This is a genomic window from Undibacterium umbellatum, from assembly GCF_014284125.1.
GTDB classification, from domain to species: domain Bacteria; phylum Pseudomonadota; class Gammaproteobacteria; order Burkholderiales; family Burkholderiaceae_D; genus Undibacterium; species Undibacterium umbellatum.
On the sequence record NZ_JACOFX010000006.1, the window covers coordinates 113,774 to 229,116 of the forward strand.

General features: G+C 50.0%; 105 protein-coding genes and 1 riboswitch (2 of these 106 running past the window's edge). Of the genes, 55 read left to right on the forward strand and 50 right to left on the reverse strand.

From position 1 onward, the window contains the following. The 6 genes from hutI to H8L47_RS13775 all read left to right on the forward strand — a co-directional run. A protein-coding gene (gene hutI, locus H8L47_RS13750; RefSeq protein WP_186954175.1) for an imidazolonepropionase crosses the window boundary here: on the forward strand, positions 1 to 847 show its 3' portion. It extends 377 nt beyond the left edge of the window; the window shows 847 of its 1,224 coding nt (coding positions 378-1,224); its start codon lies beyond the left edge, outside the window; the stop codon is at positions 845 to 847. Between the two features lie 123 nt (positions 848 to 970). Continuing rightward, complete coding sequence (locus H8L47_RS13755; protein ID WP_186954176.1) at positions 971 to 4,741, forward strand: DUF748 domain-containing protein; 3,771 nt, start codon at positions 971 to 973, stop codon at positions 4,739 to 4,741. A gap of 195 nt (positions 4,742 to 4,936) precedes the next feature. Then, positions 4,937 to 5,329, forward strand: a complete 393-nt coding sequence (locus tag H8L47_RS13760; RefSeq protein ID WP_186954177.1) for a response regulator — start codon at positions 4,937 to 4,939, stop codon at positions 5,327 to 5,329. Then, on the forward strand, positions 5,330 to 6,973 hold the full coding sequence (locus H8L47_RS13765; protein ID WP_186954178.1) for a diguanylate cyclase: 1,644 nt from the start codon (positions 5,330 to 5,332) through the stop codon (positions 6,971 to 6,973). Positions 6,974 to 7,098: 125 nt separating this feature from the next. After that, positions 7,099 to 7,980, forward strand: coding sequence for a phosphatidate cytidylyltransferase (locus H8L47_RS13770; protein ID WP_186954179.1), 882 nt, complete (start codon positions 7,099 to 7,101; stop codon positions 7,978 to 7,980). 25 nt (positions 7,981 to 8,005) lie between these two features. Next, a complete protein-coding gene (locus tag H8L47_RS13775) occupies positions 8,006 to 9,808 on the forward strand; it encodes a bifunctional alpha/beta hydrolase/class I SAM-dependent methyltransferase (protein WP_186954180.1) in 1,803 nt (600 codons plus the stop codon). Here H8L47_RS13775 and H8L47_RS13780 read toward each other — a convergent pair. Further along, positions 9,756 to 10,376: a CDP-alcohol phosphatidyltransferase family protein gene (locus H8L47_RS13780; RefSeq protein ID WP_186954181.1), complete on the reverse strand. Its 621-nt coding sequence runs from the start codon at positions 10,374 to 10,376 to the stop codon at positions 9,756 to 9,758. The two genes, H8L47_RS13775 and H8L47_RS13780, sit on opposite strands and share 53 nt — an antisense overlap. After that, on the reverse strand, positions 10,373 to 11,566 hold the full coding sequence (locus H8L47_RS13785; protein ID WP_186954182.1) for a phosphatase PAP2 family protein: 1,194 nt from the start codon (positions 11,564 to 11,566) through the stop codon (positions 10,373 to 10,375). The genes H8L47_RS13780 and H8L47_RS13785 overlap by 4 nt, the downstream gene beginning before the upstream one ends. 41 nt (positions 11,567 to 11,607) lie before the next feature. Here H8L47_RS13785 and H8L47_RS13790 point away from each other — a divergent pair, with 41 nt between their 5' ends. Continuing rightward, the gene (locus H8L47_RS13790; RefSeq protein WP_230413732.1) at positions 11,608 to 12,705 is read left to right on the forward strand and encodes a patatin-like phospholipase family protein; all 1,098 of its coding nucleotides are present in this window, start codon (positions 11,608 to 11,610) and stop codon (positions 12,703 to 12,705) included. A gap of 2 nt (positions 12,706 to 12,707) precedes the next feature. Then, positions 12,708 to 13,439, forward strand: a complete 732-nt coding sequence (locus tag H8L47_RS13795; RefSeq protein WP_186954183.1) for an SDR family NAD(P)-dependent oxidoreductase — start codon at positions 12,708 to 12,710, stop codon at positions 13,437 to 13,439. A 196-nt stretch (positions 13,440 to 13,635) separates the two neighbouring features. Here H8L47_RS13795 and H8L47_RS13800 read toward each other — a convergent pair whose 3' ends face one another. The 3 genes from H8L47_RS13800 to H8L47_RS13810 form a co-directional block, all read right to left on the reverse strand. Next, positions 13,636 to 13,956 carry a hypothetical protein gene (locus H8L47_RS13800; RefSeq protein ID WP_186954184.1) on the reverse strand — a complete coding sequence of 107 codons (321 nt, stop codon included), beginning with the start codon at positions 13,954 to 13,956 and terminating at the stop codon, positions 13,636 to 13,638. A 62-nt stretch (positions 13,957 to 14,018) separates the two neighbouring features. After that, positions 14,019 to 16,346: a DNA topoisomerase IV subunit A gene (gene parC, locus H8L47_RS13805; protein ID WP_186954185.1), complete on the reverse strand. Its 2,328-nt coding sequence runs from the start codon at positions 16,344 to 16,346 to the stop codon at positions 14,019 to 14,021. A 48-nt stretch (positions 16,347 to 16,394) separates the two neighbouring features. Further along, complete coding sequence (locus tag H8L47_RS13810; protein ID WP_186954186.1) at positions 16,395 to 18,386, reverse strand: DNA topoisomerase IV subunit B; 1,992 nt, start codon at positions 18,384 to 18,386, stop codon at positions 16,395 to 16,397. 150 nt (positions 18,387 to 18,536) lie between these two features. Here H8L47_RS13810 and H8L47_RS13815 point away from each other — a divergent pair, with 150 nt between their 5' ends. Next, positions 18,537 to 19,364, forward strand: a complete 828-nt coding sequence (locus tag H8L47_RS13815; RefSeq protein ID WP_186954187.1) for a response regulator — start codon at positions 18,537 to 18,539, stop codon at positions 19,362 to 19,364. A gap of 70 nt (positions 19,365 to 19,434) precedes the next feature. On the opposite strand, the gene H8L47_RS13820 is transcribed toward H8L47_RS13815, so the two are convergent. Beyond that, the gene (locus H8L47_RS13820; protein ID WP_186954188.1) at positions 19,435 to 20,604 is read right to left on the reverse strand and encodes a vWA domain-containing protein; all 1,170 of its coding nucleotides are present in this window, start codon (positions 20,602 to 20,604) and stop codon (positions 19,435 to 19,437) included. Positions 20,605 to 20,623: 19 nt separating this feature from the next. Beyond that, positions 20,624 to 21,220: a GNAT family N-acetyltransferase gene (locus H8L47_RS13825; protein WP_186954189.1), complete on the reverse strand. Its 597-nt coding sequence runs from the start codon at positions 21,218 to 21,220 to the stop codon at positions 20,624 to 20,626. Between the two features lie 294 nt (positions 21,221 to 21,514). On the opposite strand from H8L47_RS13825, the gene rpsT reads away from it, so the two are divergent. Then, positions 21,515 to 21,778 (forward strand): 30S ribosomal protein S20, encoded by a 264-nt coding sequence (gene rpsT, locus H8L47_RS13830; RefSeq protein WP_162040741.1) that lies wholly within the window; start codon positions 21,515 to 21,517, stop codon positions 21,776 to 21,778. A 197-nt stretch (positions 21,779 to 21,975) separates the two neighbouring features. On the opposite strand, the gene H8L47_RS13835 is transcribed toward rpsT, so the two are convergent. Continuing rightward, a complete protein-coding gene (locus H8L47_RS13835) occupies positions 21,976 to 22,173 on the reverse strand; it encodes a hypothetical protein (protein WP_186954190.1) in 198 nt (65 codons plus the stop codon). 145 nt (positions 22,174 to 22,318) lie between these two features. Further along, complete coding sequence (locus H8L47_RS13840) at positions 22,319 to 22,864, reverse strand: pseudouridine synthase (protein WP_186954191.1); 546 nt, start codon at positions 22,862 to 22,864, stop codon at positions 22,319 to 22,321. A gap of 335 nt (positions 22,865 to 23,199) precedes the next feature. Here H8L47_RS13840 and icd point away from each other — a divergent pair, with 335 nt between their 5' ends. Beyond that, the gene (gene icd, locus H8L47_RS13845) at positions 23,200 to 24,453 is read left to right on the forward strand and encodes an NADP-dependent isocitrate dehydrogenase (protein WP_186954192.1); all 1,254 of its coding nucleotides are present in this window, start codon (positions 23,200 to 23,202) and stop codon (positions 24,451 to 24,453) included. Positions 24,454 to 24,539: 86 nt separating this feature from the next. On the opposite strand, the gene H8L47_RS13850 is transcribed toward icd, so the two are convergent. From H8L47_RS13850 to H8L47_RS13860, 3 genes are all read right to left on the reverse strand, one after another. Beyond that, the gene (locus H8L47_RS13850; protein ID WP_186954193.1) at positions 24,540 to 25,181 is read right to left on the reverse strand and encodes a response regulator transcription factor; all 642 of its coding nucleotides are present in this window, start codon (positions 25,179 to 25,181) and stop codon (positions 24,540 to 24,542) included. Beyond that, positions 25,178 to 26,545, reverse strand: coding sequence for a cache domain-containing protein (locus tag H8L47_RS13855; RefSeq protein WP_186954194.1), 1,368 nt, complete (start codon positions 26,543 to 26,545; stop codon positions 25,178 to 25,180). Before H8L47_RS13855 ends, H8L47_RS13850 begins: the two co-directional genes overlap by 4 nt. A gap of 158 nt (positions 26,546 to 26,703) precedes the next feature. After that, on the reverse strand, positions 26,704 to 26,907 hold the full coding sequence (locus H8L47_RS13860; RefSeq protein ID WP_162021162.1) for a cold-shock protein: 204 nt from the start codon (positions 26,905 to 26,907) through the stop codon (positions 26,704 to 26,706). Positions 26,908 to 27,304: 397 nt separating this feature from the next. Here H8L47_RS13860 and clpS point away from each other — a divergent pair, with 397 nt between their 5' ends. From clpS to H8L47_RS13875, 3 genes are all read left to right on the forward strand, one after another. Then, positions 27,305 to 27,613, forward strand: coding sequence for an ATP-dependent Clp protease adapter ClpS (gene clpS, locus H8L47_RS13865; RefSeq protein ID WP_110257372.1), 309 nt, complete (start codon positions 27,305 to 27,307; stop codon positions 27,611 to 27,613). Beyond that, on the forward strand, positions 27,610 to 29,910 hold the full coding sequence (gene clpA / locus H8L47_RS13870; protein ID WP_186954195.1) for an ATP-dependent Clp protease ATP-binding subunit ClpA: 2,301 nt from the start codon (positions 27,610 to 27,612) through the stop codon (positions 29,908 to 29,910). The genes clpS and clpA overlap by 4 nt, the downstream gene beginning before the upstream one ends. Positions 29,911 to 29,986: 76 nt before the next feature. Then, positions 29,987 to 30,265, forward strand: a complete 279-nt coding sequence (locus H8L47_RS13875; RefSeq protein ID WP_186954196.1) for a hypothetical protein — start codon at positions 29,987 to 29,989, stop codon at positions 30,263 to 30,265. Positions 30,266 to 30,299: 34 nt separating this feature from the next. On the opposite strand, the gene H8L47_RS13880 is transcribed toward H8L47_RS13875, so the two are convergent. Together H8L47_RS13880 and H8L47_RS13885 are read right to left on the reverse strand one after the other, a co-directional pair. Then, entirely contained in the window at positions 30,300 to 30,704 is a 405-nt protein-coding gene (locus tag H8L47_RS13880) for an OsmC family protein (RefSeq protein WP_186954197.1), read from the reverse strand. 9 nt (positions 30,705 to 30,713) lie between these two features. Continuing rightward, positions 30,714 to 31,580: a pirin family protein gene (locus H8L47_RS13885; protein ID WP_186954198.1), complete on the reverse strand. Its 867-nt coding sequence runs from the start codon at positions 31,578 to 31,580 to the stop codon at positions 30,714 to 30,716. 288 nt (positions 31,581 to 31,868) lie between these two features. On the opposite strand from H8L47_RS13885, the gene H8L47_RS13890 reads away from it, so the two are divergent. Then, entirely contained in the window at positions 31,869 to 32,393 is a 525-nt protein-coding gene (locus H8L47_RS13890; protein WP_186954199.1) for an NADPH-dependent FMN reductase, read from the forward strand. Between the two features lie 13 nt (positions 32,394 to 32,406). Beyond that, on the forward strand, positions 32,407 to 32,829 hold the full coding sequence (locus tag H8L47_RS13895; RefSeq protein ID WP_186954200.1) for a hypothetical protein: 423 nt from the start codon (positions 32,407 to 32,409) through the stop codon (positions 32,827 to 32,829). A gap of 2 nt (positions 32,830 to 32,831) precedes the next feature. Here the strand turns inward: H8L47_RS13895 and dut are convergent, their stop codons facing one another. The 7 genes from dut to H8L47_RS13925 all read right to left on the reverse strand — a co-directional run bounded on the left by dut (position 32,832) and on the right by H8L47_RS13925 (position 40,655). Further along, positions 32,832 to 33,281: a dUTP diphosphatase gene (dut, locus tag H8L47_RS13900; RefSeq protein WP_186954201.1), complete on the reverse strand. Its 450-nt coding sequence runs from the start codon at positions 33,279 to 33,281 to the stop codon at positions 32,832 to 32,834. Between the two features lie 71 nt (positions 33,282 to 33,352). Then, positions 33,353 to 34,558, reverse strand: a complete 1,206-nt coding sequence (gene coaBC, locus H8L47_RS13905) for a bifunctional phosphopantothenoylcysteine decarboxylase/phosphopantothenate--cysteine ligase CoaBC (RefSeq protein WP_186954294.1) — start codon at positions 34,556 to 34,558, stop codon at positions 33,353 to 33,355. Positions 34,559 to 34,576: 18 nt separating this feature from the next. Continuing rightward, positions 34,577 to 35,104, reverse strand: coding sequence for a signal peptidase II (gene lspA / locus H8L47_RS13910; protein ID WP_186954202.1), 528 nt, complete (start codon positions 35,102 to 35,104; stop codon positions 34,577 to 34,579). A 65-nt stretch (positions 35,105 to 35,169) separates the two neighbouring features. Continuing rightward, positions 35,170 to 38,034, reverse strand: coding sequence for an isoleucine--tRNA ligase (gene ileS, locus H8L47_RS13915; RefSeq protein ID WP_186954203.1), 2,865 nt, complete (start codon positions 38,032 to 38,034; stop codon positions 35,170 to 35,172). A gap of 66 nt (positions 38,035 to 38,100) precedes the next feature. Further along, positions 38,101 to 39,078: a bifunctional riboflavin kinase/FAD synthetase gene (locus tag H8L47_RS13920; protein ID WP_186954204.1), complete on the reverse strand. Its 978-nt coding sequence runs from the start codon at positions 39,076 to 39,078 to the stop codon at positions 38,101 to 38,103. A gap of 138 nt (positions 39,079 to 39,216) precedes the next feature. Next, on the reverse strand, positions 39,217 to 39,432 hold the full coding sequence (locus H8L47_RS29750; RefSeq protein WP_230413734.1) for a hypothetical protein: 216 nt from the start codon (positions 39,430 to 39,432) through the stop codon (positions 39,217 to 39,219). Positions 39,433 to 39,506: 74 nt separating this feature from the next. Continuing rightward, the gene (locus H8L47_RS13925; protein WP_186954205.1) at positions 39,507 to 40,655 is read right to left on the reverse strand and encodes a methyltransferase; all 1,149 of its coding nucleotides are present in this window, start codon (positions 40,653 to 40,655) and stop codon (positions 39,507 to 39,509) included. Between the two features lie 243 nt (positions 40,656 to 40,898). On the opposite strand from H8L47_RS13925, the gene H8L47_RS13930 reads away from it, so the two are divergent. From H8L47_RS13930 to H8L47_RS13970, 9 genes are all read left to right on the forward strand, one after another. After that, positions 40,899 to 42,686: a DUF885 domain-containing protein gene (locus H8L47_RS13930; protein ID WP_186954206.1), complete on the forward strand. Its 1,788-nt coding sequence runs from the start codon at positions 40,899 to 40,901 to the stop codon at positions 42,684 to 42,686. Positions 42,687 to 42,719: 33 nt separating this feature from the next. Next, entirely contained in the window at positions 42,720 to 43,217 is a 498-nt protein-coding gene (locus H8L47_RS13935) for a protein-tyrosine phosphatase family protein (RefSeq protein WP_186954207.1), read from the forward strand. A gap of 516 nt (positions 43,218 to 43,733) precedes the next feature. Next, positions 43,734 to 46,526 carry an Ig-like domain-containing protein gene (locus H8L47_RS13940; RefSeq protein ID WP_186954208.1) on the forward strand — a complete coding sequence of 931 codons (2,793 nt, stop codon included), beginning with the start codon at positions 43,734 to 43,736 and terminating at the stop codon, positions 46,524 to 46,526. A 128-nt stretch (positions 46,527 to 46,654) separates the two neighbouring features. Beyond that, on the forward strand, positions 46,655 to 47,263 hold the full coding sequence (locus tag H8L47_RS13945) for a glutathione S-transferase family protein (RefSeq protein WP_186954209.1): 609 nt from the start codon (positions 46,655 to 46,657) through the stop codon (positions 47,261 to 47,263). Positions 47,264 to 47,281: 18 nt separating this feature from the next. Then, positions 47,282 to 47,644, forward strand: coding sequence for a hypothetical protein (locus H8L47_RS13950; RefSeq protein WP_186954210.1), 363 nt, complete (start codon positions 47,282 to 47,284; stop codon positions 47,642 to 47,644). A gap of 74 nt (positions 47,645 to 47,718) precedes the next feature. Next, positions 47,719 to 48,099: a DUF6713 family protein gene (locus tag H8L47_RS13955; protein WP_186954211.1), complete on the forward strand. Its 381-nt coding sequence runs from the start codon at positions 47,719 to 47,721 to the stop codon at positions 48,097 to 48,099. Positions 48,100 to 48,235: 136 nt separating this feature from the next. Continuing rightward, a complete protein-coding gene (locus H8L47_RS13960) occupies positions 48,236 to 48,802 on the forward strand; it encodes a hypothetical protein (RefSeq protein WP_186954212.1) in 567 nt (188 codons plus the stop codon). Positions 48,803 to 48,840: 38 nt separating this feature from the next. After that, positions 48,841 to 49,746: an ADP-ribosylglycohydrolase family protein gene (locus H8L47_RS13965; RefSeq protein ID WP_222616527.1), complete on the forward strand. Its 906-nt coding sequence runs from the start codon at positions 48,841 to 48,843 to the stop codon at positions 49,744 to 49,746. Then, positions 49,743 to 50,384 (forward strand): alanyl-tRNA editing protein, encoded by a 642-nt coding sequence (locus H8L47_RS13970; protein ID WP_186954213.1) that lies wholly within the window; start codon positions 49,743 to 49,745, stop codon positions 50,382 to 50,384. The genes H8L47_RS13965 and H8L47_RS13970 overlap by 4 nt, the downstream gene beginning before the upstream one ends. A 58-nt stretch (positions 50,385 to 50,442) precedes the next feature. Here the strand turns inward: H8L47_RS13970 and H8L47_RS13975 are convergent, their stop codons facing one another. From H8L47_RS13975 to H8L47_RS14005, 7 genes are all read right to left on the reverse strand, one after another. Further along, a complete protein-coding gene (locus H8L47_RS13975; protein WP_186954214.1) occupies positions 50,443 to 50,868 on the reverse strand; it encodes a YidB family protein in 426 nt (141 codons plus the stop codon). Between the two features lie 132 nt (positions 50,869 to 51,000). Then, complete coding sequence (locus H8L47_RS13980) at positions 51,001 to 51,726, reverse strand: 16S rRNA (uracil(1498)-N(3))-methyltransferase (protein WP_186954215.1); 726 nt, start codon at positions 51,724 to 51,726, stop codon at positions 51,001 to 51,003. Between the two features lie 29 nt (positions 51,727 to 51,755). Beyond that, entirely contained in the window at positions 51,756 to 52,163 is a 408-nt protein-coding gene (locus H8L47_RS13985; protein ID WP_186954216.1) for a DUF350 domain-containing protein, read from the reverse strand. Between the two features lie 8 nt (positions 52,164 to 52,171). Continuing rightward, positions 52,172 to 53,305 carry a glutathionylspermidine synthase family protein gene (locus H8L47_RS13990; protein WP_186954217.1) on the reverse strand — a complete coding sequence of 378 codons (1,134 nt, stop codon included), beginning with the start codon at positions 53,303 to 53,305 and terminating at the stop codon, positions 52,172 to 52,174. Beyond that, a complete protein-coding gene (locus tag H8L47_RS13995) occupies positions 53,305 to 53,778 on the reverse strand; it encodes a hypothetical protein (RefSeq protein ID WP_186954218.1) in 474 nt (157 codons plus the stop codon). Before H8L47_RS13995 ends, H8L47_RS13990 begins: the two co-directional genes overlap by 1 nt. A 28-nt stretch (positions 53,779 to 53,806) precedes the next feature. Continuing rightward, complete coding sequence (speE, locus tag H8L47_RS14000; RefSeq protein WP_186954219.1) at positions 53,807 to 55,042, reverse strand: polyamine aminopropyltransferase; 1,236 nt, start codon at positions 55,040 to 55,042, stop codon at positions 53,807 to 53,809. Between the two features lie 10 nt (positions 55,043 to 55,052). Continuing rightward, entirely contained in the window at positions 55,053 to 58,406 is a 3,354-nt protein-coding gene (locus H8L47_RS14005; protein WP_186954220.1) for a DEAD/DEAH box helicase, read from the reverse strand. A gap of 194 nt (positions 58,407 to 58,600) precedes the next feature. On the opposite strand from H8L47_RS14005, the gene tkt reads away from it, so the two are divergent. The 6 genes from tkt (at position 58,601) to H8L47_RS30255 (ending at position 65,898) form a co-directional block, all read left to right on the forward strand. Further along, entirely contained in the window at positions 58,601 to 60,604 is a 2,004-nt protein-coding gene (tkt, locus tag H8L47_RS14010; RefSeq protein ID WP_186954221.1) for a transketolase, read from the forward strand. Between the two features lie 18 nt (positions 60,605 to 60,622). Continuing rightward, the gene (locus H8L47_RS14015; RefSeq protein ID WP_222616528.1) at positions 60,623 to 61,222 is read left to right on the forward strand and encodes a GNAT family N-acetyltransferase; all 600 of its coding nucleotides are present in this window, start codon (positions 60,623 to 60,625) and stop codon (positions 61,220 to 61,222) included. Positions 61,223 to 61,420: 198 nt separating this feature from the next. Further along, entirely contained in the window at positions 61,421 to 62,434 is a 1,014-nt protein-coding gene (gene gap, locus H8L47_RS14020; protein ID WP_186954222.1) for a type I glyceraldehyde-3-phosphate dehydrogenase, read from the forward strand. A gap of 126 nt (positions 62,435 to 62,560) precedes the next feature. Then, positions 62,561 to 63,241, forward strand: coding sequence for a signal peptidase I (lepB, locus tag H8L47_RS14025; RefSeq protein WP_329605451.1), 681 nt, complete (start codon positions 62,561 to 62,563; stop codon positions 63,239 to 63,241). 318 nt (positions 63,242 to 63,559) lie between these two features. Next, positions 63,560 to 64,021, forward strand: a complete 462-nt coding sequence (locus H8L47_RS14030; protein WP_230413735.1) for a cache domain-containing protein — start codon at positions 63,560 to 63,562, stop codon at positions 64,019 to 64,021. A 344-nt stretch (positions 64,022 to 64,365) separates the two neighbouring features. Further along, entirely contained in the window at positions 64,366 to 65,898 is a 1,533-nt protein-coding gene (locus H8L47_RS30255) for a DUF4214 domain-containing protein (RefSeq protein WP_186954223.1), read from the forward strand. Between the two features lie 71 nt (positions 65,899 to 65,969). Here H8L47_RS30255 and H8L47_RS14040 read toward each other — a convergent pair whose 3' ends face one another. Beyond that, positions 65,970 to 66,749 (reverse strand): IclR family transcriptional regulator, encoded by a 780-nt coding sequence (locus H8L47_RS14040; RefSeq protein ID WP_186954224.1) that lies wholly within the window; start codon positions 66,747 to 66,749, stop codon positions 65,970 to 65,972. A 230-nt stretch (positions 66,750 to 66,979) separates the two neighbouring features. Between H8L47_RS14040 and H8L47_RS14045 the strand changes: the two genes are divergently transcribed. From H8L47_RS14045 to H8L47_RS14125, 17 genes are all read left to right on the forward strand, one after another. Further along, positions 66,980 to 67,378 (forward strand): diacylglycerol kinase, encoded by a 399-nt coding sequence (locus H8L47_RS14045; RefSeq protein WP_186954225.1) that lies wholly within the window; start codon positions 66,980 to 66,982, stop codon positions 67,376 to 67,378. A gap of 17 nt (positions 67,379 to 67,395) precedes the next feature. Further along, positions 67,396 to 67,638, forward strand: a complete 243-nt coding sequence (locus H8L47_RS14050; protein WP_186954226.1) for a hypothetical protein — start codon at positions 67,396 to 67,398, stop codon at positions 67,636 to 67,638. Positions 67,639 to 67,694: 56 nt separating this feature from the next. Beyond that, on the forward strand, positions 67,695 to 68,729 hold the full coding sequence (gene cobT / locus H8L47_RS14055; RefSeq protein ID WP_186954227.1) for a nicotinate-nucleotide--dimethylbenzimidazole phosphoribosyltransferase: 1,035 nt from the start codon (positions 67,695 to 67,697) through the stop codon (positions 68,727 to 68,729). Between the two features lie 28 nt (positions 68,730 to 68,757). After that, positions 68,758 to 69,525 (forward strand): adenosylcobinamide-GDP ribazoletransferase, encoded by a 768-nt coding sequence (locus tag H8L47_RS14060; protein WP_186954228.1) that lies wholly within the window; start codon positions 68,758 to 68,760, stop codon positions 69,523 to 69,525. A 1-nt stretch (position 69,526) separates the two neighbouring features. Further along, the gene (locus H8L47_RS14065) at positions 69,527 to 70,075 is read left to right on the forward strand and encodes a histidine phosphatase family protein (RefSeq protein WP_186954229.1); all 549 of its coding nucleotides are present in this window, start codon (positions 69,527 to 69,529) and stop codon (positions 70,073 to 70,075) included. A gap of 56 nt (positions 70,076 to 70,131) precedes the next feature. Next, on the forward strand, positions 70,132 to 70,476 hold the full coding sequence (locus H8L47_RS14070; RefSeq protein WP_186954230.1) for a PilZ domain-containing protein: 345 nt from the start codon (positions 70,132 to 70,134) through the stop codon (positions 70,474 to 70,476). A 105-nt stretch (positions 70,477 to 70,581) separates the two neighbouring features. Further along, positions 70,582 to 70,819, forward strand: a riboswitch (cobalamin riboswitch). A gap of 183 nt (positions 70,820 to 71,002) precedes the next feature. Next, entirely contained in the window at positions 71,003 to 72,856 is a 1,854-nt protein-coding gene (locus H8L47_RS14075) for a TonB-dependent receptor plug domain-containing protein (protein ID WP_186954231.1), read from the forward strand. Positions 72,857 to 72,997: 141 nt separating this feature from the next. Then, positions 72,998 to 74,053 (forward strand): FecCD family ABC transporter permease, encoded by a 1,056-nt coding sequence (locus H8L47_RS14080; protein WP_186954299.1) that lies wholly within the window; start codon positions 72,998 to 73,000, stop codon positions 74,051 to 74,053. Beyond that, the gene (locus tag H8L47_RS14085; protein ID WP_186954232.1) at positions 74,053 to 74,826 is read left to right on the forward strand and encodes an ABC transporter ATP-binding protein; all 774 of its coding nucleotides are present in this window, start codon (positions 74,053 to 74,055) and stop codon (positions 74,824 to 74,826) included. The genes H8L47_RS14080 and H8L47_RS14085 overlap by 1 nt, the downstream gene beginning before the upstream one ends. A 34-nt stretch (positions 74,827 to 74,860) precedes the next feature. Then, on the forward strand, positions 74,861 to 75,499 hold the full coding sequence (gene cobO, locus H8L47_RS14090; protein WP_230413736.1) for a cob(I)yrinic acid a,c-diamide adenosyltransferase: 639 nt from the start codon (positions 74,861 to 74,863) through the stop codon (positions 75,497 to 75,499). Beyond that, on the forward strand, positions 75,493 to 76,806 hold the full coding sequence (locus H8L47_RS14095; protein WP_186954233.1) for a cobyrinate a,c-diamide synthase: 1,314 nt from the start codon (positions 75,493 to 75,495) through the stop codon (positions 76,804 to 76,806). The genes cobO and H8L47_RS14095 overlap by 7 nt, the downstream gene beginning before the upstream one ends. Then, the gene (gene cobU / locus H8L47_RS14100) at positions 76,803 to 77,381 is read left to right on the forward strand and encodes a bifunctional adenosylcobinamide kinase/adenosylcobinamide-phosphate guanylyltransferase (RefSeq protein WP_186954234.1); all 579 of its coding nucleotides are present in this window, start codon (positions 76,803 to 76,805) and stop codon (positions 77,379 to 77,381) included. Before H8L47_RS14095 ends, cobU begins: the two co-directional genes overlap by 4 nt. Further along, positions 77,375 to 78,328 carry an adenosylcobinamide-phosphate synthase CbiB gene (gene cbiB / locus H8L47_RS14105; protein WP_186954235.1) on the forward strand — a complete coding sequence of 318 codons (954 nt, stop codon included), beginning with the start codon at positions 77,375 to 77,377 and terminating at the stop codon, positions 78,326 to 78,328. Before cobU ends, cbiB begins: the two co-directional genes overlap by 7 nt. Continuing rightward, positions 78,321 to 79,379 (forward strand): threonine-phosphate decarboxylase CobD, encoded by a 1,059-nt coding sequence (gene cobD / locus H8L47_RS14110; RefSeq protein WP_186954236.1) that lies wholly within the window; start codon positions 78,321 to 78,323, stop codon positions 79,377 to 79,379. Before cbiB ends, cobD begins: the two co-directional genes overlap by 8 nt. 116 nt (positions 79,380 to 79,495) lie before the next feature. Then, positions 79,496 to 80,413 carry a cobalamin-binding protein gene (locus H8L47_RS14115; protein WP_186954237.1) on the forward strand — a complete coding sequence of 306 codons (918 nt, stop codon included), beginning with the start codon at positions 79,496 to 79,498 and terminating at the stop codon, positions 80,411 to 80,413. Next, positions 80,410 to 81,219, forward strand: a complete 810-nt coding sequence (locus H8L47_RS14120; protein ID WP_186954238.1) for a cobalamin-binding protein — start codon at positions 80,410 to 80,412, stop codon at positions 81,217 to 81,219. The genes H8L47_RS14115 and H8L47_RS14120 overlap by 4 nt, the downstream gene beginning before the upstream one ends. Before the next feature lie 34 nt (positions 81,220 to 81,253). Further along, a complete protein-coding gene (locus H8L47_RS14125; RefSeq protein WP_186954301.1) occupies positions 81,254 to 82,675 on the forward strand; it encodes a cobyric acid synthase in 1,422 nt (473 codons plus the stop codon). A 146-nt stretch (positions 82,676 to 82,821) separates the two neighbouring features. Here H8L47_RS14125 and H8L47_RS14130 read toward each other — a convergent pair whose 3' ends face one another. From H8L47_RS14130 to H8L47_RS14150, 5 genes are all read right to left on the reverse strand, one after another. Further along, complete coding sequence (locus H8L47_RS14130; protein WP_186954239.1) at positions 82,822 to 83,229, reverse strand: hypothetical protein; 408 nt, start codon at positions 83,227 to 83,229, stop codon at positions 82,822 to 82,824. 78 nt (positions 83,230 to 83,307) lie between these two features. Then, positions 83,308 to 84,909 (reverse strand): PepSY-associated TM helix domain-containing protein, encoded by a 1,602-nt coding sequence (locus tag H8L47_RS14135; protein ID WP_186954240.1) that lies wholly within the window; start codon positions 84,907 to 84,909, stop codon positions 83,308 to 83,310. Between the two features lie 11 nt (positions 84,910 to 84,920). Then, positions 84,921 to 85,217, reverse strand: coding sequence for a hypothetical protein (locus tag H8L47_RS14140; protein ID WP_186954241.1), 297 nt, complete (start codon positions 85,215 to 85,217; stop codon positions 84,921 to 84,923). Beyond that, positions 85,207 to 85,371, reverse strand: coding sequence for a hypothetical protein (locus tag H8L47_RS14145; RefSeq protein ID WP_186954242.1), 165 nt, complete (start codon positions 85,369 to 85,371; stop codon positions 85,207 to 85,209). Before H8L47_RS14145 ends, H8L47_RS14140 begins: the two co-directional genes overlap by 11 nt. A 185-nt stretch (positions 85,372 to 85,556) precedes the next feature. Then, positions 85,557 to 87,509, reverse strand: coding sequence for a TonB-dependent receptor domain-containing protein (locus tag H8L47_RS14150; protein ID WP_186954243.1), 1,953 nt, complete (start codon positions 87,507 to 87,509; stop codon positions 85,557 to 85,559). A 243-nt stretch (positions 87,510 to 87,752) separates the two neighbouring features. Between H8L47_RS14150 and H8L47_RS14155 the strand changes: the two genes are divergently transcribed. Both H8L47_RS14155 and H8L47_RS14160 read left to right on the forward strand, forming a co-directional pair. After that, a complete protein-coding gene (locus H8L47_RS14155) occupies positions 87,753 to 88,250 on the forward strand; it encodes a MarR family winged helix-turn-helix transcriptional regulator (protein WP_230413737.1) in 498 nt (165 codons plus the stop codon). 24 nt (positions 88,251 to 88,274) lie between these two features. Beyond that, positions 88,275 to 88,676: a DUF1398 family protein gene (locus H8L47_RS14160; RefSeq protein ID WP_186954244.1), complete on the forward strand. Its 402-nt coding sequence runs from the start codon at positions 88,275 to 88,277 to the stop codon at positions 88,674 to 88,676. A gap of 17 nt (positions 88,677 to 88,693) precedes the next feature. Here the strand turns inward: H8L47_RS14160 and H8L47_RS14165 are convergent, their stop codons facing one another. After that, positions 88,694 to 89,503, reverse strand: a complete 810-nt coding sequence (locus tag H8L47_RS14165; RefSeq protein ID WP_186954245.1) for a hypothetical protein — start codon at positions 89,501 to 89,503, stop codon at positions 88,694 to 88,696. A 250-nt stretch (positions 89,504 to 89,753) separates the two neighbouring features. On the opposite strand from H8L47_RS14165, the gene H8L47_RS14170 reads away from it, so the two are divergent. Then, a complete protein-coding gene (locus H8L47_RS14170; RefSeq protein ID WP_186954246.1) occupies positions 89,754 to 91,388 on the forward strand; it encodes a DUF342 domain-containing protein in 1,635 nt (544 codons plus the stop codon). Between the two features lie 13 nt (positions 91,389 to 91,401). Here the strand turns inward: H8L47_RS14170 and H8L47_RS14175 are convergent, their stop codons facing one another. The 15 genes from H8L47_RS14175 to H8L47_RS14245 form a co-directional block, all read right to left on the reverse strand. Next, the gene (locus H8L47_RS14175; RefSeq protein ID WP_186954247.1) at positions 91,402 to 92,094 is read right to left on the reverse strand and encodes a tetratricopeptide repeat protein; all 693 of its coding nucleotides are present in this window, start codon (positions 92,092 to 92,094) and stop codon (positions 91,402 to 91,404) included. 120 nt (positions 92,095 to 92,214) lie between these two features. Further along, positions 92,215 to 92,850, reverse strand: coding sequence for a chloramphenicol acetyltransferase (locus tag H8L47_RS14180; protein WP_186954248.1), 636 nt, complete (start codon positions 92,848 to 92,850; stop codon positions 92,215 to 92,217). 71 nt (positions 92,851 to 92,921) lie between these two features. After that, positions 92,922 to 93,857, reverse strand: coding sequence for a transaldolase (tal, locus tag H8L47_RS14185; protein ID WP_186954249.1), 936 nt, complete (start codon positions 93,855 to 93,857; stop codon positions 92,922 to 92,924). A 33-nt stretch (positions 93,858 to 93,890) separates the two neighbouring features. Then, on the reverse strand, positions 93,891 to 94,949 hold the full coding sequence (gene selD, locus H8L47_RS14190; protein ID WP_186954250.1) for a selenide, water dikinase SelD: 1,059 nt from the start codon (positions 94,947 to 94,949) through the stop codon (positions 93,891 to 93,893). Positions 94,950 to 95,106: 157 nt separating this feature from the next. After that, positions 95,107 to 96,570 (reverse strand): DEAD/DEAH box helicase, encoded by a 1,464-nt coding sequence (locus tag H8L47_RS14195; protein WP_186954251.1) that lies wholly within the window; start codon positions 96,568 to 96,570, stop codon positions 95,107 to 95,109. A gap of 419 nt (positions 96,571 to 96,989) precedes the next feature. Further along, a complete protein-coding gene (gene bcsZ, locus H8L47_RS14200) occupies positions 96,990 to 98,090 on the reverse strand; it encodes a cellulose synthase complex periplasmic endoglucanase BcsZ (RefSeq protein WP_186954252.1) in 1,101 nt (366 codons plus the stop codon). 158 nt (positions 98,091 to 98,248) lie between these two features. Beyond that, a complete protein-coding gene (fabI, locus tag H8L47_RS14205) occupies positions 98,249 to 99,043 on the reverse strand; it encodes an enoyl-ACP reductase FabI (protein WP_186954253.1) in 795 nt (264 codons plus the stop codon). 275 nt (positions 99,044 to 99,318) lie between these two features. Next, positions 99,319 to 100,989: a dienelactone hydrolase family protein gene (locus tag H8L47_RS14210; RefSeq protein WP_186954254.1), complete on the reverse strand. Its 1,671-nt coding sequence runs from the start codon at positions 100,987 to 100,989 to the stop codon at positions 99,319 to 99,321. A gap of 79 nt (positions 100,990 to 101,068) precedes the next feature. Then, on the reverse strand, positions 101,069 to 102,391 hold the full coding sequence (locus H8L47_RS14215; RefSeq protein WP_186954255.1) for a metallopeptidase TldD-related protein: 1,323 nt from the start codon (positions 102,389 to 102,391) through the stop codon (positions 101,069 to 101,071). Continuing rightward, positions 102,391 to 103,788, reverse strand: coding sequence for a TldD/PmbA family protein (locus H8L47_RS14220; RefSeq protein ID WP_186954303.1), 1,398 nt, complete (start codon positions 103,786 to 103,788; stop codon positions 102,391 to 102,393). Before H8L47_RS14220 ends, H8L47_RS14215 begins: the two co-directional genes overlap by 1 nt. Before the next feature lie 209 nt (positions 103,789 to 103,997). Then, positions 103,998 to 105,698, reverse strand: a complete 1,701-nt coding sequence (locus H8L47_RS14225) for an ABC transporter ATP-binding protein (protein WP_186954256.1) — start codon at positions 105,696 to 105,698, stop codon at positions 103,998 to 104,000. Between the two features lie 9 nt (positions 105,699 to 105,707). Continuing rightward, on the reverse strand, positions 105,708 to 106,823 hold the full coding sequence (locus H8L47_RS14230; protein ID WP_186954257.1) for an ABC transporter permease: 1,116 nt from the start codon (positions 106,821 to 106,823) through the stop codon (positions 105,708 to 105,710). Positions 106,824 to 106,832: 9 nt separating this feature from the next. Continuing rightward, positions 106,833 to 107,771 carry an ABC transporter permease gene (locus tag H8L47_RS14235; protein ID WP_186954258.1) on the reverse strand — a complete coding sequence of 313 codons (939 nt, stop codon included), beginning with the start codon at positions 107,769 to 107,771 and terminating at the stop codon, positions 106,833 to 106,835. 39 nt (positions 107,772 to 107,810) lie between these two features. After that, the gene (locus H8L47_RS14240) at positions 107,811 to 109,658 is read right to left on the reverse strand and encodes an ABC transporter substrate-binding protein (RefSeq protein WP_186954259.1); all 1,848 of its coding nucleotides are present in this window, start codon (positions 109,656 to 109,658) and stop codon (positions 107,811 to 107,813) included. Positions 109,659 to 109,732: 74 nt separating this feature from the next. Continuing rightward, positions 109,733 to 111,511, reverse strand: coding sequence for an ABC transporter substrate-binding protein (locus H8L47_RS14245; RefSeq protein WP_222616529.1), 1,779 nt, complete (start codon positions 111,509 to 111,511; stop codon positions 109,733 to 109,735). Between the two features lie 1,087 nt (positions 111,512 to 112,598). Here H8L47_RS14245 and H8L47_RS14250 point away from each other — a divergent pair. From H8L47_RS14250 to H8L47_RS14265, 4 genes are all read left to right on the forward strand, one after another. Next, entirely contained in the window at positions 112,599 to 113,270 is a 672-nt protein-coding gene (locus tag H8L47_RS14250) for an energy transducer TonB (RefSeq protein ID WP_186952314.1), read from the forward strand. A 164-nt stretch (positions 113,271 to 113,434) separates the two neighbouring features. Next, positions 113,435 to 114,316 carry a MotA/TolQ/ExbB proton channel family protein gene (locus H8L47_RS14255; protein ID WP_186954261.1) on the forward strand — a complete coding sequence of 294 codons (882 nt, stop codon included), beginning with the start codon at positions 113,435 to 113,437 and terminating at the stop codon, positions 114,314 to 114,316. A gap of 226 nt (positions 114,317 to 114,542) precedes the next feature. After that, a complete protein-coding gene (locus H8L47_RS14260; protein WP_186954262.1) occupies positions 114,543 to 114,977 on the forward strand; it encodes an ExbD/TolR family protein in 435 nt (144 codons plus the stop codon). A 14-nt stretch (positions 114,978 to 114,991) separates the two neighbouring features. Continuing rightward, a protein-coding gene (locus tag H8L47_RS14265; RefSeq protein WP_186954263.1) for an ExbD/TolR family protein crosses the window boundary here: on the forward strand, positions 114,992 to 115,343 show its 5' portion. The gene runs 77 nt beyond the window's last position; 352 of the gene's 429 nt are visible here — the first part of the coding sequence; its start codon is at positions 114,992 to 114,994; the stop codon falls past the right edge of the window.

Here is a 115,343-nt window from a genome sequence, read left to right on the forward strand (position 1 = left end):
TCGTCTGCATGCCTTGCTGGCCGAAGGCGTGACTACGCTGGAAATCAAGTCTGGCTATGGTCTGGACCTGGAAACCGAGGCACGCATACTGCGTGTGGCCAGGCGCATAGGACGTGAGTTTCCTGTGCGCGTCAAAACAACTTTTTTGGGCGCACATGCCTTGCCGCCAGAATACGCAGGACGGGCGGATGATTACATCAAACTGGTTTGTGAACAGATGCTGCCCGCTCTGGTGGCTGAAGATCTGGTCGATGCCGTCGATGTATTTTGCGAAAAAATAGGATTTACGCCAGCGCAGACTGAACTGGTGTTCCAGGCAGCACAAGCGCATGGCTTGCCAGTCAAACTGCATGCCGAGCAATTATCTGATCAGGGCGGAGCAGCATTGACGGCAAAATTTAAAGGCTTGTCTGCCGATCATCTCGAATATTTGTCGGATGATGGCATAGCCGCCATGGCAGAAAGCGGCACAGTCGCCGTGCTCTTGCCGGGGGCGTTTTACTTTTTGCGCGAAACCAAGTATCCGCCTTTGGCGGCACTGCGTGTGGCGGGCGTGCCGATTGCACTGGCAACTGATTGCAATCCCGGCACTTCACCCCTGACTTCGCTGTTGCTGACGATGAACATGGCTTGCACCTTGTTCCGCATGACGCCGCTGGAAGCACTCCAAGGCGTGACTTGTCATGCTGCCCAGGCATTGGGTTTGCATGCGGACACTGGCAGTCTCGGAATCGGCAAGGCGGCAGATTTTGCGCTTTGGGATATCGCCAGACCTGCAGACCTGGCTTATCACATTGCAGGTAATCCTTCTCAGGCGAAAGTGTTTGCGGGTCGGTTACTGGCCTGACGATGTACGAATTTCTTTCCTGATTGACATTCTTTAACCCCGCTTAGCCGGGGTTTTCTTTTGATCGCTGTCGTTGAAGACTATAATCTTATTCAGCCATACACAAATGCACCAGACTCTACTATGACGACAATAAAACAAAAAATCACCAATGCAAACCAACGCTGGCATCTGGGGCGATGGGCTGCAGGCCTGGTCGGTCTGGTATTTTTGCTGGCTGCGCTGAGCTGGGCTTTTCTGCCGGGAATAGTCAAACGTGTCGCCGCTGAGCAAGTGCAACAGCAGATAGGCCGCAAGCTGGATATGGCGGATATTCGCTTTTCACCTTTCAAGCTGGCACTGACAATTGAGGATTTGAATTTGTATGAGGCTGATCAGCGTACACCCGCAGTCAAGGTCAAGGAACTGGTGCTGAATCTGTCGCTGGCATCTCTGTTTCGTCAGGCGCTGATCGTCGATGAAGTCAGGCTCACTGAGCCCTACGTGCATATTATCCGTACTCCAGGTGAGGGCTATGGACGCTACAACTTCAGCGATATCCTGGAGAAAATTGCTGCCATGCCCAAGAGTGAATCAACGGCACGTTTTTCGTTGGCGAACTTGCAACTGGCAGGTGGCCGCATAGAAATAGATGACAGGGTCGTTGATGAGCAATTCAAGATAGAGGCACTGCAAATTGGCGTGCCCTTTGTATCCAACTTCCCTAATCAAATAGAGAGTTTTGTCGAACCCATGTTGTCGGCAAAGGTGAATGGTTCTAATTTTGTCCTCAGGGGCAGGGCGAAGCCATTTACCAATAGCCTGGATACGTCACTGGCGATAGACCTCGACAAACTGGACCTGACACACTATCTGCCCTATGTGCCTGCGGCTTTGCCAGTCCAGGTCAGGAACGCGAAATTGTCTACCAAACTGGATTTGATATTCAGCCGCAAGAGTACTCACCCAGAATTATTGCTGGCAGGGGATGTGCATCTGGATGAGCTGCATATCAACGACAAGTCAGATGCACCCTTGCTGAAGCTCGGCAGCTTGCATGCGCAGATCAAGCAAGTGAATGTCATGACGGCGGCAGCCAGCATCAGCAAACTGGAATTGTCGTCGCCAGAAATTTGGCTGGATGTCAATCAGCAGGGTCAATTGAACTGGGCCAGTTTGGCAATGCCCGCTAAAGCAGTCAAAGCAGATAGCAAAGCGAATAATAAGAGTGCTGTAGCACCAGTTGCAACAGTCGCAGCAAGTGCTGCATCTGCATCTGGATCTCCAGCTTCATCGGCAATAGCGACGACAACAAAACCGGCTCCAGCCTTGCAACAATTGGCAGAGCTACAAATATCAAAAGGAATTTTGCATTTCCGCGATGCCAAACATGCCAACCCAGCACAAACCGTTAACCTGAAAGATATTAGCCTGACTGCGCGCGGCTTGTCTTCGGCAGCAGATGCCAAAGCTGCCGCATTCAAGTTTGCACTCAGTGGTGAAAATAATGAAAGCCTGAAACTGGAAGGGGAAGTGCACCCGTTTAGTGGTACGGGAAAAGCGCAACTGGCACTGGGGTCCTGGGCATTGGCTACATACCAACCTTTGCTGAACAATTATTTACTCGCAAGTGTGACGGGTCAATTTGATGTGAATGCACAATTGCAAGTGCAAAAAGGCATGCTGCAAGTTGATGATCTGGGCATGAAGCTCAATCAATTCGTCATCAAACCCAAGTCAGCCGATGACGGCAGTTTCAACCTGAAAGCATTGACTATCGATAAACTGACCCTGAATATGGAAAGCAGGCAAGTCAATATAGGTAGTGTGCTCTTCGATGGCCTGGTGACAGATGTCCGTCGGGATGAGAAAGCGGTTCTGAACTTGCAGAAATGGCTTAAATCCAGCGCAAGTACCAGCCCGACTACACCTGCAGTAGTAGATAGTGTGGCTGCCAGTTCGACTTATGCTGCCGCGACGGCAACCTGGAAAATCAATCTTGCCAGCCTTGACTTCAAGGACAGTGCTGTCAGTTTCAATGATAAATCCATGTCGCCAGAAGTCAAGCTGAGGCTGGATGCGTTAAATCTACATGCAGAAAAACTCAGTAGCGACATGTCGCAGCCAGTCAAAATGACTTTGAAGACGAATATTGGGAAGAAGTCTAAGCTCAGTCTCGATGCGACCGCATCCGCACAGTTGAAAAATATCATGGTGAATCTGGATGGCCAGGGTTTGCCTGTGTCTGCCTTATTCCCTTACGTGTCTCCTTATGTGAATGCCGCGTTGACACGTGGCCGGGCTGACATCAAAGGCAAACTAAACCTGACCAATGCGCTGGACAATAACAGGCAGATCAATTACGAAGGCATGCTGGCACTGAACGATTTTCATCTGCTGGAAAATGGCGCGGAAGAAGATTTCCTGGAATGGAAAAACATTGCGATGGAAGGCCTCAGTGCCCAGATTGGTGGTGACAAGCAATTGATCACCTTGAAAAAATTGGCGCTGAATGATTTTTATGCACGCGCCATTTTGTCTGCCAAAGGCAAGCTGAATATACAAACCATCCTGAGCACCAAGAAAGCAGATGCGGAAGAAGTTGAAGTACCTGCTCCAGTGGCGCAAGTAGATGACGCAGCAGTAAAGGCTGTCACCAGCAAGACCGCCACGACGAATATTGTGACTGTGCCCTTGCCCGCAAAAGCGGAAAAACCCAATCCTGTAGTGATACGCGTCGCCCAGACTACCATGCGTGGCGGGAATATCAATTTCACGGATAATTTCGTTAAACCCAATTACACTGCCAATCTGACTGGTGTGGCTGGCACCATAGGTGCAATTGCTTCCGACAATCCGCAAGCGGCAACCATAGAATTAACCGGCAAGGTCGATGATGATGCTCCGCTGGTGGTATCCGGTACTTTGAACCCCTTGGCTAATCCCATGTTCATGGATGTCAAGGCCAGCGCAAACGGCTTGGAGCTGACCAGACTGACGCCTTATGCAGCCAAGTACGCCGGTTATGTTATAGAAAAAGGCAAGCTGTCCATGCAAGTGTCTTATCGCATAGAAAACCAGCAACTACAGGCTGAGAATGATGTTCGCCTTGATCAATTGACCTTTGGTGAAAGAGTCGATAGCCCAACTGCGACCAAATTGCCTGTGATGCTGGCGGTTGCCTTGCTGCGCGACAACCAGGGACGTATTTCCATCAATTTGCCCATTACCGGATCATTGTCTGATCCACAGTTTTCAGTTGGCGGGATCATTTTCAAGGTGTTCATGAATGTGATCACCAAGGCTGTGACCTCGCCATTTGCCTTGTTAGGGTCCATGTTTGGCGGTGGAGAAGAACTGGCTTACACCGAATTCTTGCCTGGCCAGACGGCCTTGACGCCAGCCACTACGGCCAAGCTGGATAATCTGGCCATGGCACTCAAGAACCGTACTGGCCTCAAGCTCGATATCATTGGCCGGGTAGAACCAGTCAGCGACGCTGATGGCATACGTCAATCATTGCTGATGCAAAAAATGCGTGAGTTGAAATGGAAAGAAGTGCATCAAAAAGACCGCACAATCAAAAGAGATGACATCAGCATCAGTGATACTGAGCGGGTAAAGTATGTCGAAGTTGTGTATCAGGCAGAAAAATTTGCCAAGCCCCGCAATGCCATAGGACTGGCGAAAACCTTGCCCGCTTCAGAAGCAGAAAAAATGATACTTGCCAATACACAAGTGACACCAGAAGCCTTGCGTGCCCTTGCACAAAAACGGGCCGATGCAGTACGTGATTATCTGGAAGATGTTGCTGGGATAGAAAGAGAAAGATTATTCCTGATCGCCCCAAGATTGAACGCAGAAGGTATCAAAGACAGAGCTAGCCCAAATCGTGTGGATTTCCTGCTCAAATAAATGAATCGCCTGTTTGCCGGATTATCATTGCTTTAGTGTTATTATTTCTTCACGCCTCTGCTTTGGGCAGAAAGGGCAATGAAAAACATACTTCTTCGCCAATATCAGACACAGTGCAGGATTTATTGTTGTTTTGTGAGTAATCTTGATTTATCCTGATTTTATCTGGTTTACCAATTGCAATAAGGAGTAGCAATGACTTCTGCAACGCTCGCCAGCATTTTGTATGTCGAAGATGATGCTGATATACAAACCGTGGCACAGATTGCTTTGGAAGTAGTGGGAGGGTTTAGTTTAAAGACCTGTAGTTCAGGTGCGCAGGCTATCGCTGAAGTAAGTGCTGGTTTTGTTCCGGATCTCTTACTTCTGGATGTCATGATGCCAAACATGGATGGCCCAACCACCCTGGCTGAATTACGCAAATTGTCTATCACAAAGACTACCCCTGTTATTTTCATGACTGCCAAGGTGCAGTCGTCAGAAATGGAATTTTATAAATCGCTGGGCGCCATAGGCGTGATTGCAAAACCGTTTGATCCTATGGAACTATCAATTCAGGTGCGGGGCTTATGGCAGGAGAAAGCCTAAATGTCTGACAAAAATGACAGCCTGCAAGAAAAATTGCGTGCTCTTGAGGCTATTTTTTTACAGAAACTGCCTTCGAAGTTTGACGAGATCACGCAAACCTTGCAAAAGGTTGTGGAATGCCCGGACGATAAAGAATCCATGGTCGTTCTGCACCGGCATCTGCATACTATGGCAGGTTCTGCCGGTACCTTTGGCTTTGCCGAGATAGGGGCGCAAGCGAGGGTCTTTGAATCCACGCTCAAGCCACATCTCGAGGGGAAGGCCTGGGATTCCGAGGAATTGAAATCCTATGCCGCAGAGGTTAATCGTTATTTTGAATATGCCTTGAAGCATGACAATGTGCCAGTCAACGGTGTTGCCGAAAGTGTGCAGGAAGAAGAGCGCGACAGCAGTGACCCACATCTGATTTATTTGGTAGACGAAGATGAAGCGCAAAACCAGGAAATTACCTTACAGCTTGAGCATTTTGGCTACGAAATAGTGCGCATCAACCACCTGGGCGCGTTGGCCAAGGCTGTCGCTACGCGCAGGCCTCATGTGATCGTCATTGAACTGAGTTTCCCCGAAGGCAAGGTTGCCGGGGCGGAAGAAATTGCCCGTATCAAGCAGATAGAGCGTTTTCGCATTCCTACCGTATTTGTCTCGCGTTCCAGCAGTTTTGATTCACGATTATTGGCTGTGCGTGCCAGTGGCGATGGTTATTTCACCAAGCCGGTTGATGTCGTTGCCCTGACTGAACGCATAGAGTCCCTGTTGCAACTTGATGAAAACAAGGGTTATCGCGTGCTCATCATTGACGATGATGCTGTCACATCCAAGTTTTACGGAGCGATTTTGCGCGATGCAGGCATGAATGTGTATCTGCTGAATGACCCAACACAAATACTGACCGTCATGACAGATTTCCGCCCCGAAATACTGCTCATGGATATCTATATGCCGGTTTGTAGTGGCCTGGAGTTGTCACGCCTGATCAGACAAGATAATTCTTATGTTGATGTACCTATCGTATTCTTGTCCAGCGAGGCCGATCTTAGCAAGCAGCTTGATGCTGTCAGGGCTGGAGCTGATGATTTCATTACCAAGCCAGTGGCACCGGAATATCTGAAATCATCCATCGTTTCCAGAGCGGAGCGTTATCGCTCCTTGCGCGCACTCATCATGCGTGATGGTTTGACAGGCTTGTTTAACCATACGGCCATCAAGGAACAATTAGCATCCGAGATTTCACAGGCAGGTCGTACCGGCTCACCGTTGTCCCTGGCGATGATAGATCTAGATAACTTTAAATATATCAACGATACATATGGGCATCCTGCTGGTGATCAGGTCTTGCGTACCTTGGCCAGGCTTCTGCGCCAGCGACTGCGCCGCAGCGATATCGTCGGTCGTTATGGGGGCGAAGAATTTGCCGTGATTTTTCCGGATACTACCGCGGCCACTGCCCGCCGTGTACTTGATCAGGTGAGGTTGGCATTTGCCAAAATACAGCAGCATTGTGAGGGGGGACACTTCTCGGTCAGTTTCTCAGGAGGCGTGGCTGATCTTGAATCCACTCTGGATGCGGATGAATTGTTTGATGTTGCCGATGCTGCAATGTATGTGTCAAAGCAGCAAGGCCGAAATCGTATTAGCCTGGCCTGATGTGTGAATATACAAAAATTGGTAAATTAACAATTCCCTGTTTCCAATGCTTACATATTCAAAAATCAAGGTCCGGCTGAGTTCGGTGTACACTGAAATATCTTCATTGTTGTTCAGGTCGATTAGTGTTACCAAAATTTCTTCTCGGCAATCCTACCTTGGGTGCCATGTTGATGCTCTACCTGCTTCTGGCTTTTGCAAGTGTTGGGGTAGGCAGGCATAGTTCGCCCGAGAGCCAGCTTCGCAAACAAGTCAACGCCTGGTGGTTCCTTTTTCCCGTCGTCAGCTTGAGTCTGTTTTTATATCCTGTTGGCCCGCTACTGATGGTCTTGTTGATTGTCGTGTTGGCGGTTCGTGAATTGTCCCTGCACTATAGTGGGCCACGCTGGCGCTTCTTCTTGCCTTGCCTGATTTTGCTGTTACTGCAAGCTTCTTTGCAGCATGCAGGCAACTTTGATTCCAGTCTGATCTTGCCAGCCTTATTGTTTCTGCAAGCCTTGCAGTTTTTCATCTGGCGACAGCGCAATCATTTACTTCTCATGCTGTTCTTGCTGCTTTGCTATGGTCTGGGCTTCATGCTGGAGTTATTGGCGCTGCCGTTTTCAAACGAAGTCAGGATGGCATGGTTTTTTTACCTGTGTGTCGTTACCGCATTGAACGATATCGCCCAGTTTGTCAGCGGGAAAATCTTTGGCAAGCAAACCATCGCACCAACCATTAGCCCAAATAAAACCGTGCAGGGTTTGATCGGGGGTGTGTTGATTTCCATGCTGGTATCAACCGTGCTGGGGATGTATTTAGATCTGGCCAGCCCAACTTACTTAATGATGATGGGCATCTTGCTTTCAATAGGTGGTTTTGTCGGTGATCTGATATTTTCGGCAGCCAAGCGTTATCTGAAGATCAAGGATTTTTCTGAGTTGATACCTGGGCATGGAGGCATACTAGACCGGGTCGATAGCTTGGTCCTTACCGCACCCTTACTGTATCTGGCATTACTATTTTGAAAAAAGAACTTATTAAGGATTATGCATGACAACAGAATTGCAAACAAAATGGATGTGCAGTGAATCTGGCTTTGATAGCCATGACAGTACCCGTTTGTTTTACCGCGTCTGGCAACCACTGGCGATTCCAGCAGACCAACCACAAAAAGCCCTGATATTTTTGCACCGTGGCCATGAGCACTCTGGTCGCATCGGCCCACTGGTAGAGCAATTTGGCTTTACTCAGGACTGGGCTTTTGCGTGGGATGCGCGTGGTCACGGCAATTCGCCGGGCGAACGTGGTGATGCACCGGATTTTCAGACCATGGTGCGCGATTTTGACAGCTTCATCAATCATATCCAGCATAGTTATGGCATCGCCAAAGAAAACATGCTCATCGTGGCAAACAGTGTTGGTGCAGTCATTGCTGCTACCTGGCTGCACGACTATGCACCGCGTGTGCGTGGTGTGATCATGGCGGCTGCGGCATTTGATATCAATCTGTATGTGCCACTGGCCAAACCGGCTTTGCGTTTCGCCACCTGCTTCAAGCCTGACTTGTTTGTCACTAGCTATATACGCTCGTCCATGCTCACGCATTCTGCCGAACAGGCCAAGGCGTATGATGCTGACCCGCTGATTACCAAGAATATCTCTGCCCGCGTTTTGCTGGACTTGGCCGATACTGCCAAACGGGTGGTGCAGGATGCCCAGGCGATTGATGCGCCCGTGCTGATGTTGGTCGCTGACAAGGATTATGTCGTCAAGCAGGCGCCGCAAAAGCAATTCTTTGAGACTATTTCTTCTACACTGAAGCGCTATGTACTGATAGAAAACTGTCATCACGCGATTTTTTATGAGAGTGAGAGTCAGGTACAACAAGCCATACAGGCAGCGAAGGACTTCATCGTTGAATGTTATGCCAAAGAGCTGTTACCTTTGCCACATTACTTTAAGGCGGATACCCTGAGCCAGAGTGCCCGTCAATACCAGGCACTGCAACAAGGTAAATTGGGTGGTGCTCTGGAAAATGCTTTTTACGACATGCAGAAATTCATGCTCGGCCATCTGGGCAGGCTAAGCCATGGTATGACGATAGGCCTGCAGCATGGCTTTGATTCTGGTGCTTCACTCGATTATGTTTATCGCAACCAGGCGGGTGGCCGTTTGTTCATTGGAGGCATGATAGACCGTGGATATCTGGATGCCATAGGTTGGCGCGGTATACGTCAACGCAAGGCGCAGATGCAGCAGACTTTGTCTGAACTGATACGGCAATATCCGACAGACCAGCCTGTGCGCATACTTGATATTGCTGCAGGTGGTGGCCGTTATGTACTGGAAACCATCAAGCGCTTTCAGAGCCGTGATATAGAAATCAGCCTGCGTGACTTTGACCAGGCTAATCTGGATCAGGCGAAGCAGTTGGCTGAACGCTTGCAGTTGAAAAACAAGATCAGCTATCAATGCCGCGATGCCTTTGCCGCAACCAGTTACCCGGCAGAAGAAGATGCCTATGACATCGTCATCGTCTCTGGCCTGTATGAGCTGTTCAGCGACAATGTGTTGGTATTGGCATCTCTGCGTGGTATCCAGCAGCAATTGAAAATTGGCGGTCATCTGGTGTACACCGGCCAGCCATGGCACCCGCAATTATTGATGATTGCGAAAACACTCAACAGCCATAGAGGCCAGTCATGGCAAATGCGCCCACGTCCACAGGCGGAAATGGATGCCCTGGTCGCCAGCATAGGTTGCAAAAAAATTGCCACCCAACTTGGCATAGCCGGGATATTTACGGTATCGGTGGCGCAGCGTGATGCGGCAATGCCCGTTTTATCCGATTGAGCAGAGTCCAGAATAAAAGCAGCAGGACGATGATCAATATAGCATTCAGCCACATAGCTGATAGCTGAAACGCTACCAGCAGGGCCAGCAAACCAAAGGCAAAAGCGCGGTCGCTTTTGCCCATGGGGCCATCGAAGCGGCGTTTGGAACCTGCCAGTAAGGCAGCAACACCTACAAATTCCGTCAGCAGCGCCAGCATGGCTACCGCAATCAACAATGGCAGTTGTATGCCTGCCACCAGGGCAAAAGGCAAGACCAGAGCAGCATCTGAAACCTGATCGCCAAGTTCATTGAGAATGGCACCAAAAGCTGTCTTTTGCTGGGTGAAGTTGGCCAGCATGCCGTCAATTGCATTCAGCGCCATGCGCACAAACATAAAGATTGGCAGGCCCAGCCACAGGCTTTTATTTTGCGGGTAACAAGCCAGTGCAATGCCATAGGCGATGGACAAGAACATCGCCAGCAAGGTCACTTGATTCGGCGTGATATGACGTTTCGCCAGGCCAGCCAGCAAAGGTTGCAGCAATTGCTGGAAGCGTGGCTTCAGTTGGTAGATAGAAAAGCTCATGACTTACTGTTCGTTCCTTGTGACATATACAGTTTGGCCAGCAATATACATCGGCTATAACCCATGGCGCAATGCAGGTAAACCGTTTTTCCGGAGTCTATTTCCTGGCGCATGTACAGCAAAATTTCATTACTAACCGGCTTGCCTGGTTTGGTCAGATCAAGCAAGGGGAAGTGTTTGTAGGCGTGTTTACGCAAGGTTGGTGTTTCACTGAGTTCATTCGCCAGGTCTATGATGCTGCAATCTTGAGGCAGTTGTTTTGCCTCTCTACTGCTGAGGCGACGACCCACCCAGAGTTGCTCCGTCAGCTTGATAATGACAGGTTTATGTCTCTCACGCCAGACAACGGCCAGCCAGGTAAGCTGATAACCGAGCAAGTAGGGCGCATACAAGAGCCAGATCCACCATGGATATTGTCCCTGGTTTTTGTGTAGAAAGTGAGCATCATTGCGATAATAAGCAAGGCTGACCAGCAACAGACTGCATGCTAAATACAGAGCCAGCCAGCTACGTGCAGCGATGACGCCAATGATGAAAAACATGCTGGCAAATATCAGGTAATAAAACGCCACATGCGGTTCTGTTCTTTTCGGAGTGATAAAGACGAGGCAAAACAGTCCCAGCAAGCCACCACCAAGCACGTCCAGCAAATGGTGCTGATAAGTAAACAAGGTGGAAACCGCCGTCAGCAGAAGCCATGCAGTCAGCGCGATGTGCAATGTAACTGAGCGCACATGCTGACGCAGAGCGCTCCAGAATAACAGGCAATACGCAACATGAAGTGAAGGTAATTGATTATATGGTTTATCCACTTGCGCCAGAAAATCATATAGATATGCGCACCATGCAGAAGAAATGGCAGGCCTGGGCCAACTGAATTGCAAAGGGTAGAGCACAAAGATGAAGGCTGCGATGATTGTTGCCAGTAACAGGCGCTGGCTGAGCAGGCGCAATTGATCCTGGCTGCTTACCAAAAAGAACGTCACGCAAAAAAATAGCCCTGAACTAAGGTAGGGTACGATCATCCATTGCAAAAACGGGACGCCAGCCTCAAATGCCAGAGCAGCGTGGCGTACTACACCTTGTTCCTGTGCCAGCATATTTGCAGTGAAATAACATAAGCCAAACGTCAAGGCATTCAGCAACCAGTGACGCAAGCGGTGTTGCACAGTTGCAGGAGAGTACGACATTTGGAGTATGTTTAGCCATAACAGTGTGATATTTTAGCAGTATGAATCAAGTTAAAAAATATAAACGCTGCATGGTGTTCGCTGGTGGTGGTTTTCGTTTTGGTATTTATCTGGGCATGTACGCGGCTGCCTGTAATGCTGGCCGCACGCCGGATATTCTGCTGGCCAGTTGTGGCGGTGCTATTGCGGCAAGTATTATTGCTGCGTTCCCAGACGATGCACAGCGCAAGGCATGGCTGAGTTCTGAGGAAATGTACCACTACTGGAGTGGCCTGAAGTCATCCCCCAGGGCTGGCATAGTCCGCGCTTTGGCCTTGGCTGCCAAGCGCGGTTTTGGCCGTGACTCTGCCAGCACCATTCCTGATCTGTTCAATGAATACCTGTTTGAAATCCCGGCCGAACTGCCCTTGCCGCGTTTAGCAGCAAGCGAGCAGTCCGTCGCGACTGCCATCATAGGCGGCAAATTGTTGTTTGATGAAAGTGAAGTTGGGCAAGCCCGTGGTCAGCGTAAATTATTTGCAGAAACCGTATTTTGCAACCCAAGAGCTGCAGCCCTGCTGGACGGCATGGCTTCGCCACTTGCTGACCCGCGCTGGGGAGAACATGCAATTTCAGAACAGCTATTGTGTGACGTGCAAACCCCCACTAGTCTTGCAGCACGAATTTCTATCACCGACATGTTTTATTTCCGTTGCCACACCCATACCGATGGCAATTATTTTGGTGGCGTGCTGGACTTGTTCCCCATAGAGATTGCAAAACGTCTGGCCGATGAAGTCATGATGGAATTCAAGCAAAGCTTTGACCAGGCTTTTTCCATCCCCGCCTGGCGCACAGTATTGGGGCTGGACGGCAACGCCCGCCTGCGCTATGCGAATGGCCAGGAAGTTGATGTGCGTATCGATACGTCGGATGTGGCGACAGTATTGGCCAAAGAATCAGTGCAAAAGAAACTGGACTGGCGCAAAAATCGCATACGCCTTAGCATGCCAGAAACCCATGCCACCTATGCAGCCTATATGGAGGCCCAATGGCAGTATGGTTATGCGCGCGGCATGGAAGCCTTCACCCGCCAGGCTGCCTATGACGAAGCAGCCATGATACGCAGCAGCGACAAATACAGCAGGGGCGTGGCCTAGGCATGAAGAGCATTATGGTCATAGGCGGTACCAGTGGCATCGGGCTGGCCCTGGCCCGTCACTATGTGCAGCGCGGTGACAGGATTGCCATTTGTGGACGTGACTTGCAGCGACTGCCTGCTGACGTTCATGACCTGGTTGGTGTAGCTAGTTATCAGCTCGATATTGCCGACCGTGCTGCACTGTCGCAAGCCATTGATGACTTTGCTGTGCAAGGCCTGGACATGCTCATCGTTACCGCCGGTATTTATTACAATACCCGCAGCCATTTGCTGGATGAGGCTGCCACCCTGCATATGCTGCGCACCAATGTCAGTGGCCTGAGCCATGCATTTGAACTGGCAACTGAAAAAATGCTGCTGCAAAAATCCGGGCAACTGGTTGCCATCTCATCGGTTGCGGGTTTGCTGCATGATTATCCCGGCGCCTCCGTCTATAGCGCGACCAAGCGCAATGTCTTGAGTTTGTGTGATACCTACCGCATTGCACTCAAGCCATTTGCTATTGCCGTAACTGCGATAGTGCCAGGCTATATTGATACCGAAAAACTGCGAGCCTTGAATGAGGGTAATGCCAGCCATAAGCTTTTTATCATGTCTGAGCAGAAGGCAGTGGCCTTGATTGTAGAGGCTATTGCCGCGCGACGCGACAGGCTGGTGTTTCCGTGGCAGATGAAGTGGCTGATTGCACTACTCAATCTTTTACCGAGGTGGGTGTTGAAGTTGAGGAAATAGTACGGTCTCTTGCGGAATTCCTTCACGTCAAAAATACAGTAACCGTAGTCACGTCATTCCTGCGTGTTTTTGGCAGGAATCTAGAGTCGTTCGTAGCATGTTGTGAAGTTCATTAATTATAGTTTCTTAGCCAATCTGGCTTCTTTAAAACTGGCAGATGTAATTTTACGATTGCTGGCCGGTGGTAGACCGGCGGCTACATCCCTTTTTGCTTCGCCAAAAAGGGATGCCAAAAAGGCGACCCAGGCGTCGTCGCCCCTGCGGGGTTCCCGTTTGTGCGGTACAAAAAATGGGAAGATCCGAAACTCGCTTCGCTCAGACAGCGGCTCTTCTTATTCCATTTTCTGTACCGCACAAACGGCGCCGACACATGGGAACTGCAAAAGTCAAAAACAACGTCAACATCAAAAACAACGTCAGTGCAGCCAATGCTGTTTGTTTTCAGAATGCCATCAATTAACGGATATTTCAATCGCAGCACTACTTGTTGGCAATCCCCTAATAAAAAATCGTCCATGACATCATAGTCATGGACGATTTTCAATTCAATAATTAGCGAATGCTAATTAAAAACAGCGTTTACTCTTTCGCCATTATCTTCTGCAAGCCACTAGCCTTGATCTTGGCTTCCAGTGCCTTGCCTTTGCGTGCCCGTTTTCCTATGTGAATTCCGAGGCCGGTTGCACTGAGATTGATTTCCTGAGGCTTGCCACCGCGCCCTATACCAAGCACGCGTACACCGCGTTGACTGATGGCCTGAGCTGACACGAGGCTTTCCTTGTCTTCCAACTCCATCAAGATTACACCACGGCCTCCGCTGGATAGTTGCTTGATTTCTGCCAGGCCAAAGACCAGCAGGCGGCCTTTTTCTGAGAGACAGGCAATCGCACTGGCGTCTTCAGCCACCACGGCAGGTGGCAAAGGCTGGTCAGCTTCTTCCAGTGTCATAAAGGCTTTACCGGCTTTCATGCGACCTACCATGTCGCCGACTTTTGCGGTAAAGCCATAGCCAGCTGTGGATGACAGCAGCAAACAGATGTCGGCGCTGCCAGCAAAGTAATGCAAAATCTTGCTGCCTGCTGCCAGGTCGATCAGGGTAGTGATAGGCACGCCATCACCACGGGCGCCGGGCAGGGCAGAGACTGCGACGGAATACACGCGGCCATTCGAGCCAAATACCAGCATCTGGTCGACCGTGCGGCATTCAAAGGTACCGTACAGACTGTCACCCGCCTTGAAGGTGAACTGGCCATTGTCATGACCATGACCAGTACGTGCACGTACCCAGCCTTTTTCTGAAATGACCACGGTGACTGGTTCATCGATGACTTTTTGTTCTATTGATGCTTTGGCCGCTTCTTCAATGACAGTACGACGGGCATCGCCAAATTGCTTCGCATCGGCCTCGATTTCCTTGATGAGCATGCGTTTCATCGAGGACGGGTTTTCCAGCAAGTCATGCAAGCCAGCTTTTTCTTTGCGCAATTCGTCAAGTTGCTGCTGGATCTTGATAGATTCCAGACGAGCCAACTGACGCAAGCGAATTTCCAGGATGTCTTCGGCCTGAATATCTGACAGCTTGAAAGCGGCGATCAACGCGGGTTTAGGATCATCAGATTCACGGATGATACGTATGACTTCATCGATGTTCAACAGTACCGCTTCACGGCCTTCCAGGATATGGATGCGGTCATCCACCTTCTTGAGGCGGAACTGAGTGCGGCGTGTGACCGTCGTAAAGCGGAAGGCGATCCATTCACTGAGAATGTCCAGCAAACCTTTCTGGCGTGGCCGGCCATCGCCACCTATCATCACCAGGTTGATGGATGCTGAAGTCTCCAAAGAAGTATGGGCGAGCAGCATTTGCATGAACTCGGTCTGGTCCTGATTCTTGGATTTTGGTTCCAGTACCAGACGCACAGGTGCATCTTTGCCGGATTCATCGCGCACCGTATCGAGTACGGACAATATGACCTGTTTCAATGCGACCTGCTCTGGTGACAGGGTCTTCTTGCCTAGCTTGATTTTAGGATTGGTCAGCTCATCGATTTCTTCCAGCACTTTTTGTGACGAGGTACCAGGAGGAAGTTCTGTAACGACGGCTTGCCACTGCCCTCGCGCCATTTCTTCAATTTTCCAGCGCGCACGCACCTTCATGCTGCCACGGCCAGTCGCATACATATCGGCGATGGTCGATGCTGGCGTAATGATTTGTCCGCCACCAGGGAAGTCCGGGCCGGGTATGTATTCCATCAGCTCGGCATGCTTCATCGCCGGGTTGCGTATCAGCGCGACTGCAGCCTTTGCAACTTCGGTCAGGTTATGTGAAGGGATTTCTGTTGCCAGACCAACTGCAATACCGGATGCGCCATTCAGCAAGACGAAGGGCAGACGACTCGGCAGCAGCTTGGGTTCTTCTGTTGTGCCATCATAATTGGGCTGAAAATCGACCGTGCCCTGGTCGATTTCGTCCATCAGCAATCTGGAGATCGGTGTCAGGCGTGCTTCGGTGTATCGCATGGCCGCTGCGCCGTCACCATCACGTGAACCGAAATTGCCCTGACCATCAATCAAGGGATAGCGCAAGGAGAAATCCTGTGCCATGCGCACTAAGGCATCATAAACGGACTGGTCGCCATGTGGATGCAGCTTACCCAATACATCACCAACTACAGCGGCAGATTTGCGTGGTTTTGCGGCAGAGTTCAGGCCCAGCTCATTCATCGCATAAAGGATGCGGCGCTGTACTGGTTTTTGACCATCACAAACATCGGGCAGGGCGCGGCCCTTGACGACCGAAATGGCATAGTCAAGATAGGCGCGTTCAGCAAAGATCGCCAGGGTCAGGGTTTCACCATCGCCAGGCGGAGGTGGGGTTTGATCAAATAAATTCGCTTGTTCACTCATGGTTATATTCGTATTTTTGTATTCTTTTGTGGTCTGAGGACAGATATTTTAAATATCTGCTTCAACGGCGTTACCATGTTCTTCTATCCAGGCACGGCGGGCGGCAGCTTCGCCTTTGCCCATCAACATATTGAAGCGGCCTTCAGAAAAAGCCTGATCAAACTCACCCAAAGAAACTGGTAGCAGGCGGCGCGTGTCCGGGTTCATGGTGGTTTCCCATAACTGGCTGGCATTCATTTCACCAAGACCCTTGAAGCGGGAAATTGCCCATGCGCCATCCTTGACACCATCCTTACGCAATTTGTCTTCAATGGCGATAAGCTCGCCTTGATCCAGGGCATAGATTTTTTGCGCCGGTTTCTTGCCACGTGCAGGTGCATCAACACGGAACAATGGCGGACGCGCTACACAGATATGACCACGCGCGATCAGTTGTGGGAAGTGGCGGAAGAACAGTGTCAATAGCAAAACCTGGATATGTGAACCATCAACGTCAGCATCAGAGAGTATGCAAATTTTTCCGTAGCGCAGATTGGTAAAATCAACGATCTCGTTCATGCCATGGGGGTCTACTCCGATTGCGACGGCGATATCATGAATCTCGTTATTGGCAAACAGGCGGTCGCGTTCGGCCTCCCATGAATTCAAGACCTTGCCGCGTAGGGGCAAGATTGCCTGAAATTCTTTGTCGCGACCCATCTTGGCGGAACCACCGGCAGAATCACCCTCGACCAGGAAGATTTCATTACGGGTAATGTCATTCGATTCGCAATCTGTCAGTTTCCCTGGCAAGACGGCTACGCCAGAAGATTTTTTCTTTTCGACTTTTTGGGCAGAACGCAAGCGCGATTGGGCTTGCTTGATGACCAGTTCAGCCAGCTTCTTGCCGTATTCAACGTGTGAGTTCAACCACAATTCCAGTGGCGGCTTGGTAAAGGATGATACCAGGCGCACGGCGTCGCGTGAATTCAGCCTCTCCTTGATCTGGCCTTGGAATTGCGGGTCCAATACCTTGGCTGACAAGACAAAGGATACGCGGGCGAAAACGTCTTCTGGCAGCAGCTTTACGCCTTTAGGTAGCAGGGAGTGCATTTCAGCAAAGCTCTTCACTGCGCCAAACAGGCCTTCGCGCAAGCCAGATTCATGCGTACCACCAGCCGGGGTAGGAATGAGGTTGACATAGGATTCGCGGACGACATTGCCTTCTTCTGTCCACGCAACCACCCAGGATGCACCTTCGCCTTCGGCAAAGCCGTCGCTGTCGGAATTGGCAAATTGCTCACCTTCAAACAGGGGTATTAAAGGTTCACCATGCGAAGACTGGGCTAAAGCTTCTGTCAGGTAACCGCGCAAGCCCTGATCATATTGCCAGGTCTGGCTTTCGCCGGTCTTGGCGTTGGTCAGCGTAACTTTGACGCCCGGCAGCAACACTGCCTTGGAGCGCAGCAGGCGCTGCAATTCGCTTTGCGGGATATTGGCGCTGTCAAAATACTTGGCATCTGGCCAGATCGTGACGCGCGTACCGCTCTTTTTATCGCCGCGTGCCAGTGGCTGGCTGCGTAGCGGTTCTATCACGTCGCCATTGGCAAAAGTCAGGTTGTGCAAACCTGCTTCTCGCCATACCGTGATTTCCAGGCGCTTGGACAGGGCGTTTGTGACAGATACACCGACACCATGCAAGCCGCCTGAGAATGCGTAGGCACCGCCTGAACCTTTATCAAATTTGCCACCCGCGTGCAAGCGGGTAAACACGATTTCTACAGTCGGTACACCTTCTTCAGGGTGCAGGCCAACTGGAATGCCACGGCCATCATCTTCTACACTGATACTGGTATCAGCATTGATGGTCACCAGAATGTTTTTGCAATGCCCTCCCAATGCCTCATCCGAGGCATTGTCAATGACCTCTTGTATGATATGCAGGGGGTTTTCGGTGCGGGTGTACATCCCCGGTCTTTGTTTGACCGGCTCCAGGCCCTTAAGTACTCGGATGGATGATTCGCTATAGTCTGACGGAGAAGTATTTTTTTTAGTGGCCATGCGAATGAAAATCTGTTGTTTTGGTTAATTTTTTGATGATGTTTTGCAATTTTTTTGCGAGGCTGGCAGAATTAAGCTGTATTCTTGCAGCGTTTTTGCAGCTATTGTAGCTGCAATGATCGAAGCTGCAATGTGTAAGATGGAAAAACGATGCCAACAAAAACTCCAACGATCGCGATCCGACTGCTTGGATTTTCTCCAAAAGAGGAAGAAACCTTTTCAACCGTTCTTGCCGTGCTCCGCGAGAAGGGGTATCGCTATCTGGTATTAAAAACTGGAAGTTTACAAGATCCTGACATCCATATTGTCAATGCAGAAGATTTAAAGGCTTTGGCCACGCTATCCGACCTCAATCTGGGCGGGGCGCAACCAGTATTGCTTATAGGGAAAACTGAAGTCAATTTGCACTATCAGTCCATGCCTAGGCCCATACGCTGGCGCAAACTGTTTGACGTTCTCGATGAGCTGATAGACCGTCGCCAGCTATTGCTGACTACCTTAAGCGCCTTTGGCGAAGTGGCCGTACCTGAGCGCCGCCGCCGTGAACGTATTGATCTTGACCTGACCGACCCCAGCGAATACCAAAAGATGCGCAGGCCCAGCGTACCCAAGGGTGGCATCATGATCGTCGACAAGGACATACGTTTTCGTGAATATGTCGCCATGATCATGGACAAATATGGCATCACCGTGACACTGGCAACAGATGAGCGCAGCGCCCTGATGCTGGACAAGAATAATCGTCATGCCATGACGATGATCAATAGTTCAACGCCAGATATTGACCCGTATCGCCTGTGTGCTGAATTAAAAAAGCAAAATACTGACCGGCGGACGACGGTGATTTTTTTGGTGGATAAAAGCTTTAATTATAAAGTTGCAAATGCGCAACAAGCAGGGTGCGAGGGCTTTTTAACCAAGCCTTTGTCGAGGAAGCAGGTTTTGTCGACGATACAGAAGTTTTTGCAGCTGCGATGAAGATGGTGCCGGCCCGATAAAAACAAACTTTGGCATTGCACCCTTGCAAAGTTTGTTTTCTGGTCTGCAGTTACTTACTCAACAACCTCATCCCACGCTCCAGCCCCTCTATCGTCACCGGAAACATCCGGTTACTCATAATCTGCCTGATCACCGATATAGATTGCCGGTATTGCCACAGTCCTTCAGGTTCTGGATTGAGCCAGATATATTTTGGGAAAGCCGAGGTGAACCGTTGCAACCAGGTCGCACCGGCTTCTTCGTTGTTGTATTCGACAGAGCCTCCAGCCTGAAGGATCTCATAAGGGCTCATCGTGGCGTCGCCGACGAAGATGACCTTGGTGTCGGGTGTATATTTGCGCAAGACATCCCAGGTAGGGAACTTTTCTGCATGGCGGCGGCGGTTGTTTTTCCATAGGTAGTCGTAGACGCAGTTGTGGAAGTAAAAGAATTCCATGTTCTTGAACTCAGTCTTGGCGGCGGAAAATAATTCTTCGGTCTGGGCGATGTGGTCGTCCATAGTGCCGCCTACGTCCAGTAGCATGAGTACTTTGATATTATTCTTGCGCTCTGGCTGCATCTTGATGTCGAGGTAACCGGCATTGTTTGCGGTGGCCTTGATGGTGGCGTCCAGCGCCAATTCTTCTTCGGCACCCTGGCGGGCGAATTTGCGCAAGCGACGCAGGGCGACCTTGATGTTACGGGTGCCGAGCTCGCGTTCGGCATCATAGTCGCGAAAGGCGCGCGCTTCCCACACCTTGACGGCGGTGCGGCTTCCTCCTTTACCGCCTATCCGTATGCCTTCCGGATTGGTGCCTCCATTACCAAATGGGGACGTGCCGCCGGTGCCTATCCATTTATTGCCGCCTTCGTGACGCTCTTTTTGTTCTTTGAGCAATTCCTGCAGCCTGTCCATCAGCTTGTCATAACCAAATTTCTCGATGGCGGCTTTTTGCTCGTCGCTCAATTCGCGCTCCATGCGTTTCATGAGCCAGTCCAGCGGAATGTCAGGGCGTTTTTCAAAAATCGTGTCTATGCCCTTGAAGTACAGACCAAAGGCTTTGTCGAATTTGTCGTAATGCGCTTCATCCTTGATCATGATGGTGCGCGACAGGAAATAAAAGTCGTCAAGCGACAAGCTGATGAGCCCTTTTTCCATGGCCTCCAGCAGCATTAGAAACTCCTTGATGGATACCGGGATCCTGGCGTCTTTCAGGGTAAAGAAAAAATCGATCAGCACTAGTCAGTCTCCCTACTATTTATTCATATTTGGATTGCATATATTGCAAATTCTTTTTCACACCCGCCCATTCAGAATTCAGAATGCTATATACAACCGTATCACGGATGCGGCCATCCGGCAAAATCATGTGATTGCGCAAGATTGCGTCGCGCTTTGCACCAAGTCGCTCTATTGCGGCCTGAGAACGGCGGTTGAACCAGTCAGTGCGGAACTCGACAGCTATACAGCCAAATTCTTCGAATGCATGGCCCAGTAACAGCAACTTGCATTCGGTATTCACCGGACTGCGTTGCACTCTTTGCGCATACCAGGTGTAGCCTATCTCCAAGCGTTTGTTATTGATATCCATATTACAGTATCTGGTGGCACCAACTATCTGGCCAGTTGCGTTTTCACGGACGATAAACGGCAGGGCTTTTTCTTGCTGTTGCATTTCCAGGGCAATATTGAGCCAGTTCTGGGTGTTGTCAGGGGAGGGGACGGAGGTAAAAAACAGTTTCCATAACTCGCCATCGGCTGCTGCGGCCTGGATATCAGCCAGATGATGCTGTTTCAGTGGTTCGAGGGTGACGTGTTTTCCCTTTATCGTAATTGGCTTGCAATGCATGTTCATCCTTTGGCAGTGGTCTCGGGCAGTGAAGTGGTTTTGATAGTAAAATCGTACCCGGATACTCAGTTTTGCACCCCTGATGTGATACGCATAGATACAGTCGTGCAAATTTTGGGCATGACAGTTGCGTAAATCTGACTGGAATATCAGAAATACTGCTGTCTGTTGCAAGAATCGACAGGAATGCTTGCTATCAAAAATAAATCCAGTTATACTGCAAAGCTGTATAGAATTTTGCGGCGTGGCATTTTATCAAATGTTTTGACCTCGTCGCTTTGACCACGTTTAGGAAATCTCATGGCAAATACCGCACAAGCACGCAAACGTGCTCGTCAAGCAGTTAAACTGAATGCACACAACTCCAGCCAGCGCTCCACGCTGCGCACAGCGATCAAAGCTGTTCGTAAAGCGATCGAAGCTGGTGATAAAGCTGCTGCAGCAACAATTTTCCAAAGCTCCGTATCGGTTATCGACCGTATCGCTGACAAGAAAATCATTCACAAAAACAAGGCAGCTCGCCATAAGAGCCGTCTGGCATCCGCTTTGAAAGCACTGGCTTAATTTTAAGCCTGCTTCTAAAGCCGGAAGGTTAGCCTTAAACTGCTAACTGCATGAAGTGAAAAAAAGCCGCAATATATTGCGGCTTTTTGTCGTTTGTGGTTTTGCTCCGAATTTTCGACTTCAGGCGGCGTATCTGATAATTCCAGGTATAAAAAAAGCAGGACTAGCCTGCCTTTTTTGTGCTGAAAACGACTGAATTACTTAGATGCAGCGGCGGATGCGGATGCTGCTTTCTTCTTGGATTTTTTGGCTTTCTTAGCTGGCTTGGCCGCATCTGTTGATGCAGCAGCTGCAGCTGCTGCTGGAGCGGACGCTTTAGCTGAAGGAGCGGGTGCTTGGGCGAAAGCAGCAGAAGCAAACAGACCTGCGACCAGAGCGGCGATCAATTTTTTCATTTTGGTGTCCTTCATAAAATATTGGTTGAAAATGATTCACTGGAATCAAGGCAAGCAACGCTACCGTTAAGTTGGGCGTTGACAAGAATTCTAATTAATTTGCAACGTTTGTGAATTTTTTTCTGAATTTCTGTGCAAACATTATTTAAATTTTAACTTCCTGCCATTCGCCGGGTAACATTGGGTGGGATTCGAGCGAAAAACCGCCTATGCTTATCCTCACCAGGCGCAAGGTTGGCAAGCCAACTGCCGCAGTCATGCGTCTGACCTGGCGATTTTTCCCTTCTGATAAAGTCATGCTTAGCCAACTGGTTGGTATGTTCGCTCTTTCGCGCACAGGCGGATTGCGTGGCCAGAGCCATTCAGGTGGATGGATGTGCTTGACGATGCAGGGCTGGGTGACAAAATCGCCCAGGTCCAAAGCTTGACGTAGTTTGTCCAGGGACTCGCGAGCGGGTGTCCCTTCGACTTGTACCAGGTATGTTTTGGGTTGTTTGTGATCGGGATGACTGATGCGATTCTGTAGTTGGCCGTCATCAGTCAGCAGGATCAGTCCCTCACTGTCTGCATCAAGCCGGCCAGCCGGATAGATGTGCGGGATATTGACATAGTCAGCCAGGGTAGGTCGGCTGGGATGCGCCGAAAACTGGCACATCACATTGAAAGGTTTGTTGAGTAAAATCAGTTTCATGGCAATATGGTAACCGTAAAATGCAGCTGAATAAACGGCAAAACAGACTGTGCACAGTGTCAATCTAAGATTGGTCTTGTATGGCGGTTTGCGCAAGTCTGGTTTCTTGAATGAATGACATGTAGTATTTTTAAATATTGCAGCAAGGGAAATTCATGGCACCAGTGACACCAGTAAAGCTGACAAACTGATGGCATACGGTAAAATAGTAGTGCATAATACGAAATGATGGTCTTGTGTCTTATAGAAGAGTGCTCACTCTATTAAATGTAAACACAAAAGACAAATGATGAGAAAAGCGCGACCCGCTTGATCGCCCAACCACGGAGAAAACGATGTATCAACATATTCAAGTACCTGCTGAAGGTAAACAAATTACCGTCAATGCTGATTTTTCATTGAATGTTCCTGACAATCCTATCATCCCTTTTATCGAAGGCGATGGTACTGGCGTTGATATCAGCCCGGTCATGATCAAGGTCGTCGACGCGGCCGTAGCAAAAGCCTATGGCGGCAAACGCAAAATCAGCTGGATGGAAATCTATGCTGGTGAAAAATCCACTAAAGTTTACGGCCCTGACGTCTGGTTGCCAGAAGAAACACTGAAAGTCTTGAAAGACTACGTTGTTTCCATCAAAGGCCCATTGACTACGCCAGTTGGCGGTGGCATCCGTTCTTTGAACGTGGCCCTGCGTCAAGAACTGGATCTGTATGTCTGCCTGCGCCCAGTGCGTTATTTCAAAGGCGTGCCATCTCCAGTGCGTGAGCCAGAAAAAACAGACATGGTCATCTTCCGTGAAAACTCTGAAGATATCTATGCTGGTATTGAATTCGCTGAAGGCTCTGACCAAGTTAAAAAACTGATCAAGTTCCTGACAGAAGAAATGGGCGTCAAGAAAATCCGTTTCCCTGAAACTTCTGGTATCGGCGTCAAGCCAGTATCTCGCGAAGGTACAGAGCGCCTGGTACGCAAAGCGATCCAGTACGCAATCGACAATGACAAGCCATCTGTGACTATCGTTCACAAAGGCAACATCATGAAGTACACCGAAGGTGGCTTCCGTGACTGGGCATATGCTTTGGCACAAAAAGAATTCGGTGCTGAACTGATCGACGGCGGCCCATGGTGCAAATTCAAGAATCCCAGGACAGGTAAAGAAATCACTGTCAAGGATTCCATCGCTGATGCATTCTTGCAGCAAATCCTGTTGCGTCCGGCAGAATACAGCGTTATCGCTACACTGAACCTGAACGGCGACTATATCTCTGACGCGCTGGCAGCTCAGGTTGGTGGTATCGGTATTGCTCCAGGTGCCAATCTGTCTGACTCTATCGCCATGTTTGAAGCAACCCACGGCACAGCACCTAAGTACGCTGGTAAAGATTATGTGAACCCAGGTTCTCTGATCTTGTCCGCAGAAATGATGTTGCGTCACATGGGCTGGCTGGAAGCCGCTGACCTGCTGATCAGCGCGACAGAAAAGGCCATCACAGCCAAGAAAGTGACTTATGACTTTGCACGCCTGATGGAAGGTGCGACACAAGTATCTTGCTCCGGTTTTGGCGATGTCATGATTGAAAATATGTAAAACTTATTCGGTAGCCAGTTTTGCCGATAATGACAAAGCCGACTTGCGTGTCGGCTTTGTCATTTCATGCTTTGCTGTCTGCTAAGTCAAACAATCACATTATTCAAAGCATAGCGTATCAAATCCGCCTGACCTTCAATATTCAGTTTGCGCTTGATATTGAGCCTGTGGGTTTCGACCGTCCTGACACTGAGGCCAAGATCTCTTGCAATATGCTTGTTGGATTTTCCTGTGGCGATGCAAGTCAGAATGGATTTTTCTCTTTGTGTCAGCGTCTGGCTGCTATCACTAATTGCTGATTGCTTCTTCAAGCCCGAGCTGAAATAGGTGCCGCCAGCCATGACAGTATCGATTGCTTCGATGATTTCTACCGCCGGTGCATCTTTGAGCACGTAAGCGCGTGCGCCTGCTTGCATGGATTGATTGACGTATTCTGTCTTCTCGTGCATAGACAGCATGATGACCGCAATATGCGGATATTCTGCCTTGAATCTCGCCGTCAGGCTGATGCCATTGCCTGTGCCAAGGTTGATATCCATCAGGATGAGGTTGACAGGCTTGCTGGCAGCGATCAGCAGGGCATCCTCTGCCGTACCTGCCTCGCCGGCGATGGTGATGCTGGCGATGGTTTCCAGCCTTGCCCTGAGCCCGTCCCTGACCAGGGGATGATCATCAACCAGCAATAGATGTACTTGTGCTGCTGGCCGGACCGGTATGTTCTCGGTCATTTTGTTTCTCCATTCGATAAGCTTGCGGTCACAGTTGTGCCATTGGTACTGGATTGTAATTCTAAACGGCCATTAATCGCAGCCAGACGTTCACGCATATTGCTCAAGCCTATACCTCTGTGCGGGTGGTTTGCTACCCCCTTGATATCAAAACCGCGCCCATCATCGGCGATGATCAGTTTGATTCCTTCTGCATCGCTGAGTAGTTGCAAATTAACATGTCTGACTTGCTCGGCGTGCTTGTGTATATTCGTCAAGGCTTCTTGCGCAACCCTGAACAGGACAGTATTACTGATTTCATCCAGTGACTGAAAGTCGCCGGCTGCATCAAAACTAACTGGCAAGCCGCTGGCATGTTCAAATTCATCGGCCAGATGTTCAAAAGCTGCCACCAGACCCAGGTCGTCCAGCAGGGCAGGGCGCAGATTGTGTGAGATGCGTCTGACTTCGCTGAGCGCTTCGTTGAGTTGGTCGGTGGCACGGGCGAATGACAGTTTTGCAGCCTCTGGGCCTGCTCCGGCCTGATGAAGTTTGACTTGTCCTGACTCTATCTGCAGCTTGACCGACACCAATAACTGGCTAAGGCCATCATGCAGGTCGCGCGACAGGCGCGCGCGCTCATCTTCCTGCGAGCTGACCACGCTCTGGGCCAATACTTTCAATTTGGCTTCAGCCAGCCTTGATTCACTGATATTCAGGGCCAGACCTGACAGGGCGATCAGCAGTGCACTGATAATCGCGATGCCTGCAATCCATGACATGGTGCTTTGTATGTTTTTTGCCACTTGTATATCAATTTTATTGAGGGCGTCATCAACGTCATCGAGATAAATGCCTGTACCCAGCATCCAGCCCCATTGTTCCAGTTTGACGACATAGCCAAGCTTGGGCATGACCTTGTGCATCGAGGGTTTTTCCCACATATAACGGATAGCACCACCGCCGGCCTTGGCTTTGTTGAGCAGATTTTGTATGGTCAGGCTGCCTTCGTGGTCAGTCATATTCCATAAATCTTTGCCGACCAGGTCGGGGCGGCGTGGATGCATGAGGTTCTTGCCCTCCATGTTGTAGATGTAAAAATAGCCATCGTCGCCGAAATCCAGGGCCGCCAATATTTTTTTTGCTTCTTCTTGCGTATTGGGGTTTTGTTGCTTGCTGTTGTAGAGATGGGCTATCGCTGCCGTGCCCAGCGTGACATAGTGCTTGAGTTCGGCTTCCTTACTGGACAGATAGGCTTGCTCTATGGTGCTTCTTTGTTGTTTTGCCAAAAACGTGGCTTGGTAAAATACTGCCATCGCAATACCGGAAAACGCCAACAGCAGTGGGGCAACTGCCAGGAAGATGATTTTTTGCCTGAGCTTCATTGAGAAAAAGTAAACCTGCGTTTTGACCAGGCATCTACTGTAGTCTTGATGGCGGTATAAGCGAAGTGTAAATTTGATGTGCAAGGATGAAAAGCACAAAAAAAACCCCGCAATTGCGGGGTTCTTTAAAAAACCAAAAATCAAAGAAGAATCAAAGATTAAGGGTTTTGAATGTTGGAAGCTTGCTTGCCTTTAGGGCCTTGCGTGACTTCGAACGTTACTTTTTGACCTTCTTTCAGGGTCTTGAAGCCGTTCATCTGGATTGCGGAAAAGTGGGCGAACAAATCCTCACCGCCGTCATCCGGAGTGATAAAGCCGAAACCTTTGGAATCATTGAACCACTTGACGGTACCTGTTGCCATAATGCATCTTTCAAATAGAAACTAATCACACGAGCCGTAAAAGCAAGAAACCTAGCACTATGCTACCTCCCCCTTGACCTGCTCACTTCATATTGACGATTTAATACTTTATTTGTCAATAAATATCATTCTTGGCGGAAAAAAAGCTAAAGTCAAGAAACTTCTGGTTACAAATGAAGTAGTTTTGCAGTACTGTTGTATTTTTACTTAATGACAAGAAAATACAGCGATATTTGATGTGAAGAAATAGTTTTGCTATTGAAACTTGATCTAAAGGAATTGATCACCATCTGCGAATAAAGCAGAAAGCGCGTAACATTGACCTGGGAGAGAATTAAGCCGTTTTTATTCGCTTATTATTTGTCTCTGAAATGAATCAACGTACTAGAATATACGTATGGGAAACAAGCAAGAAAACGGTACGATACTGGAACGTCAGGCGCAGAAGTTAAAACCGCCTTCCATGTATCAGGTAATTTTACTCAACGACGACTACACTCCTATGGAGTTTGTGGTGGCGATCGTTCAGGAATATTTTAATAAGGATCGTGAGACTGCAATGCAGATCATGCTCAAGGTGCACCGGGATGGCAAAGGGATATGTGGCGTCTATTCCAAGGATATTGCGCTGACCAAAGTGGAACTCGTTTTGACGCACGCTCGTAAGGCAGGACACCCCCTGCAATGTGTGATGGAGGAAGTATGATTGCGCAAGAACTGGAAGTTAGTCTGCATATGGCCTTTGTGGAGGCCAGGCAGGCTCGTTATGAATTCATCACGGTAGAGCACCTTTTGCTCGCCTTGCTGGATAACCCTTCTGCTGCGGAGGTCCTCAGGGCCTGCGCGGTCAATATTGAGGATTTGCGCAAAACCCTGGGTAATTTTATTACTGACAATACCCCCACCGTGCCTGGCACCAATGAGGTTGATACCCAGCCTACCCTTGGCTTCCAGCGGGTGATACAGCGCGCCATCATGCACGTTCAATCGGCATCGAATGGCAAAAAAGAAGTCACTGGCGCAAATGTGCTGGTCGCTATCTTCGGTGAAAAGGATTCGCATGCTGTGTATTATTTACATCAGCAGGGTGTAACACGCCTCGACGTGGTGAACTTCATTTCGCACGGTGTGCGTAAAGACAGCCACAACGAGCCGCAAAAATCACCTGAAGGCACGGAAGAAAATCAGGCAGAAGCACAAGCCAAGGAAAATCCGCTTGACCAGTTCACCCAAAATCTGAACAAGGCCGCTGCGGAAGGCAAGATAGATCCGCTGATCGGTCGCGACAATGAAGTTGAACGCGTGATTCAGATTCTGTGCCGTCGCCGCAAAAACAATCCCTTGCTGGTGGGTGAGGCTGGCGTTGGTAAAACAGCTATAGCTGAGGGACTGGCATGGCGTATCACACAAAGTGATGTCCCAGATATTTTGAATAATGCCGTGGTCTATTCTCTGGACATGGGTGCTTTGCTGGCAGGTACCAAATACCGTGGCGACTTTGAGTTGCGTCTCAAGGGGGTGCTCAAGCAGTTGAAAGACACACCTAACGGCATCTTGTTCATTGATGAAATTCATACCATCATCGGTGCTGGTTCAGCATCAGGTGGCACGCTGGATGCGTCCAATCTCTTGAAGCCAGCCTTGTCCAGTGGACAACTGAAGTGCATAGGTGCGACCACTTACACAGAATACCGTGGCGTCTTTGAAAAAGACCATGCACTGGCACGTCGCTTCCAGAAGATCGATGTCAACGAACCAACGGTTGAGCAAACTGTGCAAATTTTGCGCGGCTTGAAATCCAAGTTTGAAGAACATCACAACGTCAAGTATTCAGCATCTGCGCTGACGACAGCGGCAGAACTGTCTGCACGTTTCATCAATGACCGCCATTTGCCTGACAAGGCAATCGATGTGATTGACGAGGCGGGTGCTGCTCAGCGTATTTTGCCGAAGTCCAAGCAAAAGAAAACCATAGGCAAGGCTGATATCGAAGACATCATCTCGAAAATCGCCCGTATTCCGCCGCAGACTGTTAATCAGGATGACCGGAGCAAGCTGCAAACCATAGAGCGCGACTTGAAGAATGTGGTTTTTGGTCAGGAGCCTGCAATTGAAGCATTGGCATCATCTATCAAGATGGCCCGTGCTGGCCTAGGCAAGACTGACAAGCCTATCGGCTCCTTCCTGTTCTCTGGTCCTACTGGTGTTGGTAAAACCGAGGTCGCCAAGCAATTGGCCTTCACCCTGGGTATAGAGCTGATACGCTTCGACATGTCGGAATACATGGAGCGTCATGCTGTCAGCCGTCTGATCGGCGCGCCTCCTGGTTATGTCGGCTTTGATCAGGGTGGTTTGATGACTGAAGCCATCACCAAAAAACCGCATGCAGTGTTGTTGCTGGATGAGATAGAAAAAGCCCATCCTGATGTTTTTAACATCTTGTTGCAGGTGATGGATCATGGCACGTTAACAGATAACAACGGTCGCAAGGCAGATTTCCGCAATGTGATTATTATCATGACGACCAATGCGGGTGCTGAAAGTTTGCAAAAACGTTCTATCGGTTTCAACGACAGCAAAGAAGCTGGCGATGAAATGGCCGATATCAAACGGATGTTTACGCCTGAATTCCGTAACCGTCTGGATGCCATTATCAGCTTCCGCGCACTCGACGAAGAGATCATCTTGCGCGTGGTTGACAAGTTCCTCATGCAGCTTGAAGAGCAATTGCACGAGAAAAAAGTCGAAGCAACTTTCACTGATAATTTACGCAAGTTCCTTGGTAAAAAAGGATTTGATCCATTGATGGGCGCCCGTCCTATGGCGCGCTTGATACAGGATATGATACGTAAAGCCTTGGCGGATGAGCTCTTATTCGGTAAGCTGGTAACAGGCGGACGTGTCATCGTTGACCTTGATGATAAAGACCAGGTCAAACTGGAATTTTCTGAAGGCGATGCCAGCCCACCAGAGGCATCACAAGAGGTGGTCGAAGTAGATTAATCCACCCTTGTCTGCCCCGGCTCAGGCCGGGGTTTTTCGTTAATGGACGTATGTTTTTTGCGTGATGGAGACAAGTATGGCAGGCCTTACACTTCCCACATATGTACTTGAATATACAACCAAGACCATAGACGCAGTTCTGTCCCAGGCCGCCCTGGAAGGAAATGAAGTTGAGGTTGATGTCTACGAACGTAGCGATGTCAGCAAAAAGCATGTTGCCTCAGGCAAGCGTATGAAAGGGGATGGCGATATGTTTCGCGTCTCTGTGACTACGGGTGCCGGTTCGCATAGCGATGACTGGAGCTACACTATCTTGCGTGAATCAGCAGGACGCAGCCGCAAAATGAAGAAATAGCAAAAAGCCCGGATCCTGTCCGGGCTTTTGTCTGTTAGCCTGCGCTGGTTTCTATGATGGGCGAGCTGGTGATGGTTTTGTGCACCGGGCATTTTGCTGCGATGGCAATGAGTCTGGCTCGTTGCTCTTCAGTCAAGTCTGCTCCATGCAGGACAACTTGTTTCTTGAATATGTCTTGGGTGCCCTCTTTGTGATGCGTCAATTTGACTTCAACCTTGTCTAGCGGCCATTCATGCTGCTTGGCATACCAGCGCACTGTCATGGCTGTGCATTCCCCTAGTGCTGCTGTTAATAAATCAAAAGGGGCGGGGCCAAGATTGCCGCCACCGGCATCTATTGGCTCGTCACCTTTGATCGTATGGCCGGAGACATTGATGTCAACGGCATAAGTGTTTTCGCCAGTTTCGACGACATGAGCGGAGATGGTTTGATCTGACATTGTGTTTTCCTATTCGGGTAATGGAATGAATTCATCGTCGCCGTTGACCTTGGCAAAGCGTCCAGTCTTCCAGTCAACTTTTGCCTGCTCTATGCGGGCTTCTGAAGTGGATACAAAATTCCAAAAAATATAGCGTTGCTCTGGTAGGTTTGCACCGCCCAGCAACACCAGATGGGCGTCACTGGTTGCAGTAATCATTACATCAGCGCCCTCTGCAAAGACTGGCATGGTGCGTTCCTGCACAACTTCTTCGTCTACGCGTACTTCGCCTGAAATAAGGTATAAAGCGCGCTCTGCATATTCGGCAGGTACTTGCAATTGCGTACCGGCTGGCATTTTTGCCTCGACATAAAAAAGTGGGCTAAAGATTTTGACTGGCGCCGTATGTCCATAGGCCGTGCCTGCGATTAGCTTGAGTGCTACCTCGCCAATTTCAAATACGGGCAGGCTTTTTGCTGGGTGATGGTGAAATTCCGGCTCTACTTCTTCAAACTCTTTGGGCAGGGCTACCCAGCTTTGCAAACCATGCACAGTGCGAGTCTGGGAGCGTTGCGCATCGCTATTGCGCTCTGAATGAGTGATGCCACGACCCGCAGTCATCCAGTTGACATCACCCGCAAGTATTTCCTGTTCGGTGCCCAAGCTATCTCGATGGAGCATGCCACCTTCAAACAGATAGGTAACGGTAGCCAGGCCTATGTGCGGGTGTGGCCTGACATCCATGCCTTGTCCGGCTGTGAAATGCGCTGGTCCCATATGGTCCAGGAATATAAAGGGGCCGACCAGATGGCGTTTGGCAAACGGCAAAATTCGGCCTACGGTAAAACCGCCCAGATCCTTCATGCGGGAGGGTATGGTCAGGCTGATAAGGCTCATGATGGTCTTTCTATGAAGATTTTTGCAGAGTTTGCATGACTTCTGAAAGGGTTCAGAATGTCTCACATTTTTGCTTCTGCGTGATTGTTCGGCATCGCTATTTTGGTGATGCAGTCTGGTCAATATTTTAATCCAGATTAATGATTCAGGTTTTGCTCTGCCCATATGAGTCTTGTTGCCAGGAATGACAAGGATTTTGATTTACAATGCCGCCAAGAGATTGTTAGTACAAAATCTGAATCTGAATCTGAATCTGAATTTTTGAATTTTTGAATTAAGGACATTACGATGAAATTACTCGCTTTCGCTGCAAGTACCAGCAAAAAATCCATCAACAAGCAACTCGTGACTTATGCTGCGAGCCTGCTTACAGACGCTACTGTAGACGTGCTGGATTTGAATGATTATGAACTGCCATTGTTCAGTGTGGATAAAGAAGCCGAATTGGGAAAACCTGCGCTGGCTCAGGCTTTTCTGGACAAAATTGCGGCCAGCGATGCGATACTGATTTCCTTTGCTGAACACAATGGCTCCTACAGTGCTGCCTATAAAAACTTGTTTGACTGGTGCTCACGCGCCAATGCCAAGGTTTTCCAGGGAAAACCCATGGTCATGCTATCGACTTCTCCTGGTGCACGTGGTGGTGCCAGTGTGCTGGCCGCTGCTACGGGATCTGCGCCCTTCTTTGGCGGGGAAGTGAAGGCCAGTTTGTCAGTGCCGACCTTTTATGAAAATTTTGATGTGGAAAAGCAGGAATTGAAGAACGAGGAATTGAAAGCTAAATTGCTAGCAGCGTTGGCCAGCCTTGCCTGATTGATTCCTGTGCATGTTTGAGCAGGTTTACCGCCATACTAGGAAAATAATTGCCGCCATCTATGCAGTGATGGCGGCATTGCTAATATGGGCGGGCACGCTGCCGGACGGGTATATGATTCATGTGCGAAAAATCATTGAGGTGCAACCATATCCTGTCTGGCCAGTGCTGCTTGAATTACTAATCCTGGCTGTGCTCTATATGATGTTTGCATGGGCTCTAAGCTCGAATTTATGGGAGCGGGTCTGGAAATTGTTGGTTTGCCTGACAATAGACATCATCGTTAGCTTACTCATTGTCATAACGATGATGCATGCTCCGACATACCATGCATTTTTTCTGTTTTCCGTTTTCTTGCTGACACTATTCGTGTTGCTGGCACTGTTATTACTTAGCGTGCTGGGGTTGAATAATAAATTGGCCAGCAAGAGATAAATTTAATGTTTGCCTGTGCTCCCAAACCCACCTTCGCCACGCTCACTCTGTCCAAACTCGTCGACGATATTAAAGCCAACTTGCAGCACAGGCACGATGATTAGTTGTGCCAGTCTTTCCATGGGCTGGAGAGTGAATTCTGCCTGGCCGCGGTTCCAGGTTGATATCATCAGTTGGCCCTGGTAGTCAGAGTCAATCAGGCCAACCAGGTTACCGAGGACGATGCCGTTTTTATGGCCCATGCCACTACGTGGCAAGATCATGGCAGCATAGCCAGGGTCAGCGATGTGGATCGCCAGGCCGGTAGGGATCAGGACTGTCTGGCCGGGTTGCAGGGTAATGGAGGCGTCTATGCAGGCGCGCAGGTCGAGGCCAGCGCTGCCGGGCGTGCCATACGATGGCAGGAAGTCCTTCATACGGCTGTCGAGGATTTTTAGGTCTATGTTTTTCATCGTATTGTGCAAAAAAATGAACAAATAAATAATGCTCAAAGAGACCAGGCTCTTTGAGCTGAATGGAAGATTTACATCAGGCTGGTGCGCAGCGCGATTTCTGCCACCAGTTGCAGAGCCAGGGTTTGCTTGTCGGCGCGTGGCAGAATAGTGTGACCATGTACGTCAAACAGCACCAGCTCATTATCATCCTTGCCAAAGGTGTTATGACCGATATTGCCAACCAGCAACGGGACATTTTTCTTTTGGCGCTTGGCAGAACCATATTGCAAAAGATTTTCTGACTCGGCAGCAAAGCCTACGCAGTAAGGTGGATTCGGCATGGCTGTTACGGTCGCCAGAATGTCAGGGTTTTGTGCAAATTGCAATTGCGGCATATCATTGTCGCCGGTTTTCTTCAGCTTCTGTTCGCTTGCATTGGCGACGCGCCAGTCAGCGACGGCTGCCACGGCAACAAATACTTCCTGTTTTTGCTGTTTCAATTGCGCCATTACGGCATCATGCATTTGCTGGGCAGTCTGCACGTGGATACGACGTACGCCATAAGGTGCTTCGAGTGCGGTCGGACCAGACACCAGGGTGACAATGGCACCTGCTTCCCAGGCGGCCTGGGCAATTGCGTAGCCCATCTTGCCGGACGACAGATTGGTGATCCCGCGTACCGGGTCTATCGGTTCAAAGGTGGGGCCAGCGGTGATCAATACGTGCTTGCCTGCCAGTGTTTTTGCATGGAATGCTGCTATGATTTCTGCCAGCAATTGATCCGGTTCCAACATGCGGCCCAAGCCGGTTTCGCCACAAGCCTGGTCACCCGCAGCAGGCCCCATGAGTTGTATGCCGTCGGCCAGAATTTGTTGCACATTGCGCTGGGTGGCTGGGTTTTGCCACATTTCCACATTCATGGCTGGTGCTATCAGCAAAGGCAGGTTGGCAGGGCGGGCGATGCACAAAGTGGACAGCAAATCATTGCAGGCACCATGCGCCAGCTTGAAGATAAAGTCTGTGCTGCAGGGCGCAATCACGATGGCATCTGCATCCCGTGTCAGGTCTATGTGCGGCATATTATTATGTATGCGCGCATCCCATTGGTCGGTGTAGACAGTATTGCCAGACAGGGCCTGCATGGTTACAGGCGTAATAAAGTGGGTGGCAGATTCTGTCATCACCACCTGCACATTGGCACCAGCCTTGCCCAATGCCCGTGTCAGTTCTGCAATCTTGTAGCAGGCCACGCCACCGGTCAGGCCCAGAACGATCTTTTTACCAGCCAGTCGCAGACTCATGGTGCTGTTCCTTTATTTTTTGACTCGACGCAATTCATCCAGGATGAATAATGCCGCACCCAGACAAATGGCGCTGTCAGCGATGTTGAAGGCCGGGAAGTGATAAATTTCCTTGTAATGAAAATCAAGAAAATCGATGACATGACCATACATCACCCGGTCGATAACATTGCCGAGAGCACCGCCCATGATCAGAGACAAGGCAGTACAAAACAGCTTTTGACCTGCGTGGCGTACTAACAGATAAGTGATATAAGCCGCTGCAATCAGACCGATGGCTGTGAAGAAATATCGCTGCCAACCTGATTCTGCTGCCAGGAAACTGAAAGCAGCACCCTTGTTGTACACCAGGGTCAGGTTGAAAAAAGAAGTGATACTAAGCGTTTCGGCATAGGAAAAAGCCTTGCTGACGGTAATTTTGCTCACCTGGTCCAGCAAAATAACGATGGCGGCAAAGCCCAGCCAAAGTACCAGAGCTGAGCTGGAAGCAGAAGAACCAGAAGAGCTGCCAGAGGCATTGCTACGTTTTTTGGTTGCCATGGATGGTGAAGTGTTATTGAGATGCAATGAGTGAGGCTCAGGGTAGAGCCTCACCAGATTTAAAATCAGGCAAAGCGGCGTGCTTCGCCAGCACCGAACAGATTGCTGACACAACGGCCACACAGTCCAGGGTGCTCTGGATTGCTACCTACATCCGCACGATAATGCCAGCAACGCTCGCATTTTTCATATTTGGATGGAGTAACGACCACGGTTTCTTCCGCTTCACTATTTACCTGTTCCACACCTGCTGCTGAGGTGATCAGGGTGAATTTCAAGTCCTCGGCAAAGCTGTTCAGGACATCAAATTTGCTGCCGCTGGCCTTGATCGTCACTTCTGCCTGCAAGGATGAACCTATGCCACCGGCAACGCGTACTTCTTCGAGTTGCTTGGTAACATCTGTACGCACTGCACGCAGCGCTGCGTACTTGGCCAGCAAGGCTTCTGCATCAGCAATCTCAGGCAAGCTGTAATAAGTTTGCGTGAAGATGGTTTCGTCGCTGTCTTTGTACGCATCAGCAGCGGCAAAGAATTGCCAGGCTTCTTCTGCAGTGAAAGACAACATTGGTGCCATCAGGCGCAACAAGGATTGCGTGATATGCCAGATTGCAGTTTGCGCAGAACGGCGCGCATGCGAAGTCGTGCCGCTGGTGTACAGGCGGTCTTTCAGGATGTCGAGGTAGAAACCACCCAGATCTTCTGAACAGAATGACTGCAATTTGCTGACCACAGGATGGAATTCAAACCCATCAAAATGTGCCAGGATATCTTTTTGCAATGCCGCCATGTTGGCGATGGCATAGCGGTCTATTTCCAGCAATTCATTGATCGCAACAGCATCTTTTGCCGCATCAAAATCAGAAGTGTTGGCCAGCAAGAAGCGCAAGGTGTTGCGGATACGGCGATAGGCTTCCGTCACACGTTTCAGGATTTCGTCAGAGATGGACAGTTCACCTGAATAATCAGACGACGCTACCCACAGACGCAGGATGTCAGCGCCAAGTGTGTCGAATACCTTTTGAGGAGCTACTACATTGCCCTTGGATTTAGACATTTTTTCACCGTTGCCATCGACCACAAAACCATGCGTGAGCAAGGCTTTATATGGCGCACAACCATTGAGCATGCTGGATGTGAGCAGTGATGAGTGGAACCAGCCACGATGTTGGTCCGAGCCCTCCAGATAGAGGTCGGCAGGAAAGGCGGATTGCTCTTTGTGCGAATAACGTAGGACAGTTTGATGCGTCGTTCCAGAATCAAACCATACGTCCAGCGTATCGCGGTTTTTGACATACATGGCAGCTTCATCACCAAGTAAATCAGCAACTTCGATTTTTTGCCAGGCTTCTATGCCTTCTTTTTCTATGCGCAGGGCGATTTGTTCCAGCAATTCTGGTGTGCGCGGATGCAATTGACCAGTCTCCTTATGCAGGAAGAAAGCCATAGGCACGCCCCATTGACGCTGACGCGACAAAGTCCAGTCAGGACGGTTAGCGATCATGCCATGCAAACGCGCCTTGCCCCATGCCGGGAAGAAGGCAGTGTCATCGATGGCTTTCAATGCTGTCTGGCGCAAGTTGTCACCACCCGCTTTCGGGGTATTGTCCATGCTGGCAAACCATTGTGACGTGGCGCGATAGATGATAGGCGTCTTATGACGCCAGCAATGCATATAACTATGCTCAAACATCTTGAACGAGAACAGGGTACCCGCTTCGCGCAGCTTGTCGCAGATAGGCTTGGATGCTTCCCAGATTGTCATGCCGGCAAAAAATGGCAGGCTGGATGCAAATTTACCGTCACCCATCACTGGGGCGATGATCTCATCATCCTTCATGCCATGCGCTTTGCATGACTGGAAATCTTCGATACCGTAGGCTGGCGCAGAGTGGACCACGCCAGTACCGGTTTCTGTACTGACATATTCACCCAGATAAACTGGAGAAAAGCGGTCATAGCCCGCATCCAGTGTTGACAGGGGATGTTTGAATTTGATTTCAGATAAATCAGCACCCAGGCAAGTAGCGATGACTTCACCGGTCAAACCATAATTGGTCAGGCTGGCGTCAACCAGGTCCTTTGCCAGGATTAGCAGGATGCCTTCACCTTCGCGCTGGGTCTTGACCAGTGCGTAAGTGATTTCCGGGTGCATGTTCAGCGCCTGGTTGGACGGGATGGTCCATGGCGTTGTGGTCCAGATGACGCAATAGCCTGTATCAAACGGCAGCTTGTCCAGCTTGAATGCAGCGGCCAGTTTGTCATGTTCAGCAAACGGGAAACCGACATCGATGGAGGGATCGCGTTTGTTTTCGTATTCGACTTCAGCTTCCGCCAGGGCCGAGCCGCAGTCAAAACACCAGTTCACCGGCTTCAGGCCGCGATAGACATAACCTTTTTCCAGTAGTTTGCCGAGCGCGCGCAATTCTTCGGCCTCATTGCCAAAGGCCATGGTCTTGTAGGGATTATCCCATTCACCCAGAACACCCAAACGGATGAAGTCAGCCTTTTGTTTTTCTATCTGTTCATTCGCATACACGCGTGCCTTGGCATGCACTTCGGCCACTGGCAGGTTTTTGCCAAACAGTTTTTCAACCTGGATTTCGATAGGCATGCCGTGGCAATCCCAGCCTGGTACATACGGTGCGTCAAAACCAGCCATGGTGCGGGCCTTGATGATCATGTCTTTCAGTACTTTGTTAACAGCGTGACCGATATGGATATCACCATTCGCATACGGTGGGCCGTCATGCAGGATGAATTTCGGGCGACCGGCGGATGCCTTGCGCACGCGCTCATAGATTTTCTTGTCTTGCCATTCCTTGATCCACTTGGGTTCACGCTTGGCCAGATCGCCGCGCATAGGGAAGGTGGTTTCGGTCATGTTGACCGGGTATTTACTGGCAGTTTTTGCCGCTTTGTTTTCAGACATAATGGGTTTTCTATTTTTAAAATCGGGATGAAGTCACAAGCAATCACAACAAACAAAGTGTGAGCTTCAAATTCGGTCAGTGGCAGAGCGAGCCGGACGGTGGCTGTCGGCGAAATAAGCACGAGCCTGTTCAGCATCCTTGTTGATCGCTGCGGTCAGGGTTGGCAAGTCTATGTATTTTTCTTCGTCGCGCAGCTTCTTCAGGAACTCTATCTGCACGACTTTACCGTAAGCGTGGCCGCTGTAATCAAATACATGGGTTTCCAGCAGCACGCGGCCGCTGTCATCGACTGTAGGGCGTACACCGAGGCTGGCAACGGCGGGCAAGGGCTGTTCTGCCAGGCCATGTACCTGCACGATGAAGATGCCATTCAGGGCAGGGCGGTGATGCGCAATGCGCAGGTTCAGTGTAGGAAAACCTATCGTGCGTCCCAGCTTCTGGCCATGTACTACATGACCGGAAATACGGTAAGGGTGGCCGAGCAAGGCTTCTGCGTCATCAAAATGACCATTTGCCAATGCCAGGCGCACGGCAGATGAAGAAATACGCACGCCCTTGTTTTGCACTGAAGGCAGGGTTTCTACCGTAAAGCCAAAGCGCTGTCCTGCTTCAGTCAGGGTGGAGATGTCTCCGGCACGTTTGGCACCAAAGCGAAAATCTTCACCGACCATGACCCATTTCACATGCAGGCCATCAACCAGCACTTTTTCGATGAAATCTTGTGGCGACAAAGCGGCAAACTGGGCATTGAAATGCTCAACGATCACCCGGTCAACACCAGCAGCCTTTAGCGACGCCATGTTGTCGCGCAAATTGGCAATGCGGGTAGGTGCTTTCGACAAGTCACCCATCATTTGCGCAAAAAATGCACGCGGATGTGGTTCAAATGTCATTACGGCAGCTTCTATGTCCAGACGTGTGGCGGCATCCCGCAAACGGGCGAGCAAAGTCTGATGGCCCAGATGTACGCCATCAAAATTGCCTATCGCCAGCGCACAGGGTGCACGGGAGGCTGCATTTGGAAGTCCGCGAAATACCTTCATTGTTTCCAGAAAACTGCTGCAAAGCCGTAGATTATAAATGCTTTCGTCTGGCAATAGACCTGATCTGAGGTGGAAATGCAAATTTCACAAGGGATTAACTTGCGAAATCATCCCATTTCTCAGCATTTGACGTATGAATCAATGATGATGTGACCACAAAACATCATTGGAGCTCAGGTAAGATTGAACAGCTTCCTTATTGCCAGTCGCATGTTTCATGATTTCGCCGCAGCTGCAAATACCTTGATAAGGCTGGATGTGCGAGCAGGCAGAGACTTTTTGCAGGAAAACCTGAACAGATTTGCTGCAGTTTTTGCATTTAAAGGTCAGTATGCGGGCGGGTTTGTTGATCATGATGCTAATTTTCTAAACAGTTATTCAATTCAAGTGACCAGAATTTTGATAGACGCTGGTCACCTATACAGATGCTATTTTAATTTTAAACGCCACAATGAAGTAACTTCTTTGACGCGGGCCGCATGCAAGGGATCGTTTTCATCCGTAGATTTTGGATGGCGCGGTTTGATATCCACCTTGCCAGCTACCGTCAGGCCACCAGCTTCTATCCAGCCTTGTAATTCAGCAGCAGTGCGCAGGCCCAGATGCTCAGCAAAATCTGACATGATCAGCCAGGCTTCGCCTTGAGGTTCGAGGTGATCTGCCACACCAGCCAGAAATCCGCGCAACATGCGGCTGTCGGGATCATACACGGCATATTCTATAGGTGAGTTGGGGCGTGCTGGCAACCATGGTGGGTTACAAACGATCAGCGGCGCACGACCAGGCGGGAAAAGATCTGCCTGCAATAATTCAATTTGGTCGGACAAACCCAGTCTGTCCACATTTTCACGGGCGCAGGCGAGGGCGCGCAGGTCTTGGTCAGTTGCCACAACTTTTTTGACGCCGCGTTTCACCAGCAAGGCTGACAGCACGCCAGTACCCACACCGATATCAAAAGCCAGTGTTGTTGATGGCAGTGGTGCTTTTGCCAGCAAGTCTATGTATTCGCCGCGTACAGGGGAGAACACGCCATAGTAGGGGTGGATTTTTGCACCAAGAGCAGCAATCTCAACACCATTCTTGCGCCATTCGTGCGCACCTATCAAGCCCAGCAATTCACGCAGGGAGGCCACAAAGGCAGTGCTTGGTTCGCCATAGACTTCGCGGCAGGCTTGCGTTACATCTGGGGCACGACGCAGAGTAATACGGTAGTCAGCTTCAAAGGGGACCAAGACCATGGCCAGCACACGTGCTCTTTGCGATTGTGCCTGGCGGTGCAGGTTGAATGCTTCTTTTGCTGATTCTGGTACTTTGGCTTTCTTGCTGGCCTTGGCTGGCTTTTTATCAATGCGACGAGCCAGCGCCTGCAAGAGTTGTTTTGCATTGTGATAATCGCCACGCCATAGCAGGGCGGTGCCTTCGCAGGCCAGCTTATAGGCGGTTTCCACATTCATGCGGTCATCGGCAATTTGCACGCGTTTGGGTGCCGGTGCACCACTCTCGGAATGCCAGCGGCATGAGCGCGCTTCGTCGTTTTCTATCCAGTGCAATTGCAGAGCGGGATTGGGGGTGATCATATTTTTCTTTTGTGGTAAGAGCAGGGCAGTCTGGCCCCTGCCAAGGCTGGAGTGTAACAAATAAATGTGGCGCGTTGAGCTTTAAGGCCAGATCGGCAGTATTCAAGTAGTGATTCGATCACTGGTTTCCCGTTGGCTGCGCTTTTTGGATCATTCGAGCCATTAAACAAAAATACATGTGACCATGTCCATCTTATGTTAACCTCATGCCTCTTAATATATTAAGCCTGCGAGACACCAACCATGCCCATCCCTTTTCGTTCTGTCATTATTGCCACTTTACTGTCTTCTTTGGTGCTGGTAGCACCTGTTAGCATGTCCGCCACTGCCACCCCTGTAGCTGCAAATAAAAAAGCTGATCAGGGTTTTGCCCAGGTAAAGACAGCTTTCCTCGCTGCATTGTGGCAACAAGACCCGGACATGGCGATGGCCGCAGGCCGTTACCAGGATGCCAACAAGCTGGTCTTGCCAAATCAGGCGACCCGCGATGCCTATGTTGCTTTTGCCGATAACTGGCTGGCCCAATTGGGGAAGGTGAATGCCGACGCTTTATCTGCAAAAGAACAGACTGACCTGGCCTTGATACGCAACTACCTGAATGGTGCACGCTGGTATCTGACGCAATTCCGTGAATTTGAATGGAACCCAACCCAGCATAATATTGCGGGCAGCTTTGATGCCATTCTCAATACCGATTTTGCCCCAAAAGCAAAAAGGGTGCTGGCAGCGATTCAGCGACTGCAAGCCGTACCTGCATATTATGCAGCGGCCAAAGCCATTATTAAAAATCCCACGCCTGAGCATACCCGTCTGGCGATCAAACAAAGTGCCGGTGCCATCACAGTATTGGCAGGTCTGGAAAAGGCAGCCGCACAAGAGAAGCTTGCAGTCAAAGACAAGCAAGCGCTGGAAGACGGCTTGAAAAACGCACGTGCTGCCATCAATGACTATGTGCAATTTCTTGTGGGCCTGGAAAAGACACTCGATCCGGCAACCGCCCGCTCTTTTCGCATAGGCAAGGATTTGTATGAAGGCAAATTCTCAGCTGATATCCAGACATCCCTGACAGCAGAACAAATTTACCAGCGCGCATTGACAGCCAGGGAAGAAGCGCACAATAACATGGAAAAACTGGCCGACCAGTTGTGGGATAAAATCATGGGCGCGCAAGCCAAGCCAGCTGATCGCGTCAAGAAAATTGCCATGGTCATCGATAAGCTGTCAGACAAACATGTAGCAGCAAAGGACTTGTACCCGGAAATCCGCAAGCAAATACCGCAACTGGAAAAATGGATACGCGACCATGATCTGGTCAGCCTGGATCTCAAAAAGCCTCTGGTCGTCCGTGAAACTCCAGAATATCAACGCGGTATCAGCGTCGCTTCGATAGAAGCACCGGGCATTTTCAGGCCCAACGATAAAACCTATTACAACGTCACACCTTTTGATGGCCAGCCAGCAGAACAAATTGAAAGCACTTTGCGTGAATACAATCACTGGGTTTTGCAGATATTGAATATTCATGAAGCCATTCCTGGCCATTACACTCAATTGCAACATGCGAACAAATCACCGTCAGTGATCAAGACCCTGTTTGGCAATGGTGCCATGATAGAAGGCTGGGCCGTGTATAGCGAACGCATGATGCTGGAGTCGGGCTACGGTGATAACACACCAGAGATGTGGCTTATGTATTACAAATGGAACTTGCGCGCTGTCTGCAATACCATTCTCGATTATCAGGTGCATGTACTTGGCATGACAGAATCAGAAGCCAAAGACTTCCTGATGAACCAAGCCTTCCAGACCAAGGCAGAAGCCGATGGCAAGTGGTTGCGTGTGCAATATACATCTGTGCAACTCACCAGCTATTTCAGCGGCTATAGCGAGATACTGGAATTCCGCGAGCAGCTGAAAAAGCAGCAGGGCGACAAGTTCAAACTCAAGCAATTTCATGAGCAATTCCTTAGCTATGGTAGTGCGCCTGTGGGGATGATCAAGAAGCTGATGTTGAAAGACGCAACGAAATAAAAACTGAGCTATTCCAATTAAAAATTTCTATTCATGCGCCCCGATATTTACAAAGTCACTCAGATCGGTCAAGGCTTCCTTGCCGTGATGGCTAAACCCGTTGCGGGCGAATGGATAGAAGATGAATTTCGCGGGATTGCGCAATTCGGTATAGATCGGCTGGTCTCCTTAATGGAGGCACATGAAATTCGCGAACTGGGTTTGCAAACTGCGCCTGACTTATGTGGAGCAAATCAGATCGATTTTGTGCATTTTCCCATCAAGGACAGGGGTCTGCCTTCTTCTTTTTCTGCCACGCAGAAATTGGTGACGCAACTGTATGATGACATACTCAAGGGGGATAATACTGTCGTTCATTGCCGTGCGGGGATAGGGCGGACTGGCTTGCTTGCTTCAGCAATCTTGATCCGACATGGACTGGATGCCGTCGCAGCGTTGGCAACGGTCAGCAAAGCGCGCGGCATTGTGGTTCCCGATACCGATGAACAAATTGATTGGCTGAAGAAGCATCAGATCGCCCTGCGCACCTGAATCTCAAATTACTTCCCAGATTTCTTACTCGTTCCCGGTCAAATATTTCACTGAGGAAATTTAAGTTTCCCGTGGGGAAAAGTATTCTCTTGTCTGTTTTGGTGCAAACAAAAATATCCGGTGCAAATGGTATGGAAATGCACCAAACAGATAAGTAATAGTGGTTTTTTCACAAATTTGTTAAAAAAAGTCAATCCGCAGTAACAAAACTGACATGATCGGATGTTAATCTAGTAATCGTTTGCGCAAACGATTGCTTAGTTCAACTGTCGTTAAATCTCGTTTCTGGAAAGCTGCAAACAGCATGGTGGTAAGAGGAATAGGTAGAGAAGTACAAGAATGGCTGCTTACAGATATCTGAACAAAGCTGGAATAAAGAAGCGAGATAACGCAAGGCGTCCTGTCATGGACGCTGGTGCGAGTGGTGTTTTCTCTGCTTTGAGAATTTCGACTGAATGAAGATGTGTGTGGGACGGCCACACACATTAATGAGTAGTTATTCAGGGGGAATTTTTTATGCAAGCTTTACCAAAAGCCAGCAAACTAACAACGTTTGCATTGCAACTTGGTCTTGTTTTTTCATTCAGTTTTGTGGGCATACAAGCTGCCCAGGCATCTATTGCGGATCATAATGAATTCGAGGCAAGTTTGCATGTGCCATATCGGACTGATGCCAAAGCCGGTGCTGAATCCCGTTATTTCACGATGGAGTTCGAGTATCCCCATGTTGCAAAGGAGCAGACCGTCACCTGGCGCCTGGAGTTGTTGGGCGTAGACGGGCGTGTAGTAGACCGCTGGTACGGCACGGAAAAACTGTTCAAAAAAACTGTCACTGCACAAATGTTCTGGAGTGGCCGCGGCCCAACAGGCGCAGCCTTGAAAGATGGTGTTTATCAAGTCAGACTTACTGCCAAGGCGACGGATACTTCTGCCATGCAAGCTGCGCCAGCGGGTGATGTTGCCAGCACTGTTGAGCGTGCATTGGCAAAACCAGACACGGAAATCATTACACAAAGCTGGCCACTGCAAGTTGGCAAGCTCGCTACACCCAAAATGCCAAGTTTTGCAGCCTTGCCGACCAAGGCCAGCACGTCACTTACTAGTACATCCGCAGCCAAGTCTATTGCGGGCATGGCACCACCACCAACAGCGGCAATAGGTTCATTGCCTTACACTATCTACTACGGCAACTTGCATAGCCAGACCAATCATAGCGATGGTGGCGGTGAACTGACTTCATGTACTGGTGCGCAAAACCCGCAATCGGCAGCCTATGGTCCGACAGACGCCTATCAGTACGCATTCAACAGGGGTCTGGACTTTTTGTTGGCCTCCGAGCACAACCATATGTATGACGGTTCTGATGGCACCAATGCCTCAGCCACACCGGCAACTGCAAAAAACCTGTATCAATCTGGCCTTGCTGCTGCCAGCAGTTTCAACTCCAGCCATGCCGGTTTCCTTGGGATTTATGGTCTGGAATGGGGTGTCATCAACAACGGTGGGCACTTGAATATTTTCAACGCCAATGAATTATTGGGATGGGAATACAATAGCGGCAACCAGTTGCTGGCAGATACGCTAACTACAAAAAATGATTATGCTGGCTTGTACACCTTGATGCGTCAACGCGGATGGATAGGACAGTTTAATCACCCCTCAAGCAGCGGACAATTTCTTGTCGCCGGTACTGCATTCGGTTTTACCGCAGATGGCGACCAGGCCATGGTTGCTTGTGAAGTCTTGAATACCTCTGCATTCTCAACCAATACCACAGAAACGGAAACTAGCCGCAGCACGTATGAAGGTGCCTGCAACAAGGCATTGGAAGCTGGTTTCCACGTGGCGTTTACAACAAACCAGGATAATCACTGTGCCAACTGGGGGGCATCTTATACCAACCGTACCGGTGTTTTGCTGGCAAACGGTGCTGCACTGAATACGGCAAATTTTGTCGAAGCCATGAAAGCGCGTCGCATCTTCGCTACCATGGACAAGACTTCGCAAATCGTCCTGACTGCAAACGGCCACATCATGGGAGAGCGTTTCACAAATAGCGGCCCCCTGACCCTGGTCAGCAATTTTGCCAGCACGAGTGGCCGTACCGTTTCTACGGTAGTGATTTATGAAGGTGTGCCAGGACGCAGAGGCACGGTAACGCAATTGTCGAATACCGCGACTACCACTATTACTCCAGCAGTGGGCGAGCATTTTTACTATGCCAAAATCACTCAGGATGACGGTAAAATCCTGTGGTCTGCACCAATCTGGGTTACGCAATCGAATAGCACAGACAGCACGCCACCAACAGTCAGTGCTGGGGAGTCAGGCACCAGTGGCACGATCACCTTGTCTGCCAATGCAACTGATAATGTGGGCGTCAGCAGGGTTGAATTCTATGTCGATGGCACACTCAAGGGTACGGCAACCAGTACACCTTACAGCATGACACTGAACTCGGCGACCTTGACTAACGCCAGCCACAGCCTGGTTGCCAAGGCCTATGATGCTGCCAACAATGTTGGTACTTCCTCGGCGGTCAGCTTCACGATCAATAATCCTGTCAGCGATACGACTCCACCTACCGTGTCAGCCAGTGAAAGTGGCAGCAGCGGTAACATTACTTTGTCAGCTACAGCTACCGACAATGTTGGTGTCAGCAAGGTCGAGTTTTATGTGGATGGGACATTGAAGGCGACCAGTACAACGTCACCATATTCAACGACACTGAATTCAACAACACTGTCGAATGGTACTCACAGCCTGACCGCCAAAGCCTATGATGCTGCCAATAATATTGGTACCTCGTCTGCAGTGAGTTTTACTGTGAATAACAGTATATCCACACAATTGATTAGCAATGGTGGCTTTGAGAGTGGTGCCAGTTCATGGACTGCCAGTTCAGGCGTTATCAGCACTGGTGGTTCTGAGACATCGCGCACAGGCAGCTACAAGGCCTGGCTTAATGGCTATGGGAGCGCCCATACTGACACTCTGTATCAGCAAGTGACGATCCCCGCTGCTGCCACGTCAGCCAGCCTGAATTTCTGGTTGAAGATCAGTTCAGCTGAGACTACGACAACCCAGGCTTACGACACCCTCAAACTGCAAATACAGAACAGCAGTGGCACGGTATTGGCAACACTGGCGACTTATTCGAACCTGAACAAGGGTACGGCTTATGTCAACAAAACCTTTGATCTGAGCAGCTATAAAGGTCAGACCATACGCGTGTACTTTGTGGGCGTTGAAGGTAGTGTGACAGCGACCTCTTTCCTGATTGATGATATTTCGCTTGTCGCGCAGTAAATTTTTTTGGCAGCTTGTAAAGAGAAAAAGTGAAAACCCGCCAGGCACGGCGGGTTTTTTCATGGCTGTCGCATATTCATACTTCGCGGTAAGATAGATAACATTGGCCAGGACCGACAGGATCAAATATGAAAATCAGGTTTTATCACGCACCAGATGCAAACTGCTGTGAACGCTTGTTGTGGATACTCGACTACAAACAAGTCGAGTATGAACGCATTGATGTCGGGTTGGGCGATGTAGGGGAACAAGTCAGATTGCTGAGCCCATTCGCACGTGTACCCTTGATGGAGGTTGATGGCATCGCCTTAAGCGAATCCATGGCCATGGCCGAATTTATTGAAGAGATCGCCCCCAATCCACCTTTGCAATACGAAGCCCCCTTTGCCCGTGCCCAGGTGCGTGAAATTTGCGAGGCAGTTAACTCATCCATACATCCTCAACAAAACAGTAGCACGGTACGATTCTTTCATCCTGACTGGAACAAGGATCAGATGCGCCCGGTAAGAGCAAGGTGGCTGTTGATTAATCTGCAAAAACTGCAGCCACGTTTATGGCTACGCAGTCAGTTTGCAGTCGGTACTCAATTCACCCAGGCCGATATTTTTGTCAGTATCATTTATCGCAAGGCGCTGGACCTTGGTGTGGCAGTCACTGATTTGCCTGAATACGAACATTACTGGAAATTTTTGATGAGTCATGACTCAATCAGGCGCAGTTGCCCTGTTGCGGCATGAACCAGTATCAGCAATCGCATGGCAAAATCCAAACTAAGGAGATTGAAGATTGGGAATGACAGTTTTCTCTGGACTGTAAACACCTCATACCTGACACGTACAGACATGGCAGCGGACTATCCTGTGCATGTGAAATTCACCGCTTTTCTTGAAGCATATAAAACGACGGCCCTGCATATTCACTTCCACACTGGCGCGACGGTAGCGGGCAACTGGTTGACATCTGGAATTGGAGATGTCAATTTACATCTCCCCAGTTTTGCGCGTTTGCTGATACTTGCCGGTAATGAGCAAGGCTGGCGAGCTCAACGTCAGACGCTCAATATAGAAGATGGTCTGCCGATATTGAGGCGTATGGGATATAGCATCAAGGACGAATGAAAACGAGAATCAACAGGATTGCCTGTGATAGACTAAATGCTATTTTTTGTAAGACATTTTGAAATGTGCCTACAATGCTATTGACTCCACGACTGCAAATTCTCTTCCTCATCAATGCCACTGTTTTGATTACCCATCAGATTGATGCTGCTTACTGGCATGAGTGGGAGTTATTTGATCTACCAGGTGGAAATCAGCTCAACCTGCTACTGAATTTGCCCATTATTGCTCTGGTGTTATATGCACAAGGTCGGGTGGCAACGAATACGAAAGCCGCGGTTTTTTACTACAAGCTCGTCGCATTCCTGGGTTTTCTCACGGTGGCGATACATGGCGCTTTTTTTATTGCCGGGAATGAAGCATTCATGCAGCCTATGTCTATCGCCTTGTTGATCGCAACGAGCTTGTTCTCTTTTGTCCAACTCTTGCTGCTTCGTATTGTTGCCCGTTCTTAGCCTTTATTCTTAGTGTTGAGGCAGTTGAGTGATGGTGCCTGCAGCCGGTTGTCGACGCTTTGGCCAGTGTTTTTCCAGACAAAAAATCAATTCAATCAATATTTCAAACAAGACGCTCTCATTAAGGATTCAGACCGTGCATCGCTATTTATTCTCGTTCGCTCTTTTTTGCGCAGCTACCAATGCCGTGCCAAGTGTTTTTGAAAATTCAATTAATGTCACTTTTCCCGATAAAGTGGGTGCATTGACTTTCGGCGACAAGAAAGAATTTCCCAAGAAAGAACTGGGCGTAAATATCCGCTATCAAGGCAATGGCCCAGTTGTTGGATCAATTTATATTTATAACGCAGGTCTGAGCGATATCCCCACTGGTGTTGGTTCGCCCATCATTCATAAACACTTTGCCCAAGTCATTGGCGAAGTCAAGCAGCTCGCAGCAATGGGACAAGTCAAGGCAGTCAATCTGGCAGGGGCGGGTAGCACCATTTCAAGTTTTAAAGGCTGTGGGCCACAATTCATGTGGCGAGCTTATGAACTGGATATGGGGGATAAGGTATTATCGTCTTACACTTATCTGACAGGATTGAATAATAATTTTGTCAAATTGCGTATGAGTCACCTGAAAACTGATGCCCAAGGCAAGCGCGAAGTGGAGCAATTCGTCGAAGAAATTCGTAAAGTGCTGGGAAGTTGCAAAGATTAGTCCCCTTCATTTTTCTCACACCGAATAACAATACTTGAATGATGAAATCACTAGAACGCACACTGACGTCACTGGAAGGTTTGTCCATAGGCGATGCATTTGGCCAGTGTTTCTTTCAAACAGAAAATCAGTCACTGCTTGCAGGTGGCGGGCAATTGCCTGATGCTCCTTGGTACTTTACCGATGACACGGAGATGACATTGTCCATCGTGCGAGTATTGCGTAATCATGGGGAAATTGATCAGGACATACTCGCAAAAAGTTTTGCGAAACAATATAGCTACGACCGTGCTTATGGGCCATCCATGCACAGGGTCCTGGCCCGCATCGATGCCGGTGAAGCCTGGCAGGATGTAGTTGCCAGTGCGTTTGAAGGTCAGGGGTCTTATGGTAATGGTGCCGCCATGCGGGCTGCGCCACTTGGCGCTTACTTCGCAGATGATCTGGCATTGCTAATGAAGCAGGCCAGTTTGTCGGCCGAAGTGACACACGCGCATCCTGAAGGAATTGCGGGAGCCGTTGCAGTTGCACTGGGGGCTGCCCAGGCTTGCATTTATAGAGATGCAGGTGTGAGGCCCAAACATGCTGAATTTTTGGGCAAAATCATCGATGCGTTACCACAAACTGAGGTGCGTTCGAAACTGGTTCGTGCCCAGTCCATGCCCAGGGCAGGGTCCATGGATTTTCCAGTCTCTGTGTTGGGTAATGGCAATAATATGTCTGCGCAAGATACAGTGCCACTGGCCTTGTGGTGCTGCGCCCAGGCGCTGGACGACTTTGAAAAGGCAATGTGGCTGACAGTAAGCGCTGGTGGTGACCGAGATACCTTATGCGCGATAGTTGGCGGTGTTGTCGCATCGTTTGTTGGTAGCGAAGGCATTCCTGATAACTGGAAAATATGTCGAGAGGTTTTGCCTGCCTGGTATCTTGAGGGCGCAAATTGACGAAGAAAATTTTTTGGGAAGATCCCTATCAAACCCGTCTGTTGACGCAAGTCAGCAAGATAGAGGGCAATGATATCTGCCTCGCATCAACGATTTTCTTTGCGTTTTCTGGTGGCCAGGAAAGCGATACCGGCAGTATAGCTGGCCATGCGGTTCTGGCTGCACGTAAAGAAGGGCATGACCTGCTTTATACCTTGCCGGATGCGCATGGCTTGCACCCGGGGCAGGATGTGGAGGTCTGCATAGATTGGGAAAGACGCTACCGTCTCATGCGTTTGCACTTTGCCGCCGAGCTGGTACTGGAATTATTTTATAAATCATTGCCAGGCATAGGCAAGGCCGGTGCCCATATCGCGCAAGATAAGGCTCGCATAGACTTTGCCTGGAGCGAGAGCATAGCTCCCTTGCTGCCCGCTTACGCGGAACAAGTACAAGCTATCATAGCTGCCAATCTCGACATCAGATGTGCCTTTGATGATGAGGTTGCTGAAAGACGTTATTGGGAAATTGCCGGATTTTCGCGCGTGCCCTGTGGCGGTACCCATGTCAGGCGTACGGGTGAGTTGGGCCAGATCAGGTTGAAACGCAATAATATAGGGCGGGGTAAGGAGAGGGTAGAGATTTATCTTGTTCCATAAAAAAACAGCGACTGCAAAATGCATGTCGCTGGATTTTATCGATGCAAGTTGGTGAGGCTTACTTGCCGAACAAGGATGAAAACTGCTGCAGCACCGCTGCCGGATTGATGTTGCCAGCCTCTGGCACCTGGCCATGTGGCGTCAGATGATCGATGATACCAGGCAAAAATTCAGCCAGTTGGCTGGCTGCGCCTTCGTGAGAGATGCCTGCTGCAGTTGCCAGTTGTTGCAATTGCCCGCCACCCAGGGCTTGCTGGATTTGTGCGGCAGAGATAGGCATGTTTTGTCCAGTGCCTACCCAGGACTGCACGATGTCTGCCAAGCCAGCCTGATGAAAAGCACTGATCAATGCTTGCAAACCGCCTACGCCGCCTGGTTGCCTGTCACCCAGCATGCTGACTGCTGCTTGCATCAGCGATGCATTGCCGCCGCTGTTCTGGCTCACACTGCCAAGCATGCTTAATGCGCTATCGAATAAACTCATGATATTTCCTTCTGAATTGGTAAAGTGCTGCAAGTGTATGGCTGAGTATCGGCAGGAATTGTGAACTCTGTATGAAATTTGACAATTTTTTACGGCGAGAGAAATTTTTGTCTGTTTGTTATTGTGATCTTCTCACATGCCGCCCCAGGCTGCATTCAAGATGGTAATCGCTGCCAGCCCCGCTGTTTCCGTACGCAAGATGCGCGGTCCTATGGATAAGGCCAGTACACCATGCTTGATGGCGAGGTTTTCTTCTTCGTCGGAATAGCCGCCTTCCGGCCCCACCATGAGGCTGACTGCCTGTGCCGGATGGTGACGTGACCAGTCAGCCAGTGATTGCTCTGCGCGTGGTGTCAGCAATATTCTTTGATGCATATCTTGCTGCCCAAGCCACTGGTTGAAATTCATGACGGGTGACAGATGAGCGAGGCGATTGCGGCCACATTGTTCAGCAGCGGCAATGATGATGCCTTGCCAGTGTGCCTGTTTTTTCTCGGCTCGTTCAGCTGAAAGCCGCACCACGCAACGCTGCGCGGCCAGAGGCTGTATCGCACTGACACCCAGCTCCATGGCTTTTTCTACGATCCAGTCCATTTTCGAGGCCTCAGGCAGGGCTTGCACCAGATTCAGTGAATAAGGCAATTCACATTCTTCCGGCAAAAATACTTTCACTTCGGCCTGGACATGTTTCTTTGCGACCTGGGTAAGCGTAGCGACGTAACAGCCCCCTTCGCCATTGAAGATGCTGATGTTGTCACCCACATTCTGACGCAGTACAAATACATGATGCGCGACTTCGTCCGGCAAGTTGATGATGGCCCCTATGCTTAAGGGGAGAGGGCAGTAAAAACGTGGCATGCAATTCTCTATCTTGAATCTGTTGCAAATTAATAGGTCATGCAAGAGGCATTGATCATTCCCAGACCAAGGCTCAAAGCCCCAAGGAAAATGCCAGACGCAATTTTATTATTAGGGATATCCGAGATGATGCCGGGTATCAGCAAACGGGCAATGCCAAATGCCAGTAATTGTATAACCAGGGCGACCAGACCCCAGAAGCTCATATCGATCACGCTGACGCTGTTGGCAATGGCAGATGCCAGGGCGGTGCAATAGCCGAGCAGGGCACCAGACAGACTGGCGGCCGCAGCGATATTGCCTTCGCGAATCAAGGCGATTTCTCGATAAGGGGTGATGCGTATATACACGACGATAAACAGGGTCAACAGGACAAAGGCGGCTGCGATATGGCTGAAAAAGGCGACTAATCCGTGTGCCAGTAATTGTTCACTCATTGGTAATCCTATTCTACAAAATAATGGGGAGTGAAACGGCTGGTATTTTTAGTAATCAGGGTTTCATCTTCGCGTATGCCTATTCCGGCAGCTTCATCACCAACTATCCAGGCACCGATCGAGGTGTAAGCTGGGGTGATGCCGTCGTCAAACTTTGGTTGTGGTGCGTAAGCCTGATAGATATAACCTTCGGCACCATATTCACCAGCAGTATGCATCACTTCGCCATTCGCATAGATGGAAATATTTTCCCCCTCACGAGAATACAAAGGCTTTTTTACATGATTGCCACTGATGCGCCAGGCATCAAAATAGGCGGGCAAGAGATTGGGATGGTTCGGAAACAATTCCCACAATATCGGTAGTATTGCCTTGTTTGACAAGATCATTTTCCAGGTTGGCTCTATGATGCGCATGGGGCGCTTCAGCAAATGATTGGAAAAATCTTCGCGACACAGCCATTCCCAGGGGTAGAGCTTGAACAGATTGTCTATCCTGCTGTCAAGATCATCGACAAATACGCCTTCGTCTTCATCCCAGCCCAGGGATTCGATGGCGCATTGTTTGGTGGCAAAGCCTGCCTGTATGGCAGTATCGCGCAAATAAGAGAGGTTGCCTTCATCTTCTTCATTGCCGCCTGCGCAGGCAAAGTGCAACAGGCCCTTGCCAGGGAATTTCTTCCACTGGTCTATGAGTTTTTCATGCAGGGAATTGAACTGGTCAGCATCCGGATGAACATCTTGCAACCAATACCATTGGGCGACACTGGATTCCACCAGCCCCGTGGGGGTGTCGGCATTGTATTCCAGCATCTTGGGTGGGCCATTGCCATCCCAGCTCAAATCAAAGCGGCCATAGAGTGAAAATTCTTTGGCTCGCCAGCTATTTTCAACTTGTGACCAGAATGCCGGTGGTATGGCAAATTTCTCTTGCATGCCGTGTCTGACGACATGTTCTACCGCTTGCAGCGACATCTGGTGCAAGTCCAGGCTGGCTTGTTCCAGCGTATCTACTTGTTCTGCAGTAAAGCGGTAGGCATAGCGTTCATCCCAGTACAGACCATCAATGGAGTGATAGCTAAAGCCCAGGGATTCAAATTGTTGCTGCCAGTTCGCGCGCGGTGTCAGGGAGGTGCGTATCATCAACCGCCTCCGCTACTACGTGCGCTACTGCCAAAACCACCGCGACTGACGCTGCTGCGTGTGGTAGTCGTGCTGCGACTGATGGCATGGTCGCTGCCAGAATTGTGTACGCCAAAATTTCTTTGTACGGTATCTCGATAGCCGGGCGAATAAAAAGGCCCGAAAAAGCTGTGCGTGTAACCGCCATAGTGACTGCCGCTACCCGTATAGCTGCTGCCAGTAGTGCCAGCTGGCATGCTAGCGGTATTCAGGTCGGAGCTGCTGGCAACAGTTTCGCAAGCTGCACCATCGCCCCAGTCTTTGCGGCAATCTTCGAGGCTTTTATATTGATCGCGGATAGTAGTCAGTTCCTGACTACTGCCACTTTCAGTGTTACCACTGCATGCTGTCAGGGCGGCACTGGTTACCAGCATTAAGGGCAGAGCATGGCTGACTCTGCGTTTGCCATGTCGTTTTATTTTTGAGGCACTCACGGTTTCTCCTGTATCCCCCATTCTGGGGCTAAGGCATCAGGTCTTTCACATAATTTGGTAAAGCAAATAATGCCTGATGCACCTCGCCATTGTAATACTTTAGCAATGGCAAGCCACGGTGTTTGATCTGCAGATTTACCGTTGACGCTGATATAGACAGGGGATTACTGTACTTGCTGACAATCGCCATGCCCCACAATGCCCCATACAAAGGGATGAAAACGGTGTATGGATGCAATTGAGGAAATACAAGCTTGAGTTTTTTCAAGGTATTTGCAAAGCGTTGTGGGTGAAAGTAGGGGCTGCCCAGATGCAATACCAGCATGCCTTGTTGCGTCAGCCTTTGCGCGCAAGACTGGAAAAATTCTTCTGTCATGCAAGTAGCCGCAAGTGAGCTGCCATTTGGACTGACTGGGTCGGTCAGGTCCAGCAGTATCAAGTCAAACTGTTCTGTACTGTTATGGACATATGCAAAGCCATCTTCATAACGGTGTTGTATTTTTGGATCATCCAGTGCGCCGTGATGAATTTTGCTCAAGTGCTGGCGTGCCATCTTGACGACTTCTACATCAATTTCACACAGGGTGATACTGCTAATGCTGGGATGCTTGAGCAACTCTTCGCAAGAACCACCGTCACCACCACCGATGATGAGGGCGGTACGCGGTTCTGGATGGCTCATCGCCGCAGGGTGTACCAGGCATTCATGATAAAAGAATTCATCTTTTTCTGATGTCATCATGGCACCGTCTATACGCATGACCTTGCCAAAATCGTTGGTATCGGCGATCTCGATTTCCTGCATGGAACTGCGCTGGCGTGCCAATACCTGATTGATACGGGTAGCCGCAAAGCTGTCTTCTGTCAGGGCTTCAAAGCTCATGGCAGGGCTATGTTCACCGCGTTGCAATTCCTGGCGTGAGACTGTGCGTGGCTGGAAAACAGCAATCAGGGCATCAACCATTTGTCTGGCTTTGCTGCCATTGTCGTGATTGAAGTTGCAGACGTATACGTCCAGCGTGACTGCATGACGTTCTGGCCAGGTATGGATGGCGACATGCGATTCTGCCAATAGCAAGGCACCGGTGACGCCAGCCGGGCTGCCATCCTCATGGGTGAATGGGTGAAACTTTTCCCCGACGATGGTCAGGCCAGCAGCAATAGTGATATCGCTGAGGCATCGACGCAGGCTTTCCGGGCTGACGAAATATTCTGGCGCTGCATCACAATTGAAGCAGTCGGCGGTCAGGTGTAAGCCTTCCATAAGTCTTTCTTTATTTCAATGGTTCAAAAATGCCCTGCAAGTCTTCTGCAGTCAGTTGCACACTGGCGATTTCACCCTGGTCAAGTATGGCGCGTGCCAGGTCGGACTTTTTAGCCTGCATTTCCTGTATCTTTTCTTCCAGCGTGCCCTTGGCAATCAGGCGATAGACAAACACGGGCTTGTCTTGCCCTATGCGCCACGCGCGGTCGGTGGCCTGGTTTTCTGCAGCCGGGTTCCACCACGGGTCATAGTGAATAACGGTGTCGGCGGCGGTCAGGTTCAGGCCCACGCCACCGGCTTTCAGGCTGATCAGGAACAACGGCACGTCACCCTCCTGGAAACGTCTTACCACTTCGCCGCGATGCTCGGTATCTCCAGTCAGCATGACATAGCTCAGCTTTTTTTCTTGCAGGGCTTCGGCAATCAGGGCCAACATGCTGGTGAATTGTGAAAATACCAGTATCTTGCGGCCTTCAGACAGCAATTCTTCCACCATTTCCATGAGTTCCGCCAGCTTGGCTGAAGGCGGCGCTTTGCCCTTGCCAGCGCTAACTCCTGTGATTTTTACCAACCTGGGGTCGCAACAAACCTGGCGTAATTTAAGCAAGGCGTCCAAAATAATGATCTGGCTGCGCGCCACTCCCTTCTTGGCAATTTCATCCCGTACTTTTTTATCCATGGCCACTCGCACGGTTTCGTACAGGTCGCGTTGTGCTCCGCTGAGTTCTATGTGCCGGACTATCTCGGTTTTAGCGGGCAATTCGGTGGCAACCTTGTCCTTGGTCCGTCGTAACAAGAAAGGTTTGATACGGCGTGTCAGCAAAGCATGGCGTTGAGTATCGCCCAGCTTTTCTATGGGGTTGCGGAAATCCTTGGTAAACGCTTTGACATCTCCCAATAAACCTGGTATCAGAAAATTGAATTGTGACCACAATTCGCCCAAATGATTTTGCAAAGGCGTACCAGTCAGGCAAAGGCGGTGGTTAGCCTGCAGCAGGCTGGCCGTCTGGCTGGCCTTGGCCTGGGCATTCTTGATGTATTGGGCTTCGTCCAGTATCAATAAATGATAGCGATGCTGGCGCAAGGCTTCTTCATCGCGCGGTAACAGGGCATAGGTGGTCAACACCAGGTCAACCTGCGGGATTTGTTCAAACAGTTTGCTGCGGTCCTTTCCATGCAGGACCAGTATGCGCAAATCAGGGGTGAAGCGCTGCGCTTCGCTGGCCCAGTTATCCATCAGACTGGTGGGGGCAACTACCAGTGCAGGTTGCGTAAGTCGGCCTGCTTCTTTTTCTATCAGGATATGGGTCAGGGTTTGTATGGTTTTGCCCAGACCCATGTCGTCAGCCAGTATGCCTGCGAGTTGGTATTCGCGTAAAAACTGCATCCATGCCACGCCTTCTTTTTGATAATCGCGCAGGTTGGCATGCAGACCTGCTGGCGGTGTAATGCTATTGATGCCGCCAAACTCGGCAAGACGTTGACCAAAGGCTTGCTGGCGCTCACCACCTATCCAACGTAATTGTGTGGTGGCCGATAATTCTGCCAGACGTGCCGCATCCAGCATGGGAAGTCGTATGGCGTCGCCCTGGTGTTCATTGAAATACAATTCACCAAGCACCAGCAGAATAGGTTTGATACGTGCGTAGGGAAGAGCCACCCGGCTATTGTCAGGCAGGTTCAGCAAGACTTGTTCATCGTCGGCGCGCTGGTTCAGTTGCTGCACGCTAAAATCTTGTGGAGCCTGGCGTATCAGGCCAACCAACAAGGGCAGCAGTGAAATTTTAATCTGGTTGACGACGATGCCCAGTTCAAGATCAAACCAGGTGGATTGCTGGTTTTCTTCCGCGACTTCGGCATACCAGTCTTCTACCTCTTCCAGGTCATAGCGATAGCTATCGAGCAGACGCAAATCCCAACCTTGATCATAAAATATCGGCAGTTGCTGGGTGGTAAATTTCAACCAGGCGTTTTGATCTCCAAGTACAAACACATCACCTGCGTTTGATGAACTGATATCTTCCGGGGAAAACCCCAGATCAAGCAGGGTTTGCAGGGTGGTTTGTTCTGCTTTTTTGTCCCTGGTGATACTTTCAACATGATCACCATTTCGACGTGTGATGCCGTCTCCCGCCAAGTCAAAGGGGATGAAGCTGTTGTCGTAACAGTACTGGAGCAGGGCAAAGTCAACAGTTTCAGTAGGGCTGCGCTCTTGACTGCCCATGACCAGTGCGGGACGCATTTTGATGTCGTCGCGTTGAATCATCTTTAATTCAGCGGGCATGGGTATGCTGTTTTGCAGCCCCAGTTCCAGTAATTTATGTGCCATAGCAATGCGGGTTTTTTGACGCTCTATCGCAATTGACGGCGCTTCTTCGACCAATCTGATCAGTGCAGGCAAATCCAGGTCTCCGGTTGCTGCGGCATGCAATTTGCCGCAACTCTGCGGTGTTACTATCCAGGGGGGATCGGTAGGCAATAGGTAATATGTTTCGGGCAAGCTATCGCTTTGAGCTGATAATTGCCAGCGCAGGCGCAAGAAGCCCTGTTCCTCCTGCCAAGTCAGGTGGGCATGTTGCTGCTCATGAAATTCGAGTTTCTTTATCGAACTTTGTTTATTCTCAGTGCTTAACCAGTACAGTTTGCCTGCTTTGGCAATACGCTCAAGCAAGACTGCCCCCATCTTCTCTCTGGGGTTGTAGTACGAGTAGTAATAGGAATTCATCGTACTCATATTGAACAATGCCAGTAAATCGTAGTCATCGCCCTTGATGAAATTACTGGTACGCATCACATCGCGCACTGCCTGAGACAATTTGGTGTACTTGAGTTCACCCTTGGCATTGAGCTTGGCTTTGCCAGGGATGAGGCGAATTTCCTTGCCGTTCCCCAAAGTCGAGAGGGTAAATATCAAAAAACCATCGTCCGTTTTTTCTTCTCTGTGTGAAACAACGTATTGATTGATATGGCTGGTATTTTGCGCAAATTCCAGTTCATGTAGCCATTTTTGCTCCGCAAAACTAAGCGGGGCTTCTATCGCAGGTTTGCCAGAGGGAGTTTTTTTTTGTTGGTGGTCCAAAATGTTGAGCAAAACTGCAACAGTATGTTTGCAGTTGTATTCAACTGGACAACTGCAGCCTCCGATGACTTCCTCAAGTGTTCCCTTGTCATCAAAGATAAGCTCGATTTCCTGAGTGTAAATATTGCGTCCGCTGCCTTGTACCTCTGACTCTATAAAGTCATTTTCAAAACTCCAGCCTTTGACTTTGTTGTCATTTGCATAGCTCATTCCGCGTATAAACGTGTCGCGGGGAAATTGTGCAGCTACATCTTCCAGGGTAAAGCGGTGATTTTTTGATAGCATGTGTGCGTTTTACTGGTAAAGCAAAATGTTTGATGACAGAAAATAGTCCAGTTTGATGCTTGTTTGTACTTCCAAAGAGTCGCAATTGTAGTATGGACCTCATGCTCTGGTAAAATATCGGGTTTTCGCGGGGATAGTTTCATGTCCCCGGCTCGCTACACTGACCAGTTTTCTCAAGACTACCTTCTGACACCATGATTTCATCTCTTCAGCCGGCAACACTTACCAAGATGGCCAATGCAATTCGTGCCTTGTCCATGGATGCTGTACAAAAAGCCAATTCTGGCCATCCGGGCGCGCCTATGGGCATGGCCGACATCGCAGTTGCTTTATGGAAAGGCTTTTATCGTCACAATCCGGCTAATCCTAAATGGATCAACCGCGACCGCTTTGTGTTGTCGAATGGCCACGGCTCGATGTTGCATTACTCGCTGTTGCATTTGACAGGCTACGACCTGCCTATCGAAGAGATAAAGAATTTCCGTCAACTGCATTCCAAAACTGCCGGCCACCCTGAAGTACATATCACGCCAGGCGTGGAAACTACCACTGGCCCATTGGGCCAGGGTATTACCAATGCCGTCGGTATGGCACTGGCTGAAAAACTGCTGGCGGCAGAGTTCAACCAGGGCGACCTGAAGATTGTTGATCATTACACTTACGCCTTCATGGGCGATGGCTGCCTGATGGAAGGCATCTCACATGAAGCCTGTTCACTGGCAGGTACACTGCAACTGAATAAGCTGATCGCTTTCTGGGACGACAATGGCATCTCCATCGACGGTCATGTTGAAGGCTGGTTCACCGACAACACACCAAAACGCTTTGAAGCCTATGGCTGGAATGTGATCCCGGCAATTGATGGTCACAATGCAGAAGCCGTGGCCAATGCGATTGCTGCTGCGAAGACATCTGACAAACCTACCCTGATCTGCTGCAAAACCGTGATCGGCAAGGGTTCTCCGAATATGGAAGGCACGCACAATGTGCACGGTGCCGCCCTGGGTGACAAGGAAATTGCCGCAGTACGCGCGCACATAGGCTGGGAATACCCACCATTTGAAGTACCGGCTGACGTTTACGGAGCCTGGGATGCCAAGGCAGATGGCGCAAAAGCCGAAGCTGAATGGAATGCGCAATTTGCCGCCTACACGGCCCAGTTCCCACAAAAAGCGGCTGAACTGACACGCCGCATGAATGGCGACTTGCCAGCCAACTTCGATGAAGTGGTGGCGAATGCGATTGCATCCTGCGTAGAGAAAAAAGAAAACATCGCGACCCGCAAGGCTAGCCAGAACGCCATACAGGCATTTGCACCATCACTGCCAGAATTCCTCGGCGGTTCTGCCGATTTGACAGGGTCCAACCTGACCAACTGGAAAGAAAGCATTGCCGTCCGTGGCAACCAGGCTGGCAACCATATCAATTATGGTGTGCGTGAATTTGGTATGAGCGCGATGATGAATGGTATTGCCCTGCATGGCGGTTATATCCCGTTTGGCGCAACCTTCCTGACTTTCTCTGATTACAGCCGCAATGCCATCCGCATGGCTGCACTGATGAAAATCCGTACCCTGTTTGTGTTCACCCATGACTCTATCGGCCTGGGTGAAGATGGTCCTACCCATCAATCCGTCGAACACGTTTCCAGCATGCGCCTGATCCCTAACCTGGACAACTGGCGTCCATGCGACACGGTGGAATCTGCCGCTGCCTGGGCCCATGCTGTCAAGCGTAATGATGGCCCATCGACCCTGATTTTCTCTCGTCAGAACCTGCCGTATCAAGAGCGCAGCGCCCAGCAAATCGCTGATATCCAGCGCGGTGGCTATGTCTTGCAAGACGCGGCTGATGCCAAGGCTGTATTGATCGCCACCGGTTCTGAAATTGAGCTGGCTGTTAAATCTGCGGCAGAACTGGCACAGCAAGGTATTGCAGTGCGCGTAGTGTCCATGCCATCGACGGATGTATTTGACCGCCAGGATGCAGCCTATAAAGCAGCCGTACTGGGCAAGGGCTTGCCACGTATTGCCATCGAAGCCGGTGTGACTGACTTCTGGTATAAATATGTAGGTTTGGAAGGCGCAGTTGTCGGTATCGATACTTTCGGTGAATCTGCACCTGCTGGTGTTCTGTTCAAATATTTTGGCTTCACTGTTGACAATGTCGTTGCCAAAGTAAAAGCGACACTGGCTTAAATAAGCAGGAATACTGAATTGACAGACATTACTGTGAGCAGCATCAAAGAGATCAGCCTGCGTCGTGCTACCTTAGGTGATGCAGAGGCGATTGCTGCTGTGCGTGTGGAAAGCTGGCAGGCTACTTACCGTGGCATGATTCCAGATAACTATCTGGATGAAATGCGCGTAGAAGACAGCATGCTGCAATGGCGACAAATTCTGCAAGCCATGTCGCAGGCAGAAGACCGCATCTGCGTGTATGTGGCCGAGAGTGAAGGCCATATCATCGGTTTTGCGTCCGGCATGATGCTGCCTGAACCTAAGCTTGGCATGCAGGCTGAGTTGACCGCAGTATATCTGCGGCCAGCGTGGCAGCGTTCTGGCATAGGCCGCCGCATGGTACAGAAAGTGGCGCGCACCCTGCAGGCGCAGGGTGCCGAGAGTTTGCTGGTGTGGGTCATCTCCGGCAATTCCATCGCCCGTAATTTTTATGAAGAGCTGGGCGGTGCGCTGTTGATAGAACAGGCATTCAGCTGGGATGGCATGGATTTGATGGAAGTGGGTTACGGATGGAGCGATTTGTCGGTGCTGATGGCATCGGTGAATGCCATGCGTACACCGTTATCACTGCATTGAAGGTATTTTGAAGACCAAAAAGCTCACCACAGAGGCACAGAGACACAGAGAAAAAACAAGAGAAAAACTGATGAATGATGATTAGCATAAGCAAAATAGCTTTTGCCGTTCTCTTGCCTTTCTCTGTGTCTCTGTGCCTCTGTGTTGAGAGGTCTTAGGTTTTTTAATTTGTATTTTTAGTCCCTTGGAGATAAAACCATGACGATTCGCGTCGCAATCAACGGCTATGGCCGTATCGGCCGCAACATCCTTCGCGCTCATTACGAAGGTGGCAAGTTCAAGAACGAAATCCAGATCGTTGCGATCAATGACCTAGGCAATGCAGAATCCAATGCCCACCTGACCCGTTATGACACAGCCCACGGCAAGTTCCCAGGCACAGTCACGGTCGAAGGCGACACCATGATCGTCAATGGCGACAAGATCAAGGTATTTGCAGAACGCAATCCAGCCAATATCCCTTGGGGTGAATTGAATGTCGACGTCGTGCTGGAATGCACAGGCTTCTTCACGACAAAAGAAAAAGCTTCTGCCCATCTGGCTGGCGGCGCGAAAAAAGTCATCATCTCTGCCCCAGGTGGCAAAGATGTCGATGCAACCATCGTCTACGGTGTCAACCACGGCGTATTGAAAGCCACTGACACAGTGATTTCCAATGCATCATGCACGACCAACTGCCTGGCACCTCTGGCCAAGCCTTTGAATGATGCCATCGGTATCGTCAACGGCTTGATGACGACTATCCATGCCTACACGAATGACCAGGTGTTGACAGACGTGATGCATGAAGACCTGCGTCGCGCCCGTTCTGCCACCATGAGCATGATCCCGACCAAAACCGGCGCAGCAGCTGCCGTTGGCCTGGTATTGCCAGAACTGAATGGCAAGCTGGATGGTTACGCCATGCGCGTACCAACCATCAATGTATCCGTAGTAGATCTGACTTTCGTTGCTGCCCGTGACACGACAGTGGCAGAAATCAACCAGGTATTGAAAGATGCATCCGAAGGTGCCCTGAAAGGCATCCTGGATTACAACACAGCACCTCTGGTGTCTGTGGATTTCAACCACAACCCAGCTTCCAGTACTTATGATGAAACACTGACAAAAGTTTCTGGCCGTCTGGTTAAAGTATCGAGCTGGTATGACAATGAGTGGGGTTTCTCCAACCGTATGCTGGACACCACTGTTGCACTGATGCATGCAAAATAATCTGCTTGCCAGATAGTTTTTGCAGCAAGATTAAAAATACCCCGAACTTTCGGGGTATTTTTTTGTCTATGCAGGGCAAGGGTAATTTATTGATTTATATTTTTTGCTTTGTCATTGGAGATTACTGTGAAGCTCAAAAAACTGTTGGCCGACAATAAAGGTTTTATCGTACTCATGCTGGGCATGGTCTTTGTACGTAGCGCGCTGGCTGATTACTATGTTGTGCCCACCAGCTCCATGTATCCGACCCTGCTGGAAGGGGATCGCGTGATTTGTGACCGCCTGGCCTATGACGTCAAGCTGCCATTCACTGATGTCATCCTCAAACATGTGTCCGATCCGCAACGTGGTGATGTAGTCACTTTCACCTCGCCAGAAGATGGTGTGCGCCTGATCAAGCGCCTGGTAGCCCTGCCAGGTGATGTGGTGGAGATGCGCGAAGAAAAACTCTTTATTAATGGTGTGGCAGCCGCCTATGAACCCACAGAGCCGCGCAGCGATGACCATTTGACGCCAAAACGTGAATACCAAGGTCAGCAACTGGTTTACAAAGAGCGCTTAGGCAGCCTGCAACATGAAATGATCGTCATGCCAGAGCGTGAAGCTCTTCGCTCTTTCGCCCCCGTCAAAGTCCCTGAAGGCGAATATATGATGCTGGGAGACAACCGGGATAATAGCCGGGATTCCCGCTACATTGGCCTGGTAAAGCGTGAGTTGATTACTGGTCAGGTAAAGCGCCTGATGTATTCACTGAATGGTGATCGGTATTATTCGCCACGTTTTGACCGCTTTGGGGCGAAAATTTAAAATCAGACAAGTAAGTCAACAGCCAGTGCCACTTATTGCACTGGCTTTTTTATTGGTGCTGCCTGCACACTGTGGGCCAGGCAAAAGAACTGGGAAAACTGTTACGTAAATTTGATGTTGACGGTGTTGTTAATGTGCTTAACTATAAATGCAAATATGCTCTATGCTGGTGTGAAATTAAACATGGAATTGTAAAATTATTGCACTGCACAGTGAGTAACGCTGGACGAAGGAAAGCAAATAATGAATGATTGATTCTGCAAAGCAATAACAACCGGATTCTGGCCAGGATGGCTGGACACAACAAGGAGATAAGTCATGAAATTAATGAGTAAACTGTTTTTGCTGGCAGCGATGGGTTTCTTTATGTCTTCGTCAGCCATTGCGAGGGAAGAGCGCGGAACTACAGCGCAAGCACAGGCCATGGTGAAAAAAGGGATCGCCCACATCAAAAAAAATGGTAAGGAAAAAGCTTTTGCCGATTTTAATGACACCGCAAACAAAGACTTTCATGACCGCGACCTGTACTTGTTTGTGTATGACATGAATGGTCTGAACTTGTCTCATGGTGCCAATCCCAAGATGGTCGGTAAGAATTTGCTGGATTTGAAAGTGGAAGGCAAGCCCATCATCAGGGATATGATAACTGCTCTCAAAACCAAGAATGACGGCTGGATTGACTATCAATGGCCAAACCCTGTCACTAAGGCCCTGGAAACCAAGTCCAGTTATTTCGAAAAAGTTGATGATTATTTTGTTGGTGCGGGTGCCTATAAATAAGTCTGATGGATTGACTCGAACGCAAGGCCAGCGGTTTCGCTGGCCTTGTTTTTTTTGCATTTCAAATATGCTACACTATTCGTGTTTAGCAGGTTGATGCAGCAGGGAGATAATCAAGTTAATTCCTCATGAAAAAAGCGAAGTTTTACATCGAGAATTGATTTGTTTCGGTGCCACCTACGCAATTTAAAGTTTAGTTACTTTGCGCGCCCAAAAAGCAACGGTTTGGTTGTCGCTGCGGCGTAAAATTTGTTCCTTATATCCTTCGTCTACTTGAGTTTCCACGCTTCTGCTGCGCTCTATTTTTTGCCCGAATGTTTTCAATCTATTGAAAGGACAAGATCATGCAAGAAAAAACAGTTATTGCTAAGCCGTTTTCGGGCGACTACAGGATAGATGTACTTATTGATGATATCAATTACCGCTGGAATGCGGGCAAGGCGCTAGGAACCCCGGTAGAGATCAGCTTTAGCTTTATCAAATCTCCAGCTTCCTATGCTTCCGATTCTGATAAAAACGGGTTCAAGGCTTTCACTGTGGAACAGATGGCTGCTGCCCGAGCCATCTTTGCTGAGATATCCCAAGTGTTGAATGTAACTTTCAAGGAAGTTGCAGAGGCTGATATCCAGTCTGGCATCAGGCTGGCGAATAATATCCAGGAGAAGAGCGCCGGATATGCCAAACTACCCGTGCCTGCATCGGATGGTTCAACCTTCAGTGCGGGCAGTGGTGATTTATTCATGTCGACAACTTACATGGATGCGAGTTATCAAAAAGGCAGTGATGCCTACAAGATACTGATTCATGAAATAGGGCATGCGATAGGACTTAACCACCCTGGTAACTATAATGCTGGTGAGCCGCCAAGTGCTGAGGCGGGCAATTATCTTGCGACATCCGAGGATAGTAGCTGGATTTCCATCATGTCCTACAATCCGATCGCGCAAAACCAGCAAGGCGAGTTTTTTGCGACTTACGATATGTTGGCCCTGAAGTATTTGTATGGAAGCAGACCATTTCATACAGGCAATGATACCTACTCCTATGGAGATGCTGATGGGCAGACTCTGAAGATCATCAATGATACTGGCGGAGTCGATACTATTGACGTATCCAAGGCAACATTGGCTGCCACCATTAATCTTACACCGGGTTCATTGAATTCTGTGGGGCGCGTTGCTGCCGGGGATGCAGCGATCAATAATTTATCTATCGCTTTCGATGCAACGATAGAGAATATCATTGGTACTGCTTTTAGCGACAAGTTCACTGGCAATGCTTCCAACAACTTCTTTGTTGGTGGTAGTGGTGACGACTTTCTTGATGGCGCCGCTGGACTTGATACTGCCCAGTACACTGGTTTGAGAAGCACCTATTCAATTGCGGGAAACAATACGGGTTTCAATGTGAGTAAACCAAATTCTCAAGGAGTGGATACACTTAACAGCCTTGAGCGACTCAAATTTGCAGATGTGTCGGTAGCGCTTGATATTGATGGTACTGCTGGTCAGGCTTACAGGATATATCAGGCTGCTTTTGGTCGCACCCCAGATCTGGCCGGTCTCGGATATTGGATCAAGGATATGGACAATGGTTCTAACTTGACGACGGTCGCAGCGGGATTTATGCAATCGAAAGAATTCCAGACGCTTTATGGTGCAAATCCCTCAGTTGATACTTTCTTGACGACTTTGTACAAAAATATCTTGGGTCGTATCCCAGATCAGGCGGGTTACGACTACTGGAAAAATGAGTTAAGTGCCAATAAAATCAGTTTTGCTGGGACTTTGGCCAGTTTTACTGAAGGTCAGGAGAATAAGCTGAAAGTTATTGGCTCCATTCAACATGGCTTTGATTACATCGAGTACCTTGGCTAGTTTGGAAAGATGATTTGCTTAGCCCATGACCGTATCATGGGCTAAGCCAGTGCTGGCAAAGGTATTCCCTTTTATCTCGTTTCCATGTAGCCCAGGGTGAAAGAAATCTGCCTCGCTGTTTCAGTCAGATTGCTTAGCCATTCTTCCTGCAGGCGGTCAGCAGGCGCAGAAATAGACAGACCAGCAATCATTTTGCCGCTGTCGTCATGAATACCTGCTGCCATGCAGCGCACACCCAGTTCCAGTTCTTCATTGTCCCTGGCGTAGCCATTTTCCCGAACCGCAGCCAATTCTTTTTCCAGTTTTGCCAAATCAGTGATGGAATTTTTATTATGCCCGGCCAGGCCTGTACGAGTGGCGTAGGCGCGGATGGCCTTAGGTTCATCCAGAGACAAAAACAATTTTCCAGTGGATGTCAGATGTAGTGGGGCACGGCCACCGATGGCGCGTACCACCTGCATGCCAGAACGCTCAGAGAAGGCGCGGTCTATGTAAACTATTTCGTCGCCCTGGCGTACCGACAGATTAATGGTCTGGTTGGTCTGGCGGTGCAGGGCGCGCATGAATTCCAGCGCGGCTTCACGCACATCCAGACGGCTTTTGACGATATTGCCCAATTCCAGCAAACGCATGCCCAGGCGATATGAGCCAGTGTCGGCACGATCAACGAAACGCGTGAGCACCATATCATTGAGGATGCGGTGAGCAGTTGATGGGTGCAAGCCAGTAACGATGGCCAATTCCTTCAGGCTGACCGGATCCTGGTAACGTGACAGGGCATCCAGCAAGGACACCATGCGTTCTATGACTTGGATGGAAGTTTTCTCTGACGAAGGTGTATCGTTTTTCATATTGTGGTTGGTGCGCTGCAATATATAAGTTATACCACAATGTGAAATGAACGTCACTGCTTCGCTGTCAAAATGTAACATCATCATAGGTATGCATCAATTGCACTTGCAATAATTCTGTTGACGGCAAGTAAATCTGCTTGTCCCTGACTTATAGTCCTGTAAAATTCGCCACCTGAGCGAAGGCATCCAGGTTTGGCCTTCATCTGCATCTAGGATAAGGAAGAGAAATGTCTGAAAAAGAACAAGCTGTCAGTGAATTCAAAAGCAAAAGTGGCCTGCGCCGTATTTTTTCGGCCTTCCTTTATTCCATCGATGGCCTTTGTTCCGCCTGGAAAAACGAACATGCTTTCCGCCAGGAGTTGGTGCTGGTCGTCACGGGCTCTGTCATCGCCCTGTTTTTGCCAGTATCGGCCTTTGAAAAGCTGATGATGATAGCGGTACTGATCCTGATCCTGATCGTAGAGTTGATTAACTCAGCGATTGAAGCCGTGGTTGACCGTGTTTCGCTTGAGCGCCATACCTTGTCCAAGAATGCCAAGGACTTTGGCAGTGCCGCTGTCTTGCTGACAGTGTTGATTGCTCTGGCTACCTGGGTAGTGATTTTGCTTGATCGCTTTTATTATTGATTATGACGAAACTGTCCATGCTATTACTGTTATTGATTGCGATCAGAGTGGTGCTGGATTTGTTTTATTTTTTGAATAAAAGACCTCCTACATATTTGCACCTCGCATACTTTTTTCTTTATTTGACCGCTGCCGCATTGATGTTGTTGATTGATGGCTTGAACATGTGGGCGGTTTTGTCGCTGGCAATTTCCGCTTATAGCTTATTGCAGTTTTTATCGATGCGAAACAAGAAAATCGATGAGATAGCTGGTCATTAATATATCGCCGGTGAGCAATGTTATTGAAAAATGCGTCATTACTTCGAATGGTGAATATGAATATAAAAATATCTGCAACAAGCCATCCTGCACTTGAAGCCCAGCTCGCCGCTGCCATCAACAACAAGACCAAACCCTTGGGCAGTCTTGGCCGTCTTGAACATCTGGCAGTGCAAATAGGATTGGTACAGCAAACCACTCAGCCAGCATTGCGTGAGCCTTCAATTATCGTGTTTGCGGGGGATCATGGTGTGGTGGCTGAAGGTATATCTGCATTTCCTCAGGATGTGACTTGGCAGATGGTGGAGAATTTTCTCGCTGATGGTGCGGCGATCAATGTTTTTGCAAGGCAGAATAGTATTGCCCTACACGTGGTGGATGCCGGTGTTAATCATGACTTTGGCACACGCGAAAAGCTGCTGAGCATGAAAGTAGCTAACGGCACACGCAATTTTGCCAAAGAACCGGCGATGACTGTTGCCCAATGCCAGACTGCGATGAAAAATGGTGCTGAACTGGTGGCCGCTCTGTCTGGCAATGTACTGGGTTTTGGCGAGATGGGTATAGGCAATACCACGGCCGCGGCTGCACTCATGCACAAGCTGACAGGTGTTCCTGTCGCCGATTGTGTAGGTGCTGGTACAGGTTTGTCTGCCGAAGGCATACGCCATAAACAGGCTGTGATTGAAGCCGCCGTGGCCTTACATGCAAATGTAGAAGCGCCTGCCGATGTGCTGGCTACATTTGGTGGTTTTGAAATTGCCACCATGGTCGGTGCCATGCTGGCAGCTGCAGAGCGCCGCATGGTCTTGCTGATAGATGGCTTCATCGTCACCAGCGCCTTGCTGGTGGCAGCCAGGATGCATCCAGCGATACTTGATTATTGTGTGTTTTCTCATCAATCAGATGAAAGCGGACATGCCCGTATGTTGCAGGCTCTGCAGGTCAAGCCAGTGTTGCAACTGGATTTACGTCTGGGCGAAGGCACTGGAGCTGCACTTGTGTACCCCATGTTGCAAGCGGCGGTGAATTTCCTGAACCAGATGGCTACTTTTGCCTCAGCACAGGTCAGTGAAAAAAGCAGCGACTAACATAGTTTTTCCTATTGCTGGAGTCGGTTTGCATCAACTACGCCTATTCTTCATTGCCCTGCAATTTTTTACCCGCATCCCCATCCCTGCTTGGGTGGGGTTTGAGCCTGACTGGCTGCGCCAGTCTTCACGCTATTTCCCGGCAACTGGCTGGGTAGTCGGCGCAGGCTGTGCCGGTGTCTATGTCGCCGCAGTACAATTATGGCCACATGCGGTAGCAGTTGTGCTGTCGACCGTTGCAGGCATCTTGCTGACTGGCGCTTTTCATGAAGATGGTTTTGCCGATGTCTGCGATGGCTTTGGTGGTGGCATGACGCCCGAGCGCGTGCTTGAAATTATGAAGGATTCACGCGTCGGTGCCTATGGTGCCATCGGTATCTTGCTGATGCTGGCCTTGAAGCTGACATTATTGATCAGCTTGCCTGCTTCGATGATCGTGCCAGCCTTGTTGCTGGCGCATCCCTTGTCGCGCTTGGCTTCTTGTAGCCTGATCTGGCTCATGCAATATGCACGGCATGAAGGCAAGGCCAAGCCATTGGCACAGGAAATGCACTCAGGTGAATTTCTCTTCGCCTGTCTGACAGTGTTGTTGCCAGGCGCAGTGCTTTTACATTTTTTTTCCTTTTCGTTGCATGGATTGTTGCTGGCGTTGGGCCTGATGTTATTGCTGACCTGGCGTATGGCGTGCCTGTTTCAGCGCAGGATAGGCGGGTTTACCGGTGACTGTCTGGGGGCCACCCAGCAAGTGGCAGAAGTGGCTATCTATCTGGGTTTGCTGGCTTTTCAGGTTGCCTGATATGCGCCTGCATTTGCTCCGGCACACCAAGCCACAGATAGCTGAAGGTCTGTGCTATGGGCAAACGGATGTCGATGTCTCTCAAGCTGACTGTGACGCATTGGTGCAGAAACTATCCAGTCAGTTGCGGCCAGGTTTGCCAGTGTTTTCCAGCCCTTTGCAGCGTTGCGCCCGTCTGGCCAGGCTATTGCATGCCGAGCCTCTGTTTGATGATCGTTTGAAAGAACTCAATTTTGGCGTTTGGGAAATGCAAGCCTGGGACAACATCCCAAGGATCGAAATTGACGCATGGGCCGCAGCCCCCGCCAGCTATAAACCTGGCGGTTTGGAATCAGCCATAGACTTGGCGCAACGCACGCTCAGTTGGCTGGTTGACATGCATGCACGGAACATACCAGACGCCATTGTAGTTACCCATGCCGGTGTCATGCGCATGTTGCTGGCTTGGCAAGCAAGTATGGCGGCTGAGGAGTTGGCAGGTGTGGTGTGTGCACAAAGCCTCAGCCTCGCCTTTGGTGAATATCAGGAAATACTGGTATTTAACACTTAATGCAGATAGTATTTACGCAAGACTGACAATACAGCCATGTTTCCCATGGTCATTGCATGATAGAACTCAGGAGATCCCCGCGTATTACTGTGACCTGGCGTGCAGGCGTCAAATTGCCTGACGGTAAACTGGTTCTTGCCAAGCTGGTCAATATCTCGGCAGAGGGTGTGCTCATACACACCACTGAAAACCTGATCCCGCAACGTAGTTACCCCATGCTAATAGAAATCCCCGGCATCTTTCAGGAATCCCAGATTTACAAGGTCAGTTGCAAAGGCACAGTCAGGCATGCCATTCTCAGTGGTGAGGTTTATCATGTTGGCATACAACTCTCGGAAATGTCGCAATTGCACACTGAACTGGTGACTGCATGGATTTCCAAGACAGCCCATCTGAGCTGAATCAGGGCTCGCTTAAAAGTAAATCTGCTTTGTTTTCAATAAGTTAATAAACTGAACTGCGTCAACTTTTAAATCTCCCAAACTTGCGGCTGCCCCCATCTGTCTATAGAATGGCGGGGTTTTGGTGCTCGCGGGTATATTCATATCCGCGGTTAAACGGGAAACACTAAGCTCTTGCAAAAGTGTGCTGCCCCCGCAACGGTGTACAAGTTGCTGCGAATTTAGAACATGTTTGTAGTTCACACGCAGCCAGCCATTTTCCAATACCACTGTGCTAAGTGCATGGGAAGGTCAGATGGTGATACTTGTCAGCCCGGATACCGGCCAGAATAAGTGAAGCAATACGGACGGGGAACTTTCGTGCAACAGATGCGCATGGATTGCCATGTTGATTGGCGTCGTGCGAAATCCTGATAGTGCAGGCTGCCAGAGTGGCCCTGTAGTAGACGATCAATTGTCCTTATTGCTTTGTTCAAAGTAGCCTGCGGGGACGTCGGCTACTTGCTCCATTTTTTTCTGAATTATCATGACATCTGCATTCAAACCGCTTGCCCTCAGCCTGGCCCTGGCTGCTGCATTCCCAACTTCCATCGTTCTTGCGCAAACTGCAACTGTTGGCGCTGCTGCCAGTGTGATGATTACCGCTGGTCGTCAGACACAAGCCGCCAAAGATGTGCTGGCTGACAACGTCGTCATTTCTGCTGAAGATATTGCCAAATCCGGCGCAGCTTCTGTCGTCGATCTCCTGCAGCAACAGCGCGGCATAGAAATCTCCCGCAATGGTGGTCCCGGCACGACATCCTCAGTCTTCATGCGTGGCGGCAGCAATGCGCAAAACGTGGTGCTGATTGATGGTGTGCGCATAGGTTCATCCACCACGGGTGGTGCCAGTTGGTCTGCAATTCCACTGTCACAAATCGATCATATAGAAGTCGTGTATGGTCCTCTTTCGAGTCTTTATGGTGCTGATGCCATGGGTGGCGTAATACAAATTTTCACCAAGAAAGGCGCGGGTTCAATAACACCTACTTTGTCAGCTGGCATGGGGAGCTATGGTGCACGTAAATTGCAGGCTGGTTTGATAGGTTCGATTGCTGGAAACCTGAATCTCAGCCTGAATGCAGGTCATGAAGAAAATTCTGGCTTTTCAGCCACCAAACCAGCCGCAGGTCCTTATAGCTACAACATCGATAAAGACGGCTATGCCATGGATAGTTTCAACGGTCGTCTGGTGTGGGAAGTCAGCAAGGGATTTGAATTGGGCGCGAGTGTTTTGCATAGCCGCAACAATGCGCAGTTTGATTCCGGCCCAACGCAGGATGATCGAAATATCACAACTCTGGAAAATATTGCTGTATTTGGTCGTGGGAAATTCTCTGATTACTGGACTGCCTCGCTACAGTTTGCAAAGGCGGAAGACAAAGGCTATACCGATGCTTCTTATGGCAAAAGTCAGATCGATACACGACAAGAAAGCGTTAGCTTTCAGAATGATATCCGTATCGGTAAAGACGTATTGCAACTGATTGCCGAAACACGTGATGAAAACGTGGACACCACAACACTAGCCTTGAATCGCAAGCGCACGACGAATTCTTTCGCAGCATCTTATGTCTTCAAGCAAGACGCCCATCTGGCCAGCGCCAGTATCCGCAATGATCGCAGCTCGCAATATGGTTCAAATACAACTGGCAGTGTAGCTTACGGTTATCGTTTCAGCGATGCTCTGCGCATCAATGCCAGTTATGGTACCAGCTTCCGCGCACCGACTTTCAATGAACTGTATTACCAGGGTTATGGTGTTGCCACTAATAAGCCTGAAAAAGCAAAAAATGCAGAAATCGGCGTGTATTTTGAGCAAGGTGATACGCAACTGAGTGCAGTGTATTATCAAAACAAAGCAACTGATTTGCTGGTTTCCGCTGGTTCCAAGGATTGTCCTGCTGGTTATTCTTTTGGCTGTGCACGCAACGTCAACAAGGCAACTCTGTCTGGTTTAAGTATCGGCGGCACAACCCGTTTTGCTGACCTTACAGTGCGTGGCTCCATCGATATTCAGGATCCTAAAGACGACACGGCAAATAAACGCCTGGCACGCCGTGCCAAACAGCATGGTACTTTAGCTGCAGAGTATTCCTTTGCAAACGCAAAGCTTGGTGTAGAAGCCATTTATTCGGGAGACCGTTATGATGACGCTGCCAACACCAAAGTCCTGGGCTCATATAACTTGCTGAATTTGTACGCAACATATGAAGTTGCGAAAAACACGACTGTACTGGCACGCTGGAATAATGCACTGAACAAAGACTACGAATTGGCGAGAAATTATGCAACAGCCGGTTCCAATGTATTTGTTGGCGTGAACTACGGCTTTAAATAAGTCTGGCATTGATGTGAAGCGAAATGGTTGATACGGCTGCATCGCACGTCACATCGCAAGCTGATAGCCTGATGTGCAGGTCTGGTTTTTCAAAAGACGCTGCACATCAAAACCTGTTTTTTCTTTTGGACCAGACCGATGATGGCGTCTTATTTTTCTGCACGACAGCGCAAGCAATCCCCCAGGGTGGCGGTCGCTCAACGTGCTGGTCTGGTGCTCCCTATCTTATTGGTCACCGCTATAGGCAGTGTATTGATTGCCTGCGTCAGCGGTTCAGTTTCCCTGAGCTTTACTGAGTTATGGCAAGCCTTGCTGGAGTTGTTGCGAGGCCCGCCAACGACTCTGCCTGGCAGCTTGCTGGATTTGCGCCTCGGACGTGCACTGACTGGTTTTGTGACCGGCGCCACGCTGGCGCTGGCCGGTGTGATGATGCAGGCGCTGTTGCGCAACCCTCTGGCTGACCCGTATGTCCTCGGTATATCGGGTGGTGCGTCTGTCGGCGCGCTGGCAACCATATTGTTTTTCGGTGCATTCTGGCTGGTGGACGTGGCTGCCTTTGTCGGCGCGATTACTGTTGCGCTGTTACTGTTTGCCCTGGCTTACCGCGACTTGCGCGGCGCAGGCAGTACCGATGGCAGCGCACCTATCCTGTTGCTGACCGGTGTCATTGTCGCCACCGGTTGTGGTGCCATCATCACCCTCATGCTATCGATTGCGCCAGACAGCCGCTTGCGCGGCATGGTGTTCTGGATGATAGGTGATTTGTCGAATACCCAGTCGCGCTATCTGCCCTGGTTGATACTCGGCGCCATCTTGTTGTTCGCTATGCGCAACGCACGCTCCATCAATGTCGCTGCCATGCATGCTGACAATGCCAGTACTCTGGGCGTCAATATTGGCCGCCTGCGTCAATTGCTGTTTTTATGTTCTGCATTGCTGACCGCCAGCGCAGTCAGCAATGCGGGCAGCATCGGTTTTGTCGGGCTCATCATGCCGCATATCTGCCGCTTTGCCTTTGGGCCGGATCACCGCTTGCTGGTACCTGCTGCGGCGCTGGCAGGTGGCTGCTTTCTGGTGCTGGCAGATACGGTGGCCCGCACCGTGGTCGCACCACAGCAGTTACCGGTTGGTGTCATTACTGCCCTGGTAGGCGTGCCCATGTTCCTGCTGCAACTGCATCAGTTGAGGAGGCGCTGATGGACATCCGCTCTCTCAATTTATCGGTAGGAAAACGTGTACTTGTGCGCGAACTCAACTGGCAGATACAGCCCGGTGAATGCTGGTGCATCATTGGCCGCAATGGTGCTGGCAAAAGTACCTTGCTTCGTACACTGGCTGGTTTGCGCCCCATAGAAAGTGGTCAGGTCTATCTGCGTGATAGACCTTTGCAAGACTGGACATTGACAGCGCTGGCCCGTGAACGTTCGTTCTTGCCGCAGGGCAGGGCAGATGCTTTTGGCTATTCTGCGCTGGATACCGTACTCAGCGCCCGCCATCCTTATCAGGATGCGCATTATTGGGAAAACAATGATGACATGGATATTGCCATGTCCTCGCTGCGCGAGATGGATGTCGCCGATCTGGCAGAGCGCGATGTGCGCAGCCTGTCTGGCGGTGAAAGACAACGCGTTGCGATCGCCGCCTTGCTAGCCCAGGATGCCAGGTGGATGTTGCTGGATGAGCCAGCTAATGCACTTGACCTGGGTCACCAGGTCAGCGTGATGCAACTGTTTGCACGATTGTGCTGTAAAGAAGATACGCAACAAAGCAAGGCTGTCGTCATGGTAAGCCATGACCTCAACATGGCTTACCGCATTGCCACCCACGCCCTGTTGTTGATGGGTGATGGTGGCTGGCAAGCTGGGCCAGCAGACGACATATTCAGTGCATCCCAACTCAGTATTTGTCTTGGGCACCCAATAGAACGCTTCACACATGGCGGGCAAACCATATTTCTGCCGCAAAACTAAACATCACAACAAACCATCACTACAGACTATCACCATGACAAGTGCAATGCCACCAAAGCCAGATACCGAGACCGATAATATCAACACTCGTCATGAACGCCGCATGCAACGCAAAAAGGCGATGATGGACGAAAAGATTGAGCAGGCGCAGCGAAAGACTGGTGTTTTGTTGGTGCATACTGGCAATGGCAAGGGTAAAAGCTCCAGTGCTTTCGGCATGGTCATGCGCGCCATGGGGCATGGTATGAAGGTCGGTGTGGTTCAGTTTATCAAGGGCGCTATGTCGACTGGCGAAGAGATTTTCTTGCGGCGGTTTCCTGATGAAGTCGAATTTCATGCCATGGGTGAAGGTTATACCTGGGTCACCCAGAACCGTGAACGCGATATGGAAAAAGCCGCTGCCGCGTGGGAACAGGCAAAACGCTTTTTGAATGACCCGGCGATAGGTCTGGTCGTGCTTGATGAACTCAATATCGCCCTCAAATACCATTACCTGGATTTGCAGATGGTCATTGATGATCTCGATGGCAGGCCAGAAATGCAGCACGTCGCCGTCACAGGTCGTGGTGCGCTGCCAGAAATTATTGCCATCGCTGATACCGTCACAGAAATGAATGTCATCAAGCATGCCTTCAAAGAAGGCATCGTGGCACAGGCAGGTGTGGAATGGTAAGGCCCAGCGCCAAGGTTGTTTTAATATCTGCTATCGCCTCAGGCCAGGGTAAGACAACGACTACTGCAGCACTCGCTCGCAAGCTGGTGAAGCTGGGCAAGACGGTACGTGTATTTAAAACCGGCCCAGACTTTATCGACCCCATGATGCTGGAGCGCGCTTGTGGCTCAGCTGTGCATTCGCTGGATTTGTGGATGGTAGGGCAGGCTGACTCTGAAGGCATGCTGGCACGTGCGGCGATGGATGCCGACGTTATCCTCATCGAAGGCGTCATGGGCCTGTATGATGGCAATCCATCATCAGCCGATCTTGCGCGCGCCTTTGGTGTGCCTGTTGTGGCTGTGCTTGATGCCTCTGCCATGGCGCAGACAGTCGGTGCACTGGCCCTGGGTTTGCGTGATTTTGGGCCGGTGCATCTGGCAGGCGTCATTGCCAATCGCATAGCCTCAGAAGGTCATGCCAAGATGGTGGCAGCTGCCATGCGTGATATCCCCTTGCTCGGCAGCCTGCACCGTCAGGAAGAGGCTTTACCAGAGAGGCACCTGGGGCTGGTCTTGCCTCAGGAAGTGGATCGCATTGAAGCCATCCTTGATGCCATAGCCGACAGCCTGGAGCTGGATATGCAAGCCTGGGATGCCTTGCCAGACACCAGTTTTGGATTGCATGAGCATCAGGCTCAGCATGTATTGCAAACTGCCGGGAATTTGGCTGGTAAAACCATTGCCATTGCTCGTGATGCCGCATTTGCGTTTATCTATCCAGCCAATATTGAATGCCTGATCGGACTCGGTGCAGAACTGGTTTTCTTTTCGCCCCTTGCTGATGAAGCGATTCCAGAGCGAACTGATGCCCTGTACCTGCCCGGCGGTTATCCTGAATTGCATGCAGAGACACTGACGCAGGCAAGCAACTGGCTGGCATCGCTGCACGCCGCACATGCGCAAGGCATGCCTATGTTGGCAGAATGTGGCGGCATGATGGCCATTACCGAAGGCCTGGTGGATCAACAGGAGCAAAGCTGGCCCATGGCTGGCATATTGTCAGGCAAAGTCATCATGCAAAAAAGGCTGGCAGCGCTGGGGGCGCAGGCATGGGCGACTGCGCAGGGCGAATTGCGTGGGCATACTTTTCATTACTCGCGCTTTGAAACGATATTGGCTGCCAGCAGCCATACGATTAAACATTCAACTCAGCAGCACGGCGAAGCTATTTACCGCGTTGGCAATGTGCGCGCCTCTTATTTTCATGCTTACTTTGCTTCTAATCCGTCAGCAACGGCAGCACTGTTCTTAAGAGATAAAATATGAGTACCGCGCAACGTACCAGCCTGATTTTTGGTGGTGCGCGTTCGGGTAAGAGTGCGTTTGCTGAGCAACTGGCGAGCAGGCTTAGTGAAGGCAAGCAAGAAGTGTTGTATCTGGCAACCGCAAAGGCAGGCGACGTTGAAATGCAGGAGCGCATCGCCCATCATCGTGCTCGCCGCCCCGCGCATTGGGGCACGCTGGAACAAAGTCTGGCACTGGGCGCGACCATTATGGAGCATAGCCGTGCAGACAATATCATCCTCGTCGATTGCCTGACAGTCTGGCTGTCGAATCTACTGTTTTCAGGAAAGACAGACTTTCCAGAGATAGGTCACATTTCTCCGCCACCGCAGTTTGCCACGCAACGTCAGGCATTGCTGGATGCATTGGTGCAGGCACCGGGTCAGATTATCCTGGTATCGAATGAAGTCGGCATGGGCATCGTCCCCATGGGGGCGGTGTCGCGCTGGTTTGTTGATGAAGCGGGACGACTGAATCAGTCTGTCGCCGCCATTGCGGATCATGTGATCTGGGTTGCTGCTGGCTTGCCGCTGTATTTGAAAGGCAAACCATGCTGATCCAGGATGCTTGGGGCATAGTGCTATGCTTGCTACTGGGTATCTTGCTGGACCTGGCACTGGGTGAAGTGCGTAAATTTCATCCGCTGGTGGGTTTTGGTAATCTGGCCAATGCCATAGAGCTGCTATTGAACAAGCCTACCGCTGACCGTTGGACTGGCGCTTTGGCATTGTGTCTGGCGGTCTTGCCACTCGTTGCATTAAGCATGCTGGCACTGCTGCTGGCTCAATATTTCAGCCTTTGGCTGGCCGCTATATCGCACTTCGTCTTGCTGTATTTTTGCCTGGGCTTGCGCAGCTTGCACGAACATAATGCCGCTATAGCCACTGCCTTGCAGACTGGTGATCTGGCCGAAGCCAGAAAACGCACTTCCTATATCGTCAGCCGTGATACAGAAAATGCGGATGAAGCCTACCTGGCCAAAGCCAGCGTCGAATCCGTACTCGAAAACGGCTGTGATGCCGTTTTCGCTACCTTGTTCTGGTTCATCTTGCTGGGTGGTCCGGGTGCCGTCTTGTACCGTCTCGTGAATACTCTCGATGCCATGTGGGGCTATCGCTCCACACGCTTCCTGCGCTTTGGCTGTGTGGCAGCACGCGCGGATGACGTCATGAACTGGATACCCGCTCGTCTGACTGCATGCACCTATGCGATATTGGGCAAGACCCGCCTGGCATGGCAATGCTGGCAGCGTCAGGCACCTGGCTGGCCCAGCCCCAATGCGGGGCCAGTAATGGCTGCCGGTGCTGGTGCGCTTGGCCTGGCTTTGGGGGGCGCAGCCAGTTATGACGGCGTGGCCGAAGTCCGGCCACCATTGGGTGAGGGCGATACAGCGAATGCAGCAGATATTCTGCGTGCCTTGCGTCTGGTAGAAACTGGCGCTGCCTTGTGGTGTGGCGTAGCCTTGCTGGCGGCCATATTTTTGAGTGGAGTCATCCATGCTTGAACACGGTGGCAACCTGCGCGATGCGGTGCGCCATTTTGGCCGTCCGCTGGAAGATTGGCTGGACCTGTCCACCGGTATCAATCCTCACTTTTATCCTGCACCGCAACTGGCAGCGAATGCCTGGCATCGCTTGCCTGAGTATTCTGATGCGCTGGTACAAGCAGCACAGTCTTATTATCGCGCGCCACAGATGCTGGCTGTGGCAGGTTCGCAGGCAGTGATACAAGCCTTGCCGCGCTTGCGCCCGGCTGCGCGGGTTGCTGTGTCAGCCCCCAGCTATGCCGAACATGCTTATCAGTGGCGGCAGGCAGGGCACGCGGTGACTGAATGCATTTATGCGGAGTTGCATGCGGCCGTCGAACAGGCAGATGTTGTGGTTCTGTGTAATCCAAACAATCCTACTGGTGAATTCATTACACCAGCCCAGCTTTTGCGCTGGGCTGCGCAACTGGCTGAACGTGGAGGCTGGCTGGTAGTTGATGAAGCCTTTGCCGATACCGTGCCCGATATGAGTGTGGCTAACCATACAGATCAGCCTGGCTTGATCGTCTTGCGCTCAGTGGGCAAGTTCTTTGGTTTGGCTGGCATACGTCTGGGTTTTGTCGCTGCTGAACAGAATTTGTTACAGCAATTGGCAAATTATCTAGGGCCCTGGAGTGTCAGCGGGCCAGCTCAGCAAATTGCCATCGCTGCTTTGAATGACCGGCAATGGCAAATGCAGACAGCGCAACGCTTGCAGCAAGAAGGTGAACGATTGCGCCAGCTTTTGAAAACGCATGACATGCGTTCATCAGGTACTGATTTGTTTCAGTGGTGCAGTCATCAAGACTTGGACGATAAGTCGGAACAGTTGTGGCAATTCATGGCAGAACGGGGAATTTGGCTACGCTGGTTTGCGCAAGGACCACACAGGCCGCATGGCTTGCGTTTTGGCTTGCCGGGAAGTGAGGCGGGGTGGCAGCGGTTGGTGCTTGGTTTGGATGAATGGTGTGAATTAAATTTTAAAGACTCCCCAACACAGAGGCGCAGAGGGAGGAAAGATTTCTCTTAGGAAATCTTCGTTTCGCAGGCGAATGGCATGCCATTCGAATTCCCTGCTACACCACAGAGTGAGCACAGAGAGAATTAAGAGATGTATTTCGTTTTATATTTGAATGCGAGAAGTTTATGTCCAAGTATTTAAGGTTTGTAATGGTCGTCGGATTTGCTGCATTGACTTCGCATGCACAGGCGGCCATTACAGTGACGGATGACTTGGGTAATCAGGTTACCCTGGCGAAGCCTGCACAGCGGATTATCAGTTTGTCGCCGCATGTGACCGAATTGATTTATGTCGCAGGTGCGGGTGACAGAATTATTGGCACGGTCAAATACAGCGATTATCCGGCAGCGGCAAAAAATATTCCTCGCGTAGGGGACAATCGTCAACTGGATATTGAACGCATACTGGCGATGAAACCGGACCTGCTCATTGTATGGATGCATGGTGCCTACGAACGACAGTTGGAAATGTTGCACAATTCCGGCATTCCTTATTTCTTCAGTGAACCGCATAAGCTTGATAATGTGGCAGAGACCCTGATCAAGTTCGGTAGTCTGTTTGGTACAGAAAAACAGGCGCAGGTAGCTGCGGCTGAATTCAGGCAACAAGTACAGCAACTGAACAGTCAGTATCAGGGCAAAAGCAAGGTCAGGACTTTTTATCAGGTGTGGGGCAAGCCGCTCTATACGTTGAATGACAGCCACATCGTCAGTGATGCTATTCGCACCTGCGGTGGTGAAAATATTTTTGGTAAATTAGCCACCACGGCACCTGTGGTTGGTACAGAAGCTGTCTTGCAGGAAAATCCTGAAGTCATCATCACTGGAGACAGCAAAACCCAGGCGGTGAGCGGCATTGAGCAGTGGAAAACTTTCCCTACCTTACTTGCAACAAAAAATAATAATCTGATATCTATAGAGGGTGATCTGGTCAACCGTTCTGGCCCGCGCATTATCGAAGGTGCGAAATTGATTTGCCAGGCGCTTGAGCAAGCCCGGCAGAAACGCGACAAAACCGTGGTGCCGCCACAAGGGAAAAAATGAATTCAGCCAGTCTGTATCAACGTATTGCCTGCCTCTCTACAGAAGCGGTGGAGGTTTTGTATGCACTGGGGGCAGAAGATTATGTGGTTGGCATTTCTGGCTACACCACCAGACCGGCCCGTGCCCGCGATGAAAAGCCCAAGGTCAGTGGTTTTTCTTCTGCGCAGATAGACCGCATACTGGCTGTGAAGCCTGATCTTGTGATTGCCTATTCAAATATGCAATCTGAGATTTCGCGTGAGCTGATCAGTGCGGGCATAGAAGTACATGCCTTCAACCAGCGCGACGTTGGCGGTATTTTGCATATGATCAGGGTATTGGCGAACCTAGTCGGCAAGCAGGAGCAGGGTTCCGTGTTGATCGCAGAACTGGAATCGCAAATTGCAACTGTCAAACAGCAAAGCGCAGGCTGGACACGCAGGCCAAAAATTTATTTTGAAGAATGGAATGATCCACTGATGTCCTGCATAGGCTGGGTGTCAGAACTGATCCATATCGCTGGTGGTGAAGATGCTTTTGCTGACCTGGCGCAGCACCATAGTGCCCGAGAGCGCATTATTGCCGACCCTGCAGAAATCATACTGCGTGCACCAGATATCATCATCGGCTCCTGGTGTGGCAAGAAGTTCCGGCCTGACAGCGTGATTGCCCGCGAAGGCTGGGATCATATCCCTGCTGTAAGAAATGGCAGGGTGCTGGAAATTAAATCGGCAGACATACTTTCGCCAGGTCCTTCAGCGATACAGCATGGCTTGGTGCAATTGCATATACTGATTGCTGAATGGCAGTCTGCACAGACCGCATGAACAAGAAATTTATCCTATGAAAATATCCACGCTGATGGTACAAGGTACGACTTCTGACGCTGGCAAAAGCACGGTGGTTGCGGCCCTGTGCCGCCTGTTGTATCGTCAGGGCGTGCGCGTCGTTCCAATGAAGCCGCAAAATATGGCGCTCAACAGCGCCGTGACCATTGACGGCGGCGAGATCGGGCGTGCCCAGGCCTTGCAAGCGTTGGCAGCAGGTTTGCCTGCGCATACTGACATGAATCCAGTCTTGCTGAAGCCTTCATCCGATACCGGCGCGCAAGTCATCATCCATGGCAAGGTCAGAGCAGATATGGATGCGCGTGATTACCATCAATACAAAACCATCGCCATGGGGGCAGTGCTGGAATCCTACGGACGCCTGCAACAGCAATATGAAGCGATTATTGTCGAAGGTGCAGGCAGCCCGGCTGAAGTGAATTTGCGTGACCGTGATATCGCCAATATGGGTTTTGCTGAAGCCGTGGATTGCCCAGTCATCCTGGTGGCTGATATAGACCGTGGTGGTGTGTTCGCACATTTCGTCGGCACTCTGGATTGCCTGTCTGAATCCGAACAAAAGCGCATCATCGGTTTTGTCATTAACCGCTTTCGGGGGGATATCAGTTTACTGGAACCTGGCCTCGACTGGCTGGAGAAAAAAACCGGCAAGCCTGTTTTAGCGGTACTGCCTTACCTGCATGGCCTGCAACTCGATGCCGAAGATGCGATACAGTCCAGCCAGGGTAACGCGGGCAAGTTTCGCATCATTGTGCCCGCCATACCGCGCATATCGAATCATACTGACTTCGATGCACTGCGCGCCCATCCAGACGTCGATCTGCAATTCATCGGCCCTGACAGGGCGATACCTGCTGCCGACCTCATCATCCTGCCCGGTAGTAAAAACACCCGCGCCGACCTGGCATTCTTGCAGGCGCAGGGCTGGCAGCCAGTGCTGGAAAAACATCTACGCTATGGCGGCAAAGTCATCGGCATTTGTGGTGGTTATCAAATGCTGGGGCAAGTCATTAGCGACCCGCATGGTGTGGAAGGGCAGGCTGGTGATTCAGATGGACTTGGCCTGCTAGACATCACCACCGAGCTGACACAGGAAAAACGTCTGCAACAGGTGACTGGCATCTGTGCATTCAATGCCAGCACTGCACATGTCAGTGGCTACGAAATCCATATGGGCACCACCTATGCCAGTAATGACACGCAGCCTGTCTTCACCATCAACGGCGAAGACGAAGGCGCACGCTCACCAGACGATCTGATACTGGGCACCTACCTGCACGGCCTGTTCGATCACCCCGAGGCCTGTGCCGCCTTGCTGGCATGGGCAGGTCTGGAAAGTGAGCATAAAGTCGATCTGGCGGCCTTGCGCGAGCTCAGCCTTAACCGGGTGGCAGATGCCTGTGCGCCGTTGCTGGATGCCTTGCAGAAGCTCTAAGAACCTGTTTTCGATCTTGCTGCGCGAGCGTGATCGGGACTCATGTGCTGCTCAAAATGCTCATGTACTAGAGTACATTTCGCTTTTTGCGCTGCGTTTTTGTTACCCTGACCCCGCTGACGCTCGCTACAGATCGTAAACAGGCTCTAATCAGTAGCAGACTGTTTTTGAACAGGCAGTAACTGCGCAATCCCAAAAGCAATTTCAACCACAGTGAAGGCCAGTATGATCTGGCTTGCACCATGAGCAACCGCATATAGCTGCCACGCGCTGAACAGAATGCGTCCGGCAGCGTCATACCGGCCATATTCCATGCGCGTGCCACGCAGGCGCAAAATGGCCCAGATCGTGACGATGGACCCCAGCAGGTTCGCCATCAAGACATGGGCTGCAGCGAAAGCGGGGAATTCGCCTGGTATACCCAGGCTGCTGTTGAGCTGTGTCAGGCTTTGGTGGATCAGGGCGAAGGTCCAGGGCGTGGCAAAACCGATTGTGACAATCAGGTCATACCAGGCGCTGGCGCGCACGATGCGCAGATAGTTTTTCAGTTGCATATAGTCTCTCCGGAATTAGGAGAGACTATGGTGAGCCCTGGTGTTTACTCCAGGGTCAAGCTAAATTTGAGAAAAGTATCAGGCGATTGTCTGCAAAGACCAGACACTATCCTTTGCTTCATCCTTGATACGCTTGCCCGTTTTGCGCGCCGCGTAGATAAATGCCAGCGCCATCGCAATGGCAACCAATTCCACACCGAGGCCAGTGATGTTGGTATTGGATGTAGTTTGTAAGGCCATGAATGCAGAACTACATGGGATGGACAGCGCGGCAATCACGCACAGCCAAAGCAAATCGACCGAAGAGCGTGCAGCTCCGCGCAGATATGCCCAAGCCAGCGCACCAAGGAAAACACTGTAGTAGACGAATAAATAGACAAAATTGATATTCTTAGCCGTGGCTGTAAATAATTTTCCAGCCACCAGGGTGAAGCAGACGCCTGCCACAGTGCCCAGGCATACACCAACCGTGCCTGCAGCCATCAACTTGGTCGACAGTGTTTGTAGCGGCAGTGCCTGATTTGGGCGTTGCACTTTACGACGCTTTTCCAGCCACAACAAATTGCCTGAGTAAAACAGGAAGGCACCACTCAGTCCAAAAGCGAAATACACCCAGCGCATCATATCGCCACCATAACTTCCGAAGTGCAGGGAAAAGAAGGGGCCGACGATGGCGCTCCAGGTGCTTTCCCTGCCCGGCAACATACTGGCATTGATCACAGCACCTGTATAAGGGTGGACGATGAGGTAGCCAGCTTCCGGCCCTTGCACCAGATAGCGTGGATTGACGAGAGCCACCCTTGCCATGGGGCGCGGGCTTTCCAGTCCAAAGAACTGTATCTCTGAAATTGTTGAGTCGCCCGCTTCGGCTTTGACCTTGCTGATGATACTGGTCAGCGGCAGCATGTCTTTGGCTTCATAGGGTTTGGCTGCTGCTGCCGGTGGCTTGCCAAACATGGCCTGGTTTTTATAGACTACTTCTGCCAGGCTGTCATAAAACTGATCATGAAAGGCAAATACAATGACGGTAACACTGATGACGATGTGGTAGGGCAGGCTGGTAATGCCGATGATATTGTGGGCATCAAGCCAGAAGCGTTTGCGGTTCTTGCCAGGGCGCAGGGCAAAGAAATCTTTAACCATGGTCGGCAGTAATAGAATCACGCCAGATATCAGAGCCAGAAAGTACAAAATACCTGCCACGCCCATGAGATAGCCACCAAGGTATTCGTCGCCTATCTCTCCAGGTATCCCGCCTGTTCTGTGCAGCATGTCTATCATTTGCGCCAGGATAGACGGCAATTCTTCCTTTGCTTGCAGAATACCCGTTTCATCAAGCGTGGCAGTCCATTGTTTTGCTGAGAAATCCAGCTCGCGTCCGGGCCTGCCTGCCGTCCAGCTCATGGTCGCAGCATTATTGTCATGATGACCCAGATGCATGGTGAAGCCTTTGCGCGCAGCAGGGTGCTGTGCCAGCGCTTGTAGTGCCAGGCTGTCGATGTGCTGCGCGTTGACCATGGCGGGTGAAGGTGTCGGCGGACTGACCCAGTGGTCCAGCGGTTGCTTGAACATCGTCAAGGCACCAGCAAAAAAACCGATGAACAACAATAAGCCCGCACTGATCCCTACCCAGGTATGCAGGGATTGATAGACACGCAGGATGTCACTTCTGATTTTCATTGACTACTCGACTAAGTTTTTACAAGAAACAGCAAGGCATAGGCCAGTGCATTGGCAATCAGCAGTCCTTTCAATGCACGTACACCGTTGCGCACCAGATAAATCAAGCTGAGTATCAGCATCCATACCGGCGTGATAAGCCACATGACGAACTGCACTTTTTGTGGCGCAGCTATGCCGCCTGGGCCTATCCAGGCAAACAGGCCAGATATCGCCAGGGCCAGCGTAAAGCCCAGTACCAGACCGGATATGGTTTTAGTCCACCAGTCTGCGCGGATGGGCGTTTTTTTTGAGGCGTTATTCTCCATGTGTTTTCTTTTTCTTGAGTAAGGAGAAGAATGGCAGCAAGCCCAAAACCAGCATGGTGATGACCAGCCACGCAAATATTGCGGTCGCCATGCTGAAAGCCTGCCATCCGCAATACAAGGCCAGTGCCGTGACCAGACTGGTAATCGCAAGCACAGGTTTTGCTGGCAAAGAGGTTGGCAACCACCCTTGGTGTCGTTGGCACAGATACAGGAGGAGGGAAGCTACGATTGTTAGTAATAAAAACAAAATAGACACAAGACTATTCCTGTTTGGGTAGGTAGGATGTTTCTGTAGAGAGAAGCAGCAGGTGAAAAACTGCAGCTTCTCATTTGCTGAAATTAGAAAGCCAGTGTGGCACTCACGTAATAGTTGCGGCCTAGTTCAAAGTAAGCAAAGTCTTTGCTCTTTTGTTCCATGCTCACATTCGTGAGGTTCTTTACGCCCACGCGCAAAATCAGGTTATCTTGCAGGCGGGCTGAGAGGTTCCAGTCCAGACGAGTATAGGCTGGTAGTTCCTTGCTTTCATAGAATTGGCTGCCTATGTAATGCGCAGTCAGACCAGTTTGCAAGTGTGTCGTTGCTTTCCAGTTGACACCTAGTTTTCCAACATTAGCAGGGCGGTTGTCCAGCTTGCTTTCCTTGCCGCGCTCATCGGTATAGTTAGCTTTCAAGTGCGTATAGTTGCCATTGATGGAAAAGGAAGGGCTCAGTTCCACATCTGCCTGCAGTTCTATGCCACTGGTCTTGGCCTTGGCAATATTGATCCAATTGCGAGTTTTCTTAATGCCATCATAGTTGGCGACGATCATGTCATCGACATCGTTCTTGAAAGCCACGGCACTCAGGTTCCAGCCTTTTTGATGTACTTCAACACCAGCTTCAAAGTTGGTGCTGGTTTCAGGCTTCAAATTTGGATTGCCGGACAGATAGCAAGCTCCGCCGCAACTGATCACACTGTACTCAGGACTCAACTGATAGGCATCCGGTGCTTTGAATGCTTTGCTGATACCGCCTTTGACGGTGACAGCATTGTTGGCCTGGTAAGACAGATATGTTTTTGGGGAAAAGTGATTGCCAAAAGTATTGCTGTCATCGACACGCCCAGCCAGTGTCAGATGCAAGTCCTTGCTCAGGCTGATTTCATCTTCCACGAATATGGCAGAGCTGCGCGTACTGATCTCACCGGTTTTCAAATAAGTCAGCGGGTCTTTGATTAACTGGCGACGCAAGTCGATGCCTGCTGTCAGGCTATTAATGCCCAACTCAGTATTTGCATACACTTTTGCATACGTATTTTTTTCTTTCAATACGTGCTGTTGTGGTTTTTTGTAGCGGCTGTTGAAATCATCTATGGTGGTATCTTCCTGATTCAGGAACGCAGTAGTGGTACCCCAGCCCCATGTAGCCTTGTGAGTGATCCCATAGGTATAGCGCGTGACTTCCTGTTCGCGATAATCCTTGGATTCAAATTTGTATTCAGGATTGTAGGCGTAGTAGTACAGAGCGAGTGGACGCTTGTCCTTGTTATAGCCAAAGTCAAAGTCGAGTGACTGTGTATCTGACAGATTAAGTGTCGTTGTCGTCACCAGATTCTGGGATTGTTTTTTCTCCAGGCGGGCAGGGCGGGTAGGATCAGATGCCGAAGTGCTGAACCAAGGCTGCCTGTCATAGACTTCGCCGGAAATAGCCATGCTGAGTCGCTCATTAAAGGCTCCACTGGTGGCCGCACCTATTCGGTATTGATCGCCTTGCTCACCAGTCGCGACCTTGCGGTACTCGGTATTGAATGTGCCTGTCCATTGCTTGGCAGGCGTCTTCGTGATGATGTTGATCACACCGCCAATAGCGTCAGAACCATACAAGGCAGCCATGGGGCCGCGTACGATTTCTACCCGTTTGATACTGTTCAAAGGGATGGAGCTGAAATCAAAATCACTGCCGCGCCACAAGGCGCCGCCAGAAGAGATGCGCTTGCCATTCACCAGCATTAACGTATATTTGCCTGCCAGCCCCCGGATCTGGATTTCATCACGGCCTGTGCCGTCAGTCTGATTGTTGACACCCACTGTTTCGCGCAATAAGTCTGCCAGGCTGTTTACTGGTGATTTAGCGATATCTTCAGCAGTCACCACAGTGGTAAAAGCCGGTGCTGAGGCAATGCTATGGTTGCGCAGAGTCGCTGTTACCACGACCTGTTGTCCATCTGCTGGTTCTTGTGCTGCTGCATGTAATGCTTGTCCAGTGGCCAGATTAGCCAAGACAATGACGATCAACTTCCTTTTGAAACGCATGCTTCCCCCCCGTGATGTAAGGTCGAAATATTAATTCAATTTAAATGCGAATGCAAATGATTCGCATTAGCATTAAGTGTTGATCTTGTGTGCGCCAGTATCCACAGCATGAATTTCGTCTGAACTGAGAGCAGCGACAAAGCTCTCTGATATCTCGAAGGATTGGAACCTCAAAAAGTTCTTGCGATTAGTTTCCTTGGAAACTATGATGCATGCATCAAACCTTGTGTGAGATTATTAATAATGAGTGAGAAAAAAAATTCCAGCATGGCGTCAGCTACCTCGACAGGAAAGCCTGTCAGTACGCTGGACTCGCACCTGGGTTTTTGGTTGCGCTATGTTTCAAACTATGTTTCCGCGTGCTTTGAAAAAAGCGTGGAAGCAGCAGGGGTATCCATCTCTGAGTGGGTCGCTTTGCGCACCTTGTACAGTAAAACTGATTCGACACCTGCGGATTTGATGTGCGAATTGGGCATGACCAAGGGGGCAATTTCAAAAATTCTTGCCAGTCTGGAAAAAAAGGAATTGCTTCGTCGGGAAACATCTCTTGTTGACCGGCGCGCCCAACAAATTTCATTGACAAGAAAAGCCAAAAATCTGGTTCCCAAATTGGCAGCACTGGCCGATCAAAACGATGAAAAGTTTTTTGGTCATATGTCGCCGCAGCAACGCATGGACTTGATCGCAATCATGCAGGAAATCACTTGCGTGCATGGCCTGAAAGAAATACCAGTTAAATAGTTTTGAAACGACCAGGAGTGAATAATGAACGATGCAGCAATACTGGCAATAGAAACCCTAGCAAAGGATTCATACGCAGGGAAACTGAGTTTCGGCCAGGTCGTCTGCAGCCTAGTTGATGCGGGTGTAGCATCCTATTTTGTCGACTATCGCACTGGAGTCACAACATACTACTTTGAGGATGGTGGTGTTTGCACCTTGGACTTTGGGAAAAAGGAATACCTGATTCCAGCCGTATTCGATGCCCAGTCTCTGGTGGCTGCCATACGAGGGGCGCAGCGCGATGAAGTGCGCTATCCAGAATTTGTCAGGCTATCAATGACTGCAGGCTGCGTGGGTTATATTGTCTGGATAACGGGTCGTCATGTCAGTTACTTTGGACATGCAGGTGAGGTGCATGTCGAGCAATTTCCATCTGCAAAGTAGTATCTCGGTTCACTTCATCACAAATCCATGATGAAGTGCTCGCTAGCCCATGTTTGCCAGGCTTGCGGAGCGTCAGTGTCGTTGAGGAATTTTTGCAGATGTTCAACATCATCGAATGCAGACATGCCCCAAAGCCGGAATGCATCGACGTAGCCCATGTCATCTTCATAACTATCGGCAAAATCATCCAAGCTGAGACCCAATTGCCAGGGCGGTGTCAGCTTGTTTGCGGCTAACATTTGCGTAAGTGTCAGCAAGCCTTGTTTGAAGTTTGGCGTGCCTGGCTGCTCTTCTCGCAAGGCAGAAGCGCAGGCAGCCCATACTGGTGGTACCACAGGCAGTTGCCAGTCAGGGCGTAGCCTGAGCTCGGCAACTTGACGTGACCAAAACCACAGATAACGTGTCCAGTTGCGCGCTACTTCTTCTGGGGTTTCGTCAAACTCCCATGGCCGTGCAACGCCTTCCTGTTGTGCCAGCCAGGTAGGATAGGCAATGTCAGACGCGATCAGGCTCAGATCCTGAAGTTCTTTGAGGTACGTTTTATATTCATCTTGTTCCTCATGTTCAAGCTCAGGATGTAAGGTCTCTTGAACATAGTCCGCCCAATTGTAAGGTGCGGGTGGATGGCGTTTCAGGTAGGCCAGTCTTACATCGAAGTCAGCGGGCATTTCTTGTATAAAATCCCTCCACTTGCCAAGCCAGGTTTCACCAGCTCCCATGCGCCAACCTATGGTGTATCGATCATAATGCGGGAATTTTTCCCAAGGCGGTGCAATATCGCCTTGGACATCGAGATCTGCAGAGTAAGTTGCTTGAATATTTTGCATTTTTGTCTTTTGTTAACGAATTCTTTTGCTCACTTTTTCTTCCCATTTTCCTGGCATTTAGAAGTGTCGCGAAAACAGTGTTTTTAACTGGCATTGCAGTCTTAATTTGCTTTTATACAGGCTTTTTGCGCGCATTTCAGCATCTACCAAAGTATAGCTAGCAATGTACTTGCCAGCGTGGCATGCTTGTATATGATGTAATAAGCATGCACGATGACTTCTGCATGGATTTCAATGCAAAGGAAGCACCTTGAACGAACCGCTTTCTCAATCGACAAACTTGTCGTTTTTTACAGAAGGACCTGCTGGTACGTTGTTTGCGCAATATGACCCTGCAGCAGCTGGTCCAGCCCCGGATATGGCCAGTCTCGAAAGCGCATTGCAAGCAAGTGAATACGCTGATTTCTATAGAGACAGTACGGCTTTACTGGCCTTCATCAAGCTATGTCGTGACGTAAAAGAACTGCAAAAAATCCAGATAGGGGAGCGCAGAGATGCTGAGTTCTCACTAGAGGTTTCCGACGATTTGTTATCCGCATACCTGACCTTGATTCCTGCCCAAGGTGGTAAAGCCATAGGTAGTGCGATCAATGATGCCTTGCGTGAACAGGGTATTATCCATGGTATTTTGCATAAGGAACTCGACGCAGCCCTGGCAGCTGGGGCATGTCATCATGTGCTGATTGCAGAAGGTGAGCCGCCACGCCAGGGGGTGGCAGGGAAACTGGAGCCACTGTTCGGCGCCCAAAAAAGTGAAATTGCACAACGAGACGAACTGGCGATGATCAAGTTTCGCGAGCTCAGCCATTTACTGATTGTTCATATTGGCGATGAGCTGATGCGGCGAACTCCGCCGGTGCATGGAAAATTTGGCATGAATATCAAGGGTCAGGTCATATTGGCCAAACCCATGCCGGAAATGGCTTTTGCTGCGCAATTGCAGGGCGCAGTGCCATCTGCTGCAAATCCTGATTTGCTGGTGGCAACCAATGCCGGTCAGCCTGTGGTGGTGGATAATGGCGTGATCGTCAATCCGGTTTTACAGGTACCCGATGTGGATTTGAGTACCGGAAATATCAGTTTTGAAGGCACCATTCATGTGGATGGTGATATCAAGGCTGGCATGATACTGAATGTGACTGGAGATATTATCGTCAATGGCCTGGTGGAAGCGGCGGATATTACGGCTGGTGGCAACGTCGCAGTCACGGGTGGGATCATAGGTCTGGCAGAAAAAAAGCCGGGCACGCAGCATCTCAGTGGTACAACGTCAAGGATAAAGTGCGCTGGTTCAGTGCAAGCCCTGTTTGCCGAGAACGCCCACATAGAGGCGGGCGATAGCATACATCTGCAGCAAAATGCCAGGCAGTGTGAACTCGTGGCAAGGAGGGAGATCATCGTCGGTAAGCCAGGTTCCAATGTGGGTAATATTCTGGGTGGCCGCGCACAGGCTGCCCTGGCGATTTGCGCAGTTTCTATTGGTTCGCCAGTGGCGACGCGCACCCAAATTCAAGTCGGGTTTGATCCTTATCGGGATCAGCAAATTCATGACAAACAATACCAGATAGGGCGCAAAGCTTCTGAGCTGGATCAACTAATCAAGTTGCAAGCTTTTTTTGCTACTCATCCGCAAAAAGCTGCGGGAGGTGTAGGTGAGAAAGTCGAGGCCAAACGCCTGTATTTATTGGCGGAACTGGATACCCTGGAAGAAGAGCTGGATGAACTGGAAGCAGAACAGGAACTGATTGACAAGGCCAGTGTGAAAATCATCAAAAAAATCCACGAGGGTGTGGAAATACAAATAGGCAAGCAGAAATGGCAGGTCAAGGAAGATTCCGGACCTGGCAATTATCAATTACATGATGGGCATATTGCCATCATATGAGATCTGAGACCTGCTATTCAGTTGAATTCTCTGGTTTCCAGTCCTGTGCCAATGCCTCGGCTTCTGCAACTTCATCCTTGCTCATTTTGGCAGCCACATATTTCCTGAATACTTCACTGTCTTCATAATCACCAGCCAGGCTCAGCCATTTATACGCTTCAACCAGATTGCTTGCGACGCCGCGACCTTTCAGGTAAAGCAGACCTAATTGATACTGGGCACTGGCATTGCTTTGATTCGCTGCTCTCTGAAATAATTCTTTAGCCTTGTTGTAGTCGCGTGCCACGCCATTCCCCGTAACATGCAAAATTCCCAGGCTGTATTGAGCATCGGCATAGCCCTGGTCAGCAGCCTTCCTGAACCATGACGCAGCAATGCCATGATTCGACAGCATGCCTTTGCCTTTGGCATACATACGCCCCAGATTTACTTGTGCCTTGACATTGCCCTTGCTGGCAGATAGTTCAAACCAGCTGAATGCCTGTTTGTAGTCTTGTGGCACACCTTCACCATTCAAAAACATCAGGCCCAGATTGAATTGCGCATCGGCATTACCCTTGTCTGCAGCTGCCTTGAATGATTCAAGTGCAGATGCAAAATCACCTTGCTCGTAGTAGCTGACTCCATCGTTAAAGTCGTCAGCATGTACATTGCCAGTTGCCAGCATGCATGACAGCAAGACGACAGCAGGGTTAAATTTTCGCATGGCATGTCCTTGTTGGAAAGTAGTCAGCTCTAGCTGCTGACTGCATTTTAGCAAGCGCGTGACTGCTTTGCATTTGACTTTATGATACAGATTCGATTTCCAGATCAGTCTGGTGGAAGTTTATGTCTTTCCAGATAAGGCCGCTTCCAGAACTTCAATAAATTGATGCACATGATAGGCATCGACCAGCCCATGATGGACAAAAATTGCAATCGGCAGCATCAGACGCTGATCTTGCTTGAAAAATTTGCCAACGGAGATTTTAGGTACACTGTCCTTGCGATCATATTGCCGGGCATGGGTTAGTCCGGTGAAGCTGATCCATGGGATGGCAGAGAAGTGGATGACGTCTTCACGTGCGCATTCATCATTGAAACAAAGGCCGCTGCTATTCTTGATTTTATCCATGGCGATATTTGCCCCTGCTGCGAAGGTGGCAAAATCTTCTTCATAATAAATGGGGCAAAATCCAAAAGTATGATCGGCACGCTGCACGGTTGCATTCGCGTGTATTACCTCGTAATCAAACACCTTGCCGTCTTCTATGCGGTAGCGCATGGCATCGGTGCGCATGATGGCGTTTAATATCTGATGCAGGTAAAACAGGAAGAAGGAATGCTGTTTTTCTTTGCAATACTGATAAGCCCAGGTGCAATCCACATTCAGGCTCAGGCCGTGGAAGGGTTCATCCATTTGGGAAAAGAAGGCGTAATGCTCACGCCTATTCCAGTTTGCTATATCTAACTGCTTTTTCATATCCGGGTCATCAAAACAAAAAAGGGCAGAAAATTCTGCCCTCTCATCATAACCTGTCAGGTGGTTTTGATTCAACGCATTGCGGCAATCATCTTTTCCAGTTTGACGGTGTCGGCACAGAAAGCACGTATGCCTTCTGACAGTTTTTCTGTCGCCATGGCATCTTCATTCAAGTCGAGACGGAAAGTCTTTTCATCCATGTTGATTTTTTGCAGGTCAGAAGAAGCCGCCAATTCCTTGCTCAGTTTTTGCGTGACATTGCCATTGCTGTCGCTGAGTTTTTGCAAAAGATCAGGGCTGATAGTCAGCAAGTCGCAACCAGCCAGTTCCAGGATTTGCGAAGTATTGCGGAAACTGGCGCCCATGACTTCGGTGTTGTAACCAAACTTGCGATAGTAAGTGTAGATTTTTTTGACGGACAAGACGCCTGGATCATCTGCGCCAAAAATTTCCTGGCCAGTCTTGTTTTTGTACCAGTCATAGATGCGGCCAACGAAAGGCGAGATCAGTTGCGCACCTGCTTCAGCGCAGGCTATCGCTTGTGCCAGGCAGAACAGCAAGGTCATATTGCAGCGTATGCCTTCTTTCTCCAATACTTCGGCGGCACGTATACCTTCCCAGGTAGAAGCGATTTTGATCAGGATGCGTTCACGCGGTATGCCTTCAGCTTCGTACATGGCGATCAGTTGACGGCCTTTGGCAATGGTGCCAGCAGTGTCGAAAGAAAGGCGGGCATCGGTTTCCGTAGAAACGCGGCCAGGGATGACTTTTAAAATTTCCAGGCCAAAAGCAATGAGCAAATGATCAATGGTTTCATCAATGGACTTGCCAGCTGTTTCTTTGACAGCTTTTTCAAGCAAAGGCAGGTATTCCGGCTTTTGCACGGCTTTCAGGATCAGGGACGGGTTGGTCGTCGCGTCACGTGGCGCGTAAGCCTGGATAGCCTGAAAATCGCCAGTGTCAGCGACAACAGTGGTGTATTGCTTGAGTTGTTCTAATTGGTTCATGGTATTTGCAAAAGTGGGGGCAAAATCAAAAAATCAGGGCAGGACTGTAATTAGGGGTTCACCTGTAACAATATCACCAATCACAGCAGCTTCCAAGAAGCCACCCTGACGGAAAATCCTCAAAACATCTTCTACTGCTTCAGGGGCGCAGGCGACCAGCAAGCCGCCTGAGGTTTGCGGATCGGTCAACAAGGCTTGTTGCGCGGGGCTGATCAGTGCATCAAGATTGACAGACTCACCATAGGCAGCCCAGTTGCGGGCTGAGGCACCGGTGATAAAACCATCAGTCGCCAGTTGTTCTACATTCGCCAGCAAGGGTATCGTAGTCATATTCAGACGCGCTGCCAGTCCTGAGCCACGACAGACTTCCAGCAAATGGCCTAGCAAGCCAAAGCCGGTGACATCGGTCATGGCATGCACGCTATCAAGAGCAGACAGGGCCTGCCCAGGTTTGTTGAGTTTGGTGGTGCTGTCTATCATGGTGTCATAGCCAGCGCTGTCCAGTACCTGTTTTTTCAGGGCAGCAGACAATATACCTACACCCAGTGGTTTGCTGAGTATCAGTTTGTCGCCTGCTTTCGCATCCGCATTGCGCTTGACCTTGGATGGATGGATCAGACCCATGACCACCAGGCCATAAATTGGTTCGACAGAATCGATGGTGTGACCACCAGCGATGGGTATGCCAGCTTCGGCGCAAATGCTTTCACCACCCTGGATAATCTTGCCTATGACTTCCAGCGGCAACTGATTGATGGGCATGCCGACCAGGGCCAGTGCCATGATAGGGGTGCCACCCATGGCATAAATATCTGAAATGGCATTGGTGGCAGCGATACGACCGAAGTCAAAAGGGTCGTCCACAATGGGCATGAAAAAATCGGTGGTGGCGATCAGTGCCTGCTCATCATTGAGTTTATAGACAGCTGCATCGTCTGCAGTTTCTATGCCGACCATGAGGGCTGATGGCACAGGAAAGCCCGAAGATTTTTTTAGTATTTCGGCAAGTACGCCAGGCGCAATCTTGCAACCACAGCCACCGCCATGCGAAAAAGAGGTGAGTCGAACGGGTGCGTCAGTTTCTTTGCTCATGAGACTTATACTTTTTTGCGTTGGTCAGAAGCTGTTGATTATACGCCTAGCCTATAAGTATAAAAAAAGCGACCACCAAAGTGATCGCTTTTTCATGATATTGCTTATGCAGCAATGTCTATGTTACTTGCTCTACTGAGTAAAGCTACATGGCAAATCAGTAGTCGCCAAATGTACGACGTGCACCACTATCGTTAGAGCGGTTGCCTTTGTAGCCGCCGCCTTCTTTACGTGGACCAGCGCTGGTACCAGTAGAAGCGCCAGCTGGCTTGCTAAAGCTGCGTTGACCTGGTTTGTTATTGCCGTAACCACCGCCACCACCTGCGCCAGCGCCTGTTTTACGGGCGTCACCTGGTTTCCAGCCGTTAGGTTTGCGTGCAGCAGAGCGTGCTGGTGCGGCAGATTTCTTAGGTTCAAAACCTTCGATGACATCAACAGGGATCAATTGCTTGGTGAAGCGTTCGATACGTTTGACGTGCATGCCTTCAGCATGGTTCACCAGGGAAATCGCCAGACCTTTACGACCAGCACGACCAGTACGGCCAATACGGTGGACATAATCTTCCGGGAATTTAGGCAAATCGTAGTTGAATACGTGCGTAATCGCAGGAACGTCAATACCACGGGCAGCAACGTCAGTTGCTACCAGTACACGTACCGTGCCACGGCGCAATGCGTCCAGAGTGCGGTTACGCGCACCTTGGTGCATGTCGCCATGCAGGGCAGCAGCAGCGAAACCAGCGATGTTCAGGCGGTCAGCGATCGTGTCTGCATCACGTTTAGTGGCTGTAAATACAACTGCCTGGTCAACGGTAGTGTCGCGCAGGAGATGATCAAGCATGCGGTTTTTGTGTGACAGGTCATCCACAAAGTGAACGCGTTGCTGAATGTTTTCATGCTTGCTGGCAGAACCGGCGATCTGTATGACCAGAGGCTCAGTTGTGATGCGTTTTGCCATGTTACCAACGACGCCATCCAGTGTTGCGGAGAACAGCATAGTTTGACGTGTAGGAGGTGTGGCAGCGACGATTTTTTCGATATCGTCGATGAAACCCATGTCCAGCATGCGGTCAGCTTCGTCCAGAACCAGCATTTGCAGTTCAGAAAAGTCGATCTTGCCAGATTCCATATGGTCGATCAAACGACCAGGTGTTGCCACCAGGATTTCTGGATTGCGGGACAGCAATTGCATCTGTTTAGGATAAGGCATGCCACCCAGGATGGATACTGCCTTGATACGGCGGGAATAGGCGCTGTATTTGTCAGTTGCTGTAGTGACTTGCAAAGCCAGTTCGCGGGTTGGAGTCAACACCAGCATTTTTGGTTTTGCAGCAACGAAACGTGGTTTGTCGCCACGTGAACGGGCAGCCTGGCGTTCTTGATTAGGGGTTTTGCTGGTGGCAGCGTCGTAGCTGACAACTTCAGCAGTAACCAGTTTATGCAAAGCAGGCAGCATGAAAGCGGCAGTTTTGCCGGAGCCGGTCTGGGATGAGACCATCAGGTCACGACCTTCAATCGCGGCAGGGATTGCCTGTTCTTGTACCGAAGTTGGCTTGGTGTAGCCAGAATCAGTCAGAGCGCGGATGATATTGACGTGTAGACCTAGTGCTTCAAAACTCATGAATTTCTTTCGTGATTGGAACATTTGCAAAATGCGGCAGCAATGCCAAGCTCACCGACGATAAGGCCAGTTTGCAGCATGTTTTGCCGGAACGATTGCTTCTGTTCCCGTATAAATTAGCGCGTTGCTAACGAACGCGCGCAACAATGCAGCGCCAACCAAACGAAATGAACACAGAAAATCCAACAAGGGACGACAATGAAATTTCGGCACAAAAGCTTTGCGCCGGGATGATGTCTATGGATTACTACCAGACATGCGAGGCGGGAGGGCTTTTACATGCACCATCCTGAGGATGTGCACAGGCTTGCGATGCTACTTGGTTCTACGCTGAAATTTATATTGCAGCGCAAAAAACGGAACTATACAGGATTTTTCAGGAAAAAGCAGCCAGTTTCTAAGAAAATCTTGCTCATGCCTCAAAATAAACGCCAGCAAAAGTGTTGCCAGTAAAAGTCGGCATTTCCACGCGCATCAAAGCGAAAACGTTTTTCTTGCCAGCCGAGAGCGAACAAGGATAGCACCTGATCATAATAGGCATCCGGCTTGATGGCTTGTGCTTGCAGGCGCAGTTGCTGTTGCACCAGCGTTTTTTGTACGCCGTTGATTTGCAGCAGGGGCAATAGGGCGGCACTGAATCCGCTGGAGCCCGGCCCACTAATCTCGCCGCTGAGGATGTCGATAAACTCTGGCGGATAACCCTTGCTATCGACAAGTTGCAGCATGGGGCGCAGCAATTTAAGCAGGTTAGCTCTTTCCGCATCCTGGCTGGCCATCATGCCTGCCCAGAGATAAACCCGGATGGCGTTATAGCCACCCTGGCCTTTTTCCGCGCCCTGGCTATCTGGCAAGAAGCCTTTTTGCGCATCGTAAATAATCCAGTCGGCAGCATAGCCCTTGGGCGCGCTGCCTGCGATGAGACGCATGGCCGGAGCTAACATGCGCTTCCAGCGTTCATCGCTTTCTTTTTGTTCAAACCAGCGCAACAAGGGCAGGGGCAGGTAGCTGGCATTCAGCTTCCATTGATTGTTAGGCAGATTGAAGCCAGTCGGGGCTGGTAACAAGCTCAGCCCCAGTCCTGGCAGTTCGGCGGTTTCTTCATTCAGTATTCTTAGTGCCAGCAAGCTCGATAGGGCAGAATAACGCTTGTCTTTCCAGACTTCTCCAGCGACACCCAGACTATAGGCTATCCACAAATCAGCATCAGAAGCCGGGTTCTTATCGATGACGCCCCAACTATTGTCTTCACGTTGTCCCCATTGCCAGGCGGGCAGGCGAGCTGTCAGGTCACCGGCTGACAGGTTGTTCTCGGTCCAGGTCAGAATGCGTTGAAAAGCGGCTTTATCATTGGCACTCAGGGCAAAGAACAGGGCGTACGCCTGCCCCTCGGAAGTCGTGGGCTTGCGTGGGCCGCTATGGTCGATTACTCGGCCGTCCTCAGCGATGAAAGTTTTTTTGAAGTGATCCCAGGCAGGCCAGGGATCATTGCATGAAGCTGCCAGTGCAACACCGGGCAGCATCAGCCAGCAGCTGAAAAAAATCAGCAAGCACTTGTAAAGCCGGGATAAGTCGTTCAAGGTGTTGAACATGTGGGAGATGTATTCATTTTACAGCGGCATTGCATGAGGGAAAGATCAATCTTATGCCTTCATGCAATGCTTAAACTGGCACAGGCCGATTACTTATTGTAGGAATCAGCGTTGAGGCCCATGACATGCGAGAAGCCGCCATCGACGTAAGTGATTTCACCAGTAATACCGTTTGCCAGTGGCGACAGCAGGAAGGCCGCTGTATTGCCCACATCTTCAATTGTCACATTGCGGCGCAGAGGTGCGTGCTCGGCAACAAAGCCCAGCAGTTTGCCAAAGTCCTTGATGCCGCTGGCAGCCAGGGTTTTGATAGGGCCAGCGGAGATACCATTGACGCGTATGCCTTTTTTGCCCAGGTGTTCTGCCAGGTAACGTACCGATGCTTCAAGTGATGCCTTGGCCATGCCCATGGTGTTGTAATGCGGGATGGCACGGATAGCACCCAGGTAAGACAGGGTCAGCAGGGCCGAGTCTTCACGCAGCAGTGGCAGAGCAGCTTTTGCCATGGCCGGGAAACTGTAAGCAGAAATGTCATGCGCAATGCGGAAAGCTTCACGGGAGAACCCATCGAGGAATTCACCGGCAATTGCTTCGCGTGGTGCAAAGCCGATAGCATGTACCAGGCCATCAAGCTTGTCCCAGGATTTGCCCAGGTCAGCAAAAACCGCTTCAATTTGTTCGTCGCTGGCGACGTCGCAATCAAAGATCAGTTTGCTATCGAATTCAGCCGCAAAATCAGTAATCCTGTCTTTGAAACGTTCGCCTACATAGGTAAATGCCAGTTCAGCGCCTTCGCGTTTGCATGCCTGGGCGATGCCGTAAGCGATGGAACGATTGGACAGCAAACCGGTGATCAGAATTTTTTTGCCTTGCAGAAATGCCATGTTGACTCCAGGTAGGGCCGCATCAAGTCTATGGCCGGTCGGCAAAATGCCAGGCTAAACCTGCCCTTGATACGTTTTAAAATTTTTTGATACTGCACAAAGTGAGACTGGCCAACTTGTGCCCATACTCACAGTAGGTCGGAATTGTAGTGGCTAAGACCAAAACGGGCAAATATTAAGTGTGCTGCGATGGCAATAATGAACTTAATTTGGCAATTCCGGGCAATATTGGTACTGCAATTGCCCAGTTTTTGACTGAATGACTATCAATGCAGTTACTTATCTTGCTGGTTTGAAGTCTCCAATTCCTTCAATTGTTGCTCTGCATGCTTGTTGTCAGGATTTAATTTCAAGGACTGGCGGTAATTGACGATGGCCAGATCTTTGTTGCCGGCGACTTCATAAGCTTCACCCAGGCTGTCAAAGGCATTGAAGCTGTCCGTTGATAAGTGGGTGTTCAGTCTGAAAATCGCCAATGCTGCCTTGAGTTTATTCTGGCGCAATAATTCATAGCCCCAGGCATTCAAATCACTATCTTTAAGAACAAATTCTGGATTCAGTTTATGCAGGCTGTCATACAGCGCTTCGGCTCCCTGAAAGTCTTGTTTTGCCAGTCCCTGTATAAAACCGGAGCGTGTTGGCAGGGCACCTGGCAGGGCAGGCCGGTGTTGCACATACATCATATGTGCAGGCGCGCCATTTTTGACTGGCGTCGTTTGCAAAAAGCGTTCGCTTTCTGTGTTGGCTTTGAGCTTTGCATTGAGAAATTCCAGCACATAGCGGCTGACCCAGGAATGTGCTAAACCTATTTCTTTACGCGTGTATTCAGAAAAATGCAGATCGGATCCCATGCGCAAGCTATCTGAAGCAAAGTCGACATGCTGCATCCATGGCATGGTGATTTTAATTAAATCCATGTATTTCATGCTATTGAGTGCTGAATAAGACATGTCCTGGTTACGCTGGCTCAGTTCTTCCAGTGATTCATTTCCCCTGTGTATAAACAACGTCGGTACCGTGATTGATACTGCAGGAATCTGTTTGGCAAATTCAGTGAAACGGCGCAAGGAACCATCAAGGCTAATCAGGGCAGAAATGCGGCTGTCTCTTGAGGCTGCAACAAAGTTGGCCATGCCGCCCCAACTGAAACCCATTACGGCAATTTTGGATAAATCTGCTTCAGGTACGGTCGACGCATAGGCGAGTAAAAATTGTATATCTCTGGCCTGGGCATCAAGGCCAGCCATATCGATGCTCACATTATTTGTCAGCGGGCCCTGGCTGGCGCTGGAAATAACGATGTAGCCATGGCTGGCCAGGTATTCAAAGTTATCGACGTTCTCCATCGCTTCGCCACCAGCGCCGGGGGCATAAATCAGGACAGGGTATTTGCCACTGGCTGGGGATGTGCCCTTGCTTGCACGCATGACAGCCTGGACTTCTGCATTGCCACGCTCGTTGCCAAATACGCGTAGTACTTTGTCAGTCTTTTCCTTGAGCTTACGCTCGATTTCAGCGCCAGGCAGCTGGAAGTCAGGCCTGGTCTCGGTCGTTCTCAGATAATCAATGAAACGCAGGGGCTTGCCTGGTTTATCTGAGGGATACCAGATCAGGGTTTGTACCGGGCGGGCACGTTCAGTTTTGATCGCTTCGCCAGTGACCAGATCATGCTTGCCCTTCATGGAGCGGCTGAAGTCATATTGCTGCACCAGGCGAAAACCGACAGCGTGTTTGCCATAGGCATTGGCGAGCTGGAAATTTGGTTCGGTGGTATTGGCTGAAGCCAATGTTGCTGCGAACAGGCAAAAGCCACTGGCGGCTTTTGCAATATGGCGCAGAAAAAATGAAGGCTGGCGTAGCATATATCGTTGCTTGCTTATATGCTTAAGTGAACTCTCCGAGCGGGCCATGCGTACAAAGGAAAACCACTTGCTTTGAAAATTCATGCGTCTACTTTCAAAAAAGCTGAGGCAGGCCATGTGCTATCAGTGCCCGGCTTGATTTACGACTGGCCTGTGTTCAGGATTAAAGTGCGAAGTACATTTCTTTGAGCAAGGCACCTGGCACGACTGCGCCGCCAGTATGGCGTTCACCATAAGAGCGGTCATCCATGATGACCTCGGTTTCTTGTGTTAGTTTCAATAAATTATCACCGAGTATCCTGAATAAAGAATCATCAAAGCGCATGACATTGAGCGGCGCCTTGATCTCTCCGTTTTCTACCCAAAAAGTGGCGAAGCGTGTCATGCCTGTGATGCGGCAGGTAGCACGATCAGAAAAGTTCAAATACCAGAGATTGGAAATATAGATACCCGTGCCCAGCTCTTTGAGTATGTCCGCGTTTGCCAGTGTACCCGCGCGCATGATCAGGGATCTTGCTGACTCATCGTCCGGTGCCCCATTGGCGATCAAGCCAAATTCCTTGGCGCTGCGCGGTGAGATCATGCTGCCGCTCAGTTTGCCCGTCTGTATCAGGGGAATGACGTCGGGTTTGATGAAGCCTTGCGCCTGAAAACCAGGCTCCAGGCCAGCACGGCTGTCTTCGCAGATATCCACCATGGCATGCATGCTTGCTTCGCCTGACTGCAAGCGACGCAGGCAGCTATGGCGGGTACGCAAAGACTTTTCGGACAGACCACCCCAGTTGAGCATCATAATCAATTCATTCAATGCCGTCGGGCTGAGATAAGCCCGGTAATTGCCTGCCGCAACGGTGACAGGTGGTCGCGCCAGCAAGGCGAGCTTTTGACGGGCATCGGCAAATTTCTTCAGAAATTCAGCCTCATCCCAATGGAAGCCTGCATAGTTGGATTTGACAGCTTTATCTGTTGAATGAAACAGGCTCCAGTCAAAATTGATATTGCTGGTTTCATACCAGTTGCGCTGGCCATAGGAATTGGCAAAGCCGCGATATTGCGTACCTGTGGTCAGCAGGCCCACCATGTCTACCCCGTTTGCTGCTGCCAGTATCTGCTCCAGTATGGCCGATGTTGGGGGCAGGGAAGATGGGAGGATTTGTACGCTGTTGTTAACTTCAGTGGCTATCATCAGGTGCGGGTCTGCTGGCAAGTCTGGTAATTGCGTACGCAAATCTTCAATTGCAGCATTGATCCTCGGTAAATCCATTTCCGTTTCGCCGCTGAGATTGAAACTCATGGCCGCATGGGTTTGCCCCTTGATCAATTGCAGGTTCAGTATCAGTTGCAAGACATGGCCAGGCTGGCGTATGGCGCTGCGGTTGAAACGGACAAAGTCACTGGACTCTGCCGACAACCAGGTGGTGCTGACTTCATTCGCCGCTAATTGCGTTTCTATATGTGCTGCCAGGGATAAAAAATAGTCTTGCATCAGGCTTCGCCTCCAAATACTTCCACCTGGTCAAACAGGCAGGCTGGTGAAGCGTGACCCACGCGTATGACTTGGGAAGGCTCGCCTTTGCCACAGAAGGGTGTGCCCATGACTGCCAGGGTGGATACATCACCCACCATTTTTAGCGAGCGCCAGAAACTCTCTGAAATACCACGATAATTGGGATTCTTGACCAGTTCTTGCAATTTGCCATTGCGTATCATTTGCCCATATTCACAGCCAAACTGGAATTTATTGCGTGAATCGTCGATGGACCAGGACACATTGGTATTCATCAGCACGCCACACTCAACACTGGCAATCATCTCATCGAGGCTGCTGCTGCCTGCTTCTATATTCAGGTTGGCCATACGGTCTATGGCCGGGCGGTTCCAGTCGCAAGCGCGCGAATTGGCGACACCTGCCATACCAGCGCGGGCTTGGGAAAGGGCGCTGCCCAAAGGTTTTTCCAGTATGCCGTTTTTGATGATCCAGGTTTTTTCTGCAGTACTGCCATCATCATCCCAGCCAAAGCTGGCAAATTGTTCGGCACGGCTGGGGTCATAGGTGACGTTCAGCAATTCAGAGCCATACTGGAAATGACCAAACATCTCTGGTGTGACAAAACTGGTGCCAGCAAAATTGCGCTCATCACCAAGGATGCGGTCAAGTTCCAGCGGGTGCCCTATGGATTCATGGATTTGCAGCATCATCTGTTCTGGCATCAGCAGCAAGTCCATGCGGCCACTTGGGCAGTTAGCTGCATGCAGTAGCGCTAGTGCTTCCTCTGCAATGCGCTTGCCCGCGCCATAAAAGCCGGATTGCTGCAAAACTTCCATACCACCCTGACGGCAAAAACCGTTGTATTGACCTCCGAGGCTACGGGTCTGGGTCTCTGATCCATCGTTGGCGGTAACGCTGAGATTCGGTATCAGGTAGTTGAATTGCTGATGTATGTCAGCACCAGCACTACTGATAAATAGTTGCTCAGTATGAGTCACGCCTATGGAAGCACTCCAATCTACAATCTTGTCGCTGAAATGCGATGCTGCAGACTCCTGCATTAGTAAGGCAATCAAGTCTTTCCTGGGCCAGATGGATGCGGCAGGACTTTGATACTGACCGATAATAGCAGCTTGCGGGATTTTGCTGAAGTTGGTGATCGTTTTACCTGCGCTGAGCCTGGCCCATTTCAAAGCATGCTGCAATGCGGTATTCAATCCATTGCGGGATAAGTCGCTGGTTGCGGCATAGCCGTAGCCACCATCATGAATAACGGTCAGCATCGCGCCATGGCTTCGGGCATTGCGCAGGGGTTGCAATACATTTTGCCTGACCAGCAGTTCTTCACTGCGCTCATCCACTACACGCATGGAGAAAAAATCGACAGCGGGCATTAATTCCCGGAATAAACTTCTTAATGCTTCCAATCCTGACTCCAGTAAATTTGCTGCATATGGATATGCGGGAAATTGTGCCCGTTTCGTCAAGCAACAGGCGAACGCCATCTTGCCAGTGTTTGCAAGATTGGTCAAAAATATAAGTGTAAGGAGGTTTTTCAGACTGGAGCGGGCGAACCAGCAAGCAGCCGATTCGCCTGTGCAGCTTAGTGTTGCAGACCCTTGGGAATGGCATTGAGTAAAGTCTTGGTGTACGCCTGGGTAGGATTCAAATACAGATCATCTGAATTCGCCAGTTCGATAACCTTGCCCTTGTTCATCACCATGACCTGGTCGGCAATATATTTGACCACTGCCAGATCATGCGAGATGAAGATGTAGGACAGACCAAATTCTTCCTGCAAATCCTGCAGCAGATTCAGCACCTGCGCCTGCACCGATACGTCGAGTGCTGACACCGATTCATCGCAGACCAGCACTTCCGGTTTCATCGTCAGGCAGCGCGCAATGGCGATACGCTGACGCTGGCCGCCAGAAAATTCATGTGGGTAGCGATGGAAGGCAATTGTTGGCAGGCCGACCTTTTCCAGCAATTGATAAGCCATGGCAGAGCGTTCGCTGTCGTTGGCGCCGATATTGTGGATGTACATGGGTTCCATCAAGATCTGCCCCACAGTAAAGCGCGGGTTCAGTGATGCATAGGGGTTTTGAAAAATGATTTGTATGCGGCGCTTGTAGTGATGAAATTCCTTGTTCGACATGGACAGGATGTCCTTGCCTTCAAACAGAGCTTGCCCGGTGGTTGCCTGATGCAGGCGCATCAGTGTCAGGCCAACCGTGGTCTTGCCAGAGCCTGATTCACCCACCACACCCAGAGTTTTGCCACGTGCCAGTTTGAAGGAAACACCTTCTACGGCCTTGAATTCTTTCTTGCCAAAGAAGCCTTCACGGGAGTAAAAGCTCTTGCCCAGATCCTTGACTTCCAGCACGATTTCTTCATCGCCTTTGAGGCCACGCGGGCGTTGTTTTTGCTCGACCAGTGCGCCGTTATTGTTCATGAAGTCGGCAATCACCGGCAAACGCCATGGACGGGTATCCAGCGTAGGGCGGCAGTGCAGCAGCGCCTGGGTATAGGTATCTTTCGGGCTTTCAAATATTTGTTCTACCGTGCCCGCTTCGCGGATTTCACCATTGCGCATGACGATGACATGGTCGGCAATTTCACCGACCAGTGCCAGGTCATGGGTAATGAACAGCACTGACATTTTGTGTTTAGTGCGCAGCGCATCGATCAGGTCGATGATCTGCTTTTGTATGGTGACATCCAGTGCCGTCGTCGGTTCATCGGCAATCAATAATTTGGGTTCGCAGGCTATCGCCATGGCGATCATCACCCTTTGTTGCTGGCCGCCGGACATCTGGCTGGGGTAGGCGTCGATCTTGTTCTTAGGATCGGGAATGCCGACTTCTTCCAGCAATTCTATCGAACGTTTGCGAGCCTGTTTTGCATCCATGCCCATGTGCAGACGCAAGACTTCAGCGATCTGGAAACCGACAGTAAATACCGGATTCAGCGAGGTCATTGGCTCCTGGAAAATCATGGATATTTCCTTACCACATAAATCGCGCCTTTCCGCAATGCTGAGCTCCAGCAGGCTGCGGCCTTCAAAAATGATTTTGCTTTCAGCGGCAATGCTTGAAGTATCTGGTGGCAGCAAGCCCATGACGGCCAGCGAGCTGACGGACTTGCCACTGCCGGATTCCCCTACCAGAGCGACGGTGGAATTGCGCGGTATTTCAAATGAAATACCCTTGACGGTTTCTACACTGTCTTTTTTATTGACGCGGAAAGACACTCGCAGGTTTTCTACTTTCAGCAAAGCTTGATTTGGGTTTTCTTGACTCATGATCTGTCCTTATTTCAACTTGGGGTCAAGCGCATCGCGCAAGGCATCGGTGAACAATGAAAATGCCGTCACCAGCACAGCCATCGCCGCGGTTGCGGCAACCAGTTGCCACCATTTACCCAAAATCAATTCATTCTGTGCTTCATTGAGCATACTGCCCCAGGACACCACACCAACCGGCACGCCAAAGCCCAGGAAACTCAGGATAACTTCGGACTTGATAAAGCCGACGACAAGGATGGATACCTGTACCAGTGCCACATGGCTGACATTCGGGAAGATATGCACGAACATCTTGCGCCAGTGCGAAGCACCGATGGCATCTGCTGCCCACACATATTCACGCGCCTTGTGCTTCATGTATTCGGCGCGTATCAGTCGGAATGGACCAGTCCAGCCAGTAAAGGCCAGAATCAGGATGATGGTGGTCACACCTTTTTGCTGCAATACAGCTGCGACTGAAAGTATCAGCAACAGGTAAGGGATGGAAGTGAAGATGCTATAAAACCAGTTGAAAAAGTCATCGACTTTTCCGCCAAAATAACCAGCCAGTGCGCCAAACATCGTACCCAGCAGTGTCGCCAGAAAGGCTGCAACCAGGCCAACGACGATGGAAGTCTCAGCACCCTTGATGGTTTTCTTGATAATGTCATGCCCCCACTTGTCGGCACCAAAGGGCAGGGTGGTCAGGCGGTCGGCCACGACAGCCTTGCCAGACTTGGCAAGTTCAGCGCGGATTTCTGCCATTTCCTTTGCCAGCGGGTCAGGGATGCCGTAATCATTGACGATGATTGCCTGATCAGCATCTGGCTGCTTGCGCAATTCACGGATGATGTCAGCCAACGGGTCGAGAGGATTCTCAGGCGGTGGTGCTTCTACTTCTACTTTAGCTGCTACGTTTGCGTCTGCGCCAATAAAGCCGGGCGGGGCATAGCTGACACCGCTTTCCTGTTCCCAGTCAGCGGCAATGATACCGGCAGCGGACAGGGTAAGAGTCAATAAAAAGGCAGTCACAATCGCCATGGCGATCATGGCGACCTTGTCGGCGCGCAGGCGGCGCCAGGCCAGGGCCCACAGCCCGGGCGAAACAGTTTGAACAGTTGGATTGGTGATAGTCGTGCTCATGAATGATCCTTATTTCAACTGTACGCGTGGATCAACCGCCTGGTACAGCAGATCGGTCAACAAATTAAAAAACATGGTCGCGGCAGCGACATACACGGTGATCGCTTTGATCACGGGGAAGTCACTGCGTTCCACTGCCAGTATCACTTCGCGGCCTATGCCAGGGATGGAAAAGAAACGCTCGATCAGGAAGGCGCCGATCAGCAAGGCTGGCAGGTTCGACATGACGTGGGTGATGATAGGTATCGACGCATTTCGCAAGACGTGTACCCATTTCACGCGGCTTTCGCTAACGCCCTTGGCGCGTGCAGTGCGCACATAATCCTGGTTCACTTCATCCAGCACAAAGGTGCGGAACAGGCGCAGGTTAGGTGCGACACCCACGGCCAGAGCGATCAGGATAGGCAGGGCAGAGTATTTGAACAGGTTTTCAGCAAAGTGATTGCCCCAGCCCTGTACCGGGAACATTCCCAGTTTATAAGCAAAGAAATACTGGCCGACGATGATGTAGACCAGGATACTGACCGACATGCCGACGGTACAGGCAATCATCACAGAGCGGTCAGTCAACGAGCCACGTTTGAAGGCAATTGCGAGCGCCAACGCAATCGCAATCAGGGTTTCGATAATTGTAAGTGGTATCAACACAGTCAGCGAAGGGCCAAGACGTGTGCCTATGATGGAAGACACTGCTTCACCGGTACTCCAGCTATTGCCAAAGTTGAAGGTGACAATTTGCTTGATGAAGATCCATAGTTGTACATAGTAAGGCTGGTCTATGCCAAGTTGGGTGCGGATATTGGCTATCTGTTCGGCATTTGACATCTTGCCTGCCAGGATGTAGGCCGGGTCGCCACCCACCCAGTTAAACAGGAAAAACACCAGCAGGATGACACCCAGCATCGTTGGTGCCATCTGCCATAAGCGGCGCAGTATATAAGCGGTCATGTTTGTCTCTCGGTTTTCAAATTTCAGTCAGCCTGCGGATTACTTGTTCTTGTCGATGTCGATCTGTAGCCATTCTATATGCATGATGGGGTGCTTTTTATGACCTATCACGCGTGGCTGTGACAGCATCATGCGATGGCGGGCATAACCCAGGCGCTGGGCAGCATACAGTTCCATGATGCGGGTCATCTTGTGATACAGCAGATCGCGCTCTGGCCCTGGAGCCATTTTTTGTGATTGTTCATACAGCTTGTCATATTCTGGGATGGCGACGCAGCCATTATTATTCATGTGTATGTTTTTACCGTAAAACAATTGCATAAAGTTATCACCATCAGGATAGTCCGCTATCCATGGTGAAATGCGCTGCATCAATTGGCACTGCTTTTCTGCTTTCAAAATTTCAGCAAAGGGACGGAATTCGGCACGCATTTTAATGCCTATGCCGTCATAGGATTTTTTCCAGACCTCAGCCTGCAAATGACCGCGTGATTCTGTCTGGGCTGTGTGAACAATTTCCAGTGGACTACCATCTGGCATGGTGCGATAACCATCCTTGCCTTTTTTGTAGCCGAACTTGTCGAGCAAGGCGTTGGCTGCGGCAGGATTGTACTGAATGCTGCTTTTGTAGTTAGGGTCATGTCCTACCACGCCAGGAGGGATGGGATATTGCAAAGGTATAGCATGCCCGTTGTCTACGATGCGTATTTCTTCTTCTACATTGTGGGCCATGGACATGGCGCGGCGCAGGGCGATTTTCTCTTTGCTCAAGCCACCAAATACCGGGTCTCGCATGTTCCAGTAATAGACGGTTAGTTCTGGGTCAATAATGCGCGACATCTGTATGCCGCGTTTGACAAATTCAGGCTTCAAGTCTGGTCCGTTCAATACCTGAGGTGCCAGACCGCCATATAACTGGAATAAATCAATTTCATCTTTTTGGAATGCCAGCAGGCGCGACTGGTCTTCCAGTATCACATTGACGACGACACGCCCGATTTGTGGCATGCGTTTGCCCTTCATGGCAGCAATGATTTTCTGATCATTCGGGTCTGCGCTGGCCTGGAAATCCCATATCGTCTTATGAAAATCAGGATTTGCATCCAGTATCATTTTCGAGCCGCGTACCCATTCAGTTAGTTTGAAAGGGCCAGTGCCTACTGGGTTTGCCATGGCAACACCTTGTGCATCCTGGTATTTTTCTATGACTTCGCGTGCAACCGCGGACATGGCGGTGTAGGCCAATATCATGGGCAGATTAAAGTCCGGACGCGTCAGATGTATGCGCAAAGTATATTTATCGACGACTTCCAGACCTGGTACCTTGGCCGAATAATCAAATTTACCCGATTTCTTCGCCTGCGCGGCCAGTTGATCCAGTCCCGTTATCTTGTCTTCTAACAGCCATACATGGGTAGAGGCGATTTTCGGGTCCATGATGCGCTTGAATGAATACACATAATCATCCACCGTCAATTCACGCTTTTTGCCATTGAAGGCCGCATCAGGCGTGAAGTAAATACCTTTCTTAAGCTTGATGGTATAGGTTTTGCCATCGGCAGAAATCTCTGGCATGCCATCGGCTGTTTTTGGGATAATCTTCGCCGGGCTGGCCAGGTAGTCATAGGTGAACAGGCGTTCAAAAATCGCCTCATTAATGGCGTTGGAGTACAGGTCTCGTGTCGCCGCAGGGTCAAAGCCGGTTTCCGCAACTGGGAAGATGGTGCGCAACACTTTTTCCGGATCAGCAAAATCAGGTTTGGCAGCATGTGCATGCATGGGCAGAGTTGTTGCGGCCAGACCAGCAAGGGTCAGGCAGATTGCCATGCCTGTTCTGGATAGCTTGCGTAAAGCTCTGTCGCGCTGATACGGATGAGTGGACTTCATAAACGAGTTCTCCTGCTATTTTTGTACGATGATAATAAATGCGTATTGAATCAACTGAGACTTGCACGTCGCAATTAATGTTTTTCTACATCAATGAAGGCCCAGTCAGAATGTAAGATAGGATGCTTTTTATAGCCAATAATCCAGGGACGATATAGCCAGCTGCGGATGCGCGAGGTATGTACTATCCATGGTGTATCAGCTTCTACCTGGCGGTTCATTTGTGCATACACCTTATTGCGCTCTTCCCCCAATGGCAAGGAGATAGCCTTGCGGAACAGTGCATCATAGGCAGGTGATTCGTAGCAGGCATGGTTGCCCGCACCGGCTTTGGGACCGTAGAGTAATTGCAGGAAGTTTTCGCCATCAGGGAAATCTGCATTCCAGGCGCCGCCCCACATATTCAGTTTGCAGGCGGAGGCAGCTTTCAGGTTGTCAGCGAAATTGCTGACCGGGAATTCGATGCGCAAACCAATTTTATCCAGGCCACGTTTATAAATCTCAGACTGAACTTTATAGATGGCTGCGGGTTCCACGGTTTTTTTGAGGATGAGCGGGCTGCCGTCAGGATTATTTCTGTATCCATCCGCTCCACGTTTATAGCCAAAATGGTCGAGCAGTTTATTGGCTAATTTGATGTCATATGCGAGACTGCTGCGGTAAGCTGGATCGTAGCCAACAATATCCTTGGGGATCAGCATTTCAGATCGTATGGCTTGCCCCAGCCGCATTTGGGCGATTTCATCTTCATGACTATAGGCCATGCCTATCGCGCGACGCAGGGCAATTTTCTCCTTGGTGTAACCGCCGATCAAAGGGTCGCGCATATTGAAAATCGTAAAGGTGATGCCCGCGTCTGTAACTCTGTCCATCTTGATGCCCTGGTTTACCAGGTCAGGTTTTAACGCAACTCCATCGAGGGCTGCCGTGGCAGCGCTTTGCGGCAGCTTATCAATGTCAAGTTGCGAATCCTGAAATGCCAGCCAGCGAGATTGTTCTTCTTCGATGATGCTAATGTCGACCTTGCCAACCTGGGGCATCTTCTTGCCCTTCATTTGTTTGACGATTTCTTCATCGCGGGCGCTGCCCGTCGATTTGAAATCCCAGGTGTAGCCACGGTATTCGGGGTTGGCCGTGAGCACGATCTTGCTACGTGGCAAATACTTTTCCACCATGTAAGGACCAGTCCCGACTGGATGCAGGCCAGTTTGATCGCCATAAGCCTCTATCACTTCCCTCGCTACTGCGCCAAAACCGCCGTAGGCGACGACATACAGGAAATTGTAGTCTGTTGCTGTTAACTCTATCCTTAGCGTGTACTTGTCGATAGCCTTCAGGCCAGCAACTGGCGCATCGTAGTCGAATTTACCCGTTCTTTTTGCATTTGCAGCGACACTATCAAGGCCAACAATTTTGCCTTCTATGAAGCTGGCATTGGGTGAACGGTTGACGGGGTCCAATACGCGCTTGAAGGTGTAGACATAGTCGTTCGCGGTCAACTCATGTTTTTTGCCCTTGAATGCGGGATCGGGGGCAAAGTAAATGCCAGGCCTGATCTTGAAGGTAAAAACTTTCCCCTGCTCGGTTACTTCTGGCATTGCCTCTGCAGCAAGTGGCAAGAGACGTGCCGGGCGTGCCAGGTAATCATAGCTGAGCAAGGGTTCAAAGATTGCTTCACTGACCCAGCCAGAATAAAAATTCTGGGTTTTTGCCATGTCAAAGCCATCATCCGCAGCTTCGAAAGCCTGCCTGACTACTTTGTTGAGGTCCGCAGGGCTAGCTGCCTGAGCCACCTGCAAGGAAACTGAAGCCAGCAGCATGGTGAAAATACAAGCAACTCTCTGGTGACGCATGAACATTGTTAACCTTCGTACTCTCGTAGTGTAAATTTATTCTGCTTAAGCATGGATCAGGCCCGAGTGGGGTACATGCGGGCCTTTAATGGCAAAATCTTAGAAAAAAAACTATTGAATAGTTTAATTTACATATTGCAGGTGCAAATTAATTTTACCCTTGTGTTTTCAAACAATTTAGCTTGTATGCATGCCAAAAAGCCGTAACCTTAACGCAAGAGTCACATCGGTGGGAAATGAAAAGAAATTTTTATTTCACACGGTAATGCTCAAGTGTGACAATTTTTTTCAATTTGTGATTTTCAAGTGCAGTTTGATCGTGATTGCGCACCAGAGAAGGAGTGATGATGTTGCCTTGCACCATTGCGGTGCAATACTGCGGCGCAACTTTAGATAGTTTGGAGGCTAAAAAGAGGCTCAAAAAAAATTAAATTTCGGCGAGTAGCTAAGTCGGCAAATTTATCAATGTAAGGAAGTGTAAAAATAGCTGCGCTGACATGATTTATGCTGCACAGCACAAAAGAATAGGTTTCCTAAGCGCGTGTTTTTTTGGCAAAATGCGTCATGTTGTTTTTTTGATGGACCAGCTGTCATACTACTTGACAGTTTCTGTGCGGAAGTGGTTTTATGCGCCTTCGGAAAATTTTCTGACGCTTAAATTTACATTTCGCAGATGTGAAGGCAACTTTTTTTACATGAATAAATTAAGTTGCCAGCCAATTTGCAGTGTAACCATCTGCAGCAGGTAAAAATTTCCGGACCACCTTGCGAGCTATTGTCCTTCGGGGCCGTAGAGCATGGTTGATGAAATAAGAAATAGATCAATAAGTTTATTATTTGGTTAATTGCTGACGTAGTCAGTAAAGTAGTCAGTAAAGCTTGATATTTTGGTTGCAGGCAAAATTAAATAAGTCAGTTTCACAAGAAAACTCGATTTATATTTTGATGAGCCTGCTGCTTATGAATTTATAAGTGGTTTTGTATCGGTATGGCTTTTTATTGATGCTCAGCATTTATAATCACTTTTTTGTTTGAGTTGTTTTGACTTGCGTCAGACAGTAGACCTTGTGGTAGTGGAGGAGCAGTAATGGATTTTTCAAATCGCCAGCAAGAGCCGGGGAAGAAGTTTATAGGTATAGGGCTGGTAATCGCATTTCACTTACTGGTGGTATATGCGCTGGTATCAGGATTGGCTCGCAAGGCCATGGAAGTGGTGATCAAGCCAGCAGAAGTCAAGCTGGTGGAAGAGGTGAAACCACCGCCACCACCGCCAGATACACCGCCACCGCCGCCACCAAAACTGCTGGCCCCACCGCCACCGTTCATTCCGCCACCGGAAGTCCAGGTACAACAACCGGTACAACAGCAGCCGACGATCGCCGCCGTATCGAATGTCAAGCCAGAGAACCCGACATTCGCCAAGACCCAGGCCCCACCTGCTCCCGTAGCAGAAGCCAAGCCTACAGGTCCTGTGACAGTACCAGGCGTGATCGATTTTAACGTTGGTGGTTGCAAACCGGAATATCCGCGTGCATCGCTGCGTAACGAAGAAACTGGTACCGTGCAATTATCCGTCCTCATCGGTGCAGATGGCTCGGTAGCCGATGTCAAGATCGACAAATCCAGTGGCTTCCGCGGTCTCGATAATGCAGTGAAGTCCCAATTGATGTCAGGTTCCTGCAAAAACAAACCAGGTACCGTGGATGGCAAGCCACAACAGACATGGACCAAAGTCCAGTATGTCTGGAAGTTGGAGTAATAAAGAGACTCAGGCAAGAGCAGGCTGACAAATCAATGTTGCCTTCTCTACCCAAGAAAATTAAGTAGCAAACTAGATTAGTACCAGGCAACAAACAAACCAAGTAGCACATAAAAACAGTAGCAAGCAATACCAACCTTATTTTGTTAAAAGGAAGCACCTCAATGAAAACCCGTTTCTCCGCATTCCTGGCTGCAACACTCCTGGCTTTGACAGCCGCCGTTGCCGTCGCTCCTGCCTCCGCTCAAGGTCCAGCTTCTGCTGCCGCCTCTGCTCCAGCAGCTCCTGCTGCTGAAGCTGCCGCCGCTCCAGCTGCCCCCGCCGATGCTGGCGCTCCCGCAGCTGCACCAGCAGCAGCCAAAGAAGTGATAGAAAATCCATACGGCCTCGATGCCCTCTGGAAAACAGGTGACTTCGTTGCCAAAGGCACACTCATCATCATGGTCATCATGTCCATGGGTAGCTGGTACATCCTCATCACCAAAATCATCGACCAGGTCAAACTGTCTGGCCAGGCAACAGATGCACGCACCAAATTCTGGAAAGCAGCCTCCGTACAAGCCGGTGCCGCTTCCCTGAAAGAAGGCAGCCCATTCCGCTTCATCGCTGACTCTGGCATCAAAGCCACAGAACACCATGAAGGCGCTTTGCTGGAACAAATCGATTTGAACACCTGGGTCTCCATGTCCATCCAGCGCGCTGTGGAAAAAGTCCAGAGCCGCCTGCAAGACGGCCTGGCATTCCTGGCAACAGTTGGTTCCACAGCACCGTTCGTAGGTCTGTTCGGTACAGTATGGGGTATCTACCATGCGCTGACAGCCATCGGTATGTCCGGTCAGGCATCGATCGACAAAGTAGCGGGTCCGGTTGGTGAAGCGCTGATCATGACCGCGATTGGTCTGGCTGTGGCTGTTCCTGCCGTTCTGGGTTACAACTTCCTGGTACGCCGCAACAAGAGCGCCATGGAAGAAGTCCGTGCTTTCTCCGCTGACCTGCATTCTGTAGTTCTGTCCGGCAACATGGGCAAAACAGCAGCAAAGAAATAATTAGCAGTCACTGATTAACACCAGAAGACCTCTCAACGCAGAGGCACAGAGACACAGAGAAAAGCAAGAGGAAAATCTTCTTGTTGAAACTGATCGCAGATCATTTCTCCTGGACATTACAAGCAGTAAGTAATGAATAGGTTTTCTCTGTGGGTTTTTACTCTGTGTCTCTGTGTCTCTGTGGTGAGGGGTCTTCCGTATTCAGTAATTTGAAAGAGAACACATTATGGCAATGGCAATTGGCAATGATGGTGATGGCGAAGACGAAGTCAACAGCACCATCAACACCACCCCGCTGGTAGACGTCATGCTGGTTTTGCTGATCATCTTCCTGATCACCACCCCGGTGATTACAGACACGATCAAGCTCAAGCTGCCGGCAGAGCACAACCAGATTTACAAAACCAAACCGGAAAACATCACCTTGTCGATCAACAAGGATGGTGATCTGTACTGGAACGGCAGTACCAAGCCGCTTGGTGGCACGGATGCCCTGTTTGAACGACTCAAGGTAGAAGCAGTCAAGGTCCCGCAACCGGAGTTGCATATCCGTGGTGACCAGAATGCCCGTTATGAGTTTGTCGGCAAGAGCATTTTGACAGCCCAGCGTGCAGGTATCGCCAAGGTCGGCTTCGTTATTGAACCGCCAGCGCGGAACTAAGTAAAGGAATCATTATGGGTATGCAAATAGGTTCCGGCAGCGCGTCTGCTGATCCAGAAGTAATGATAGAAATGAACATGACGCCTTTGATTGACGTCATGCTGGTGTTGATCATCATGTTGATCATCACAATTCCCATTCAGAATCATGCGGTCAATCTGAATATGCCGCAAGGGCCGTCGCCAGTGAAGCAGACGGATCCTATCGTCGTGAATATTGACGTGGATTTTGATGGTACTGTGTCCTGGAATGGTGCAGCAGTGAATCCAAGCGAACTGGATGCCAAGCTGGCAGAAGCGGCAGCGCAACCTGACCAGCCAGAAGTGCATTTGCGTCCGGTGGCTGTCGTTCCTTACAAATCTGTGG

Bases quoted from the DNA above. Each gene is read 5' to 3' on its own strand.
- H8L47_RS13755 (WP_186954176.1), top strand. From the start codon at position 971: ATGACGACAATAAAACAAAAAATCACCAATGCAAACCAACGCTGGCAT.
- H8L47_RS13760 (WP_186954177.1), top strand. From the start codon at position 4,937: ATGACTTCTGCAACGCTCGCCAGCATTTTGTATGTCGAAGATGATGCT.
- H8L47_RS13765 (WP_186954178.1), top strand. From the start codon at position 5,330: ATGTCTGACAAAAATGACAGCCTGCAAGAAAAATTGCGTGCTCTTGAG.
- H8L47_RS13775 (WP_186954180.1), top strand. From the start codon at position 8,006: ATGACAACAGAATTGCAAACAAAATGGATGTGCAGTGAATCTGGCTTT.
- H8L47_RS13780 (WP_186954181.1), bottom strand. From the start codon at position 10,376: ATGAGCTTTTCTATCTACCAACTGAAGCCACGCTTCCAGCAATTGCTG.
- H8L47_RS13785 (WP_186954182.1), bottom strand. From the start codon at position 11,566: ATGTCGTACTCTCCTGCAACTGTGCAACACCGCTTGCGTCACTGGTTG.
- H8L47_RS13790 (WP_230413732.1), top strand. From the start codon at position 11,608: ATGAATCAAGTTAAAAAATATAAACGCTGCATGGTGTTCGCTGGTGGT.
- H8L47_RS13795 (WP_186954183.1), top strand. From the start codon at position 12,708: ATGAAGAGCATTATGGTCATAGGCGGTACCAGTGGCATCGGGCTGGCC.
- H8L47_RS13800 (WP_186954184.1), bottom strand. From the start codon at position 13,956: ATGGACGATTTTTTATTAGGGGATTGCCAACAAGTAGTGCTGCGATTG.
- parC (WP_186954185.1), bottom strand. From the start codon at position 16,346: ATGAGTGAACAAGCGAATTTATTTGATCAAACCCCACCTCCGCCTGGC.
- H8L47_RS13810 (WP_186954186.1), bottom strand. From the start codon at position 18,386: ATGGCCACTAAAAAAAATACTTCTCCGTCAGACTATAGCGAATCATCC.
- H8L47_RS13815 (WP_186954187.1), top strand. From the start codon at position 18,537: ATGCCAACAAAAACTCCAACGATCGCGATCCGACTGCTTGGATTTTCT.
- H8L47_RS13825 (WP_186954189.1), bottom strand. From the start codon at position 21,220: ATGAACATGCATTGCAAGCCAATTACGATAAAGGGAAAACACGTCACC.
- rpsT (WP_162040741.1), top strand. From the start codon at position 21,515: ATGGCAAATACCGCACAAGCACGCAAACGTGCTCGTCAAGCAGTTAAA.
- H8L47_RS13835 (WP_186954190.1), bottom strand. From the start codon at position 22,173: ATGAAAAAATTGATCGCCGCTCTGGTCGCAGGTCTGTTTGCTTCTGCT.
- H8L47_RS13840 (WP_186954191.1), bottom strand. From the start codon at position 22,864: ATGAAACTGATTTTACTCAACAAACCTTTCAATGTGATGTGCCAGTTT.
- icd (WP_186954192.1), top strand. From the start codon at position 23,200: ATGTATCAACATATTCAAGTACCTGCTGAAGGTAAACAAATTACCGTC.
- H8L47_RS13850 (WP_186954193.1), bottom strand. From the start codon at position 25,181: ATGACCGAGAACATACCGGTCCGGCCAGCAGCACAAGTACATCTATTG.
- H8L47_RS13855 (WP_186954194.1), bottom strand. From the start codon at position 26,545: ATGAAGCTCAGGCAAAAAATCATCTTCCTGGCAGTTGCCCCACTGCTG.
- H8L47_RS13860 (WP_162021162.1), bottom strand. From the start codon at position 26,907: ATGGCAACAGGTACCGTCAAGTGGTTCAATGATTCCAAAGGTTTCGGC.
- clpS (WP_110257372.1), top strand. From the start codon at position 27,305: ATGGGAAACAAGCAAGAAAACGGTACGATACTGGAACGTCAGGCGCAG.
- clpA (WP_186954195.1), top strand. From the start codon at position 27,610: ATGATTGCGCAAGAACTGGAAGTTAGTCTGCATATGGCCTTTGTGGAG.
- H8L47_RS13875 (WP_186954196.1), top strand. From the start codon at position 29,987: ATGGCAGGCCTTACACTTCCCACATATGTACTTGAATATACAACCAAG.
- H8L47_RS13880 (WP_186954197.1), bottom strand. From the start codon at position 30,704: ATGTCAGATCAAACCATCTCCGCTCATGTCGTCGAAACTGGCGAAAAC.
- H8L47_RS13885 (WP_186954198.1), bottom strand. From the start codon at position 31,580: ATGAGCCTTATCAGCCTGACCATACCCTCCCGCATGAAGGATCTGGGC.
- H8L47_RS13890 (WP_186954199.1), top strand. From the start codon at position 31,869: ATGAAATTACTCGCTTTCGCTGCAAGTACCAGCAAAAAATCCATCAAC.
- H8L47_RS13895 (WP_186954200.1), top strand. From the start codon at position 32,407: ATGTTTGAGCAGGTTTACCGCCATACTAGGAAAATAATTGCCGCCATC.
- dut (WP_186954201.1), bottom strand. From the start codon at position 33,281: ATGAAAAACATAGACCTAAAAATCCTCGACAGCCGTATGAAGGACTTC.
- lspA (WP_186954202.1), bottom strand. From the start codon at position 35,104: ATGGCAACCAAAAAACGTAGCAATGCCTCTGGCAGCTCTTCTGGTTCT.
- ileS (WP_186954203.1), bottom strand. From the start codon at position 38,034: ATGTCTGAAAACAAAGCGGCAAAAACTGCCAGTAAATACCCGGTCAAC.
- H8L47_RS13920 (WP_186954204.1), bottom strand. From the start codon at position 39,078: ATGAAGGTATTTCGCGGACTTCCAAATGCAGCCTCCCGTGCACCCTGT.
- H8L47_RS29750 (WP_230413734.1), bottom strand. From the start codon at position 39,432: ATGATCAACAAACCCGCCCGCATACTGACCTTTAAATGCAAAAACTGC.
- H8L47_RS13925 (WP_186954205.1), bottom strand. From the start codon at position 40,655: ATGATCACCCCCAATCCCGCTCTGCAATTGCACTGGATAGAAAACGAC.
- H8L47_RS13930 (WP_186954206.1), top strand. From the start codon at position 40,899: ATGCCCATCCCTTTTCGTTCTGTCATTATTGCCACTTTACTGTCTTCT.
- H8L47_RS13935 (WP_186954207.1), top strand. From the start codon at position 42,720: ATGCGCCCCGATATTTACAAAGTCACTCAGATCGGTCAAGGCTTCCTT.
- H8L47_RS13940 (WP_186954208.1), top strand. From the start codon at position 43,734: ATGCAAGCTTTACCAAAAGCCAGCAAACTAACAACGTTTGCATTGCAA.
- H8L47_RS13945 (WP_186954209.1), top strand. From the start codon at position 46,655: ATGAAAATCAGGTTTTATCACGCACCAGATGCAAACTGCTGTGAACGC.
- H8L47_RS13950 (WP_186954210.1), top strand. From the start codon at position 47,282: ATGGCAAAATCCAAACTAAGGAGATTGAAGATTGGGAATGACAGTTTT.
- H8L47_RS13955 (WP_186954211.1), top strand. From the start codon at position 47,719: ATGCTATTGACTCCACGACTGCAAATTCTCTTCCTCATCAATGCCACT.
- H8L47_RS13965 (WP_222616527.1), top strand. From the start codon at position 48,841: ATGATGAAATCACTAGAACGCACACTGACGTCACTGGAAGGTTTGTCC.
- H8L47_RS13975 (WP_186954214.1), bottom strand. From the start codon at position 50,868: ATGAGTTTATTCGATAGCGCATTAAGCATGCTTGGCAGTGTGAGCCAG.
- H8L47_RS13980 (WP_186954215.1), bottom strand. From the start codon at position 51,726: ATGCCACGTTTTTACTGCCCTCTCCCCTTAAGCATAGGGGCCATCATC.
- H8L47_RS13985 (WP_186954216.1), bottom strand. From the start codon at position 52,163: ATGAGTGAACAATTACTGGCACACGGATTAGTCGCCTTTTTCAGCCAT.
- H8L47_RS13990 (WP_186954217.1), bottom strand. From the start codon at position 53,305: ATGATACGCACCTCCCTGACACCGCGCGCGAACTGGCAGCAACAATTT.
- speE (WP_186954219.1), bottom strand. From the start codon at position 55,042: ATGGAAGGCTTACACCTGACCGCCGACTGCTTCAATTGTGATGCAGCG.
- H8L47_RS14005 (WP_186954220.1), bottom strand. From the start codon at position 58,406: ATGCTATCAAAAAATCACCGCTTTACCCTGGAAGATGTAGCTGCACAA.
- tkt (WP_186954221.1), top strand. From the start codon at position 58,601: ATGATTTCATCTCTTCAGCCGGCAACACTTACCAAGATGGCCAATGCA.
- gap (WP_186954222.1), top strand. From the start codon at position 61,421: ATGACGATTCGCGTCGCAATCAACGGCTATGGCCGTATCGGCCGCAAC.
- H8L47_RS14030 (WP_230413735.1), top strand. From the start codon at position 63,560: ATGAAATTAATGAGTAAACTGTTTTTGCTGGCAGCGATGGGTTTCTTT.
- H8L47_RS30255 (WP_186954223.1), top strand. From the start codon at position 64,366: ATGCAAGAAAAAACAGTTATTGCTAAGCCGTTTTCGGGCGACTACAGG.
- H8L47_RS14040 (WP_186954224.1), bottom strand. From the start codon at position 66,749: ATGAAAAACGATACACCTTCGTCAGAGAAAACTTCCATCCAAGTCATA.
- H8L47_RS14045 (WP_186954225.1), top strand. From the start codon at position 66,980: ATGTCTGAAAAAGAACAAGCTGTCAGTGAATTCAAAAGCAAAAGTGGC.
- H8L47_RS14050 (WP_186954226.1), top strand. From the start codon at position 67,396: ATGCTATTACTGTTATTGATTGCGATCAGAGTGGTGCTGGATTTGTTT.
- cobT (WP_186954227.1), top strand. From the start codon at position 67,695: ATGAATATAAAAATATCTGCAACAAGCCATCCTGCACTTGAAGCCCAG.
- H8L47_RS14065 (WP_186954229.1), top strand. From the start codon at position 69,527: ATGCGCCTGCATTTGCTCCGGCACACCAAGCCACAGATAGCTGAAGGT.
- H8L47_RS14070 (WP_186954230.1), top strand. From the start codon at position 70,132: ATGATAGAACTCAGGAGATCCCCGCGTATTACTGTGACCTGGCGTGCA.
- H8L47_RS14075 (WP_186954231.1), top strand. From the start codon at position 71,003: ATGACATCTGCATTCAAACCGCTTGCCCTCAGCCTGGCCCTGGCTGCT.
- H8L47_RS14080 (WP_186954299.1), top strand. From the start codon at position 72,998: ATGGCGTCTTATTTTTCTGCACGACAGCGCAAGCAATCCCCCAGGGTG.
- H8L47_RS14085 (WP_186954232.1), top strand. From the start codon at position 74,053: ATGGACATCCGCTCTCTCAATTTATCGGTAGGAAAACGTGTACTTGTG.
- cobO (WP_230413736.1), top strand. From the start codon at position 74,861: ATGACAAGTGCAATGCCACCAAAGCCAGATACCGAGACCGATAATATC.
- H8L47_RS14095 (WP_186954233.1), top strand. From the start codon at position 75,493: ATGGTAAGGCCCAGCGCCAAGGTTGTTTTAATATCTGCTATCGCCTCA.
- cobU (WP_186954234.1), top strand. From the start codon at position 76,803: ATGAGTACCGCGCAACGTACCAGCCTGATTTTTGGTGGTGCGCGTTCG.
- cbiB (WP_186954235.1), top strand. From the start codon at position 77,375: ATGCTGATCCAGGATGCTTGGGGCATAGTGCTATGCTTGCTACTGGGT.
- cobD (WP_186954236.1), top strand. From the start codon at position 78,321: ATGCTTGAACACGGTGGCAACCTGCGCGATGCGGTGCGCCATTTTGGC.
- H8L47_RS14115 (WP_186954237.1), top strand. From the start codon at position 79,496: ATGTCCAAGTATTTAAGGTTTGTAATGGTCGTCGGATTTGCTGCATTG.
- H8L47_RS14120 (WP_186954238.1), top strand. From the start codon at position 80,410: ATGAATTCAGCCAGTCTGTATCAACGTATTGCCTGCCTCTCTACAGAA.
- H8L47_RS14125 (WP_186954301.1), top strand. From the start codon at position 81,254: ATGGTACAAGGTACGACTTCTGACGCTGGCAAAAGCACGGTGGTTGCG.
- H8L47_RS14130 (WP_186954239.1), bottom strand. From the start codon at position 83,229: ATGCAACTGAAAAACTATCTGCGCATCGTGCGCGCCAGCGCCTGGTAT.
- H8L47_RS14135 (WP_186954240.1), bottom strand. From the start codon at position 84,909: ATGAAAATCAGAAGTGACATCCTGCGTGTCTATCAATCCCTGCATACC.
- H8L47_RS14140 (WP_186954241.1), bottom strand. From the start codon at position 85,217: ATGGAGAATAACGCCTCAAAAAAAACGCCCATCCGCGCAGACTGGTGG.
- H8L47_RS14150 (WP_186954243.1), bottom strand. From the start codon at position 87,509: ATGCGTTTCAAAAGGAAGTTGATCGTCATTGTCTTGGCTAATCTGGCC.
- H8L47_RS14155 (WP_230413737.1), top strand. From the start codon at position 87,753: ATGAGTGAGAAAAAAAATTCCAGCATGGCGTCAGCTACCTCGACAGGA.
- H8L47_RS14160 (WP_186954244.1), top strand. From the start codon at position 88,275: ATGAACGATGCAGCAATACTGGCAATAGAAACCCTAGCAAAGGATTCA.
- H8L47_RS14165 (WP_186954245.1), bottom strand. From the start codon at position 89,503: ATGCAAAATATTCAAGCAACTTACTCTGCAGATCTCGATGTCCAAGGC.
- H8L47_RS14175 (WP_186954247.1), bottom strand. From the start codon at position 92,094: ATGCGAAAATTTAACCCTGCTGTCGTCTTGCTGTCATGCATGCTGGCA.
- H8L47_RS14180 (WP_186954248.1), bottom strand. From the start codon at position 92,850: ATGAAAAAGCAGTTAGATATAGCAAACTGGAATAGGCGTGAGCATTAC.
- tal (WP_186954249.1), bottom strand. From the start codon at position 93,857: ATGAACCAATTAGAACAACTCAAGCAATACACCACTGTTGTCGCTGAC.
- selD (WP_186954250.1), bottom strand. From the start codon at position 94,949: ATGAGCAAAGAAACTGACGCACCCGTTCGACTCACCTCTTTTTCGCAT.
- H8L47_RS14195 (WP_186954251.1), bottom strand. From the start codon at position 96,570: ATGAGTTTTGAAGCACTAGGTCTACACGTCAATATCATCCGCGCTCTG.
- bcsZ (WP_186954252.1), bottom strand. From the start codon at position 98,090: ATGCTGCCCGGTGTTGCACTGGCAGCTTCATGCAATGATCCCTGGCCT.
- fabI (WP_186954253.1), bottom strand. From the start codon at position 99,043: ATGGCATTTCTGCAAGGCAAAAAAATTCTGATCACCGGTTTGCTGTCC.
- H8L47_RS14210 (WP_186954254.1), bottom strand. From the start codon at position 100,989: ATGAATTTTCAAAGCAAGTGGTTTTCCTTTGTACGCATGGCCCGCTCG.
- H8L47_RS14215 (WP_186954255.1), bottom strand. From the start codon at position 102,391: ATGCAAGACTATTTTTTATCCCTGGCAGCACATATAGAAACGCAATTA.
- H8L47_RS14220 (WP_186954303.1), bottom strand. From the start codon at position 103,788: ATGCCCGCTGTCGATTTTTTCTCCATGCGTGTAGTGGATGAGCGCAGT.
- H8L47_RS14225 (WP_186954256.1), bottom strand. From the start codon at position 105,698: ATGAGTCAAGAAAACCCAAATCAAGCTTTGCTGAAAGTAGAAAACCTG.
- H8L47_RS14230 (WP_186954257.1), bottom strand. From the start codon at position 106,823: ATGAGCACGACTATCACCAATCCAACTGTTCAAACTGTTTCGCCCGGG.
- H8L47_RS14235 (WP_186954258.1), bottom strand. From the start codon at position 107,771: ATGACCGCTTATATACTGCGCCGCTTATGGCAGATGGCACCAACGATG.
- H8L47_RS14240 (WP_186954259.1), bottom strand. From the start codon at position 109,658: ATGAAGTCCACTCATCCGTATCAGCGCGACAGAGCTTTACGCAAGCTA.
- H8L47_RS14245 (WP_222616529.1), bottom strand. From the start codon at position 111,511: ATGCGTCACCAGAGAGTTGCTTGTATTTTCACCATGCTGCTGGCTTCA.
- H8L47_RS14250 (WP_186952314.1), top strand. From the start codon at position 112,599: ATGGATTTTTCAAATCGCCAGCAAGAGCCGGGGAAGAAGTTTATAGGT.
- H8L47_RS14255 (WP_186954261.1), top strand. From the start codon at position 113,435: ATGAAAACCCGTTTCTCCGCATTCCTGGCTGCAACACTCCTGGCTTTG.
- H8L47_RS14260 (WP_186954262.1), top strand. From the start codon at position 114,543: ATGGCAATGGCAATTGGCAATGATGGTGATGGCGAAGACGAAGTCAAC.